The organism is Lysinibacillus sp. FSL M8-0355, from assembly GCF_038008985.1.
GTDB lineage: Bacteria > Bacillota > Bacilli > Bacillales_A > Planococcaceae > Lysinibacillus > Lysinibacillus fusiformis_D.
In genome coordinates, this window is the sequence record NZ_JBBPAI010000001.1 from 346,028 (window position 1) to 461,370 (window position 115,343).

Below are 115,343 nucleotides of genomic sequence, written 5' to 3' on the forward strand. Positions count from 1 at the left end.
GCAGTAAATAGTGCGAAGAAATATATTCAACCTGATGCTTCTGAGGGCGGTATCGTTTCCTCACATAATGATATTTTCAAACAACGTAATCGCAAGCTACTACAGGAAAGTTTAAAATAATCGATTTTAGGAGCACTGATGCATTGTTGGTGTTCCTTTCTTTTTGTCTTAATACTATGAAGTGAAGGAGAGCATTCAAAATGGATATACAAGAAATCATAGAATTTTACACAACTGCTCCATTAACATTTTTGGATGTGATTACGGAGAAGATTTCCTCCGAAACGGTCGTTACGAATTACAAGACGATGACGAATGCAGCTGGTTTAATATTTCCTATCAATGGAGTAGCAGATGTTAAAATTGAAGGCAAAAATTACCGATTAGAAAAAGGGCAGATTATCCATGCGGGTCCAAACTTATCTATCCAACGAACAATTACAAGCGATACTAAATTCGAGTATGCTGTCATTCATTTTCAACTATCAGACGGAGAAAATTCAAAGTTTCCACTCTACAATCGTCATTTTGCCTTACAGGTAGGAGAGCAGCTAAAATTAATGAATTTGTTGCAGCAATTAATACAAAATTATGTCATGGGTAGTCATTTATCATTTCTTCAATCGAAAGCTCTTTTTTTTAATATTTTAGAAGAAATCATTTTAGTCATTAAAATGAGGGATTATCAATATAAAAAAGAAAATATAACGTTAATTACGGAGTATATGCAAGAAAACTATACAAAGAATATGACTGTTATGGATATCGCGAATCATTTTAAAATGGAAAGAAGGAAACTGTCCTATCTATTTGAGAAAAAAATGGGTGTTAGCCCGAATGTTTATCTTACTGTTTTGCGTATTCAAAAATCTAAAGTATTATTGAGAACTTCTCATTTATCTGTTAAAGATATTGCGGAAAAAGTGGGTTACACAGATTACTTTTATTTTAGCCGTGTATTTAAAAAAATAACAGGTTTATCGCCTAGCCAATTTCGTAAACATATAAACTAACAAACACCTAGTGAAAAATAACTTTCATTAGGTGTTTTTCATCTAAAAGGAACATATCTTTTCCTTTTTTGGACAACCTAAGCTAGAAAAAATAACATGAGGTGATGATCATGAAAATAGAAAGGTCGTCCGAGTGGGAAGAAGGCTTTAGCAATCGATTAAATCATCTTGAACAATGGCAGAGCTGGACATTATATAAGATGAACTATGATATTGTGAAAAGGAAATTAATCCCTGATTTTACGGGATTACAAGCAACTAAGTATTTACCGCACTTAAAACCATTAGTACACCAGTTAGAAGCGGCTGAAACAGTTATTGAGCGCATGAATGGAAAAGCGATTTTAGCCGATGAAGTAGGTCTTGGTAAAACGATTGAAGCGGGCTTAATTTTAAAGGAATACCTTATTCGAGGCCTTGTTAAAAGGGCATTAATTTTAGCACCTGCTTCTCTCATTAATCAGTGGATTGAAGAGTTAAATTTAAAATTTCATATACCGGCCATCGCCTATAAGAAAAATTGTCCAATAGAGCGCTACGATGTCCTCATTATGAGTATGGATACGGCTAAAAAAAGTCCCCATAAAGAGCGCATTTATGAGCAGGATTACGACATGATTATTATTGATGAGGCACATAAATTAAAGAATAATAAAACACAAATTTATGAGTTCGTACAAGGGTTAAAGAAAAAGTTTTGCTTATTATTAACAGCCACACCTATTCAGAACGATGTGTTCGAACTGTATTATTTAATTTCCTTATTAAAGCCAGGGCATTTAGGGAATTACGATACATTCCAGTCAGCCTTCTCTGCTAGTAAGCATCATTTAGAACATGATGATTATTTAAAAGAATTGGTCAATCAGGTAATGGTGAGAAATCGGCGAGAAGATACAGGGATTGAATGGACAAATCGCTGTGTTCAAATTGTACCGATTACATTTACGGAGGCAGAGAGGGAAGTTTACGATTTGCTTGGAGCCCTTGAAAATACAGGTTCCTTTTCATTAATTACTTTACAAAAGGAAATGTGTAGTAGCAAGGAAGCCACAGCATTAACACTAACGAATATGCTAGATGATCATGTGCAGCCACAAGAACTTGAAGCGATTTTAGCAAAGCTTATGGCCTTAGAAGTAAATTCAAAGGCGGAGAAAACGCTAGAAATCGTAAAACAAGCAGATGACAAGGTTATTATTTTTACAGAGTATCGGGCTACTCAAGTTTATTTACAATGGTATTTGCATACTAATGGCATAACGAGTGTCCTGTTTAATGGGAAGTTCAATAAAAGCAAACGAGATTATATGAAGCATCTCTTTAAAGAGAGAGCACAGGTACTCATCGCAACTGAGGCAGGAGGCGAAGGAATCAACCTTCAATTTTGTCATCATGTCATCAACTATGATCTACCATGGAATCCAATGAAGCTAGAGCAACGTATTGGTCGTGTCCATCGTTTGGGACAGGAGCATGACGTCCATATTTATAATCTTGCGATTGAAAATACCATTGAAGAAAAAATATTGGAGTTACTTCATACAAAAATTGATGTGTTCGAGAAAGTGGTTGGCGATTTAGATGCGATTTTAACAAACTTTAAAGAATCTGTATGAGGTAAGGAGGGGCAACCATGTATCCGCAACAAGTCCATCACTATTTAAAAGAATTTTTTAACGAGAATGACTGCGCTATTTTAGGTGAAGAGGATCATTATTTAACAGTTCAACTAACGGTGGATATTGATAAAAGGATTATGAATAGGCCATTTTATTGGCAGTATATTGAAGCGACTAATAGTGAGCCAAACCCAGCTCAAGTAACCTTCATAACAAATCAAACGTCAATAGCTGGTAACTTATTTGGAGAGGCCATTCATTACGGCTCACCACGTTTAAATCAGCTATTTGTAGCAACAAAAGAATTAGGAGCCTATGTTCAACTGTTTGAAAAGGTGGATAGTGCAATGGGTCAGGTCATCCTAACACCTTGGTTAGGTGTTAACTTTAAAGTTTCTTATTGCTGTGATCGCACAAAAGAAATGCTTTATTCATTTGGTATCAATTTATTGACAGGTGTGGTAAAGGAAGATTTTCATGAAACGATTTGTACCTCAGAATTCGACATGGAGCCCGCAGATAATGTATTTCATGTGCAATATATTATTAAGCCACTTCGAGCACTGGAACGACTACATGCAGCAGTTGAAGCCATCATTGAACAAGATGATCATTCATGGGCAATTGAAGCACAGAAACGTTGGCAACGAGATCAACGAGTCTTAGATTATTTTTATGAGGATGTGGAGGATAAACCTGAATGCTATGAAATTGAACGCAAAGCATTAGAGGAGCAATACGAATCTAAAATTAAAATTGAAATCATTAATGGGGGGGTATTTTATCTCTTTTAAATGTGGAGCTGTCCAGTATAAAGACAGCTCCTTTTTTGCTTTAATCCTCTTCAACCATTCTTTGAAGCTGCACCAATTTATTGTCCCAAAATAAATGGAAGTACTGAAGCCAATCTTCAATTTCCTGCAAACGCTCACTATGCAAAGTATAGATTTTTTCTCGACCCTTTTTTTCAGCAGAAATGAGCTCAGCCTGCTCTAATATTTTTAAATGCTTTACGACAGCAGTTCGACTAATAGCAAAGTGCTCAGAAATATTGGAAATAGGTCTATCACTTGCGGCAAGTAGCTGTAAAATATTCCTTCTTGTGGGATCAGCAATGGCTTGAAAAACATCATATTTTACGGCTGATTGAGTCATTAGGATTCGGCAATCTCTTTTAATTTATGCTGAATAAGTATTGTCCAGCCGTCATCCATTTTTGTCCGAATAGCTTCAGCAGCAGTATTCGCTTTAGGAATAATATGAGAAGCTTCCTTCCAGCCACCATGCGTTAACGTAAATTCTGTTTGATCGCCAACCTCTTTTAGCTCAAAAGTGACGAACCATCCATCTTGATCCCAGGCAAAACGTAAATAATATGGTGCTTCGACACGTTCTACTTTACAGGGTGAAGGACCAAACGGTGATTGAATAGTGAATTCATGTCCTTCGATTGGTTGAAAATCATTTGGCATAAACCATGAAGCAATTTTTTCAGCGGTTGCGACTGTCTCCCACACTTTTTCAATAGGGGCATTCAAAGTAATCGTTTTGACAATATCCTGTAATTTTTCAGTCATGTATAGTTACTCCTTTATTGTTTGATGAAATGACACTGATGGTACGAGCCTGCTCAAACCAAAAGCGTTTGCAGAGTTGAGTGACATATAACCATAAGGTGTTATGAATATATAACACCTTATGGTTATATGTCAATGGAAAAAGATGATATTATTTTCTATCTTTCAGTAGGTCATCGCTTATGTTAAAATTATTTATAATTTTCTGACATAGAAAGGAGATGTACTATGGTTAACATATCCGTGTTCTTAATTATGTGCATTTTGCTCATTATTTTACCTGGTCCTGATACAGCGATTGCAACTAAGAATACCTTGACTGTAAGTAGAAAGGGAGGATTACAGACAATCTTAGGATCTTGTTGTGGTTTATTAATTCACACATGTGCTGCTGTAATTGGTCTTTCTGCTATTATTGTGAAATCTGCCTATGTATTTGCTGCTTTAAAGTACATTGGTGCAGTTTATTTATGTTATTTAGGTATCAAAACATTATGGACACTACGGACAATTCGCACACAATCACCTGTAGTGCAAGATGCTGCAAATATGGATCACAAATATTCGCAGCAGTCCTGCTTTAAACAAGGGTTTCTTACAAATGTGACAAATCCAAAGGTCGCTGTATTTTTCCTAACGTTTCTACCTCAATTTGTAGACGGTACGAGCGGGACATTTTTTCCATTTTTAATAATGGGTCTTATTTATACAGCATTAACAATGTTATGGTTTGTCTTCTATGTGTATCTATTAGATCGAATTAGCGCCTTTATGAAAAAGCCATCGACGAAGGCAATAATTGAAGGCGTAACGGGTGCTGTATTAATTGGATTCGGTATTAAACTGGCATTAGAAAAAGCCCATTAAATGGGTAGTGACTCCTTAAAAATAGAGTTTTAGTTATGTAGCTAATCGGCTGGCATAAGTTCGGTATTTTACCAGGCTCATGTCTGCCTATTTTTGCTTAATTCGATCGTTATTATAGTAATCGATATATTCCTCTATTTTCTTCTTTAACGCTTCATAGGAAATTAATTCTTCTCCCTATTACATTTCTTGTTTGAGTAAGCCAAAAAAGTTCTTCATGTGATAGTGATACGTTGCTTCTGGAATATCGACTTGTTTAAAGATGTCTTTTAATCGAAACCCTTCTTCTTTGGGTTCTTTATCCAGTAAAGGATTAAACGAATTGAAGGAGAATTTATTACTAAAAGGAATTCTATATATCATTTCATAATAAATATGAATAAATGAGGAAGATGTTTATGGAATTACGGGATTTAAAAGCATTTATGGCTGTGGTTGAACAGGGAAGTTTTACAAAGGCTGCAAATGTGTCCTTTGTATCTCAGCCATCACTAAGCAAAAGTATCAAGAAATTAGAAGAAACATTACAAGTTGAATTGTTGAACAGGTCTACTCGCAAAGTAGAGCTAACAGACGCAGGGAGTATTGTCTTTCAACAGGGACAAAAAATATTGCACGGTGTTCAAGAGTTGCATATTTTATTGGATGATTTATTGAATATTAAAACAGGCGCTATCAAATTAGGGATTCCACCTCTAATTGGCACATTATTTTTTCCTGACATCGCCAGGAAATTTCATCAACTATACCCAGAGGTGCATTTAGAGCTTGTCGAACGAGGCGCTAAAATGGTAGAAATGCTAGTTGAAAATGGCGATGTTGATATGGGCATTGTTGTATTACCAGCAGATGAAAGGAAATTTTCCGTTCAGCCATTTGTAGAGGATCAATTTTTTGTATTTATGAATGAATCCCATCCATTGGCAAAAGAGGATTCTATAGCTTTGAAGGATTTAAAAAACGAAACGTTTATTATCTTTGCAGAGGAGTTCACGCTCCATGACTATATTATTAAATCATGTAAAAGCGTAGGCTTTACACCGATAGTCGGCTATAAAAGTTCACAATGGGATTTGATTTTGGAATTAGTATCCTCCAATCTGGGCGTTACACTATTACCCTTCTCAATTGCCGCGAAGCAAACAAATGCCAATGTGAGAACGATCCCATTACATCAATTTCATATGCCATGGCGTTTAGGGATTATTACGAAGAAAAACACGTATCAATCTTATGCATTAAAGCAGTTACTCAAAACGATTGGTAGAAATACTGAAAATGGATTTATTCCAATGAGGAATAAATAGTATTCGATTTAATTCCTTTACTTGTAAAATAGCAATGATGTAGAATTTTTCTTAATAAGCGAGCAATTATAGGGGGTTTCGAGATGGGGAATGGGAAAGTATGGAGTTCGTTTGAGGAAGCTGTTGCGGATATTAGAGATGGAGACACATTAGCTGTAGGAGGCTTTGGGCTCTGTGGTATACCAGAAAAATCGATTGCAGCGTTAGTACAGCAGGGCACAAAGGATTTAACGGTTGTCAGTAATAACTGCGGTGTAGATGATTGGGGTTTAGGTCTACTCTTAGCGAATAAACAGATTAAAAAAATGGTGGCTTCCTATGTAGGAGAAAATAAAGTTTTTGAACAACAATTTTTAAGTGGCGAGCTAGAAGTGGAATTATCGCCCCAGGGAACACTTGCGGAGCGACTACGTGCAGGTGGCGCAGGAATTCCAGGATTTTATACTGCGACAGGTGTTGGAACGCCAATTGCGGAAGGAAAAGAAGTAAAGGTTTTTGATGGGAAGGAATTTATTCTGGAAGAAGGCATTGTGGCTGATTTTGCTCTTGTCAAAGCATGGAAAGCAGATAAGCAAGGAAATTTAGTCTACAGAAAAACATCACGTAATTTTAATCCATTGGCTGCTATGGCAGGGAAAATTACGATTGCTGAGGTTGAAGAAATTGTGGAAGTGGGCGAGCTAGATCCAGATCACATTCACACACCAGGTGTTTTTGTACAACGTGTATTAGTAGGTGAAAATTATGAGAAGCGTATCGAGCGTTTAACGGTGAAAAAGGGGGAAGCGTAATGGATACAAGACAAAAAATGGTTAACAGAGCAGTAAAGGAAATAGCAAATGGGATGAATGTTAATCTAGGTATAGGCATCCCAACACTTGTTGCCAATGTGATTCCAGCCGATTATGACGTGCTGTTACAATCTGAAAATGGCCTTCTCGGTATTGGACCTTACCCAGTAGAGGAAGCCGTTGACCCTGATTTAATTAATGCGGGGAAGGAAACGGTCACTGCAGTTCCAGGAGCATCCTTCTTTGACAGTGCAGAATCATTTGCAATGATTCGAGGCGGTCATATTGACCTTGCCATTTTAGGTGGCATGGAGGTATCTGAAACAGGAGACCTTGCGAACTGGATGATTCCAGGGAAAATGGTAAAGGGAATGGGTGGCGCTATGGACCTTGTTGTAGGAGCTAAAAGAGTGATCGTCGTAATGGAGCATGTAAATAAAAACGGTGAATCTAAAATTAAAAAGCAATGTGAGCTCCCCTTAACAGGTAAAGGAGTAGTACATCGCTTAATTACAGACTTAGCTGTTTTTGATTTTACTAAAGATGGCATGCAACTGATAGAGTTAGCAGAAGGTGTTACTTTAGAGGAAGTAAAAGAGAAGACTGCTGCTTCGTTTAGCGTTGCTTTAGCATAATAACTTCAGACCTAGGACTGTTTCCAGCATTATTGTCTCATTCTACAATAGTTTAAAAAGGGAGGCATAACGATGGAACAACAATGGACAAATGAATTAGCAGTTGCACAGGTTAGAATAGCAAGACCAACAGATCAATTACAAGAAATAGAGCGTTTTTACTGTGAAGGAGTCGGCTTAAAGAAAATAGGCTCTTTTACGGGACACCGTGGCTATGATGGGATCATGATTGGTCTCCCGAATGTAGGCTATCACCTAGAATTTACAGAGCATGTTGATGGAAGTCCTTGTCCTGCACCAACTAAGGACAACCTTTTAGTACTTTATATTCCAAATAATGAAACCATTCGTCGTATTACCGAACGTCTCGAACTTATGGGATATCCCGAAGTGGAGCCTGAAAATCCTTATTGGGCAGAGCAAGGGATAACTATTGAAGACCCAGATGGCTGGCGTCTTGTATTAATGAATACAGCAGGCATCTAACTAAAGAATCCAAAACACGAGCTATACATATAGTCTCGTGTTTTTTTATGATGATAAATACCTGTTGTGGTATATAATGATTTATAAAGGAGGTTATGCTATGCAACGAATAAAGACATTGGATAATTGGAGCGAGGTGTTAGAGCAATCAAAGCACATGCCATGTCTTGTATTAAAAATTAGCATGACATGTATGAGCAGTATTGCAGCTATAAAGGAATATAAAGCACTCATAACAAAATTGCCGAAGTATCTTGTGATTGTCCAAATGGATAGAGTGGTTTCTAATGCTATTGCAGGTGATCTTCAGGTGAAGCATGAATCACCACAGCTATTAATATTGCAGGATGGGAAGGGAATTTGGCAAGCAACACATGACAAGATAAAACAACCTCTTTTAGTAGAGGCTATAAAGCAGTATGTAAAAACAACAACTTAAAAAAGATACCTCACAATAGGTTGTGGGGTATCTTAATGGTTAATCCTCTAAAGCCTCATCTTCGTGAAAGTTCGTAGCGCTAGATTCTATATCCACCTGTAGATAATTTGCCCAGTCTATTTTATGATAATCCTCTTCACTAAAATAAATATTCAAGACCTCTGTCATTGTTTTATCACCATCAGGCTCAGTGAGTGGAGCATACCAAGTAATAGCAGGTGTCTTCACACTTTTTAGCTTGGATAATTCAGCAAAAATTTTAGTGGAATCCTTCAACATTTGACTTTTTGATCCCTCTGTCACATCTGTGTCCTGAATGGAAATTGTGACAACACCATCTTTAGATTCCTCTACAGAGAATTCATTTTTCACAATCGCACCTACTATATCTTCAACGGTCGTGTTTTGATCGACGGCTACTTCCTTTGGCTCCGCACTTTTTCCACAGGCTGCTAAAAGTAGTGAAGTGAATACAAGTAAATAAATTATTTTTTTCAATATCCTAACCTCCCTTGTTACTCCATATATGCGCAAAATGGGAGGGAATTATACAGGCTATGGAAAGGTTGTACAGACTTTTTAAATTAGGAGGGGAACTAGTCGTATTATATAAAGAAGAAGCGTTCCATATTATGTAAAAGGTTATGGCGTTTTCTATAATGAAATTTGTAAAGTGGAAAGTATATTAAAAAAGCAAAGAACTTTAACTCCACAAATAAAAAAAGATGATGTTAATAATAGAAAAAGACCCTTTGGCAAGGCGAGAGGTTGATTTCCGTTCCGCCAGCGTCCTTTCCAGGGGAAGCCCGATGAGTCGCTTCGCTCGGGTCGTTAATCAAAACTTAAACAGTCATACAGGCTTTAACGGAATCATACGAAAGATTTATTATTTAATGCTGGTCGGGTCAATTTACTTATTGCCCGTTGTGATTCCTAGCATTGAGTACGCAGGGGATGAGGCAGCCAATGCCTGACTTTATCAAAAACATTTTGGCAATCGTGAAGGATAAAACAGGAGAGGATGAGGTTAAATGAGTTACTTATTTCAAACAAACTCTTTTACCTTCAAACAAGTATTCACTAAAGGCACCTTTCATCATGGCACCACAATTTATTACAGTACATAGTACAGCCAATGATGGACCAGCTACTAATAAAATTTCGTACATGATTGGAAATAACAATTATGTATCATATCACGTTGCTCTAGATGATAAAGAGGTTATTCAAGCAATTCCTTTCAACCGTAACACTTGGCATTGTGGAGATGGCGGAGGCAGTAGTGATCCTAACGCTTTAAAGAAAGGCAACCGTCTTTCTATTAGCATCGAAATTTGTTACAGCAAAAGTGGTGGTGTACGTTATGGAGTTGCGGAGGAAAACGCTGTTCAATACATTGCAAAGCTTTTAAAGCAATACGATTAGAGCATTGAACGAGTGAAGAAACACCAGGACTGGAATGGCAAATATTGCCCTCACCGTATACTAGCGGAAGATCGTTGGGGTAGTTTCTTGAAAAGAATTGAAGAATCAATGAAACCAAAAGAATCCGATTAACCAACTGAAAAGGATTATGACACAATGAAATTCACAAATGAGACAACTAAAACTGCAGTCCGGGATTACCTCAAAAAAGCAGTAGATAAAAAGCTTATTGATAAGTCACACCTAGACAAATTTGATACTGGTACGTTGACAGGTGGCGATTTTGAAGGAATAAAAATTACAGCGGAATAGTAAATAAGAGAAAAGAGGGGCACTGAAAAATAAAAACTACATCAAGTGCCCTCATAAAAAAACTATTAATTAATTTCCTATAGCTACGGTATAGCTGATACTCCATATAATTAAAATAAACATTATTGTCATAACACTTGCTTCGACATTTGTATCATTCTGTCCCTTTATTAATTTCTTTATTAATTTTATAAAATAGAAACAAAATAAAAACCCATATACTGGCATAAGAAAAAAGCAGCTGAAAGAAAAGAATGCCTCCATTATCTAAACCTCCCTATCTATGTATTATTATAATAAACTAATATACTTCTGAAAAAACTAGTACTTTTTATTCAAATTTAAAATATTTATCCAAAAATGATAAAATATGTATATAATTAAAATTGTAAAAAATAGGGAGGCATGGAAATGAAGAAAAATAGTATTTTAATGTTTTTAGGTGTCATTTTTGCACTAACTTTGGGATTCAATCATCAAGTTGAAGCTGCAGAAGGTGAATCATCTTTAACGGATGCTGAAAAGGATTATTTATATGGCTTGAATTTTAGTAAGGTAGAAGTTGAGAATATGCCATATGAAGAACTAAAGTTCTTAGTTGATAGTGAAGCTGAAATATTAACAAGTTTTGAAGAGATTTATAGTTTTGATGAAGTAACAAGCGATCCATCAGAAGTTACAACTTTTGGTGATATTCCGAGTGCAGATATGAGTTTTAAAGGTAATGTGTTAAAGCTGAATAATAGTACTGTTTCGGGTTACAATGCATTTTATGCACACGCAAACTTCAGATGGTTAAATAAACCGATTTTTGCTTTGACAGATAAAATAGCTATTGGTTTCCCATCAAGTCTTGGTGTTTATATACCAGCTCAATCAGGAAAACTTCAAGGTTTTAACTCAACATATTCTTTATACAATACTTCAACAGGAGGAACTACGTTAATGTCAAGTAGTACTACACCATCAACGTGGGACCCATCTTTAGGAGTAGCAGGTTCGTTTGATCTTAGTGGAACTTTAAATAAATTCCAAACACATGAAGGCACTATTGCTCAAACATTCTATATTAAGTCTTCATCTTCAGGTAAAGCAACAGTTAAGTTCGAATATGGTCATAAGAAATTTACAGGTACAATAGGTATCTCAGTACTTCCTATTGGAGTAAGTATTACACCTAATCAATCAAATGTCGATATAAGAAGTTATGCTGCTAGCTTTAGTTATTAATTAAAATTAATTGAAATTTATCTTATGAAAAAGACCAGGCGCTCAATTGAGTACCTGGTCTTTTTTAGATGTAAGTGAAAATAAATGATGTACTTATTACGTATCCAATGCTAATACAGTTTATTTTGATGTTACCTCTTATGAAAGTATTAACACAATATATTACTAAAGATAAAAATTGCCCAAACCAAAATATGAATAAAACACTAAACCAAATACCAGTTAACATTATAATCCACCTCCTTTAAAAAACAAAAAAAGAGAGCACGCCCTAACAAATAAACGAATTAACGTCTATTAAATGTTAGGGGTACTCCCTTTTTTGTTTTTAAATTTACATATATTCCAATACCATTTGAGTCTTGTTCATTAATTTACTGCCTTGGAACATAAGAGAAGCATTTGCACCTAAAGACTTACCATTATAGCTGTACATAACTACATCTCCAGATTCAGAAATAACGGCACCTTCACCACCAAGGATTTCAAATACTTGATCTTTTGTCATGCCATTTTCTAATTTGTTAAATTGAACAATAGTGCAATTACCGATACTCATAAGTATCAAAATCGATTGAAGTGGACTATTAGGTATCATAGTTTGCTTACAGATTTAGAAGTAAAAGAGATACGTGATAATTTACGTAAAGCATTTAAGTAAAAACGAACAATATTCATTCAATGGATCCTAGAAAGTTCGGAATTGGAAAGCGAGGTGAAAACGAGGGCATTTGAATACTTAGCAACTTACAAAACATTTGATTCAATAGCAGATATGGATTCAGCTGTAGAGAATCATAAGGCTGCTCATTATTACGATTTAACTGAGTCAGAACGTGTCATCGTTTTCAAACTCGCTAGTCATGCTTTAGAGAATCCAGGAGCTTGTCATTTGAAAGCTGCCACAATTGCTGCAGCAATGGAGATCAGCACAAAGACAGTTTATCGAGCTATATCAAAACTGGAATCTTTAGGGATTGTTAAAAAGAAACGACTGTAAAAAGCAAAGGTGGACAAGGAGCAAGCATCTACATTATTTTGCCTTACAATGCCCCAACGTGGAAATGCTGAAAAACCCTGTGAGAGTAAGGTTGAAGCGCAACTATCTGAAAACCAATCATCTAAATATTTTAATCATTTATCTTTTAAAACAAGCACTTTACAAAATATATATAATAATGCACACGCTGAAAAAGAAGCTCATAAGGAATACATGAACGAGTACCAGGTGATGCTATTCGATTTCATGAATAGTTTGCCATTAGCTGATAACTTGAAAGACGAATTGCACAAAGTAGTATTAGCTACTCAGGTTCAAAATGCACCTGACTTTATAAAAGTTAAGAACGTGCTATTTAAAATTGTCATGGATATTAAAGAAGGTGTTCTGACAGTTACAAGCACATTGAGAGCCGTATTTGCAGGAGCGTATAACAAGGCTGTGGAGCGTTCAAGTGTGAAGCTTAGGAAATCATCATCTATTGAAGAAACAGCTAATAGAGAACGTCCAGTACCTTTCTATAATTGGCTGAATGAGCGTGCTAATCGTTCGGAAATATGCAGTAGACCAAACTTAGAAAACTGACTTGAATGGTGAAAGGGGAAATAGAAAATGACGCATTTTGAATATATGGAGCAACAAGGGCAATTATCGATTTTTGATTTAGAGGACCAATATGAGGAAATGAAATTCAAAAAGGCATCCACAATTGTTAGTAAACCTATTGATAAAAAGACTGTGGTTGTCCCATGTAAGGTGGGGCATATTGTGTGTAGGTAATTACTAATATGTGTTAAGTATTATCGTTAATTATTATTAATTTTTGCAACAGTTTTGCAACAATGCCCATTTTGATAATAAAAAACTCACCCTCCAATTAAGTAGGGTGAGTCGCTTCAAAGCCATGTGGCTGTAAGATCAAACTAAAAAGCCGCGTATGCCGTAGTTATTATAGAAAGTTTTAAACCACCACTCCTCAAAGTGGGTGTTCGCAGAAGTTTTCCTGCTTATCCTCATGCACCGTAGTGTGAGGCCCGTCATTCCAACTCCAATAATAAAACTCCCTTTTACAGCTTAAAGGTTAAAACTTAATATTATACGAACAATGCAGCCTTTATGGATATAATAAAGCATGATCGACGAACATGCAAGTAAGATGATTACTGCAAATTAGTCAATGGGCAAGTGTTCCAAATGGTGTAATCGGCATCTAGAAATACCTTCAAAATGGTGTCACTGCTTCATATTTTTTTCACAAATACGAACGGAAAATACGAACAGTCTTTACTTATTATGATTGATTATGTAAAGATAGGAGCATAAAGAGGATTTTCCTAGAAAATATGTAAAGGAGGAAGCGGAAATGGCAGCTTATCCAAATTGTCCAAAATGTCATTCTGAATATACGTATGAGGATGGCGTAAACTATGTGTGTCCGGAATGTGCACATGAGTGGAGTATGAACGCATCAGAACAGGAGTCGGATGCACTTATTGTAAAGGATGCAAATGGCAATCTGTTAGCTGACGGCGATTCAGTTACCATTATTAAGGATTTAAAGGTGAAGGGTAGTTCTTCCACTTTAAAAATTGGGACAAAGGTAAAAAGTATTCGTCTTGTAGAAGGCGATCATAATATTGACTGTAAAATTGATGGCTTTGGTGCTATGAAATTAAAGTCAGAATTCGTGAAAAAAGCATAAAAACCAAAAGGCACCTAAACTTCAGAAATCAGTTTAAGGTGCTTTTTGTATAATTATTTATTGAAAAACCCTACGTAGTAGAATGGCAAAAGCAGCACCTAATAAGGCGAAAATTGTATGTAAAAGAGCGATGTAGCCGGCTCCAATCACGAGTGCTCCTATTTCTGCGAAGGAATAGGTTGTAATATAGAGCCCATTATTTAGATTATTAATGATAGCCCAAACAAATACAGGCACGGAGCTTATGATAAAGACAATCCAGATGTTTTTATAGAAAAGGTAAGAAAGACAACCGAAAAGTGCATATGAGATAACAAAGCCCTTTTGATTGCCGAGTAAGGATGAATTAATGGCAAACATAAAAGATAACACAATAAATATGATGTGAAAAAAGGATAATGTTCTTTTCATGGGTAAGTATTCATCTTGAGTTGGCTGTGAATGGGCTAGCCGCTGACATTGCTGACAAGTTGTTAGATGTTGTTCTACAAATTCTATCGTCGGTGCTTGGAGCTTTTGTTTTTTATAAAGAGGTATTAAATCTTCTACAATCGAGCATTCCTGTGACAATACTTTCCCTCCAATCCATGTCCTCTCATTATACGATTTTTTTTAGAAAATAAAAAAAGCCTTCCGTGAATTTTTCAATCGGAAAACTTGTACATGCATCTTATTTATTTGGCTTTAGTACTTCATCTGTTAAGGCTTGAATATCGATATGCGTTTTTTCCTTTACTGCATCCTTTAAAATTTCTGTGCGGAAATATTGCACTGTTGCTTCAAGTGGAATCGCCAAAAGTTTTGAAAGGGCTGATTGGTACATATAGACAAATTCTTTGTCAGTATTGCCACGCTTTAATTCAGCGAAAGCTTCATAAAATTGATCGAGCTTATCCGCAAATTCGAGCAAACGCCCCTCTAACGTGTTGTCCTTACCTTCCTTCATCCGTTCAAAAAATATAGCCTGAAATTCTTGTGGAATTTCATTGATAATAAATTTTTCCATCATCTTTTCTTCCACATGTGCTAGCATTTGCTTTAGCTCTGGACTCGCATGTTTGACAGGGGTCTTTATATCTCCAATAAAAACTTCAGCAAAGTCATGGTTGATGGTTTTTTCATATAAGGACTTCCAATCCACTTCTGCTCCATTCATTTCTTCTAATGTTGCGAAGAACATTGCGTATTGTGAGACTTTCCAAGAATGGGCAGCCACATTATGCTCTTCGAACTTGAAGCGACCAGGGCAGCGAATGATACGCTCTAAGTCATTAAGGTTTGTAAAAAATTGATGAATTCCTATAAAAATCACTCCTTTTTGTTCTATAAATGCATGTTACTATAAACAATACCCTCTTTGTGCAGTTTTCAAACAATTTAACAATGATTCAAGCTGTGTTTACAAAGGATTCACAATTGCTGATAAAGTAGACTTAGGTTGGGTGCTATAATGTAGAGGACTGATGAAAAGGGGAGTACACATCATGTTTTCCATTTATACACTTCTTCTTTATATACATATTTTAAGTGCCGTTCTTTCGATTGGGCCTTTGTTCGTTGTGTTAACGATTGTTAAAAAAATGCGCACAGCTTCCAATGATGAAATGCCACCATATATAGAAGCGTTTAAAGGGGCTATTGCTATTGTTAAACATTCAGGACATGTCCTAGTAGCCTCAGGTATTTTGCTAATGTGGTATGCAGGCTATCATTGGAATACTTCATGGATTGTCATGACCTTCCTTGTGATGTTTGCATCCATTGTATTTTTAGCTAGAGCGTTTAAACCGACGTTACGTACATTTAATACGCCTTCTTATAATCAACAACAATTTGTTTCTCTTTTACAGCGTAAAACGTGGATGTATATTTTATTATTGCTTATCATGCTTTGGTTAATGGTAGCAAAGCCGATTTTCTGGTAAAAAGAGCATGGAACAAAAAGATTTTAGCCAATAAAACCCGGACTATTTGACAAAACACAATTAGTATCTTGTCATAGTTCGGGTTTTCTGCGTATATCTATTTGTTAATTGTATCTAGATTGCGTGATGGCCAAAGTTGTAGTCCAGCCTCTTTAGCTTACAAGGCGTTTAAAATAGCTTTTACGAATAAATAGGTAACTAATGAGGAAAAGCACAAAGAAACAGCAAGAGCTAGCCATGGAAACCTGTAAAAATGCCGTAGAGACCATTGTACGCATAGACAATAATGTCGTCAGCAATAGCATAATGGCAATAGTGAACGGCACAAATATAAGGATCGCTAACTCTTTGGCAATAACGGTAGCTAATTCTTTTTTGGAAAGCCCTAGCTTACGGATGCCAATATACTTTTCCTTCTCCTGTAGTAATGTAGTTTGCAAATAGAAATACAGTATACTCATGGCAGCACTTAAGAAAATTAAACTTAACATAGAGCCTATAAAGAACATGACGCTTTTGATAAACATCTCCGTGTCATACAAATCAATTTTGGAAGTAACATAACGTTCTCCAGGTAGAGATGGTATGTTTTTAGTAATTATATTCGCCAATTCTATATGGGCAGCCCAGTTGTCTAGCTCATAAATATAGGTTTTATAAACTGGGTAGTCTATGGCTTGGTAGATGCTGTCAGGTACAATGAAATAACTATGCTGGAAACCAGTAGATAGCAGATTTTGCTCAATCGTTTTAGTAAGTTTGAACGACTTTATATACGGGTCACTGGCATTGTCTGTTATAGTCGCTACACCTCGACTTCCTGCTACAGCAATAAATTCATTTTGATGTAGGACATTTTCCTGTTGTTGTAACAGGTTATAATCCGATAATGCCATATAGCCAATGCGTTGATCCTCATTTGATTTAAATTCAATAAAAAACTTTTGTGCACGAACCGATGATAGATTATTTTCAAGATAATCAAGATCAGCCTTTACCATATTGTCGTCAGCCTTTGGATCAGCAATGTATTGAAAGCTATACGGGTAATTTTCTTCACTATCCTTTTTTACATTGTAATAAGAGCTAAATAAAATGCTAGTGCATAGAAAGACACCGCTTAATAGGATAGTGATTAGAAACAGCATATTTGCATGTGATTTCATTTTTGCATTTAAATTGGATGCCAACAGCATATTCGTTTTACGAAGATAGGCAGGGGACCTTTCAAATATTTTTAAAAATAGCCTCAAGCCCTGTGCGATGACTAAATGAATTGTACAAAGAATACTAGTGAAAAATAACAGATAATAGAGAATACCTAGCGTGTCTACAATGGCATGCTCAGTTTTTAAGAAGTACGCTAATATACCAGTTATCATTATGCTTAAAATGAACAACACATAATGCGGCTTAATCGATTTTTCGATAATCGTATCACTTTTTAAGAGCTGAATAGATGCTTCTTTATTAATGAACCTCGTTATGACTGTCGATATCACCACAAATAAAATCAGAAATAAGCCAATCGTTAAGCCAATTGCTTGTAGAGGCATGTACATACCAAACGTTTCTGCCTTTAAAACAACCTTTGCCCCCATTAAAAAAAGTGGCGTAATGACAAGTCCGAGAACGATCGCAAATAGAATAGCTAAAATGCCAATTAACAAATTTTCTCGGAATACAAGCTTACGAATTTGCTTCATGGAAGCTCCCGTAATCATAAATATTCCTAGCGTTTTGGTCTTCTTACGTAAAAACGCCATAATTGAATAGGTGATATAAATAAAAGAAAATAAATAAACGAGCATACTAGCTAACATCAGTGAGATACCAAGTGTCGAATCGGGGTCTAAGCTTTTCAGACTTGGATGAAAGACGATCACAGAAAATAAAAAGAAAATAATAATGGAAAACATGCTACTTAAGAAATAAGAAACGTATGTCCATTTGTCCCGTAAAATATTTTGAAGGACGATGTGATTAAAGCTCATGATGCCCACCACCTAAAAAAGCAAGCGTATCCATTATTTCTTGGTAAAATTGCTTGCGGTTGTTGCCACGATGTATTTCATTATACAACTTGCCATCTTTCATAAAAATAATTCGATTGGCGAAGCTGGCTACATAAGGATCATGGGTCACCATGAGAATAGCTGTTTTGAGCTCGTGATTAATGGAGGTAAATAAGTTCATCACATCATTGACCGCCTTTGAATCTAGATTTCCTGTAGGTTCATCTGCTAACAATAGGCTAGGTTCATGAATAACAGCTCGAGCTATGGCTACTCGTTGTTTTTGTCCACCTGAAATTTCATAAATACGTTTAGGTAACAGTTCCTCGATACCAAGAAATTGAGCGACATGCTTTAAGCGCTGACGCATTTTGGGTGCAGGAAAGCTATCTAATGTTAATGGCAATAAAATATTTTCTTTCACTGTTAGTGTATGCACAAGATTAAAATCTTGAAAAACAAAGCCTAGTTCAGAGCGTCTAAACTGGGCGAGTTCTTCATCATTTAAGACATAGGGATTTCTATTATTGATGATGATATCACCAGCAGTAGGCCGATCAATAGTAGATACACTATTTAAAAATGTTGTTTTTCCACTACCAGAAGGACCCATGACAGCTACGAATTCCTGTTGACTTAGCTGAAAATCAATTCCGTTTAACGCTTTATATGTGAGCTCACCGATATATTCTTTTTGTAAATTGGTTACTTGAAGTATTGTATTCCCCACTTGAAACAACTCCTTTATGATCATTAGATAACTTTAGTATAAAAAAGGAGCGGGATATAACCTATTTCGCTTGATGACGTGAAGATGACAAAGTTGTCATCTTCGTTCATGTTGATAAAGGATGACGTCATAGTAGAAAAAGCCCTCTTGGCTGACACAGTTCCTATGTTTATTTTTTTTGGCTGTTTGAAAAATTTATGGAAAAAGTCGTAACACGGTCAGAGGATTGAAGAGTGAAGGGGTGATCTAATGTAGTTAATATCTTTTTCACTAAATATAATCCTATACCTGTTGCTTCGCCACTCGTTCGCCCCTTCATACCCGTATAAAATAAATCAAACACTCGTGATATTTCGCTAGTAGGGATTGTTTCACCATAGTTTTTTATGTGTAAAGTGGCGTTGTCATAATGAATTTGAATTGTGCTTGCTATGTCACTATATTTAATGGCGTTATTGAACACTTGATAAAGTACAATTTTTAACCATTTTCGATCTGAATAAATAATATGGTTTTCAGCAAGCATCATTTTTGGAAAAATGTCATTCATGATAAAGTAATCCTTCAAATCATTGATGACCTCCTGCACTAGTTCCTTTAAAACAATGGGTTCAACTTTTAAATCGGCTACTAAATGAGATGTGCGCTCATACGTTAATAGCTGATTAAGTGTAAATGTCAGTTTATCGCATTCTTTATTAACGATTTGCCATTGTAGTAATTCTTCAGTAGTTTTGTTGGATGCGGATTGAACAATTAATTGAATAACAGATAATGGCGTCTTCATTTGATGTGCAAAATGTGATAGAACCAATTGCTTTTCTTGTGCTTGTTCGTCTAATTGTTGTTGCTGAGTTAAAAATAGATACTGTATTTGTCTCAATCTTTCGCTATAAACTTGTTCAATTGGTGCACGTGGTTCAAACAGATGAAGATCCTCCTGTGTGTGGATATCTTTCTGTAGATGCTTATAAAACTTTCGTCTACGATAATAACGACCTAGTAGCCATATACTAAACAGAAAGCTGGCAAGAAAGATAAAGTAGCCATAGTGTGACGCAAGGTCATCTAAAGTATGAATAATCCAAGGTAATAGCAGAAAGCTTATGCCATAGAGAATAAGAATGCTTAGATGTTCTCGAAAGAATAGCTTCATTTACCTTCCTCCACTAATTGATAACCTAGACCACGAATGGTTTTAATCTCAAGTTGTGAGTGGATTGCTTCCATTTTTCTACGTAGTCGACCAATGTTCACGGACAATGTATTTTCCTCTACAAAGGCTTCATCATCCCAAATAGCACTTAGTAGCTTTTGACGAGGCACAACATTGGGATAGGCTTCAAATAATAGCTTACTTAGCTGCATTTCTTTTAATGTTAACAGGCTCTCATTACCTTCTGCCTGAAGACGAACTGTATCTGGATTTAATGTAGTATTAGCTATGGTCATGGTAGTTGTTTCGGTTGAAGCATATTCACCATATGTGCGTCGGAGTAATCCATTAACCTTTGCCATAAAGACGTCTAATGAAAAAGGTTTCGTGATAAAGTCGTCAGCCCCATTTTCAATACCATATACTTGATCAATATCATTTACTCTGGCAGAAACAATGATGATGGGGCAGGTTGAGAGCTGACGAATTTTTCGTGACCAAAAATAGCCATCATAGGTTGGGAGATTGATATCCATAATGACTAGATGGGGTTGAATGGCATTAAATTCTTCGATAATGTGCTGAAATTGTTGGACAGGATAGCATTCATACTGGTACTTGGATAAATGCTCAACGATTAGTGAAGCAATATTTACATCGTCCTCTATTATGTATATTTTGTACATATCTATCGATCCTTCCTTTCTTCATTCTATATGTATAATGTACCCTGATTCCCTTAAATCTATAGAAGAATTGTAATTTGAAATAAGGAATAAGAGCCACTCCAAACTCGGAAAGAGGATGTAATGACTCTTATTTATTATTTTTTGGGAATATGGAAGGTTACATTTGTGCCTTGATTGACTGTACTTTGAATTTGTAATCGCTGACCATAAATTCTTTTAAGGCGTAAATCCGTATTTCGTATACCTATACCAGAGCATGCAGTTTCGTGATTTGCTTGTAATTCCTCTAATAGACTAGGGCTAATTCCCACACCATCATCAATCACGCTAATGGCTATATAAGTTGTGTAATCTTTAATACGGATACAAACAGTACCGCCTTCTGTCTTTTTTAAAATACCGTGTCGAATGGCATTTTCAACTAAAGTCTGTAAAGAAATGGGGGGTATTTCAATTTCTATATTTTCATCAATATCCCATTCAATATGAATTAATTCCCCAAATCGCTGTTGTTTAATGTAAAGGTAAGAGTGAACTAACTCGAGCTCGTGCTCTAGCGGTACAACTCGTTGAAGATTACGAACATCAAAGCTGGCATGTAAATACTCACCAAAATGGTGCATTAAGTCAATCATTCTATCAGTATCAATGGTACTAAGAGAAGCAATCGTATTGAGCGTATTAAATAAAAAATGTGGTTGGATTTGAGCTTGAAGCCAGGCACTTTCCAAATGTAAGTGTTGTTGAATACTGTATTTTAAATCAATTAAGGCGCGACTTCTTACTTTTAACTCTAATGCATTAATAGGTTTTGTTACATAATCATTGGCCCCATAGGCAAAGCCTGTATAAACATCCTCAGGGTGCTTTCTTATTGTTAGTAATAAGATAGGTAATTCGAGCAATGAGTATTGTTTTCGTATTCTTTCGATTACAGCGTAGCCTGAAATATAGGGCAGCATTGCGTCCACAATCACTAAATCCCATGAGGCTTGCTGAATGAGCGTTAAAGCTTTCTCACTGCTTGTAACAGTAGTAACTTTGTATTCAGACTTCGAAAATATACTTTTCATCGTTGTTAAATTTGTAGGATCATCATCAATCATTAAAATACTGAAATGCTTTTCTGATACTGTGGACAGCCTTTGTTCTATAGTTGGTAACTGAGTATTATCTTGAAACATGTAGGATGTATGTTCGCTCTGTTTACTTTCATCTGCAAGCGGTAATGTAAAATAAATGTCTGATCCTTTATTTTGAACAGATTGTATATGCATCGTACCACCATGTAACTCAATTAGTTTTTTTGAAATGAGAAGCCCAATTCCAATGCCTTCATCATGTTCTTGACCTTGTTCATAAGGTGTAAACACAAGACTTTTCACAAAATCGTCCATTCCTTGTCCAGTGTCACGAATGTGGATAATGGCCATATGCTGTTCCTCACGAGCGGTAATTTCTATAGAGCCTTCACTTGTATATTTTAGCGCATTATGCAAAAGGTTAAAAAGGATTTGAATAAGACGATTTTCGTCAGCTAACACATTTGGGAAATTTCGAGGTACCGATGATACCATATGTATTTGCTTTCCGTCTATAATAAAACGAAGCATATCAAAGACCCCATAAACAGCACCTTGAAGGTTTACACTTTGTGTATGAAGATGTAAATTACCCTCTTTTAAGCGGGTATAGTCCAGTATGTCGTTTAATGTGAAGGACATACTTCTCCCTATATCAATCAGATGTTTAAGATTTCGATGATCTTCAGCTACAAGTCTATTCTTCGGATTATCATAAATAGACTGACCTAGGGTAATCATCCTATTCATCGGACTCCACAGTTTCTGTGCATTACTTGTGAGAAATTCATCTTTCAAAGTATCCTCCTTTTGTAGTTTTGCGACTAACTTTTGGATTTGCTGGGAGTTCTCATGAAAACGTCTAAACCAATAACTAGAAAAACCGAGCATAACAAATAAATAATCAAATGGATAAACAGGTATGTCAAATACGTAAATAGATTTGATTAATCCCCATAAAATACCGTTTGTTGTACCAACAGCTGTTAGAGCAATAAAAGCAGAGCTCCTTTTTTGGTTTTCTAAATACTCTCTAAGAGCCAGTACCACGACGTAGAGAAAGGACACTAGATAAAGTACAAAGAAAATCATTTTAGTAGGTACCAGCCACGACATTGGTAAAATTATAATGAATACAGCGTCTAGTACATAAAAGGCAACAATCCATTGAAATGTTTTAGTGCTGTGATATTTAACCAAGAGGACTCTCATAAATTGAACAAAGAAAAAAGAGGCTCCGAGAAAAATAATAGAAGAAAGCTTATAGGACCATACATAATCAAGGTGCAACCAATCTAGCAGAGAGCGATCAAACGTAATTAATTCATCTGCCAAGGGTAGTAGAAAGCCAAATGTAAATAGTAAAACGATAGGTTTCCTATAGATGAACAGAAATACAAGTATGCTAAAAAGAGCAAACAGTATTAGCATAACGACAATTGTTGAAAGAGATAGACCTGTAATTAATTGATGATGAGTCATCGCTGACGCAGTGCCAAATGAAATCCTTTTATTAATAATTGGGCTTTTAGATGTATCAAAATTAGATACATGAAGCATGATGTTAATTTCAGAATGCGTATTTGTAAAATAAACTGTGTAGGGTGCAGCTTGCCCTTTATGATCCTGCCTGTTATCTGCCACTTTACCTGACTGTCCTACAAGTTCGCCATTTATATACAAGGAAGAGGCGGTTGAGATAGCAGGAATACGAATGGCATATCGGCTGTTATCTGCAAGATTAGGTAGCAGAATTTTTAGTTGATAAGTGCCGTAGGGGTGAATTGTTTTCCCGCCTTTTAGTGTAGGAAGAGTTTGGATAGTATGGTCCTCGATATTGGTCTTTTGACTACTTCCTTTATTTTCAGGATTGACGAACTGTCCAGGGGAATAGAGCCATTCGCCATTTAAAGAAAGAACTTCTTCATTCAAAAGGTCCTGATTGTTCAGATCTACAATACCACCTTGGGCACTAGGCTGATGATTAGAGGGTAGGAAGTAGTTTAACCATAGCAATCGTAAAGAAGTAAGGACTATAAAAATGGCAATTATAATAAGTAGATGTCGGATAGTCGTTTTTCTCAACACAGCCATTTTCCCTCCTAATGTATTTCTTAAATAACTTCATCTACCATGCCATGGAATTGGAAAAAAGGAAATATGAAGGGGTGTAAAAGAATACTTTAAACCTATATAAATAGAACTATATGGGGGTCGTAGTACTATCGATTTTTTCCTATTAATCTGAAAAAAAGTAAAATCTCATTAGTTTTTAAGTTTTCTTTAAGAGATATGGCTTATGATGATTGAATAAATATATTAAATTTTGAGTTGAAACATAGATAAGATTTAACGAAAAAATCATCTCAATGGGAGAAATGATCTATTGTGGGTAAATTCAAGTTAAAGTTATCGTTTCTTATTGTTAGTATGACGATTGTCGTTGTACTCGCGACATCTAGTATTAGTATTTGGAGTAGCTATCGAAATTTTAATGAAATTTTGAAGGAAAATAAAACAGACATGCAAGAAATCTATGTAAAGGAAGTCTCTACAATTACGGAAGACTATTTACAAGGTGCTAAGACAAATGATCATTCATTAGAACCGTATATGGAACAAGTAGTTGATACTTTACTTGATGAAAGAATGGTTTCTTTTAGTTTGTTTTTTAAGAAAATTATTACCCCAATCATCATAGTTGTAGCAGCTGTGTTGGGCCTAGCTATATGGTTAGCTATCAAAATTACACAGCCTCTAAAAGATCTTTCAACAAAAATTGAAGTAGGTGAAGAGGGCCAGGAGACTGAGGAGATTGCTGATTGGTATTATGAAGCAAAGCTGTTGAAAAACAATGTACAAAAAATGGTGATTTGCTCGCAAAGTAAAATTTCTGATTTAACAGAGCAATTAAACTTAGATTCATTAACAGGAATCCCTAATCGCAGAAGAATGGATCAAACTTTACATGAATTGATTGTAGATAAGGTCCCGCATGCCATCATCTTAATAGATCTAGATGATTTTAAAAGTATAAATGATACATATGGTCATACAGTAGGGGATGAAGTTTTAAAAGCCTTTGCTATTAATATGCAAAACAGTGTGGGGGATCAAGGTTTTTGCTTTAGATATGGCGGAGAAGAATTTATGGTCATCCTGCCTTCAATGAACATAGATGATGCTGTACAATTAGCAGAAAGTCTACGGATTAAGCAAGCCTTACAAGAAACTGCATGTGGTAGACCCGTAACCATGTCTGCTGGAATTACGGCTTTTACACCAAATATCCAGAGTCCTAACCAATTGATAGAAATTGCAGACCATGCTTTGTATAAAGCTAAACAATCAGGACGTAACTGTTTATGTGTAGTTAGAAATATGAGACAAATGATTGTTAAATAATGTAAAAGCATGCTAGTACTGTACACTAGCATGCTTTTTCCTATCCTCAACATGATGGGTTATATACTTTTTTCAAGCTCCTTTGCTTGTGCCTGTACAACATTTTGAAAAAGGTCTGTTGTCTCCTGAGTGGGTGATACATTTAATTCTGATAATAAAAGGCTATTAAAAGAATGATACATTTTTATGGCTTCTGCACGATTACCAATCTCAGTGTAATGCCGAATTAATAGTTGAACAGTTTTATCGGAATATGGATTTAACTCTAAAGCTAACAATAATGAACGTTCTCTATTTTTAAAATTCTGGTTTTTAGTGTAATAATGAATCAATTCATCGAGTAATTGAGTAAATTGTTTATTCATTAAGTTAGCTTTACTAGCAGTCCATGAATAGTCCAATGTCGCCATAAACTCACCATGATAATTTTGGATGAGCTCCTCCGCCTTCTCGATATCCAATCTTCCTGTTTCTGCTTTAGTATTCAAAATATACTCCAAATCATGGGCATCACATTGAAAATCCTCTAGTTTCAAAATATAGCAGCCATTCGTATATTCAATCACATCAGAGTAACCATACGATGAAAGCGTTGTACGCAAGTATGAAACGGTAGTATGCAATTGGACTCTTGCCTTTTTAATATCCGTATCACTCCAAAGTGTATCTAGGATGGTATCACGGGGTACAGGCATATGAAGCTGTAAAAAAAGAAAGGCAAACAATTCTTTTGTTTTAATCGTTCTCCAATGAATTGCTTTTTCTTCATAAGAAACGACAAATTCTCCAAAGCACCTGATCATAAGCGACGGCTTTTGATGAGTTTGAGTTGCTGATGTTAGATCTTTCTGGAACAGTTCTTGAATTCTATTAATCGTCATTTCTAAGCGAGATTTCGAAATCGGCTTTAATAAGTAATCAAGAGATTGTACATCAAAGGCTTGAACAGCATAGTCTCGATAGGCAGTGACAAAAATGATACAGATGTTTTTGTCCCATGTTTTTATTAATTGTGCAACTTCTAGACCGCTCATGCCTGGCATTTCAACGTCTAAAAAGGCTACTTGAAAGTCTAAGGTAGGCCCTTCTATCAGTAAGTCTTTTGCTGTAGTAAACGTTTCAATGACCTCAATGTCATCAAATGCATTTAAATGTTTTTTTATATTAACAAGAGCTAATGGTTCATCGTCCATCACAATTACCCGGATCATATAAGGACACCACCTTCCGCTAAATATAGCTGCATTATCAGACTGAGATGTCTATTATTGATCCTTTGTATGGATGTGTAGGAACTTGTTGAGGTAGATCTTGTAATAATTCAATAGCTGTAGATGTGTTCAAATTGAGTGCGTTTTGCATTACGCTCATTTGTACGGTTTGTTGAAGCTCCATCAGCTGTGATGACATGAGTGAATTAATTTCCATTTCTACATTCCCCCCCCTTTCTTTATTTATCGGCTAAAAATAGCAAATATCTAATATAAAAAAGTCCGAAACTGTGCTACAAAATTATAGATTTTTTACCCTCAAAATCTGCGAATTACTAAAAAATTAATTGAAATTGTATATTTTTCCGTTTTTATAGTAATAATTCCTAATATCAGGCGGATAACCCTGAGTTATTAATTTGCAAACTTATGGTTGCTGTCATAGTAGAGCTTTCAACTCTAGCGTGCTAGCAGCAGATTTGCAACAAATAATAAAATGATGGAGGTATTACTAAACATGAAGAAAAAAGCATTAGCTTTAGCAGTAGCGATGACCTTTGGTTTGAGTCTGTATGCAAGTCCTTCCTCTGCGAAGGACAAATCACCAGGCAATATACTATGGGCAATTCCTGAGATTTATAATTTAACGGTTGGAGAATTCCAGCAACTAAATGAGATGGAGTCGTTGTGGTTCTATCCAGAGCTGGATTTAGTGAAGGACACGACAACAAAAACAGAGTCGGCAAATGAAGATGAATATGTCATCAAAGGCGGTGACACATTATTTTCAATCGCTCGTACAAATAATGTGACGGTTGATGAACTAAAAGCATGGAATAACCTTGGTTCAGATTTAATTTTAGCTGGTGAGTCATTGGCTATTAAGGCTTCGGCTGCAAAACCAAAGCCCAAAACTTCTGAGGGAATTGCAGCTGCAAAACCTGCTACAACGACTACAACTAAACCAGCAAGTGCTCCGGCAAGTGCTCCAGCAACTGGTTCTGGTAAAACATTGACAATGCGTGCGACTGCATATACGGCCTATTGTGAAGGTTGTTCAGGTATTACCGCAAATGGCACAGATATTAGATCTAATCCCAACTTAAAAGTCATTGCAGTAGACCCTAGAGTTATTCCTCTTGGTACAAAAGTTTGGGTGGAAGGCTATGGTGAAGCGATAGCAGCTGATACAGGGGGAGCTATTAAGGGTAATAAAATTGATGTATTTATTCCTACTGAAGGACAAGCACTCCAATGGGGTGTGAAACACGTAACAGTAAAAATTTTAGATTAACTATGAAAAGGGATTTCTCAAGCTTTGGGAAGTCCTTTTTTGATTCAGCAAAAATATTTCATACTAAAAACGATGTACAGAGATTAAAAATACTCCTTTTTCCTAGGAGAGGAGGAGGTCGTATTTATTTGTTTTGTGCATAAGTACTGGGTAAGTTGGTAATCATCAGAAATAGAGGAGGAATTTTTTATGAAAAAAATAAGTTTAATTGGCATTTCTTTATTAGTTTTTGTTGGTGGTTGTAGTTTCTTTAATAAAGAAGAAAAGTTACCTGTAAATGCGACGTCCCCCTTAACGGCTACTGCAAAAGTGATTGGTGCAAATAACGAAAGCTATGGGAATGCGTTTTTTCAAGAAGAGGATAATGGCGTTAGAATGACGCTGGCCTTAACTGGCTTACCGCCAGGCACACATGGTATTCATATTCATGAAGTAGGGAAATGTGAACCACCTAAATTTGAATCGGCTGGTGGACACTTTAATCCAACTAATAAAGAGCATGGTAAATTAAATCCAAACGGCTATCACTTAGGGGATTTACCAAATTTAGAGATTGGTGAGGATGGTAATGTTGATTTAGATTTCCTAGCTGAGGGATTGACTTTACAAAAAGATCAACCAAATTCGTTATTAGATAGCGATGGCAGTGCTATTGTTATTCATGAATCAGCTGACGATTATAAAACAGATCCAGCAGGTAATTCTGGAGCAAGAATTGCTTGCGGTGTAATTCAATAAAATGATGTGGAAGACTGTATCTAATAATTATTAGATGCAGTTTTTTATTATATGGAATAAAATGGTGTTCTATCTAATGATGAGATCAGTTTTATATTTATAATGCATAATGTGTATTATTTATTGCATTTTGCTAAATTACTATTGTATAATTCTTTTATCAGAAAATTCAATCAAATAAGGAGTGATACAATGGGGAAATTGTTAAATTCAAAATTTGAAACTTATTTAATGGATCAAGAGTTTGATTTCTATGAAGAGGAAGAAAAAAATGAGGAGCAAATGGTGAAGGTACATTATGAAGAATATCCAGAAGGGTTTTTTACAAGTTTATAATGAATATTTGATGGGCTATGTTGAAAGTGATGATAACTTTTAACATAGTCCATTACTTTCTGCACCTCTATTTATAAACGGCTTGTTAGGAGCATAATAATGAAATACATCCCTTTACTATTTTAGTTAGGTCTTAAGGCATATGTACTTTTCTGAAATAGATTCATGTATAATGGGAAACAAAAATGCGTATAGAGGTGTAGTTATGTCAAAAGCTTTAACAGTAGAAGAAACGATTTATCAATGGTTTGATCATTTTCACAAATATCCAGAAGTAAGCTGGAAGGAGTTCGAGACAACTAAGAAAATCGCTTCGATACTGGATGAATTACAGATTAGTTATCGTTTACTAGGTGACATACCTGGGTTAATAGCTGAAATTGGAACAGGTGAAGAAATAGTTGCAGTCCGCGCTGATATCGATGCTTTATGGCAAGAAGTTGATGGAAAATGGCAAGCGAATCATTCTTGTGGACATGATGCCAATATGACAATGGTTCTTGGTGCATTACTACTACTGAAGGATCGCCCATTGCAACATCGTGTGCGTTTCATTTTCCAACCTGCTGAAGAATTAGGAAATGGTGCATGTGCAGCATTCGATCGAGGAGCGGTTGATGGGGTAACACATTTATTTGGAGTCCATTTAAGACCAATTGAAGAATTACCACTTGGTAAAGTTTCGCCAGCAATCCATCATGGTGCAGCTTATTTTTTAGAGGGGACTATTCAAGGCATTGATGCGCATGGTGCTAGACCTCACCAAGGTAAAAATGCGATTGACGTCATTGTGGCTGTGCAACAAATGCTACATAGCATTCATTTATCACCATTTGAACCACATTCTGCTAAATTAACGAAAATTATCGCAGATGGAGGTAGTACAAACATTATTCCGGGCAATGCTAGCTTTTCAATGGATATTCGAGCACAGCACAATCAACAGCTCGAATTGCTACGCAGCAAAATTGAGTTTGGTTTAACATCAATACAGCAACAATTTGAAATTGATATGACTTGGAATTGGGTTGATTTTACGCCAGGTGCTGAAGTTTCACCAATTGCGGCAAACATGGCGAAGGCTGCCATCATTGAAACTTTAGGTGAAGAACATTTAGCGGATGAAATAACGACACCAGGTAGTGATGATTTCCATTTCTATACAGTGAAAAAGCCAGAATTAAAAGCAGCGATGATTGGAATCGGGGCAAACCTAACGCCAGGATTACATCATCCTAAGATGACATTTGATCGTAGTGCTTTAATGGATGCTGCAAAAGTACTTGCTTGTGTATTAGAAAAAAAACCTGAATAAAAAAATAATTTTTAAGCTATATGAAAAAATGTAATTTATTTTTTCATATAGCTTTTTTTGCATGAACATTTTCTTAAATGTATGGATATTCAAGGGTTTGCATTGCTTTTTATTGCTACTTGAAAACGTTTTATTACGCTAAAACAAAGGGATTTGCTAGAGAGGCATAAATTTTTTGCGTTGACTTTTAATTTTTTGAATATTAAGCTAAAAAACGTAAAAAATTATTTGCGTCTTTGAAAAACCGAAATGGGATTTGGTGCAAAAAAAGGGGATGGAAGAATGAAAAAGGATATTAATGCAGGTTGGGCACTACTAACTTTTGCAATTATGATTATTACAATGTTGATTACAGTAGTTGTTTTAGAGCAAAGTCCTCACGTACCTCTTCTTGTTGGCACAACTGTAGCAGCAATTGTTGCCAAAATGCATGGATACAAATGGTCAGAAATTGAAGAAATGATGTATAAGGGGATACGACTGGCATTACCTGCCATTGTCATTATTATTTTAGTAGGTTTGACAATTGGGGCATGGATTGGCGGCGGGGTCGTAGCAACGATGATTTTCTATGGCTTAAAATTAATTTCTCCAGCGTGGTTCTTAGTGACAATCATGCTGTTATGTTCAATCGTGTCATTAGCTATTGGTAGTTCATGGTCAACGATGGCGACAATTGGTGTCGCAGGTATGGGTATTGGTTTAAGTATGGGTATTCCAGCGGCTATGATTGCTGGTGCGGTTATTTCAGGTTCATACTTTGGAGATAAGATGTCACCACTATCAGATACAACGAATCTAGCAGCAGGTTTAACAGGTACAGATTTATTTGAGCATATTAAGCATATGCTTTATACAACAATTCCAGCGTTAATTATTTCGCTTGTTGTTTTTGGAATTCTCGGTAGAAAATTTGCAGATGTTTCCATGAAATCAGAAGAAATTTTAACAACGTTAAAAGTGATGGAAGAAAGCTTTGTCATTTCTCCTTTACTATTACTTGTACCAGTGGGTGTTATTGTTTTAGTAGCTAAAAAGGTGCCAGCAATTCCAGCTTTAATTATTGGTATTGTTTCAGGTTTCTTACTGCAAATTTTTGTACAAGGTGGTTCAGCCGCAAGTGCTGTACAAGCATTGCAAGCTGGATTCGAAATCTCGACAGGTAATCACATGGTGGATGATTTATTTAACCGTGGTGGTTTAGATTCAATGATGAATACGGTTTCAATGACCATTGTAGCGATGACTTTTGGTGGTATTTTAGAGTATTCAGGAATGTTAAAAGCGCTTATGAACGTAATTGTGAAGTTTGCTAAGTCTACTGGAAGCCTTATTGCTTCAACTATTGCAGCATGTGTAACAACAAACGCAACTTGTTCTGAGCAATATATTTCAATTGTTGTCCCTTCACGTATGTTTGCGGGGGTATATCAACAACGTGGTTTGCATTCTAAAAATCTATCTCGTGCATTAGAAGATGGGGGAACATTAACATCTGTTTTCTTCCCTTGGAATACTTGTGGTGTATTTATTCTAGCTACTTTAGGTGTAAGTGCTATGGAGTACGCACCATATGCCATTCTTAATTTTGCTGTACCTATTATCTCCATCATTTATGGATATATTGGATTTGCCATTGTTAAATTAACACCAGAGGAAATAGCAGAAGCTGAGAAGCGTAAAAAAGAATTAGAGCTAGAAAGTTCTGAGAATGTAGCGATTGCAGATTAAAATAAAATTCTCGTAGATACATGTTTATCTACGAGAATTCCTTTTTCTTTTGATGCCATCATTTAGTAGGTCGCAAAATTCAATTCATAAATGGTACGAGGGCGACCTTGTTGATGGGTCATTTCCTCACCGACAACGTTTGCATAACCATTATCAACTAATTTTTTGATAATACGTTCGGTTGTTCGTCGTGTAACTTGAAGATATTCAGCAAGATTTTGTGATGTAAATTGTGCGGATTGTCGATCATGGCTGAAATTGATTAGTTTAGAGATATTTAATGGACTGAGGCTTGTTAGCTTAGCCATTTGTAAAACGTAGGGATCATCTGTTTTTAAAGACACTTTACCTTCTGAATTCGGAAAAGGTCCTAATAGATTTTTATGTTCATCAAGAATGAAAATCTCGAAAGGCTTCGTAAATGTTAAAGCTTGCTGTGCATTTTGTGTTGCTTCCAAAATGGAGTAACCATAACCGAATGCTAGCTTAAATGGTTGTTCGATTTGTTGTATTAGTTCTTCTAGGCTGTCTTTTTCTAGTGCATTTTGTAAATGACCTGCGGTTGTGTAGAGCTCAAAGGTGTGGGCAGCAATTTGCTTGTACGTTGAAAAGGTAGCCTTAGCAATTTGATTTAAAATAGTTGATTCGATTGAAGAATCCCCCTGAATTTCTAATAGACCGACAACGGCTTTAAAGGCTTCGGATTTGGTTAGTAATGACTTGGATTTAGTTTCTTCTAGACATTGCAGAATAGAATTTGTAGTATCTAGCATACGCATTGCGGGTATGTGAAGTGCTTGTAATTCATCGAAAACACTATGAATACTTGTAATGATAAATTCTATACTTTTGGCATTCCACAAGGTGATATGACGCTGTAAAATATGTTCAGTTGGTTCTGTAATCGATATATGCTGAACATGTGGCTTAGGTCCAGTATATTCTATTTCTGTTAAAACATTGTCAACGAATGCTGGATTCATGACATCAATGGAAATTCTATCGATTGCTACACTATGTTTGGCTACTAGTGATAAGAGTGTTGTAGAAATGGCTGTTTCATCTTGTTTAATATAATTCCATGGTATTGGGATTTCCGAAAGTAATGACTGGGCATGTAAATAGGGTAATGTTCCTCCTAATAGCAGTGCGTCACATGGTTTAATTTGCTTCATTAAAGTTGGTGCTTCAGATGGGTGGTTGTAAAGATAAAATTCTAATTGAACATCGGCTATGTTTTGTGCGATACTAATAATACGATTCATAAATGCTTTAGAACAAATAATCGCTATTTTGGTAGACATGGGCATCGTTCCTTTTCTATTTTTTTAAATATTTAACGACGTATTAACGACATATATAACAACAAGGGAGATTGATTATGATGAAAATCCAACAAGTAGAAATCTTTGCAATACATTTACCTCTAATTGATCCATTTATCATTAGTTATGCTACATATGATACAATGCCTTCTATTATTTTGAAAGTGACTACCGATACAGATATTGTGGGGTACGGGGAAGCAGTTCCTGATGAGCATGTAACAGGGGAATCATGGGAAAGCACATATGCTGTGCTAAAACATCAACTTGCTCCTGCGGTTATTGGAGAAAATCCAATGGCTTTTGAAAAGCTGCACGAAAAAATGAATAAAATTGTAAAAGACGTACCAGCTGCAAAAGCAGCACTTGATATTGCTTGCTTTGATATCACTGGGAAAGCATTAGGAGTCCCTGTATACCAACTTTTAGGTGGACGTTATCATGACAAATTCCCAATTACCCATGTATTAAGTATTGGGACGCCTGAAGAGATGGCAGAAGAGGCTGCTAATCGAGTAGAAATGGGCTATCGTTCTTTTAAAATGAAAGTAGGCACAGAGGTAACTCGTGATGTTGCACGCATTAAAGCAGTACGTGAACGTGTAGGTGAAGATATTGCTATCCGAGTGGATGTAAATCAAGGGTGGGGCAATGCGTCTACTACCTTACAGGGTTTACGTGCTATGAAGGATTTAAACATTGATTGGTTAGAGCAACCGGTAGATAGTGAAGATATTGATGGAATGGTTGAGATTAAATCAAAATCCGATGTGTCATTAATGATTGATGAAGGACTTCGTGGTGTACGTGAAATGCGTGAAATTATTGCCAAGCGTGCCGCTGATAAAGTAAATATTAAGTTAATGAAGTGTGGTGGCATCTACCCTGCGATGAAGCTAGCTGTCATGGCAGAGATGGCGGGAATTGAATGTCAAATTGGCTCCATGGTAGAATCATCTGTTGGCTCTGCTGCAGGTTTTCATGTAGCATTCTCTAAGAAAATTATGACAAGTGTAGAGTTAACAGGCCCGCTAAAATTCTCTAAAGATGTAGGGAATCTACATTATGATGTTCCATTTATTTGCTTAAATGAACAGGCTGGGCTAGGTGTAGAAGTGGATGAGGATGTAATCCAGGAACTATGTAAGTTCTCAACTGTTGTAACAGCCTAAGGAGGCGTAATATGGAAAAGATTTATGAAGGTATGCTTGATAAGACGCCGTTTTTTGTCATAAAATTAACGCCTCAGCATTTACAACAAATTGAGGAGTTACAGGTTGAAGTTTATGAAGCATTAGCAGATCAAAGTATCTTGCAGCCTTTAAGTACAGAGGAATTTGAATATATTCTAAATGGCAACGGTATGATGATTGGTGCTTATGTAGAGGACGAATTAATTGCCTTTCGAGCACTGTTAAATCCGCCTATTGATGAGGAACATCTAGGCTATGATTGTGGAATTACGGAAAATGAATTTCAGCGTGTTTTATATCAAGAAATATCGAATGTTTCACCGAAATATCGAGGTTATGGCTTACAAAAAACATTGGCTACAGTCGTAATGAATGCGATTGATTTAGAAAAATATGATTATGTTTGCTCCACTGTAAAGCCATATAATATACCAAGTTTAAAAGATAAATTTTCGCAAGATCTCGTTATTAAAGGCTTGAAAATTAAATATGTTGATAAGCTCCGTTATATTTTCTATAAAGACTTACAACAGGAATTGTCCCCAGTATTTACTGACAAACAAATAATATCAATGGGGGATACAGCCGCACAACAGCAACTGCTAAAACAAGGCTTTCTTGGTACGAGGATGTTTGAAGAAAACAATGATTGGTTTGTTGTATACGAAAAATAAAGTAAAGCCTTACCCTTCGCATAAATTGGTGGAGGGTAAGGCTTTTTTACGAGAGTCTATTATTTCTTCATTGGACAAAAGCCACAGGCCATTAAACCAGGGATATCTTTAGAAAAACAACAAGATTTTCTAACAGGAATATTGATTAAATTCGTAGGGCTCTGACAGCCTGTATATTGCGCCCACCAAGATTTATTTGAGAAGCGTGCCCATGTTTCTGGATTTTCTAAAGCTTCAATATCGTCCATGGCTTGATCGGCCAAGCCTGGATTAGATAACAAAACATGATAGTGCCATAGCAAATAACCAAAGAAGTTTTCCCAAATGGTAAGAGGGGAAATCGATGTTACTTTACGAAGCTGTTGAACAATCACATGGCCATCATAAAGGATTTTCTCAATGACCGCTTGACGTTCATCTTCCTCAACATAACGCCAATCATTTGGATTGGCGAACATGGCAACGGTAAAGCTATTGAATTCCTTTGCAGCATCGAAACGTAATTCGAGTGGCTTGCCATCCCATACCTCATCATAAGCGGCAAGCATATAAAATTGCATAGCAAAGAACATACCATAGCGGCGAGCAAAATGAGAAATAGCGGCCGTTTCTGTTGCGGCATCTGTTATACCCATCATGAGGTTCAAAAAATCAGGATGGTAAAAATCTTTATGTATATCAGCTAATGTAAATAAAGTCCGCTTAGGTTCAGCTGTGTAGATGCTATAGGAATTTAATTGTTGAACTTGATCCATCGTTAAAGCTGGCATGGTAATCCTCTTTTCCTTTGAACTCTGTTAATTTCATTATAAAGTAATCAATTTTGCTTCACAAATGGAATGTCATGCAGTAAAATAAATTAAACATATCTGAAAGGTGGGTTTTAGAATGTCAGTGCCTCATGCAATTCCAAGACCACTCGTTCGACTGAATCAATGGATCATTCTTTTAAGTGTTATCTTTACATGGCTAACAGGGGTTACATGGCTTCTAGTCATTCCACTGACTGCAAATTTATTGGGTATTATATGCCATTATAACCCTATTATTCGTGTCGGTAAGCTATTTCTAAAAAAGGCCCCATCTGCTTATATACCAGAGGATGCACAACAGCAAAAATTTAATTCCAGCATTGCTAGCTTTTGTTTAGGGGTAGGCTTGTTAGGTTATATGTTGAATTGGGCTGTTGTCGGTTATATCTTTACTAGCATGGTGGCAATCGCATCATCTATCGCAATCGCAGGTTTTTGTATTGGTTGTTTTCTACATTTTCAATTGAAGCAATGGCAGTACCGTCGTTCATTAAAAAAATCTTTTTAAAAAAGGGAAAAATTTTATTAGATTATTGTTGACAATTTAATTGATAATGATTATCATTATCGTATAAAGATTATTCCTCCGCTACAATACAGTGTAGAGAGGATGAACTTTAGCTACTTTTCTCCAGAAGTTTGCTAGTTCATGATTACGCTCCTAAAACCCCCCTCATTTTTTGGGAACGTGAAAATCTCAGACGACTCATTCTATTTAATAGGATGGAGTCGTCTTTTTTGTTGGTAAATTTATTACGCCTACTAAAAAAACAGCCCATAAAAGGACTGTTAGGAAGATATATTCTGTTGAACAGCATTTTTTTTCCCAATGATCATAGTATAGTAACTATGTAATAGCATACCTACGATGATGACGCCCAGACCTGCAAGTGCAATAGGGCTAGGGAAGGCTATACCTAATAATAAAACCTCACCGATAATAACAAATAAAATTTCTGTTGATTGGGTTGCTTCCACAGCGGCTAGTTTCCCTTGATGGTCTCTTACACGATCGGTTGCTATGAAAAACAATACTGTTGCAATGACACCTGAACTAATTCCTACGAGTAATGATTGGAACATCTGACTTGCTGAGGGCAGTCCAACTGTAAGACTGGCATAAATAGCTATGATGATCCATGCTGGCATTGAAGCAATGGTCATACCAAGTACTCGTTGAAAAGTATCGATCCGTCCCCCGCAAATCTCCATCATCTTGCGATTACCAAGAGGATAGGCAAATGCTGCGACGATGACAGGTAAAATACCGAGCATTAAACTTCTAAACGAAACCGATTGGGCATGAGGTATTTGTATAAGTAGAATACCTACTAAGATGACACATGAAATTAGAAGAGATATGAAAGGTATTTTTTGACGTATTGTTTTACCCGCAATAACTGAAACAAAGAGGGGAGCTAATAATACACCAGCAACAATTGTAAATTGCCATGTGCCAGAAACCAACCAACCTGGACCAAACGCTGCGGCAAAGGTTAATGGTGCATAGAATAAAACAAATCCAACAAAGCTCCAAAGTAACCAAGCTATAGGCTGTGCTTTCATTTCACCTGAAAGCTGTGAAAAGCCTTTGCGATAAAAGACAATGATAAGTAAAAAGGGTAGCATGAAAAAGAATCTTAGTGATGCACTCCATAGCCAACTGCCACCTTGCATTTCCATTGCGTGATTTAAAATAAAAGTCACGGCAAAGAAAAGAGAAGCTAAAATGCCTAAGGCAATTTCTTTCATATCGTTCACCTCAATTTGAGTTTAGAGCTTAAACCCTTTATGTAAATTGAAAATTCAGTAATTATTGCTAAAAAAATGACGAAGAAAGGAAAAGCCTTTCTTCGTAACGATGAGTATTGTTCTTTAGCGTGAGTCTAGAATCATTGAACTTACTCGAAAATTCATCAGAAATAAGATAGACTAATTAGCTTGTTGTTCAAAGAGCTGAACGATTTCAATAATAACTTGTGTTGCCTTTTCCATTGTTTCAGCAGATACATATTCAAATTTACCATGCATGTTTTCGCCACCAGCGAAAATATTAGGTGTTGGTAAGCCCATATAGGATAATTGTGAACCATCTGTACCACCACGAATTGGTAAGGTATTTGGTGTAATATCTAATTTTTCCATTGCGGCACGTGCGATATCAACAATTTCTTTTACAGGCTCAATTTTTTCGCCCATATTGTAGTATTGATCTTCAATAGTAATACTTAGGGCATGTTCGCCATATTGTGCTTGAATTTTTGCAGCCGTATCGAGCATTAATTGTTTTTTCTCTTCGAATTTTTGACGATCATGGTCACGCACGATATAAGATAGCTCAGTATGCTCAAGAGCCCCTTTAAAGCCCATTAAATGAATGAAACCTTCATAACCTTCTGTCTTTTCAGGAACTGCGTCAGCAGGCATTTCATTTTGGAAGGCAATGGCCATTGTGATAGCATTCACCATTTTATTTTTCGCAGAACCAGGGTGTACACTTGTTCCATTTGTAACAACCTTTACGCCAGCGGCATTGAAGCTTTCGTATTGTAGCTCACCAAGTGGTCCGCCATCCATTGTATAGGCATAGTCTGCTCCAAACGCGGCAATATCAAATTTATGTGGGCCACGTCCAATTTCCTCATCTGGTGTAAAGGCTACACGAATTTTTCCATGTTTAATAGTAGGGTTTTTAATGAGGTATTCCATCGCTGTTATAATTTCAGCAATACCAGCCTTATCATCAGCCCCTAATAACGTAGTGCCATCTGTTGTAATAAGTGTCTGACCCACGTAATTTTTAAGCTCAGGGAAGTCAGTTGGGGACATCACTAAATGTTCATTTAACTGAATATCTCCACCATCATAATTATCTATGCGCTGTGGATTCACATTTGTGCCCGTGTAGTCGGTAGCTGTATCAACATGGGCTAAAAAGCCGATAGTTGGTACTTCTTTATCTGTATTAGCCTCTAATGAAGCAAATAAATAGCCATTTTCATCTAATGTAATTTCTGTTAAGCCAATTTCAGCAAGTTCGTCTTTCAGGACATGTAACAGGTCAAATTGTTTTTGGGTAGAAGGAGTTGTTTCGCTTGTGAAGTCTGATTGTGTATCAATTTTTGCATAGCGTATTAATCGCTCGATTACTTGTTCTTTCATAAGTATGGCCTCCTAATGTGTATATGTTAAAATTCTTTGTGCATTCACAAAGTTGATTCTGGGCGCATTATGCCAAGGCATAATTGATATTATTGTAACACTTTACTTCGGATTTCGGAATATTGAAGGATACTTAATGCAATAAGTAATTGAGCGCTATAATAAGTTAGCATGATTACTTCGTGTGAAAAAGCTAGTGGCGTGACAAATTTATTAATAGCTAAATAAGAATCAGAAGCAATAAATAACAGAGCACCAATTGTCGCCAATGTAGAATCGGTTTTTATGGCCGTCCATCCCATAGTGAGAATCACTGAAATATAGGCAATCACTGCGATACCAAGTATCGTTTCACCTGTTTTAAAGACAGACCCTGCAATCCAGATGGCCATGCTCGCTCCGTAAAGCAGTAAGAGTATTTTTGCCCACGTGGGTACTTGCCGCTCGTTTGCGGTAGAGAAAGCAAAAATATAAAAGACATGACCTATAAGAAAGCTAGTCAGACCAATTAAAAACCACTGCAATGTATAGTCCCCAATCATACAAAATATAAGCCCAGCAATAATTAAAAGTTGGTATTTTTTAATATGTAATGGCTTCTGAATCGCAGCTAAAATAATGATGAGCAACATGGGAATCACTTTAAAAATGAGTTTTAAACTTTCGGCAATATGGGAAAAGAGAAATATATAATAAAGACCAAATAAAATAATGAAACCTATTAGAAATTTTTTTAACAAATTTTTCAGCTCCTTTCCTTTTGAAATTCAATATTTATGGTAGAATTCCTTTCTGTACAACGTATGTATGAAACTTTTTTAGTATGTAACCGTAAATAAGTAGACAGAAAGCTGAAGAGAGGATGAACCAAATGACTAAGCTACTGATAGCTTCTGCAGTCATTGCATTGATCGCGAGTGTGTTAGTGACACCGCTTATTACAAAGAAGCGAGAAGATGGTAAATCAAGAAAGGTGATTGGATACTTTTTTATTGGTGTCTTTGTACTAGGATTTTTAGCTACTGCAATCACTCTATATGTAACAAAAATTGATGTAAACTGGCTTGTTTTTTGGCCTGCTATTATTTTATTAACGTTAGCTGGCGCCCTGCTTGCAAGTGGTATTGAACGGAAAATAAAAGGTATTTTATTTTTAGCAAGTTTAGGCGTAGCTGTGTATGTATTATCGGCTCCTCTATGGAATGCTAATGAAAAATTTGAATCCTCAGAAATGAAGGAAGAAGTTGAAATAAAACCATTCGATGAGACACAAACACCTGCAAGTGTACCACCGAAATTTGCTCGCAATAAAATGAAAAAAGCTTTCGGGCAAGTGCCAAACACTAGTTACTATGAGTTAGGACGCTTACAAATCCAAAAAGTGAAGGGTGATTATGTTTATATCGCACCTGTTGAATTTTCAGGATTCTTTAAATGGATGAATGGGGATACAACACCTGGTTACTTTATTATGAGTGCCACAGATTCTGCAGATAATCCTAAATTCGTTAAAGAGGAAATGAAATATGTTCCTTCTGCATATTTAAATGCTAATTTAGAACGTCATATGCGTTTACAACATCCATTCCTTATTTTTTATGGAGACGTTCAGCTTGAAGTAGATGATGAAGGTAAGCCTTATTACATTCGTTCATATGGTGAATTTATTACTGCGCGTAATGGCTTTGATGTGAAAGGGATTGTTTTAGTTGATGCACTAACAGGGAAATCGGAAACGGTTGAACTGGACAAAATACCTGAATTTATTGATGGTGCAGTTTCACCAGAGACAGTAAGTTTACAAAACAGTTATTTTGGTAATTATGTTCACGGTTTTTGGAACAGTATGTTTGGTAAAAAGGATGTAAAGATCCCTTCCGATGAAGGAACAGAATCGAATGTAAGTCCAATTTTCGATGAGAAGGGTGATATGTATTACTTTACTGATTTTACAAGCCCTAAAGAAGGCGTAGATTCAATGTTAGGCTATTCCTTAACGAATGCTCGTACAGGGGATGCCACATACTATACAGGAAATTTAGATTCAAGTTATATGGATTCACAGGGTAATTTACAAATTATCGAGAAGAAATTTATTGAGAAAAAATGGACTGGTGAAATGCCAGTGTTATATAATTTTTATGGTGAAGCAAGCTGGCTGACTGCGGTGCTAGATTCCAACGGCTTTTTACAAAACTACTTCATCGTGTCTGCTGCCAATCCTGAAATATCTGTTTATGCTACTACTCCTAAAGAGGCACTAAAGCTATATAAAACGGCCTTAAGTCGTGGAGGAAATACAGTAGATGGTAGCTCAAATGCGGAAGAGAAACAAGTGAGCGGGAAGGTAATGCGTGTTTACAAAGAACGTCTAGGTGATTTTACAATGGTATCTTTCTTATTAAATAATGGTGAAAATTATTTAATTAGTGCCGAAACAGAGCCTTTAGCAATATATTTACAAGAAGGTGATGAGGTCATTCTCACATATGGCGATACAGGTGAACAATTCTTGCCAGTTCGATCCCTCATGATTAAGGGATTACAATAAAAGAACAAAAGACGATCTTCGATATATCAAGATCGTCTTTTATTATGTGGATTTGTCCTCTTGAATAAAGGTTAGCATTTTTTTTTTATGGTTCATAAAGAGTGTTTTTGCGTGGTCATTTAATGTAAAGATTTCATGTAAATAGCCTTGTAGTAATCTATTTTCGTACGCAAAAGAATGCGTGGATTCGCGTTCTAAAATATAGGATAAAAAAAGAGTATGTAAAACAGCTACTTCTAAATTTTGTGTATTGGTAATAAATTTTAAGTTGAGAATAGAGGTATGGGAAACGAACTGATTAACATAATCAATAGCCTGTTTATACAGTGTCAAATCAACATTCGGCTCTAATCGTTTTCTTAGCTGTGTACATGCATTATTTAATTCCTCTATTTTTAAAAATAAACCTCTTACACTTCTTTTATGTTGTTGTTCTAAAGTACGAGCAAGATGTTTATTGATATTGGACATTATTCATTTAACTCCTTTCATCCATTAGGGATCATTTATTAATATGAATGGAATAGCTGGAAAAGGGAAGAGGCTTTTCGTTTAATTTATTGGTGAACTTACTATCTATATCGAGACAAAATCACTAGCCTTAATATCGATGAGTAATAAAATTATGAAAAAAATGGGGTTCTAATCATACGATAGTAACCCCATTTATATTTGGTTATTTCCAGTTAAATCCTTTTGTAGCTAAAAACTCTTTAATATGAGGACGTCGTTGTTCGACTAAAAAATCAGCCATTTGTTTAGTCCAATTATCAATTTTTCTGTTTGATGAACGATTATTGTAATACATTTCCATTGTCTCATTATAAGCTGGTAAAAGCTCTTCATACTTTTCAACATTGTATTCATTTTCATGTAGTATGGCAGATACAGGTAAACGTGGTTTTACTTCATTGCGACGAGCTGGGACACCGATTGTCAGACCGAATAATGGGAAAATGTGATCAGGTAAATTAAATAATTCACTTATTTCAGAAGGTTTATTTCGTACTCCTCCAATATAGCAAATTCCATACCCCATTGACTCTGCTGCAATAACAAAATTCTGTGCAAATAATGAAACATCTGCGACACCAACAAGGACATTTTCAGCTGAATCAGCCACAATGTCTACTCCCTCTAATTTTCCTGCCATTTGAAGACGCTTGAAATCGACGCAGAAGACAAATGCACCACCTGAAGTTTCATATTGACGTGGGTTACCAGAGAGTAAACCTAATTTTTCTTTTTTATCTGCATCTGTTACCCATATAACACTATAGGCCTGCACAAAATGGGATGTTGCAGCCATTTGTGCTGTTGCGATCAAATCTTCGATGATTTCCTTTGAAATTGGTTGTCCATCATAAATACGTACCGATGAATGATTGCGTAATAATTCTTTAACCATTTAAAAACTCTCTCCTTTATGCGTGCTTTATATCAAGAGCATAGCACGCTTTGTCGCCAAAATCGAATGAAAAAAAGATAGATAGTTATATTTAAATAGTTTACAAATGTAGAAATTATCTCGTAAAGTAAAATATTTCATTTAATATAGATTAAATATTCTAAATAGTTTAAAATTATTGAAGCGACTGTTTATTTGGTTGTGCTACCAAAAAATACAATTTCTTTATTCAACGAATGTGAGTGTTTATCTGATGCAACATTATTTGGATAAAGATATAGCTTCTGACGAATGTCACACATTTAATGGAACCAAATATGCAAGTTGAACAAAAATATAGTGGGATGGGGGAATAAGGAATGGAAGAAAAGTTAGCGAAAAAGCTTCGCCATGAACAATTGCGGAGCAAGATTGTAACAGCAGAAGAAGCAGCATCTTGGATTAAAGATGGTATGGTATTAGGGATGAGTGGATTCACACGTGCTGGCGATGTAAAAGTCGTACCTCTTGCACTTGTAGAGAAAGCTAAAAAAGAGAAATTTCAAGTAGATGTCTTTACAGGTGCATCACTTGGTCCTGAAGTAGACCAATATTTAGCAGAAGCAGGTGTCATTCGTAAACGAGGCCCTTTCCAAGCAGATGCTGGTATTCGTAATAAAATCAATAGCGGTGATATCACATTTGTAGATGCCCATCTTTCTCATAATGCTGAACTTGTTCGCCAAGGTATTATAGGTCCTATTGATTTTGCGATTATTGAAGCTGCTGCCATTACAGAAGACGGCTTATTAATTCCTACAACTTCAGTTGGTAACTCTCCGATTTTTGTACAAGAAGCAGACCAAATCATCATTGAATTAAATGTAGCACAGCTTGATGCATTAGAGGGAGTGCATGATATTTTCGTACCTGCGCCACAAGGTAAGCGTGATCCAATTCCTTTGCAAAATGTGTCTGATCGTCTTGGTATAATTGGGATTCCGCTAGATTTAGATAAAGTAAAGGGCATCGTTATTTCAGATATATTAGATGCGCCATCAACAATTGTTCCTGCTGATGAGGAGACAGATGTAATGGCGAATCATTTATTAAATTTCCTACGTGAAGAGATTAATGTAGGTCGCTTAACAACGAGCTTGCGACCAATTCAATCAGGAGTAGGCTCAGTAGCAAACGCCGTATTGTTAGGCTTTAAAGATTCTGAGTTCGAGAACTTAGAAGTTTATTCAGAAGTTCTACAGGATGCAGTATTTGAATTAATCGATGCAGGGAAAGTAAATTTCGCTTCCGCTACTTCTATTACCCTTTCAGAGCAAGTAGGAAACCGTGTTTATGGGAACTTTGAAAAGTATGCTGATAAATTAGTATTACGTCCACAAGAAATTTCCAATCAACCAGAAATTATTCGTCGACTCGGACTTATTTCAGTGAATACAGCATTGGAAGTTGATATATACGGCAATGTTAATTCAACACATGTTTCTGGTACAAAGATGATGAATGGCATTGGAGGGTCTGGTGACTTTGCACGTAATGCACGTCTAGGGATTTTTGTGACGAAATCGTATGCTAAAGGTGGCAACATTTCAAGTATTGTCCCTATGGTTTCACATGTGGACCATACTGAGCATGATGTGGATGTCATCGTAACTGAGCAGGGTGTAGCTGATTTACGTGGGCTTGCCCCGAAAGAGCGAGCGGCGCTTATCATTGATAATTGTGCACACCCCGATTATCGTGAGCAACTATGGCAGTATTATAATGATGCCAATGAGGCGACTGGTGGACATCATACGCCACACGATCTAGAAAAAGCACTGTCATGGCATGTTCATTATGCAAAAAGTGGGACAATGAAGGACCCTGCGTTTACGAAACAATAAAATACCATCATTAAAGCCTTGAAGGACAATTGTGCTTCAAGGCTTTTTGTTGTGAGCATATTAGAGTTTTATAATAATCCAATCCATTTCCAATAAGTAGCTGAGAACAGAAGAATTAGAAGGAAGCCGATAATCGTTAATGGAATACCAGATTTCAAGAAATCCTTTGTTGTAAATGCTCCTGTCCCATAGGCAAGCATATTTTGTGGTGCGCTAATTGGTAATAGGAAGCCAAAACTTATGACGAATTGTTGCACGATGACAAAGCCAACCTGATCAACATTCGTTGTTAATGTAGAGGCTAGTACGATGAATACAGGTATCAGTGCAGAGGCTAAGCTTGTTGCACTTGCAAAGCCTAAATGAATTAAAATATTAAATAATGTTACGAGTGCGATGGTTGCTAGTATTGGCATCGTATCTAGCCCAAGTGAACCAAATACTTTATCGGATAACCATGATGCACCTTCCGTCTTAAGTAAAATGGTTCCTAGCATAATACCTACGGCAAAGACGATAATTGTCCCCCACGGGATATGAGGTTCAACTTCCTTCCATGAATAAACACCGATTTTAGGCATTAATAAAATAGCGATGGCAATAATTGTGACTGTAGTTGTGTCAAAGGGATGCAATTTCCCTTCAGTTGCCCAGAAAAATAGCAAAACGATTGATGTTATGATTAAGCGAATTTCAGGAGCCTTCAATGGGCCAAGCTCTGAAAGCTGTTTTTTGATGACCTCTTTACCACCTTCGATATTGCTAGTCTCAGGCTTAATTAAAGCGATCATAATGAAAAATAGAGCTACAGACATAATGATTGAGAAGGGGGCAGCATAGAGCAACCAAGCACCCCAGGAGATATCCACATTAAATTGTTCCTGAATAAAGTTTAAAGCGACCATATTTTGAGCTGCTGCTGTCTTGATACCGATATTCCAAATGGAAACGGCTTGTACCGAAGTAATAACAAGTAAAGCGGCGAGTCGACTATCGCGTGGTAAACCAAATGCTGCGACCATCCCTAGCAATATTGGTACGACTGCGCCTGCACGTGCTGTGGCAGAAGGAACAAAAAAAGCGAGGGCTATAGAAACTAAAATGGCGCCGAATACGATAGCTTTTGTTTTTGTTCCTACAAGTGAAAGGATCCAGAGAGCAAGCCGTTTATGTAAGTTGGTAATTTGCATGGCTGCTGCTAAAAAAAGAGCTGCTGCTACTAATGCGACAGCGGAATTACTAAATCCACTTAAGGATAATTTTAAAGCGCCAGCAGTTCCTAATTCTGTAGCAGGATCGTCCATTGATGGAGCGAGCCCTAGTAGAACAGTTACAAGTGCAATGATCATGGCTGAGCTAACGGGATAGGACACGGCCTCTGTTACCCATAGGATGACTGCGAATGCTAAGATGGCTAAAGCTCGTTGTCCAGCAATCGGTAAGTCACCGTTATTAGGTAAAAAAGTAATGATGATTAGTAAAGCAAAGGCCAAGCCAATCCATAGTGGCTTTAAATTCCGTTTCGTAGCTGTTTGATTGGGTGAAGACATATTTTCTCATCCTTTCTACGATAAATATGACGATTATTATCCATAACATCGGTTAGTAAAATGTTTTATTAAGATAAGAACTTGTCTATTTTATTGTAAAAAAATAAGTATGCAGAATAGCTGCTTTTTACAGCGATATAAGTAGATAAAGAGAAAATATACGGTCATAAAAAATACAAAAATATCCATTGTAATATTATTTCTTTTTCTTAAATGCAGACGTTACTTTAGGCTCTGTACCCTTCACTAATCGTTGGATATTTTCGATGTGCAGGATAATAGCTATGCCAAAAAGAAGGACAGCAATTATAGTTGGGCCAATTCCAGGAATCCATAAATATGTTGCCGTACAAAAAACGAGATAAAACTCTAGAACACCGACAATTAAATAGTTAGTTGCAAAGGATAAAATGACAAATAAAATAAGTGCAAATAAACCAATCTTCCAATCTACAGCAAGTAGAATTCCAATAATAGAGGCAGTTCCTTTCCCACCATTGAAGCCCATATAAAATGGGAAATTATGACCCAAAATAACCCCTGCAGCAATAATGTAGGTCAGGAGCCATATTTCTCCTTCGGTTAAATGCGGAGCATCTGCTAAATAAAAGTGTGCACCGATAATAGCTACAACGCCTTTGCCAATATCGATTAGGGCTACTAAAACGCCATATTTCCAGCCGAGGGAAAGTGTAGCATTAGAGGCACCTGCATTGCCATGGCCAGCTTTTTTTAAATCAACCCCCGATAAAAATTGTGCCACTTTAGAGCCGTGAATACAGCCAATTAAATATCCAACTAAGAGAAAAATGATCACGGCTTTTACCATAAAAATACTCCTTTCAAATTTTTTTCTAAATTAGTGTATGCGTTCATATTACGTATAAGAGCTGACAGAAGTTTCGGAAAAAATAAAATTTACATATTGACAGAAAAAAACTCTATGTTTATACTGTGTTACAACGATGGAAATTGAATCTCATACTCTTATCAAGAGCGGCGGAGGGATAGGCCCTATGATGCCCAGCAACCAGTAAGTGATGAACTTACTAAGGTGCTAATTCCTACAGATTCTTACTTGGATCTGGCAGATAAGGGGAGGAAAACTTGCAACCGCAACCCTCTTCTTAACAGGAGAGGGTTTTGTTTTCTACACATAAATCCTCCTCATCTCCGGTACCATCGTAAAAAAATAATTGGAGGTACACAATGACAAATTTTAAACCAGAAACATTGCTGTTACATGGTGGTCAAGAGCCAGACCCAGTGACGGGCTCTAGAACAGTTCCTGTCTATCGCTCAACTGCTTTCGTATTTAAGGACACTGCTCATGCGCAACGTCTTTTTGCCTTAGAGGAAGCGGGGAACATTTACACACGGATTACAAATCCGACAGTGGATGTTTTTGAAAAGCGTGTGGCCTTATTGGAAGGTGGAACAGCAGCAGTAGCACTTTCATCTGGTGCAGCAGCTATCGCATTTTCCATTTTAAATCTAGCTGGAGCAGGCGATGAAATAGTAGCAGGTAGTTCTTTATATGGTGGTACGTATAATTTATTTGCTAACACATTACCGAAGTATGGCATTAAAACAATTTTTGTAGATGAAACAAACCCAGAGAATTTTAAGGCTGCGATTACCGATAAAACGAAAGCTGTCTTCGCTGAAATTTATGGTAATCCAAGTTTAAAAGTTTTAGATATTGAAGCAGTAGCTAAGATTGCACATGCTAACAGTTTACCATTAATTATCGATAGTACATTTGCTTCTCCTTATGGTTCCACACCAATTGAATACGGTGCAGATATTGTTGTTCACTCCGCAACTAAATGGATAGGTGGTCATGGTACAACTTTAGGTGGGGTTGTTGTAGACGCTGGTAAGTTTGATTGGACTAGTGGACGATTCCCTGGATTTACGGAACCAGATGCTTCTTACCATGGATTACGTTACGGAATTGATACAGCTTCTGCTGCTTTTGCTACGAAGCTACGCGTACAGTTGTTACGTGACTTCGGTCCAACATTAAGTGCTGACGCAGCGTTTAATTTACTACAAGGTTTAGAAACGCTTCATTTGCGTATCCCTAAACACAATGAAAATGCGTTGGCAGTTGCTGAATATTTACGAAACCACCCATCTGTGGAGTATGTAAACTATAATGGCCTAGAAGATTTTGCGACACATGATTTGGCGAAAAAATACTTGAAAAATGGCTTCGGTTCTGTGCTTACATTTGGCATTAAAGGTGGACGTGAGGCTGGTCGAAAGCTAATTGATAGCGTGAAGCTGTTTTCACATGTAGCAAATGTAGGGGATGCCAAATCGCTCATTATTCACCCAGCATCTACTACACATCAGCAATTATCAACAGATGAATTAATTCAAGCTGGCGTAACCGAGTCGCTCATTCGCTTATCCATCGGTTTAGAGGCAGTAGAGGATATTATTGCTGATTTAGAACAAGCCATTACGCTTGCCACAACAACTGAACAAACTGTAGAAGCTTAAGTTTTAGAACGCAAGGGAAGATGTTGTAGAGTTTACGTATTTTCTCATTCGAATTGCCTCATTTGGCATTGCGTCAAACGTTGCTACATCAACCAAGTATAAAATCCATCAATTATCAGAACTTTTTTAAAAATAAAACCAAGTATTTTTATGTGTATTATTGACTTAGTTAATTCCGTGTTATATACTAGGGAATAAGTTAAGAATACGAAAATTCTTGTTATAAGGTAAATGTTTTCATAAGTGCTCCCCCCACTTTTGAATATATAGAAGAAGAGTGGTCGCATAGCCAGTGACTGCTCTTCCAAAAAAACTGATGATAAAGGAGTGTTTAAAATGGGTAATATCTATAGTGCACAAAACATTGCATCCTATCTAATTTATGAGCTGAATGAAGGTCATGTCTTTGTCAACAATCAATCCATTCAACACTTACTTACATCAGTCGATAAAAAATGGAAGCAAGTCTTTGGTCATACAGCATTTCAAGAGTATGTTGTGGCTGAAGAGGAGGGCTATACTGTAAAGGAAGTTTTTGAGGCATATGAACATTACGGTGTGAGCCATATTGCACTTCCTGCAACAGAGCTTTACTTAAAATACGGTACATTTCAATTAGTGGAACGTACGTATGCAATACCAAATTTTACAGAAGAAGAAATTAGTCTTGTTCAACAAGCTTTAACACATTATCGTTATCAATTGCTTTCAAAAGCAAGTTGAAAACCCCCATATATTAAAGCTCATTCTCTGCTGCTACAGGGAATGAGTTTTTTCTTTAGAGGTCATTAAAATAGTAACAAGATGATGGGTGTCCAAGCATACATATATAATAGAAGAAAGACATTCATATATTTAAATGGAAATAGTCAATTTTTGTTCAAATCTTATAGATCTACTAAAAAAACGTATAATAAAGGGAATGAAACCGATTTCTTTTGCACATCTAGAGAAAACAAATGTCCTTCCTAGAAAGATTTTTCTTGTGCTAAGTATGTATTTGCGTTACAATTTTCTTTAAGATAAATTTAGAATTATTTGAATTTGTATGTGTTCCAACACATACTAAAATAGCGAAACTCGTACAAAGAAGAGTAATTGGCTAAAGCTTGCGGTGGGTGTCCAATTATCATGACACAACCCCATGGAGAAATTAGCTTTGATGAAACTGCGGAATGTAAGTTGGAGGGAATAACAGAAATGGCAACTATAAAGGCAGCGATTTTAGGATTTGGAACGGTGGGTCAAGGGATCTATCATATTTTAAATGAAAAGCGAGAAGAGCTAAAAAATAAATTAGGTATTGAATTAGAGGTAGCAAAGATTTTAGTGACAGATGCTAGTCGTGAACGTGTACCAGGTACAGCGCATTTAATGACGACGAGTATGGATGATGTCTTAGCAGAGCCAGGTATGCAGGTTGTGTTTGAAGCGATTGTAAATGAAGAGCCTGCATACAGTTATTTAAAAAGAGCAGTTGAGCATAAATGTCACGTTGTTACAGCCAACAAAGTGATGTTTGCTAAACGAGGCTTAGAGTTGCAGGATCTGGCAAAAGCAAATGGTGTTTTTGTAGGCTATGAGGCAACTACTGCAGGTGGCGTACCTGTTATTAAAACAATGAAAAATATTTTACTTGTTAATGATGTGAGCCGTATTCAAGGAGTCCTGAATGGCACATGTAATTATATTTTAACAAAAATGCGTGCACAAGGCTGGTCATTCGAAACAGCTTTAAAAGAGGCGCAAAGTTTAGGTTATGCCGAGGCGGATCCATATAATGATATTTCTGGTCAGGATGCCTTTAAAAAATTAATGATTTTAAGTGCTTTAGCTTTCGGAGAGCAACCAGATTGGGCTGATGTAGAAGTAATTGGTATCGATAGCATTTCGGCTGAACAAGTCCATGAAGCGTGTGAAAACGGTCTGCGTTACCGCCATGTCGCTGAAGTGGAAAAAAGGGCTGACGGTAAAATTATCGCTAAAGTTGGTCCTCAACTGGTTGATAAAGAACATCCACTTTATCCCGTTGATGATGTGTTCAACGCGGTAGCGTTAGAGACTAACTATATTGGGACATTAACATTAGTTGGCCCTGGGGCAGGAATGTACCCAACTGCGAGTGTCATGGTAGAGGACTATGCTGAAATCATTGGGAAAAGAGCAGGATTTGTTGTGACAATCTAATAAACTTATTTTTTAAAATTACCCGCCACTCAACAATGTTCGATTGTATGAATGGTGGGTTTTTTTAATCTTCATCTTTCACATCTATATCTTCTGGAATAGGGGTAGAACGCCAAATTTCGATTTCCTCTTTAATACGTTCCAATTGTTTAAAATACGTGCTAAATTGGCCGCTATTGATTAGGGTTTGTTCTCCATCGTAAACAGAACGGATACGCCCCTCATAAACTAGACGCATAATTTGATCCTCAGGCATACCAAGATCAACAGCTGTCTCTGCAATTGTTTTGTACATACGATTCGCTCCTTTTACTGTATATATTATAACTGCCATTGTTGAGAAAGCATACTAGGCTAATTGAAAGAAAAAGTAAAAATGATAATTGTTTGATTTTGGATAAATATGTATTATTAGTATTAATGAAGTAATAAAGCGAGGATGAATTGATAAATGTTAAATCCGTTGTTGGTATTACTAGCAGCCATTCTATGGGGAATGACAGGAACAGCTCAAACATTTTTAAATCAAGGGGTATCTCCAATAGCAGTGGCCACTATTCGTTCTGCAATTGGTGGCGGTCTATTATTAGCCATTACCATTTCATTACGGAAAATTAACTTTCGAAAATGGTCATGGAAATGGACGATTTTAGCTGCAGCCAGTATTGCTCTTTTCCAGGGTCTTTTCTTTTCATCTATCCGTCTAACAGGAGTAGCCATTGGAACAGTTGCGACAATTGGTAGTGCACCAGTATTTTCTGGTGTTTTAGAATGGCTTATTTGGAAAACTCGTCCGACAGCGGTATGGGGACTTGCTACACTGATGGCGATTATCGGATGTCTTTTATTATTTATGAATAATGGAGACGAGTCTGTTCATATAGGTGGATTTGCACTAGCACTTTGTGCAGGTGTGTCCTTTGCATTTTATACAAACATTAGTAAAAAATTAATGGCACAGGAAGAGGCATTGCCAGCAGTCGCCATGACATTCTCTATTTGTACGTTATTTTTACTGCCGTTTTCTTTTGAAAATGGATTTGCTTGGTTAGGGAATACACATAACTTATGGACAATGCTATTCATGGGAATTATGTGTACAAGCGTGGCGTATTTATTGTTTTTAAATGGTCTGCAAAAAATTAGTTCATCATCAGCTGTAACACTGTCATTAGCAGAGCCATTAACTGCTGCCATTCTTGGGGTGTTTTTCATTGGAGAACAATTAAGTATCGTGTCCTGGCTTGGTCTAGCAATGCTACTAGGTGGCATTGTTGTTTTAACCATAGGTGGAAGGAAAAAACGAAAACCTTAAGAAATTCTTCATTTTTATAATAGCTGGTTTTTAAGATTTGAAAGGTACACTGATATTTGAGAGCGAGGTGTATATCATGACGAAATTAACAGTTCTTGTTACAGATGACGATCAAGATATTCGTGATGGTATTGAAATTTATTTAAAAAATGAAGGCTATCATGTCATTAAAGCAGCAGACGGCCAAGATGCATTAGAAAAGCTAGAGAACAATGAAGTACATTTAATTATTTTAGATATCATGATGCCAAACATGGATGGCATTACAGCAACCTTTAAAATTAGGGAGGAGCGCAATATTCCAATTATTATGCTGAGTGCAAAGGCAGAGGATGGCGATAAAATACATGGGCTATCCGTTGGAGCTGATGATTATGTGACGAAGCCATTTCATCCATTAGAACTATTGGCACGAGTGAAATCGCAGTTGCGACGTTATGTGCAACTAGGGACGTATAGTGAAGGAGCGACAAAAGTGGAAATTGACGGACTTGTTCTTGATGAAGATGCAAAAGAGGTCATACTAGAAGGAGAACCTGTTCGACTAACTCCAATAGAATATAAAATCACGGAATTATTAATGAAAAATGTAGGGCGTGTTTTTTCGATACGTGAAATTTATGAACGTGTTTGGAATGAGGAGGCGTACAATGCTGAAAATATTGTAGCTGTTCACATTCGGAAGATACGTGAAAAAATTGAAGCAGATCCGAAAAATCCGCGCTATCTAAAGGTGGTATGGGGCGTTGGCTATAAAATGGAAAAATAAACTAGAGAAGTATATGACGATTGCAGGATTTATAGCAGGTGTTGTTGGGCTCATTTATTTTGGTGTTTATGCCTATCAAATCGTCGATTCTCGCTCCTCAGAGGTTTTGCAATTTTTGGAAAGAATTTTTTAGAGGAGTGTAAGAGGTATGATAAAAAAATGGAAATCCTCTCTAGTGTTAATGTGTTTCATTTGGACAATTTTTGGTATTTTTACTTTTTGGCATGTAGGTTATCAGTATATTGGTAAATCCTATTTCCAATCGGAAAATTTCCAGCATGAAATCGATAATTTCACAGCAGAACTAGGACCGTTAGTGTTAAATGTACCGAATGCCGCAGATTTTAAAGATGAAATAGAAATTACGCAATCAGAAATAGAAGATCATCGTAATTACTATGGTACATTGGGACAGCAAATCGATAATATTAAACAGCAATACGGACAGCGAATTCAAGAAGCAGTGGATGCCAATGCTGCAGAATTACAAATAAAGCTAGAGACTGAACGCGATAATAAGATTAAAGATATTACGGCAAACTTTGAAAATGATGAGCATGTGCGAAAGAAGATTCGTGCTGAAAAAGAAGCATTAATTGATAAATATATTAAGTCAGTACAAGCCGAAGCGAAAAGCTTTGGAAAAAACTATGACTACTGGTCCTATGAGTTGACGAATATTGAAACAGGTAAAATATACCGTGCAGGTGATGTTTCAGAAAGCAGTGCCTATAAAATAAAATATTCTGAGCGAAACCCATTATATGCAGGAAATATTAGTAATAATTTAAGGGATATTTTTTACAGTACAGAAGCATATGTGGATGTAGATAATTTTTATGAAACAGCTGAATATATGGGTGTCTTAACCATCTCGAAAAAAGCAGTTCAATCATTAGGCGTTATGCAGGATTATAATCGTTTTCACCGTAATCAATATACCTTTTTCTTTGTGTGGCTGACTAGTATAGTAACGGCAATCTTTGCATGGAGAGGTCGTAAGGTTGTACTACAAACTGTCACGAATATGAAGGAAAAAGAGATTTTAACTAAGGTAAAGTTTGACTTTCAGGTTATTCTAGTATTGATCACAGGATTTATGTATCTTTTTACTTCCCAAATTGTTTTTGAATCTATTGAATACACTTACGATTACAATTATCAATATAATTATGTACGGTCTATACTAGATTCTGCCTTTAAAATAGCTGTGTTATTCGTTATAGGCAGTGCTTTCTTTGTACAATTAATTTGGCTGTATACAAGAGTGGATACTTTGAAAAAGCTAGAAGAAAATATGAAATCAAGTTATTTATGGTCACTTGGCGATTCGATGACTGATTTATTTATCAATCGTTCTATTGCATTGCATTCATTGGTCATGTTAGCTGCAGCCTTCTTTGGGGGAGGTAGCCTTGTCGCTTCTATGTTAAGAGGAGGCGGTTTTCCAGTTCTTGTTCTTGCTATGTGTATGTTCGTAGGAATTCCTGCTCTGGTTGTTTTCCTATCAAGAATGGGTTATTTAAATCGCATTATGAAGGATACGAAGAATATGGCTGAAGGACGTTTAAACCGAGATGTGAAGGTAAAAGGCAAATCACCGCTTGCAGGTCATGCTGAAAATCTTAACCATTTACGAGAAGGTGTTCGTACGTCCATGCATGAGCAGGCGAAAAGTGAACGTTTGAAAACAGAGCTTATTACAAATGTGAGTCATGATTTACGTACGCCATTAACCTCTATTATTACGTATACGGATTTACTGAAAAAGCCCACTATTACAGACGAAGAACGTCAACAATACATTCAAATTCTCGATAAAAAATCTGAGCGTTTAAAAGTATTGATTGAAGACCTTTTTGAAGTGTCAAAAATGGCAAGTGGCAATATTGAACTCCATCGCAGTCGAGTAGATTTGACGCAGCTTATTCAGCAAGCGGTAGGGGAGCATAAAGAGGATTTGACACAGTCAAGCTTAGATTTACGTATGACGATGCCACACGATCCCATCTATGCATATGTGGACGGTCAAAAATGGTGGAGACTCATCGATAATTTAATTGTGAATGTCTTGAAATATGCGTTAGAAGGAACACGTGTATACGTGACGTTGAAACGTACGGCAGATGGTGATGCTGAATTTACAGTGAAAAATGTTGCGAAATATGAAATCAGTGAGGATGCCGAGGAATTATTTGAACGCTTTAAACGTGCAGATGCTTCAAGACATACAGAGGGCTCAGGACTTGGATTAGCGATTGCACAATCTATTGTCGACTTACATGGGGCAAGAATGAGTATTGATGTAGATGGCGATCTATTTAAAGTAATTGTTCGAATTCCAGCAGTATAATGGAAAGATGGCGACAGAAATTTGCCGCCATCTTTTTATAAGCCTAAATTTTTGGCGATAATGACTTTCATCACTTCGTTGGTACCAGCATAGATGGACATAACAGGTATATCTCTATACCTTCTAGCAATTTTATATTCCTCCATATAGCCATAGCCACCATGCAATTGCATACATTGCGTGGCAAGCTCACGTGCATTTTCTGTGATCCAGTATTTTGCCATAGATACTTTTGTCACAACCTCTTTCCCAGCAATATGCTCTTCAATCAAGGATTCTAAAAATGATTTTCCAAGCTCAATTTTAGTAGCCATTTCAGCAATTTTAAATTTTGTATTTTGGAAGTCGCCAATTGTTTTACCAAAGGCTTGACGTGATTTTACATAGTCTAATGTCAAGGTAAGCATATCCTCTGCGGCTGTTTGTGCAGCAATCGCTACTGCTAATCGCTCTTGCTGTAGCTTTTCCATCATATAGTGAAAACCTTTGCCTTCTTCTCCAAGTAGGTTTTGCACAGGCACTCGGCAATCTTCAAAATAGAGTTCTGCCGTATCTTGGGCATGCATCCCAACCTTTTCGAGCTGTCTTCCTTTTGTAAAGCCAGGTGTACCTTCTTCAATGACAAGTAGACTGATGCCGCGATGCTTTTTCTCCACCTGTGGATTTGTTTTCACTGCAACAATGGCTAAGTTTGTATGAATGCCATTAGTGATAAAGGTTTTTTGTCCATTGACAATGTAAAAGTCACCATCGCGGATCGCGGTTGTTTGTATATTTGCCAAGTCTGAACCTGTACCAGGCTCAGTCATCGCAATCGCAGTGATATAGTCGCCTGAAATACATTTAGGCAGCCAGCGAGATTTTTGTTCATGTGTACCATAAGCCTCGATATAAGGTACGGCAATATCATTATGCAGTCCAATCCCAATAAGACTTGAACCTATACGTTCTAGCTCCTCTTGAATAATAACACCGAAGCTGAAATCCAGACCAAGCCCGCCATACTGCTCCTCGACCTGTGGGCAAAGGTAGCCCATCTCACCGAGCTTGCGCCAAAAGGAAAGTGGAATTAGATGGTCTTTTTCCCATTGAATATAATGTGGCTCAGCTTCTTCAGCTAAAAACTTACGGAAGGTTTTACGAAATAACTCATGCTCTATTGTTTCAAATTTATAACGTGTCATTCGAAATAGCACCCCTTTTTGCTCGTAAATGCGTAAATTTTCTCGTTCATCTATTATGTTACTGGAAGATTTGTAGAAATTAAAGTGGCTTTTAGTGTGAAAATGACGAAAATGTCATCTAAATATGGTGGAATGTCATGTAGAACGAGAGAATCGAAGGAAATAAAAAGGTAAACTTATAGTTGTCATCTGTAATCAGTTCCTATTTTCAGATAGAAGATTATTCAAGGGCTTCAAGCAATATGATTGTTAAGTATAATGATATAATCAACTAAATTATAGAAGAAAGTAGAGGACTAGGTTATGCCAAAAGTAATCGGTGGTATACTTTTAATTAGTATTTATAGTGCGTTGACTTTCTATTTAGGGTGGGGAGTAAAGCAGTGGCTTGTAGCGATGGGATGGTTCCGTTATCCAGTCCTATTTTGGCTGATCCTGTATATTGTTGCTTTTAGTATTATTATCGGAAGATTACATGAGTCTTTACGGTTTTTTTCGGTCATCAGTAATTACTGGATGTTTCTCTTTGAATACGGCTTATTACTGTGTTTAGCTTCACAATTGATTGTTTGGTTAACTCCCTTTAAAAATGTACAAATAATTGGTAGTATAGCAGTTGCTGTCCTAGTTTTGTTAAGTATCATCGGCTCTTATTTAGCTTATTCACCAGTAGTTCGTCATTTAGAAATAACGGTAGCCAAAAAGGAAAGTGAACTAGAATCACTGAGAGCTGTTGTGGCATCTGATTTTCATTTAGGGGTATTATCGCATAAAAGGCATTTGCAACGATTTGTAAACTTGGCAAATGAAGCGCAGCCAGATATTGTATTGTTAGCTGGCGATATCGTGGATGATGATCCAAAATGGTTTGTTCAAGAGGGCATGGCGGATGTCATGAAAGGATTAACATCTACATATGGAACGTATGGGATATTGGGTAACCATGAATATTACGGTAAAAAAATTCCTGAGTTTGTAAAGGAAATGGAAAATGCCAATGTGAAAATACTGCTAGATGAAACAATTCGTATAGAAGATGCGTTTGTATTAACAGGGCAAGAGGATAGGACGAATAAAGAAAGAAAAACACTTGAAGAATTAAAGGTATCTGATAACTTGCCATGGCTTGTGATGAACCATACACCCGATGACTTGGTAACACCAACGGCAATGGGGGTTGATTTACATATGTCAGGTCATACACATAAGGGTCAGCTATGGCCAAACCAGTATATAACGGCTCGGGTATTTGAACTGGACTATGGTTATAAGTTGAAGGAGCATATGCATACACTTGTTTCATCAGGCTATGGCTTCTGGGGACCACCGATGCGAATTGGTAGTAGATCAGAGCTTTGGGTAGTGGATATAAACTTTCAATAGTGTGTGGTAATCTTGAAATGAGCTACCTAGGTGAAATGACAGTAGTATATGAAAACGTAGTATCTTATAATAGGTGGGTATTTGATTAAAAAAGGTAAGGTGACATGGTGGAAATTATAGAATTATTAAAAGCGTTAATATTAGGCTTTGTCGAAGGTATGACGGAATTCGCACCAGTATCTTCTACGGGTCATATGATTATCGTGGATGATATGTGGTTAAAGACAGAGGAGTTTTTGGGAAAATATCCTGCTAACACATTTAAAATTGTTGTGCAGCTCGGCTCCATTTTAGCGGTTATCGTAGTGATGTGGAAACGTATGCTAAGCTTAGTTGGCTTATATAATATTGACGGTCAATCAAAATCCATAAACGGCCGTTTTAACTTATTGCATGTTATTGTTGGGATGCTGCCAGCAGTTGTTTTAGGTTTTGCGTTTAAAGATTTTATAGACGACCATTTATTTAAAGTAGAACATGTAGTTTATGCTTTAGTGGCAGGAGCAATTCTAATGATTGCTGCGGATAAATTGGCACCAAGAAAACCAAAAGTAGATTCTTTAGACAAGATATCCTATGGTTTAGCATTTAAAGTTGGGTTAGTTCAATGTCTATCTTTATGGCCAGGTTTTTCTCGTTCAGGTGCGACTATTTCAGGTGGGGTACTCTTTGGTATGAGTCACCGAGTTGCAGCCGATTTTACATTCATTATGGCAGTGCCAATCATGGCAGGGGCTAGTCTAGTATCCGTTCTGAAAAACTGGGATACTTTATCAATGGACTACTTTGGATTTTATGCAGTTGGATTTATTAGTTCATTTATCTTTGCCTTACTATCCATCAAGTTTTTCCTAGCACTTATTTCAAAGGTGAAGTTAATGCCTTTTGCGATTTATCGTTTAGTTTTAGCCGCAGTTCTTTGTGTAATTATTTTTATGTAAATAAAAAAGGTCACTCTTGGTCCTGCACCCCTAAAGTTAGAGTCAAAAATCTAAACTTTAGGGGTGCAGGACTCTTCTTTGATAAGAAGCAGTGGCTTTTTTTATTACTCCAGCCATCATTTTTTTGAAAAAATGAGTAAAATGGTCATAAAGACTTATTGAATAGTACAAATGTATAGAGGATTATAATGATAATAGCTATCATTTACCTCTTTATTATTCATTTGTTTATTTTGAGATTATAATTGATACATAGAATGTCCAAATATTTGTTGTTATTGAATAGCATTTAGGATAATAGACTTAGTTCGGTATATGATTATAATATGAGGTGGAGAAAATGTTTCAAATTGTAAATAGATCTAAGAAAAATACAATTGAAATTAGTGATGAAGCAGCTGTCGGTATTTTTATTGAAGAGCCAGAACGTTTATTTCAGTTAAATCTTGTAGGATTAAGTGTATACGACCTTCAATTGATTAAAAGCTTAAAGCCTTATGTGGAAAGAAACGTTGTTGAGGTGGTTGGTGCATTTTATCATGCTATTGAAAGCGTGCCCTCTTTACAGGCTGTGATACAAAAGCATAGTTCTAGCGAGCGCTTACGGCAAACATTACGCCATCATATTATTGAAATGTTTGAGGGGCGTATAGATGAAGCTTTTTTAGAGAAGCGAAGTCGTGTGGCAAAGATGCATGTGAAGATTAATCTCTATCCTAAATGGTATTTAGCAGCCTTTTACATTCTTGAAAAATCACTACGTAAAATTATTTATGAGCTTCGACTATCTAAAGACGAGGAAGAGAAATTTTGTGATGCTGTTAGTAAAATATGTAATTTCGAGCAGCAAATTGTTTTGGAAGAATACGATAACTATGCCAGTATATTAATAGAGAAACAACGCAATAGCGTTAGGGAGCATGTAAAGGATGTCATAGGCGGCATTTCAACACAGTTGGAGGTTCAATCTCAAAATACGACTGAAACAGTAACACAACTTGTTTATAGTGCACAGCATGTCAATGATTCTTTGACAGATAGTATGCAAGAGGCACAATCTATGCAAAAGGTGTCTAGTGAAGGTTATACTAAAATTGTATCTATCAATGAGCAAACTGGAAAAATTCATCATAAAACAGTTGAGATGGCTAATATGGTGGAGCAGTTAGATGCCTCTTCTTCCAAAATTAATGCAGTTGTAGAAATTGTGAAAAGCATCTCAGGGCAAACCAATTTACTTGCGCTGAACTCTGCAATTGAAGCAGCACGTGCTGGCGAACATGGTAAGGGCTTCGCAGTCGTTGCAAATGAAGTAGGTAAGCTTGCTGATCAAACGAAAAGCTCAGTCGAACAAATAGCTGAACTAATTATGATGTCGAACGGTATTACAACACAGGTGGTCCAAGCCATCCAGGATATACAGCAACTCGTGAATAGTAGTATTGAACGCAATGCCGAGTCGCTAAAAGCATTTGATGCGATTTCTGGTTCTGTGGAAGATTCTATCTCTAACTTTCAAAATGTTGGTAGTCAAATAGCTGAATTAGTAAAGATTATTGAAACTATTGGTGAATCTTCTGGAGCATTAGAGAAAGTGGCCAATCGCTTAAATACAACAATTAGAGAATTTTAATAGTGTTGATGTCAACGGCAGAAAAAGTAAGTTTGAAAGGCGAGGGGTTAATTTCCGTTCTGCCAGCGTCTCAGATGTGACGCTAAATCTCTAGGAGTGACGCTGGCTCCACTCCAATCAACCATGCGCAAAAGAGTCTTTTCCTAATCTTTCATACGAGCCTTAGTGAACAAAATAGCTCTTTATTTGTATGATTAGAGTAAGGATAGGCTTTTATTTTCAATGTGGAGAAGCGATGAGTGACAACACCCCTCCATAAAGAGTAGTGAATACTTCCACTTTAGTTGAAAACCTTTGCTCAAAAGAAATATTTTTATTGATTGGGCTACTTGATTCCCATGGGGTAGTACTCGCTTACAGAATGCAAGTAGCCTACAATGGAACTTTCACAAAAATGTTATTGAAGGTTTTGTTTTCCAACATTATGAAAAACTATGCATCCAATCTATGCATAGTTTTTTTCGTGCTGTGGATTAGGATAGAATGATGTATTACACGGATAAACTAAAAATGAGGCTGATGAATTAGCTAATAACTATCAGTTATGGAAGGATACAGACTAGAAAACCCTAGAAAATGCTTGTTTTAAGTGTTACGCTATAGGCGAATTAGGGAAATGAGTAGAGGGGTGTTTTTGGAGCATGAAAAAGAAATTATTTATAACACGTAAATTTCCTACACATATTGTTGAACCATTACAGGAGTTTTATGAAATCTCGCAGTGGGAAGAAGAAGACCTGGTTATTCCACGAGACAAATTGCTAGCAGCTGTCGCTGACTGTGAGGTGCTATGGGTAACGATAGCCGATCAAGTAGATGAAGAGTTACTTTCACATGCACCCAATTTGAAATTAGTGACCAATTTAGCAGTTGGCTATAATAATATTGATGTGAAAGCTTTACGGAAACAAGGCATTATGGCGACAAATACACCAGGTGTCTTAACCAATACGACTGCGGATTTAGTATTTGGCTTACTGCTTGCAACTGCACGTAGAATTCCAGAAAGTGAAAGATATTTACGTGAAGGCAAATGGAACAGCTGGTATCCAATGCAACTGGTTGGTAAGGATGTATCAGGAGCAACAATAGGAATTATTGGCATGGGGCGAATTGGCCAAGCTGTTGCTAGAAGAGCAAAAGGTTTTGATATGAAAATCTTATATAATAATCGCAGACGTCGGCATGAAGCGGAAGAAATGTATGGCTTCCAGTATGTTTCATTGGAAGACCTTTTAAAGCAATCTGATTTTGTTGTGATTATGACACCTTATAATACTGATACGGAAGGACTCATTGGGGCACAGGAACTAGCTTTGATGAAGGAAGATGCTGTATTAATAAATGCTTCCCGTGGTGGGATCATTGATGAGGCTGCCCTGTATGATGCTTTGAAAAATGGTAAGCTGTGGGCTGCGGGGCTAGATGTTTTTGAACAAGAGCCGATTGCTATGAATCATCCTTTATTAACTCTTCCAAATGTAGTAGCACTTCCACATATCGGTAGCGCTTCGTTAGCAACGAGAACGGCCATGCTCATGCTAAATGTGAAAGCATTAACGGCTTATGGACAAGGCAAGGCAATCTCAAATCGAATTGATTAAAAAAGAGGAGCATATCATTTGCTGACATGCTACACATTGAAAAAAGACTAGAAAAAACTTTTTAGTAAGCTGTGGGATTGATTTCCGTTCCTCCAGTGTCCTTTCAGGGCGTCCGTTAGCCGCTTCACTCACCACGTTTGCTCTAAATTGTTCTTTCAAAAAGTCGAATAATTTCTTAATAACAAAACATGACAAATAGAAAAACCGAACTATTCCGAAACACTTTATAAGTGTTTCATTGGATAGTTCGGTTTTTTTGTTGGTTGAAACATTTTTTGTTCCAGCCTTATGTTTTCTTATTTATTGAATAAATCGAATATGCCACCGATGCCGCCTTCACCTTTAGATTGACCGCCCCCGCCTTGCGAAATAGGTGCTGCTGCAAAGACACGACTTGCTAAACGGCTAAATGGTAATGATTGTACCCACACAGTCCCTGGGCCGCGTAGTGTAGCAAAGAAGATCCCTTCTCCACCAAATAGTGCAGTTTTTACGCCTCCAACCATCTCGATATTGTAATCTACATTTGATGTCATCGCCACCAAACATCCTGTATCTACACGTAGCACTTCTCCCGGCTGTAACGTTTTTTCGTGAATCGCTCCACCTGCATGTACAAATGCCATACCGTCTCCCTCAAGCTTTTGCATAATAAAGCCTTCACCGCCGAAGAAGCCTACACCGATTTTTTTCTGAAACTCAACGCCAACAGAAACACCTTTAGCTGCTGCTAAGAATGCATCCTTTTGACAAATGATTTTACCGTTCAATTGGCTTAAATCCATTGGAATAATCTTACCTGGGTATGGTGAAGCGAAATAAACATGCTTTTTACCTGCACCAACATTTGTGAATGTCGTCATGAATAAACTTTCACCAGTAATTAGTCGTTTTCCAGCACCAAATAATTTCCCCATTAGACCACTTTGTGAGCTACCTCGTGAGCCATCACCAAAAATAGTTTCCATATGGATCGAGTCATCCATCATCATTAAAGCTCCTGCTTCTGCAACAACTGTTTCTTGAGGATCAAGCTCAACTTGCACATATTGCATGTCGTCACCAAATAACTTGTAGTCAATTTCATGATTATTCATAAAGGGATTCCTCCAAAAGTAAATTTAATGATATTGTATACGATTATAAATCACATTAGTTTCAATAGGAAATTAAATATTTTAGAAAAAAAGGGAATTAGCTAGAAAATGTCGAATATAAAAAACTAGAATGTGTATTATTTATTTTCATATAACGAAGGGTATTGTGAATATACATAACCTTAAGTGGCTTCTAAATTTAGAAGTCATCCTCTATATGGAGGTAATGACGTTAGATGAAAATAAAGCCTCTGGTAGTTGTCACCGATTATTAGGTAAATGCTAGTATGACCAGGTATATTGCATCTAGAAAATTCGGAATATTGACATATTTCATTCTGTTACAGACGCTGTACCAATGGAATACAACTGGTACAACAGCCGAGGCATCATAGAGTATTTCAGGGGGTGTATGTAGTGGAGATTAAAAACTATATTGGCGGTAAATGGGTCACACATTCACATTTACAAAGTATAGCAGTGACGAACCCTGCAAATGGTGAGCAGCTTGCTACCATACCACGTTCTACTTCAAATGAGGTAGATGAGGCTGTAGCTGCTGCCAAACAAGCACAAAAGAGCTGGGCACTTGTACCAGCGCCAAAGCGTGCAGACTATTTATATGCCATCGGTCTCAAAATGAAAGAGAAGAAAGAATATTTGGCGACCGTTTTAACAAAAGAGATGGGCAAGGTAATTGAAGAGGCTAGGGGAGAAGTGCAAGAAGGAATTGATATGGCTTATTATATGGCTGGTGAGGGTCGAAGATTGTTTGGCGAAACAACGCCATCGGAGCTTGCCAATAAATTTGCCATGAGTGTAAGGGCACCGATTGGTGTTGTGGCACTCATTACGCCTTGGAATTTCCCTGTTGCCATTGCAACGTGGAAGTCATTTCCTGCCATTGTTGCGGGGAATACATTTATTTGGAAACCATCGAATGAGACACCGATGATGGCCTATGAAATGGGTAAAATTTTTGAAGAAGTGGGCTTACCAGATGGTGTCGCTAATATTGTATTTGGTACAGGGCCTACAGTAGGGACAGCGTTAATTGAACACCCTGATGTCAAGGTTATTTCCTTTACTGGTTCCACGACAACGGGCAGTAAAGTAGCCGAGCTTGGCGGTAAGCACTTGAAAAAGATTTCTTTAGAAATGGGTGGGAAAAATGCTGTCATTGTCATGGATGACGCCGATTTACAGCTAGCTACAGAAGGGATTTTATGGAGTGCATTTGGTACTGCTGGGCAAAGGTGTACAGCATGTAGTCGAGTCATTGTGCATAAAGATGTAAAAGAACAATTAGAAAAGCGTCTCTTAGATGAAATGCAAAAGCTAACAATTGGCGATGGTCTAGAAAAGGACGTTAAAATCGGGCCAGTGATTAATAAAGCCGCATTGGAAAAAATTAATCACTATGTGCAAATAGGCAAACAAGAGGGAGCTACATTATTAGCGGGGGGCAGAATATTAAATGAACCACCTTACGATAAAGGGTTCTATTATGAGCCAACTCTGTTTACAAATGTGAAGCCTGACATGATTATTGCCCAAGAGGAAATCTTTGGCCCAGTCGTTTCTGTCATTGAAGTAGCAAGTTTGGAAGAAGCAATTGAAGTAAATAATGGTGTGAAATTTGGCTTATCTAGCTCCATTTTCTCACAAGATGTAAATACAATTTTCCGCGCACAACGTGATTTGGACACGGGTATTGTTTATGTAAATGCCGGCACAACAGGTGCTGAAATTCATTTGCCATTTGGCGGCACAAAAGGGACTGGTAATGGACACCGTGATTCAGGTGTAGCGGCCCTAGATGTTTACACAGAATGGAAGAGTATTTATGTAGACTACAGCGGTAAATTACAAAGAGCACAAATCGATACAGAGTAACAGATCAACGAAAGGGGATGTTCTTGATGAAAGTTGTTGTATTAGGTGCAGGTTTAATGGGTAAAGAGGTAGCTCGTGATTTAATAAAAAATGATAAAGTGGAGAGTGTGTTTTTAGGGGATATCGATGTAAAAGTAGCACAGGATTTTGTAGATACGCTAGACTCTAATAAAGTGGAGGTTGTGGAGCTTCATGCAGAGCGTGATGATTCATTAATGGACGTTATGTCTAAGGGTGACGTTGTCGTCAATGCGCTATTTTATTCGTTCAATGAGCGAGTAGCGAGAGCAGCGATTGAGGCAGGCGTACATTCCGTAGATTTAGGCGGTCATATTGGTGGTGTGACAGAGAAGATATTAGATCTTCATGAGGAAGCAAAAGCAAAAGGTGTCACAATCATTCCGGACTTAGGTGTTGCGCCAGGTATGATTAATATTCTTGCTGGCTATGGTGCATCGAAATTAGATGATGTCGATTCTATTAAACTATTTGTAGGTGGTATTCCAACTGATCCAAAGCCTCCACTTCATTATACACGTGTGTTTTCTTTAGATGGCGTATTCGATCATTATACAGAGCCTTCCAAAACGATTCAGAAGGGCAAGCTTGAAGAAGTTCCATCCCTGTCTGGCGTTGAACCTATTTATTTTGATGACTTCGGTGTGCTAGAGGCATTTTATACATCTGGTGGCATTTCCACATTGTATAAGACATTCCCCAATGTCCGCACATTAGAATATAAAACGATCCGCTATAAAGGTCACGCAGAGAAATTTAAGCTTTTAGCTGACTTAGGATTCCTTGATTCCACTAATAAGGTAGAAGTTGATAATCAAGAAGTACCTGTTCGTGCCGTTGTACGAGAGGCACTTAAAAAGAAGCTTGAACTGGGCACAAAACCAGATGCTGTACTGTTACGTGTCATTGTAGCTGGTGAAAAAGCACAACAGCAGGTCACGTATGAATATGAAATGGTTGTACGTAAGGATATGACAATTAATGAAACAGCCATGGCTCGTGCTACTGCTAATACCATTTCTGTTGTAGCGCAGATGATAGGAGCGGGTGCTATTACAGAGCATGGTGTATTTCCACCTGAAGCAATAGTTCCTGGTGATACGTATATCGAAGAGATGGCTAAACGTGGCGTGGTGATTAAAGAGACATCACATAAGTCTGCTATGATCGTGAAATGGTAGGTGCTAACCATGAATTTTGAAATGTCCACTGAACAGGAAATGCTACGAAAAACGGTAAGGCAGTTTGTTGATGAAGAAATCATTCCCTACATTGCAAAGTGGGATGCTGATGGAGGCTTTGATGCTAAAATTTGGTCAAGGCTTGCTGAGTTAGGCTTAATGGGTGTTTGTGTTCCTGAACAATACGGTGGTAGTGGTATGGATTATAATGCTCTTGCCATCGTATGTGAGGAACTTGAACGGGGAGATACAGCATTTCGCACAGCTGTATCTGTCCACACGGGCTTAAATAGCATGACCTTAATGCAGTGGGGTACTGAAGAGCAAAAGCAGCGCTACCTTGTTCCGCAGGCTAAAGGTGTTCGTATTGGAGCATTTGGTCTTACAGAACCAGGCGCTGGGTCTGATGTAGCTGCCATGTCAACAACAGCTGTCCGTGATGGCGATCATTATATCCTCAATGGGCAGAAAACGTGGATTTCCTTATGTGATATCGCAGATCATTTTCTCGTTTTTGCCTATACAGACAAATCGAAGAAACATCATGGGATTAGTGCGTTCATTGTAGAACGTTCGATGGCTGGCTTTACGTCAAAAGCGATTAAAGGAAAATATGGTATTCGTGCTGGTAATACAGGTGAGCTCTTTTTTGAAGATTTACGTGTGCCAGTTGAAAACCGACTTGGTGAAGAGGGTGAAGGCTTCAAAATTGCCATGTCCGCGCTTGATAATGGTCGATTTACAGTAGCGGCAGGTGCTGTTGGTTTAATCCAAGCTTGTATAGAAGCTAGCGTAAAATATTGTCATGAACGGGAGACATTTGGTAAGCCTATTGGAGAGCACCAGCTTGTTGGACAAATGATTGCTAATATGGAAGCCGGCTATCAAATGAGTCGTCTTCTTGTCTATCGTGTAGGTGAACTGAAAAATAAAGGTGTTCGAAATACTCGCGAGACATCCTTAGCAAAGTGGCAAGCGTGTGACTTTGCCAATAAGGCTGCTGATGATGCAGTACAAATTCATGGTGCATATGGCTATTCAGATGAATATCCAGTTGCCCGTTATTTACGAAACTCAAAAGCACCCGTTATTTATGAAGGAACCCGTGAAATTCATACCATTATGCAGGCTGATTATGTATTAGGAAGACGCCGAGATAAGCCATTATCAAAAATGTTGCCGAAATGGCCGTTTGAAGAATAAACGAGGGGGAGGGAGTATTCCCCCTTGTTTTTTTTGTGAAGTCATAACCTACATTAAAAAATTCAGAAAAATGTAACTTTCCGATTTTTTATTAGTCTAATGGATAAACAAGTAAATGAAAGAGAGGAAAAATGATGAAAAACAAATGGTTGGTAATTATGTTGATACTTGTTGTAGCTATCGTGCCTGGCGTTTTCACATGGATGGTGAATACGGATGTGACTGCAAAGGCCGCTAGCACCAGCATGGCTACACAAAGCTGGCAAGCATCTTTTTCAGTAGCTTTAAAGAAAAACAAGATTACAGAGGACTATGTCTTTATTACAACGGCAAAAGGCCAAAAAGTGCCTGCAACAATTGAATTATTAGAAGATCAAAAAACAATAGTGGTCAAGAAGTTAGCACCAGGGAATTATCAATTACATGTGAAAAAGGAAGCCTTCGCACAAGGGGGGCTGAATGTCTCTTCACAGACGATTTCATTTACTATTATTGAAACGTTAACAGCCGTCAAATCTGAAAAAGAGCTCCAGCAATATTTTAAAAAGCTGTTAACGACTCAAAGAGTTGGATGGGGAGAGGAAGAGAAAGCTGAAAGTGCAGCAAGTGAAGATAAAGCCACTGCTAATAACGAGTCTACAACCAATAACCAAGTAGACGGTGTAGAAGAGGGTGATATTGTTGTCGTAAAAGACGGCTTTATTTACAGTGTAAAGGATCAGAGTATTACGGTTGTCAATGCTAAAGATCCTAAGCATTTGAAGTTAGCGACAAGCATTAAACTAAAAGAGTCACAATATATTTCTAAGCTTGCATTATATGACAATCTATTAATTGCCATTGGGGATGAATATATTGAAAAGGCTGGTACAGCCATGGTAACAGCCTCATTTTATGATATTTCGAATCCAGGCAATCCAAAACATGTACGTCATGTTGGGCAAGAAGGCTTTTTACAGGATATTCGTATTACGAAGGACACATTATATATAATTGGTAATATGTATCCGAATTATTGGATGCTGCAAGAAGACAAAAAAGCCGAATTAAAGCCTAAAACATTTGATAGTGTAGCAGGATCAGCGTACACAAGCCTACCTTTAGAAAAAATCTCTATATTACCTAATACAATGGATGGTACCTATAGTTTAATTACAGCTGTCGATTTAAAAAATGGAGCTAAGACAACAGCCAATACAAAAGGGTATTTAGGTGGAAGTAGTGGTCTTTATATGTCAGAAAATGCTCTATATTTAACGACACCAATTTATGAAAATAATCAGGCTGCTCCATCCAATAAACGAGTTATGGATATGATTTGGCTACCTAGGTCAGCAGACACTCAGATTTTTAAGTGGAATGTAGATGGAACGACTTTAAATTTTGCTGGAAGTACAGAAGTAAAGGGAACTGTCTTAAATCAGTATTCAATGGACGAATACAAAGGTAATTTCCGAATCTTTACAACCGAGGGCAATACGTGGGATGAGAAAAGTACTTCCTATAATCACCTCTTTATTTTAGATGAACATTTAAAACCACTTGGTTCGGTAAAGGATATGGCGCCTGGAGAAAAAATATATTCTGCTCGTTTTATGGGAGAAAAAGCATATGTAGTGACATTTAAACAAGTAGATCCACTATTTGTCATTGATGTAGCAAATCCAAAAAAGCCAGCAGTATTAGGGGAATTGAAGATTCCAGGCTTCAGTAATTACTTACATCCAATAGATGAAACACATTTAATGGGCATTGGTTATGATACAGAGCAACGCTATGATGCTTATACGAAACGTAATTTTACGGTGACAACCAATATGAAGATGTCACTATTTGATGTGTCAGACTTCAGTAACCCAAAAGAACAATCGACAGTAAAAATCGGTGGGAAAGGCTCTTACTCTGATGTACAATATAATCCGAAAGCGCTATTCCGCAATAAGGAATTCAATTATTTTGGCTTCCCAGTAGTACTGTATGATGCAGGTAAGGGTGATGAGATTGTGTACCAAGGTCATGGTGCTCAAATTTATGAAATTACTGCTGATAAAGGGATTGTTTTGAAAGGAAATATAATCAATCGTAATACTAATGAGCCATATGAGAATTGGGAGCAGGTTGTACAACGAGTAGTCTATATAGATGATGCTCTTTATACAATAGCGCGTAACGAGGTAAAGAGCTATCAGCTAAATGACTTCAAGCCTTTAGATACATTAACAATAAAATAATAAGAAAAGTCCAATGAATTCGTTTAAAAATTCATTGGACTTTTTCATTGAATATATGAAAAGGGTTCATACTATTGACGATATGGTAGTATTTCTGATACCGTTACGAATTCATAACCTTGCTCCTGTAAATAGGCAAGGACAGCATCAAGTCCATCTGCAGTAGATTGATGTATATCGTGCATTAGGACAATGGCATTATTGTGCAAATTATTTTTTACATGTGGCAATAATTGCTGTGCATTGCGATGCTTCCAATCCAATGTATCAATCGACCATAGCACTACAGGTATAGGGATCTCGGCATTAATCGTGTCATTAGTTGCACCATAAGGTGGTCTGAAAACTGTAGCACCATGATTAATTGCCTTTTCTATTTCATTGGCTGTAGTATTGTACTCTTTCATCACTTGCTCTTGTGTAAGCTTTGTTAAGACAGGGTGGTTCCACGAATGATTGCCAATTTCATGGCCCCGCGCCAATACATCTCTTGCAATATCAGGATAATATTGTACTCGACTACCGAGCATAAAGAAGGTTGCTTTTGCGTGATACTTATCGAGAATGTTTAAAATTTGTTCCGTCACTTTTGGATGTGGACCATCATCAAATGTTAATGCAATACGTTTCTTATTCGGATCACCTGTAGGCGGTGGATTTGTTGGTTTTACATTTTCCATAGCAATTTGAAACTCAGAGGCTAACAATGGGTTAATAAGTGAAAGGGGTAGTTTCACTATTGGGGCACCTGCTGCTCCGCTAGCAATCTCATATTCATTGAAATAGAATTGTAATGAATCGTCGACAATAGCAAAGCGATTGAAGTTAGACCATTTTGGCTCTGTAGCTTTCAGTAATTCATCAGTGAAAAGCTCATCCTTTATTTGAAGGTTTTTCTGCAAATCCTTTCGTACATTGGCAGCTAACGTTGATAAGTTGTTCTCGTCATTTTGTAGAAGGGTTTGAATTGTAATTTGCTCGCCTGTTTCGTTATTAATGAAGAATGTTTTCGTTGAGACTTCATGATTAGCTCCACCAAGGTACTCCATTTTTGTTAGAACAAAGGAATAATAATGCTCTCGGTATGGAAATGTTTCAAGACTAATATTTAATTCACCCATAGCTTCTTTATCTTTATTTTTTTTCATAGATGCTAGATAGTTTTCTTTTGAATCCGATATGTATTGTAATACGGCGTCATTAAAAACTTTGTTATCTGTTTGTGGGTAATGTATAGCAAATGGTGTTCGTTTATCATTAGAAACGTCTGTAACAATACGTATGCCTGGAAACGCAGAACTTTCAGTCGATAAATTACTATTGACCGATTCTGTCTTAGATTCTTCTTTTGAAGCACTAATCTTTTGAAACTTAAATTCATCCTTTGATAGGATAATAACTAGTATAACTGTTGTTAAGGTTACAATAAGGCCCAGTAATAAAAAATCAATTATTGGACCGCGTTTTTTTCTGCGTTCCTGCATGGTGTTGGATACGCTCCCCTCTTTTTTATTCTCTATACAATCAGACGTGTTAATCATTAAAAAAGTTATACAAATTACGGATCTTTTAATGTTAATTTATAGTAATTATTTTAAATCGGCTATCCTTCTATAGGGTATCAATCGAATGTTGTTGTACTTCTTTTAAAGTGGTTGTAAAATACCTACTAAAATAGAAAAAACATGCTCAATAATTGTTAATTCATGAAAATTAAATTGAAAGAAAGCTAACTGTTTATGCTGAAATTTTCAGTTGAGTTTTTATTGGCAGTTCGATAATATTGGCAAGGAACCTTTTGAAGGAGGCAGATAGCTGTAATGGTCTTACAAGAAGCGGATAATGAACTTACGATTGACTGTTTGTTGCTTGCAGGGCGTATTATGATTGAAAGTGGAGCAGAAACATATCGTGTGGAGGATACGATGCTGCGGATGGCACATACTCAAAATATGCCAGATGCTCAATGTTATGCCACACCAACTGGAATCATTTTTTCGTTAGGCAAGACACAGCCGACGCGAATTACATCAATTTCCAGTAGGGTTACAGATTTACAAAAAATAGCCTTGGTAAATTCAGTATCTCGGAGACTCACATCTCACATCATAACATTAGAAGAAGCTTATGACGAGTTAAAGTCGATACAAAAAACAAATTATTTTTTACCAACTTATTTACAAGTTTTGTCAGCCGCACTTGCAAGTGGGTGTTTCCTGATTATGTTTAAGGGAGGATGGTCGGATTTTCCGGTAGCTTGTATAGCGGGTGGGATGGGTTTTCTAGTACTTGTGATGATCAACCATTTAACAAGGGTGAAGTTTTTCTCTGAATTTACGGCATCACTTGTTCTCGGCTTTGTGGCCTTCTTAGCAGTAAAGTATGGTTATGGAACTGAACTTGATAAAATTATTATTAGTTCTGTCATGCCACTTGTACCAGGTATTTTGATTACCAATGCTGTTCGTGATTTAATGGCGGGTCATTTTATGTCAGGGATGGCAAAGGGAGCAGAGGCCTTTTTAACAGCCTTTGCAATCGGTGCAGCAATTGCCGTCACGCTAGGATTTTAGGAGGCGGACAATATGCAGATGATGGACATTCTTATACAATTAATTGTTAGTTTTTTTGCGACAGCTGGGATCGCCATTCTTTTTAATGTTCCTAGAAAAACATTACTTCATTGTGGTCTTGTTGGAGTAATTGGCTGGATTATCTATTACGTTTTAACAGAGCAAGGAATGGATGTCGTCAAAGCTTCTTTCTTTGGCTCGTTTGTCATTGCCATAGTTGCCCATTTGTATGCGCGACGTTTTAAAATACCAATGATTATTTTTATCGTTGGTGGAATTATTCCGTTGGTGCCAGGAGGGATGGCATATAATGCCATGCGAAATGTTGTAGAGGACGATTACTTACAAGGCTTACAGTATGGCCTAAAGGCATTTTTAATTACAGGTGCAATTGTGATCGGTCTAGTCTTTGCGGAAGTAATTATTCAACTTATTTTCCGTTCAGTCCGTTCAAGTAAAGTAAAATTACAAAAGGTCTATAAAAAATAGAAGGAGGCTGCGTTTAGCTTAACGCAGCCTCCTTAATTACTTATTATTTTTTACTAAGCAATACTTCAATTTCATCTGGTGTAACTGGCTTACTAATATAATAGCCTTGAATGGCGTCACAACCATATGTGATTAATAGGTCTGCTTGCTCAGCCGTTTCGACACCCTCGGCTACAACTTTCAGTTCCATAGATTTACCAAGTTGTACCATACCATGCATAAGCTTTTGGCTCTTTTCAGATTTTAATAGAGAATTCGTAAACGTTTGATCAATTTTTAGTGTATCAATCGGTAAAATCTGCATATATCTAAATGATCCATAGCCAGTTCCAAAATCATCTAATACGAAAGAGATGCCTTCGTTTTCAAGCTTGCGCATTTGCTGTGCGATAGATGTGGCAGCTTCTGCCTCTAAAGCAAATTTTTCAGTAATTTCAATTTGTAGAAGATTTGCTGGACAACCTGTTTTTGCGAGCACTTCAAGTATGGATTTTGCCATATTTTTATCGCGGAATTCGCGAACAGAAGAGTTAATAGATACTTTTAAATCATGACCCGCCTTTTTCCAAAGTAATGCCTGCTCACAAGCTTTTTCTAGCATAAAGGAACCGATATTATTAATAAGGCCTGTTTCTTCCGCAATCGGAATTAATTCATCAGGCGCAACAACGCCAATTACCTCGTCTTCCCATCTTACAAGTGCTTCAACAGCTGTAATTTTACCAGAATAAACATCAATTTGTGGCTGATAAAGTACCTTTAAATTCTTCTGATCAAGTGCTTGAAGTAACCGTTTTTCAATTAAAGCTTTACGATTTAAAGCTTTATGTGTTGCTGTTGACAGGGAAACAACTTTGTCCCCACCAGCCTCACGCACTGTTGAAATGGTAGCAATTGAGGCTTTCATAAGTTGAGAGAATGTTGTTTGGTCTTCTGGATATCTTGTAATGCCACCACTAATAGAAATTGGTACAGCAATATTGCCGCTATAAATAGGGTGCTGTTGTAAGTAAGATAAGAACCCTTGAATAAACCACTCACTTAAAGGGGTAATGACAACAAAATCATTTTCATTTATACGAGCCATTGTGCTATCTTGGAAATACATTTTTATTCGATTTGTAAATTCAATAATAAGGCTTTGATCGATTTGTTGGTCATGTAATTCTTTTAAAGTATAAAATTTATCAATACTTAGATAAACAAATGAAAAATGTCTTTGCTCTTCAATCATATTGGTAATGACTTTTTCAAGTCGATGTGCATTCATCAGCCCAGTTTCTGTATCGATATAAGCTATTTTTTCTAGCTGATGTTGAATGGTTTTCGATTTAGTAATATCTTTTTCAATTAAGATAAATTGTTGTTCATTTGTTTCGAGATTAAAAGTAGGAATGGCTGTTAGCAATACCCAATAGGATTGGCCTATTTTTGTGATTTTTTCAACTTCGCCTTGCCACGTATGACCATTGTTTAAATTACGCCAAATCGTATTTGTGACTTTTTCGCTCGCTTCATTATCCGGGAATAACTGCCAAAATGTTTTGCCGATTACACGCTTTGGCGTCCATTGACTTGTCTTTAAAAATTCATTATTACATTCTAAGATAAATCCATCGTGATCGAGTGTGACAGTCATGAATGTAGCATCTAAACCTGACTTGATATTAACAAATGTACTGCAATGTGAAACAGCATTCGTCATTAATTCTGGTAGCATAAAGATTAGTAGAATAAAACGTTCTCCTTCTTCTGTATAAGGCTTCGCTAACAGGGCTGTCGTTATTTCTGTGTTTGACGTTGTGTATACTTGAATTTTATCTAAATACGTACTGTCCTCATTTTGTAAAATAGACTGAAATGTTTCTACAGGAAGCTGACATAGTAGATTTTCGAGTATAGATGGAGTAGTATTTCCTTTAATATCATCGGCTGACAATCCAATCAGATGTTCTGTGCTCTTTCCCCAGATAGTCGCTTGTCCATCTTGATTTATGATAATTGCAGGAAAAGGAAGTGAATTTAAATAATGTTCATCAATCGTAAATGATTTATGCATATGACTCATGATTTTTCGATCTCCTTGGGTAATCAATATATACTAATATTATAGTTAATTATCGGGAATTAGTCATTATGAATATAATTGTAAATATTTGATAATGAAGAAAAATAGGACTTTTCTCGTGATGTGTAAGAAAAGATTTGAAGAAAAGTAACAATTTTTAGTACGTATATAGGAAGCAGGATTGGTATGGAACGTTTAAAAGGAATATTATTTATTGTCTCGGGTGCTATGTTATGGGGAGCAACTGGCCCTTTGATGGAGTGGCTACTTAACCATACACCATTGACCGTCTCCTTTATGTTAACAGTCCGTTTATCGGTTGCAGGTATATTACTACTTACATATTTATTGTTAACAGGAAAAAATATTTTTAGTATTTGGCAGCATAAACTCTGGGGTAGACAGCTCATTACTTTTGGTATTGCAGGGATGCTAGGTGTACAATTTGCTTTTGTTGCTGCTATAAATGAAAGCAACGCAGTACTTGCGACCTTACTACAATTTTTAGCGCCCATTTTTGTTGTGGCATATGTCTCTCTTAGTTTAAAGAAATGGCCACCAAAATATCAAGTGTTAGGGATTATTGGTACCCTTATAGGGTTATTTCTATTACTAACGAACGCTTCGTTTGAAAGTTTGCTTATTAGTCCAAAAGCCTTGCTTTGGGGTATAGCAGTAGGCTTAACATTTGCATTTTACACACTGTATCCTGCACGCTTAATGAAGGAGTGGAGTGTGCTATTAGTAGTTGGCTGGGGCATGCTGGTAGGTGGTTTAACATTAGGCTTAGTGAGCCGTGTGTGGCAGTCCAACCAATGGGTTGTTTTAACAGATTTTAAGATACTTATGTTAGTCGTGGCATTAATATTTTTTGGAACAGTAGCCTTTATTCTGTTTTTAAGTAGTATGAAATATATTACAGCAGTGGAGACGAGTATCCTTTCCAGTATCGAACCATTAACAGCAATGGTTATTTCAGTCATTGTATTCGGTACATCTTTAGGTTTTTGGCAATTAATAGGTGTTTTCGTTATGCTTGTTTGTGTAACCTGGCTTTCGGTAGCAGGCGAAAAAGCATAAATATACTATTGGGTTAGGATTTTTTAACTAGCTTTATATTTTATCTCTGACAAGGGGGAAAGAATGTGAAAGAAGTTTTTTCCTATGTAAGGCCATATAAATGGACTGCCATTTTTGCTTTATGTTTAATGCTTTTAGAATTATTTGTGGAGCTTGTACAGCCACTCATTATGGCGAAAATAATTGACGAAGGTGTACGAGCCCAAAATCAAGGGATGATTTTGCAATGGGGAGCTGTTTTACTTGCACTATCAATCGTAGCCTTTATAGCGGGAGTCATTAACTCTTATTTCTCCTCTCATACAGCACAAAGCTTTTCATATGATTTACGAAATGCCATGTTTGATAAAATTCAATCCTTTACACTAGCAACCTATCAAAAATTTTCCACAGCATCGCTCATTACTAGATTAACGAATGATGTCACACAGGTACAAACGGTACTGTTTATGAGCTTACGTATTATGCTTCGAGCACCGCTTGCTGTTATAGGAAGTATTGTAATGGCCTTTGTTGTAAATGCCAAATTGGCGCTGTTTTTAGTGATAGGCGCACCCATCATCTTTATTTTTCTTATTTTTATGGTGGCGAAGGGTGTGTCTTATTTTGGACGTGTACAGAAGAGGGTAGATCGTTTAAATAGGGTATTACAGGAGAATTTACAGGCAATTCGTTTAGTGAAGGCCTATTTACGTGGAGCATATGAGGCTACACGCTTCGATGAAGTTGCTTCACGCTTAAAAATGGATACAGTAAAGGCTTTACGCATTATGGAATATATTATGCCTGTTCTATTATTCATCATGAACATGAGCTTGCTTGCCGTTTTATGGTTTGGTACAAAGCAAATTGCCACAGGGACAACGCCACTTGGCGATATTGTAGCTATTGTCAATTATGCCATGCGTATGACCGGCTCGTTTTCAATGTTTGCGTTTATTATTATTTTTTATGCGCGTGCAAAGGCCTCCGCAGAACGTATGGCAGAAGTACTATCTATGGAAAATGAGGTGGAGGATATTTCCCACTCAGAAGAAGTAGATAGCACAATGCAATATGGAGAGCTAACCTTTGAACATGTTTGTTTTACCTATCCAGAAGGAGATGCTCCCGTCCTGTCAGATGTGAGTTTTCAAGTGAGGTCAGGAGAAAAATTAGCGATTATGGGGGCAACCGGTGCTGGAAAGTCAACATTGTTACAGCTAATTCCTCGTTTTTATGAAGTAACGCAAGGAAGAATTCTTGTGGAAGGGCAGGATGTTCAGGACTGGGAATTGCAAGAGTTACGTGAAATCATTGGTTATGTCCCTCAGCAATCATTATTGTTTACTGGAAGTATTGCAGATAATGTACGTTGGGGAGATACTCAGGCTGAAATGGATGCTGTACTACAGGCTACAATGCAGGCACAAATACATGCATCTGTGGAAGATTTCCCAAATGGTTACGACACTAAGGTTGGACAAAAAGGTGTTAATTTATCAGGGGGCCAAAAACAAAGACTATCTATTGCTAGAGCTCTTTTGAGAAAGGGGCATATTTTAATGCTTGATGATAGTACAAGTGCCTTAGATGTTAAAACTGAACAGTCTTTGTGGGAGGCATTAAGTGAAGAGAAGGCAACAATGCTTGTTGTCACACAAAAAATTCGCACAGCTAAAGGTGCAGACCGTATTTTACTGATCGATGCTGGAAAAGTGGTTGCATATGGTACACATGAAGAGCTTTTACAAACTTCAACGCTCTATAAAAAAATTGCAATCTCCCAACAGGAGGTGGAGGATTAATGGGATTTTTCCAAAAACCTTTTGGCTATGAGCCGATTTTGACTAAAGGTGATCTGAAGCAAGCTGTGAAGAAAAAGAAAGGGCCTCGTGCAGCAGATTGGAAAAGTACATTGCTTCGACTATGGAAAATTGTCGACGAACAACGCACACTCCTCATTGTGGTTCTTTTACTAGTGATGCTCAGTTCAATTTTAGCTTTAGTTGGTCCTTATTTAATCGGTCAAATGATTGATAATTATGTTATGCATGGCAAGCTTTCAGGTTTAAGTAAGTGGATTGGTGTATTAATTGGTATTTATATTCTGTTAGCTGTTTCACTTTTTCTACAAAACTATTGGATGATTGGTATTGCTCAGCAAACTATTTATAGATTACGAACAAGTATATTTGCTCATTTTCAACGATTGCCAGTTGCGTTCTTTGATCGTCGTCAACATGGTGAACTGATGAGTCGTATGACGAATGATATTGAAGCTGTCAGCTCTACCTTAAATAGCTCTTTTATCCAAGTGTTTTCAAGTGTACTTACGCTTGGAGGAACCGTCATTATTATGCTTAGTTTAAGCCCTTTGCTGACAGTGCTGACGATGACAATTATTCCGCTGATGTTTTGGGCGATGCGCTGGATTACACGGCGTACAGCACCCTTATTTAAAGAGCAGCAAGTAGCTATTGGCGCTTTGAATGGGATGATAGAGGAAACAATTTCAGGGCAGCGGATTGTCAAAGCTTTCTCACAAGAAGAGCGTATGAAAGCAGAGTTTCGAGAAAAAAGCTCGCGATTAAGAAGAACCGGTTTTTGGGCACAGACTTACTCGGGCTATATTCCTAAAGTCATGAACTTTTTAAATAATATGAGCTTTACAATTGTTGCAGGTATAGGAGGCGTACTCGCGCTATATGGGCATGTGTCGATAGGGGTTATTGTTATATTCACTGAATATGCACGACAATTTACACGTCCTTTAAATGATTTAGCAAACCAGTTCAATACGGTACTATCAGCCATTGCTGGTGCAGAGCGCGTATTTGCCTTGCTTGATGAACAACCAGAGGCAGAAACCGTTTCAGCACAAAAGCATCAGTTATTGGGGCATGTGGCGTTTAAGCATGTGTATTTTAAATATGAGCTGGAAGAAGAAGCTTATACACTAAAGAATGTTAATTTTAAAGTAGAACCTGGACAAACGGTAGCCCTTGTTGGTGCGACTGGAGCTGGGAAAACAACAATCCTCCAACTGATTGCAAGGTTTTATGAGGTAACAAAGGGTGAGGTATTGTTTGATGGCATAAATGTACAGCAAATAGATCGTCAATCCCTTCGCTCACAGATGGCTTTTGTATTGCAGGACCCCTTTTTATTTGAGGCTTCTGTTCGTGAAAATATCCGATATGGTCGACTGGATGCAAGTGATGCAGAGATTGAGAAAGCTGCCAAGCAAGCGAATGCCCATGACTTTATCATGAAGCTCAAAGATGGCTATGATACGATTCTTGCTGCGGATGGACGCGAGATATCACAAGGTCAGAAGCAGTTACTCTCTATAGCAAGGGCGCTTATTGCTGATCCGAAAATTTTACTTTTGGATGAGGCGACAAGCAGTATCGATACTGTGACGGAAATGGCGATACAAGAGGCGCTTGATACGTTAATGCAGGGTCGCACTAGTTTTGTTATTGCCCATCGATTAAACACTGTGCATAATGCCGATATGATTTTAGTTATGCAAAAAGGTGAGTTAGTTGAAGCTGGACCTCAGCAAAAACTAATTGAATCGGGTGGCCTTTATGCGCAAATGCTTCATTCCTCCTCGCATCATCTTGAGGAATAGAGGAAAAAGGTGATATCAACGGCGGAAACAGCCATTTTGAAAGGCAAGGGATTGATTGCCGTTCCGCCAGCGTCCTTTCCAGGGGGCGTCTGATGAGCCGCTTTACTCCAAGCAATCATGTGCAAAAGTACCTTACCCTTATCTTTCAAACGAGCCGTAGTGAACAAAATAGCCTATTATTTTTGTATGATTAGAGAAAGGATAGCCTCTTATTTTCAATGTGGAGAAGTGATGAGTGACAACAACCCTCTATAAAGAGTAGTGGACACCTTCACTTTATTTAAAAATCTTTGCTAAAAAGAGCGGTAGCGGAGGAAGCGGCTCACAGGGAAGCAAGTAGCCTGCTACGTTAATCCATCTTCACCTTTCACAAAAATTCTATGGATGGTTTACGATGAAAAGAGTAATTTCATGTGAAATTACTCTTTTTTCGTTAAATTGAAATGTTATTAATTTGAATAAATAGTATAATATTATAAAAAAGATATCTAATAGGAGTTTCTGTATAGTTTAAAAGTAACTGTGTAAAAAAGATTAATTATCTCTCATTTTGAGAAATTAGCATAATATTTTATATCTATAATTTCTAGTAAATTTCAGTCATTTTCATGAATTTTTATAGTATAAATCCTTTTATTATTCTGTTTTTTGAAGTAAAATTCTGATTAATAGTGGGTATTTATATATTTTGTTGCCAGTTTATTTTTATTCTTGCTACAATAGGGCAATAGTCTGACACAGGAACGGAGTAAAAGATGAATATTTCAGTGATGACAGTGTCTTTTCCATTAGATGGAGAAACATTGAAAGAAGTAAAACTATTATGTGAAGAAGCAACCATTCATGATTATCGAGTATATGAAACCATTATGAGTGTACCAATGGCTAGCTCTTTTGAGTCAAAGGGCTTTATGGTACTAGCATATGAGGATGAACAGGATCTGTTAGTAGGTGCTGCTAGTGCCATTGATTTGATGGGACTCCATACATATGAATGGTCATTAGTAGTGACACCTGCATATCGACAGAAGGGTATTGGAGCTGCATTAGTTGAGGGTGTACAAGTTGGTTTAGCAGATAGAGGAGCGGAGGGTCAATTAGCTGTAGTAATTGATGGCTCTCCTTATGGACATGCATTTATTGAAAATAAAGGTTATGCTTATAGCTTTTCAGAAGCAACATTAGAAACAAAAGCTGAACCAGTAACATTACAAACGGATATTAGTATTCAACCTTATGCTGGTGAGCAGGGGGAATTGATTGCCATCTATAGTGAAGCTTTTGGTGATTTACCCGAAGAATCAGAGGAACTCATTGCCTTTAATACATCTACAAATGGACGAAAGCTTTGGGTTGCTTATCGAGATGGCCTTGTTGTTGGAACTGTGACGACTGCTCAGGAAAATGAAATCCAATGGGTAACAGCACTTGCTGTTCATCCAAATTGTGAGGGACAAGGTGTTGGAACAGCATTGCTTTCTTTTTCAAAGGATTACGCGAGCAAAGTTGGTGCGAAATTTGTTATGCTTGATGTAGAAATTGACAATAAAAAAGCATTGTCTGTCTATGAAAGGGCAGGTTTTATGAAGGCACAGCAAATCGATTATTATGTAAAACAGTAGGAAAAAGAGGCGAGGAGTGGTATTTAATATCAACTCCTCGCCCGTTTTTTATCATAATTACCTACTATCTTCATATAGTATTAATAAGCTTTAAGAAAGGAGTCGTGATCATGCGCATGCCAGCATTGCCAAAAAAGAAGTCTCCTCCAAAGGAAGCCCCTAGATCATGGTGGAAAGTAGTTAAAGCTTATTTATCGAAAGGGAAGTTTTATCGATTGCCGCCAAGAAACTGATGATGAATGAAAAAGTCGCCTTCTAGCGACTTTTTAATTTTCTAATAAAAATGTATTTTTGGATGGGCCAATTAAATAGAGTTCATGCATTGCTCGTGTGAGAGCTACATACAGTAGTTTCCGATCAATTATTGTATCGTAAAAGGGTGTTTCAAAGGCAGCTACAATGACGGCATCAAACTCAAGCCCTTTAGCAAGATGACTTGGTACAACAAGCAACATTTCCTGATTAATCGATTCATTTTCTGTTAGCAGCTGTGAGGCAATTTTGTTGTCTTTCAATGTATGTTGCATCGAAATGGCTTCAGCAGTAGTTTTGCAAATTAAAGCGATAGACCGATGACCATGTTGACGAATAGCTTCAAAAATCTCTTTAATTTTTAAGGTATCAAATTGATCTGCTTGAATAAAACTTGGCACATTACCGTGACGAACAACTGGCTCAACCAGCGGTAGCTGCTCATTCATTTGCGCTAAAATTTGATTAGCGACTTCCATAATTTCAATGGTTGTTCGATAGCTTTTTTGCAATGTTCGGAAGCTTGCACGAGGAAATAAACTTTGGACAGGTTCCCAGGCAGTTAATGAGCGATAGCTATGAATTCCTTGAGCTAAATCGCCAACCATTGTAAACATGTCTGTATCAAGACCTGTTTTTAAAGCAGCAAGCTGAAACAAACTATAATCTTGTACTTCATCGATAAAGACAACACGCATTTTCCATTCATCTGGGATGCCTTTTAGACGTGCTTGTAAATAGTATAGTGCGGCTAAATCTTCGAGTGCCCATTGTTCTTTACGATGTGCCTGCAAAAATTGCTGTTGTTCAAGATAATGCCATTCAGGAGCTAGCTCTGTTAAAAGTTTGGCGTCGGTAAGAAGGGTGCGATAAAGTGTTTTAATGTTATGTTTAGGAAAGCGACGCATATAGGCAGTTGCAGTTGTTTTCGTTTCTTTTTCTATTGCTGGAATTCGTTCGTCGCGTTCATCGATAAATTTTGTGACAACACGTCGACGCTTTTCATCATCCCGTATACCATTTAAGGCTTTACCCAATGCTTCATCATATTTTTTATGGAGTGTAGCTAAGACAGCCTGTTTTTTTTGGCGGACATGGCTAGCTAACACCTTTTTTATATGTGCAAGGCGTTTTTCAATTGGCATATAAGAAAACTCATATAAAAACAGTTTCTTTAGATGAGCAGCTCGCATAATACAGTATTTTTCAATATAAACATCTTCGAATTGTTGCGCGATTTCTTGCTCCAGCTTCTGGATATAGCGCTCAATGACATCACGATAATAAAGTGAACCTTTCACTTCAGCGATCCACGCAGTAGGCTGATGATTTCCACCAGCAACGAGCAATTCTAATTGCTCATTTGGATTTTGAAGCTTTAATTTTAATTTAGTGGCAGCAAGAACGTAGTCTGTAAAAGTAGTTTGGCATATTTTATCGACACCAAGCTCTGGTAAAACATCACCTATATAATCAATAAATAGCTTATTCGGTGCTAAAATCATGAGCTGTTCAGGATTAAAATGCTCGCCCATTGTGTAGAGGAAATAAGATATTCGGTGGAGAGCGATAGTTGTTTTTCCACTACCTGCTGCACCTTGTACAATAATTGGTTGACGAAGATGTGCTCGAATAATTTCATTTTGTTCCTTTTGGATTGTCGAGACAATTTCAGTTAAACGAACATCTGCTTTCCCAGCCAATGCTTCTTGTAGGAGTTCATCGTTTGTTGTTAGATCAATATCCCGTATATCGAGTAATTCGCCGTTCTCGATCTTATATTGTCTTTTAGCAAAGAGATGTCCTTTATGAACTTCTCCACGGACATCGTACTCCATATCACCAAGACGTCCATCATAATAAACATTGGCTACGGGTGAGCGCCAGTCAACAATAATGGGTTCATGGGTTTCACGATGAAATAGTGAGGTTTTCCCAATATAAAGGAATTCTTCAGGATCACCTGTCTTTTGGAAATGGATTCGGGCAAAATAGGGCTTTTTCCGAACGGCTTCTAGACCTTCTTTTTGATTACGAGCCATTTCAAAGAATCTGGCGTTTGTTAAGATATTTAAATAACTTAAACTCGAATCTAAGTAATCAAGGTCAGCCATGGACTTGCGGATATTTTCTTGAGCGGATTGTAGATCTCGTTGTGATTCGTCTAATATTTGTTGCATATAACTTTGGGTATAGGTTAACCGCTCTACCTCAGCCTGAAAATCCGGATGTTGTACAGTCATTTTTAGCACCTCCTAGGTACTTACAATTTCAAAGTAGATTATCATACTACTATATATAATATTTACCATCAAGTGAAAGCTAAATAGTTAATTATGCTACTATTACATTGGGGTTGGAAAGTTTTTCTTTAAATGATAATAGAGGAGGTTAATGATTTTGGACATTTTTGCACATAGAGGTGTTTCGATAAACTATCCAGAAAACACGATGGCAGCCTTTCAAGCAGCATCAAAGCTTCCTATAGCAGGGATAGAGCTGGATGTTCATTTAACCGCAGATAAAGAGGTAGTGGTCATTCATGATGAAACCATTAATCGTACCTCCAATGGTTCAGGCTATGTAAAAGATTTTACATTACAGCAATTGCGTACATTTGACTTTGGTTCGTGGTTTTCTCCAGAGTTCGGAGATGAAACAATCCCTACGTTAGGGGAAGTGTTAGAGCTTTTTGCAGGTACCAACCATCGTATTAATATTGAACTGAAAACAGATATTATTTCATATGAAGGGATTGAAGCGCTCGTACTCAAAGAAGTGGCTGCACAGCAAATGACTGAAAGAGTAATCATTTCATCTTTTAATCATGAATCATTGCAAACAGTATCAAAAATAGCACCTTATATAGAAAGTGCGGCGCTGTTTGCAGAAGTGTTAGTAGATTTTACTTCTTACATTGCTCTTATTCCAGCTAAAGCGTTACATGTAAGTTTACCAACGTCATTTCGTAAATCAGTCAAACTAGCTCTCGCTGAAGGAGCAACTGTCCGTGTGTATACTGTTAATGATCAACGTGATGCTCGCTATTTACAGCAACTAGGTATACAGGCGATATTTACTGATGACCCAGAGAAAATATTACAGGCCCTTAATTAGAGCAAGGAAGGGGCTAGGAGACAAAAAGCTTCCGTGGAATAAGTAGCATTTTTGTAATACCCACGGAAAGCGACGTCTTCTAGAAGATCCGTTCTACCATTTCGCACGATGTTCTTCAATACATCCGAGCATTTGTTGAATAACAAGTGTTTCACCATTGTCGAGTAAAATGGAGCCATCGTAATAGCCAAATAGTTGATGTACCTCCGATTTAACTAATTTGGCATTAGTTTGAGCAACACGTTCAAAAAAAGGGGAGAAGGTTAATGAAACCTGATTAGAAAATTTCGTTTTTACTTTCCAACGTTGCATATAGTCTCCAGAATCATATTGAAACAAAAGATCCTCATGTATTTTGGTCATTTTACCATCAACAAAAACAGCATTTTCAGTCATGCCAGTACCATCTGTCCATTTACCTCCTAAGTTCAGTCCAATCCGTCTTCCTCGAACTCGCTGAGAGGCCATTCCCCAATTCCATAATGCTTGGCGTGGCCATACACCTCGTCCATAATCTAACACTGCAAAATTCTCTTCGGCCGAAAAATTATAACGGCGAGTACCAATTGTGACAACACCTGAAGTTGGGAGTATATGATGCTTGCCTGTAAATTGAAATGTTTTGCGATTCCAAGGGATGACAACATTTAAGGTTTCATCAGTTGGGGGATGTTGGACGATAAGCTTTGCACGTAAAACATCACCATCAAAGTCTGGTATGGACACCGATAGATGCGTTTCATTTTGTATATATAATAGATCAATCATCATTTCGCTATTTTTAAATGAGACGGATTCTAAAACCTGTGTCGGCATTTTTAATTTACCACCGAAGGGAATGGTAATCGTTTTTTCGAAATAGCGCTGTGTTTCATATTCAAGGAAATAAACAAAGCAGACAGCAGCATAATCTAAATGACTAATCGTAGCAGAAAACAAGATTTCGTCACCATAGATACACCAATAGTTCCATTTCTTTTTGCGCATGAGATGGCCGCTTAAATTGCTGTTAATAAGGGGCTTACGTGCAAATCCGATGGCTGCTGGATTTAAATTACCTTTTTTATCGCATAAAAGAGTAGGCTGTAAAATTTCTTTCTCAGCATGCTGCTTCACAATTAACATCCCTTCCAGTCATAAAATAAAATCTGCATTGTATTACTCTTTATTGTAGCAAAAATGTTCTTGAAAATGGAAAGGAACGTGCTGAATATAATTGATTTCAATAAGAATATGAGTAAGGACCTAACTAATAGAAAGTCATGAATAGACATATGATGGCATGAGGAGGGGATGTATGGCAAAAATGTATAACAGGCAGGCTGCAGTTCAATATGCTAATTTATGGTGGAACAGACGCAACCCAGCTTTTCCAAACTTTGATGTAGATTGCACAAACTATATATCTCAATGCTTACTTGCGGGTGGCGCACCAATGCGTGGCGCACCGAGTAGAGATAAAGGTTGGTGGATTCAACAAGGGAATTGGAGCTTTAGCTGGTCTGTGGCTCATTCATTAAGGTGGTATTTAGAGGGATCTACAACTGGATTGAAGGGTAGGCGTGTTCAATCGGCAGAGGAGCTAGAGCTTGGGGATGTCATTTTTTATGATTTTCAAGGAAATGGGAGAATTGATCACTCCGTTATTGTCACAAGTATTCAAAATGGTATTCCCTATGTCAATGCCCATACTTCGGATAGTATTAATCGACCTTATTTTTACGAGGATTCCACTGCCTATACACCGAGTATGACTTACTTTTTCTATCATATAGATGACAGCTTTGCTTAAGAAGAGATAGTTTTAAAGCATATCATTTTGTGATAATGTGAAAGATAGAAGAGACCAACTCTAATATGTTGTCTTATGGTAGAAGGAGAATAGAAATATGAGCGAACAAATTTTATCGGTTAGAGATGCAATTATTCAACGTCGTTCCATTAAAAAGTTTAATGGTCAGCCTGTAGATCGTGAGGATTTGATGGCTATTATCGATGATGCTGTCTGGGCACCAAATCACGGTAACCGTGAGCCTTGGCGTTTAGTAGTAGCCTGTGGAAAGGAATTAGCAGACCTACACCAGCTATTACGCGACCTGACAATTCCAAAATGGCAGGAGCTTTCAAGTGAAGATTTAGCGAAGCAAATGATGAAATTTACATTACCAGGTGGCTATGCTTTTGTAATCGTACCAGAGGATGCTCGTCAAAAAGAACGTTTAGAAGATTATGCAGCTGCAAGTACGTTTATTCAAAATATACAACTGCTTGCGTGGGATAGAGGCATTGGTTCTTGCTGGAAAACGCCAGGCTTCTTAGATAATCCGAAATTCCGTGAAGCTTTAAAGGTTCAGCCAGGTGAGCGTGTCATTGCCATGCTACAAATGGGTTATTTTGATGAAGTACCGAAAGGCAAGGAACGTAAGCAATCAGCTGAAATAGTGACGATTTTTGGTGAATAACCGAAAAAAATCCCTTCACTTTAAAAGTGAGGGGATTTTTTAATGGGACGATATTTATTTTTGTAAATCAGAAACCTCGTATAAGTAATCACTTAACACACGTAAGCCTTTATCGAAGTTTTCTAAATGGAAGTGTTCGTTCGGTGCGTGGAAGTTTTCACTTGATAAGCCGAAGCCCATTAACACCACAGGTAAATCTAAAATTTCATCAAAGGCAGCTACAATAGGGATAGATCCTCCGCCACGTGTGTATGCAGTTGGTACATTATACACTTTTTCATAGGAACGTCCAGCTGCTTGGATAAATGGATGATCGAAAGGTGTTAAGAATGGACGCCCTTTATCAAATTCAGAAATATTGATTTCCACACCAGTAGGTTTATGTTTTTCAACATGGGCTTTTAATAGTGCTACAATTTCGTCAGGCTCTTGATTTGGAACAAGACGGCATGTGATTTTAGCACCAGCTTCCGCAGGTAGAACCGTTTTGATGCCTTCACCAGAGAAGCCACCAAATACACCGTTAACCTCTAGTGTTGGACGAGCCCAAGTGCGTTCTAAATAAGAAAAACCTTGTTCACCGAATAATTCTTTTACGCCAACTTCCTGTTTAACTGATTCCTCATCAAAGCCAAGTGCTAAATAAGCTTCACGTTCTTCTTCTGATAGTGGCAATACTTTATCGTAGAAGCCTTCAACTTGAATCGTTCCATGCTCATCACGGAAGGATGCTAAAATTTCAGCCAATGCATGGATAGCATTTTGGACGCCGCCACCGTAAAGACCAGAGTGTAGATCTCCTTTAGCTCCACGAACATCAATTTGAATGCCTGTTAAGCCACGTAATCCATAGCATACCGCAGGCTTACCAGGACCATAAAGGCCCGTATCAGAAATTAAAATTAAATCTGCTGCGAGTTTTTCCTTATGTTCTTCAACATAAGCAGGTAGATGCGGACTGCCGATTTCTTCTTCGCCTTCATAAATGAATTTGACATTGACTGGTAAAGTCCCTGTTGTTGCAAAGAGTGCCTCAATCATTTTTAAATGCATAAACACTTGTCCTTTATCATCACTCGCTCCACGGGCAAATAATTTATTGTCACGAATCGTAGGATTGAACGGCTCGCTATCCCATAAATTTAATGGATCAACAGGTTGTACATCATAATGACCATAAAATAAAATAGTTGGTTTCCCTTCAGCATGTAACCAATCCGCATAGACAACAGGGTGCCCAGCTGTTTGTGTAATAGAGATATTTTCAAGATTTAGTTTTTCAAACGCATTAGCTAGCCATTGTGCTGCCTGTTGAATATCTTCTTTATGCTCAGATAGAGAACTGATACTTGGAATTCGTAAAAATTCATTCAGTTCATTTAAATGTGCCTCACGATGTTCTGCAAAATAAGCATCTAATTGCTGTAAATTTGTCATCTAGCATCCCTCTTTCCAATATTTCGATAATAGAAATAGTATAACATAATGTGGTAGGGAAGTGCCGTCATATCAGAGCCACTGCTATTTTTATTTGGGAGGAGTTTACTAGTCATTTTCTAAAACTTTTCAATCAAGTTCGAATGATGATATAGAGTAAAGTAGATTGTTAAGAAAAATGTGACAAAGTCTATAAGAGAGAGCTTTGCCACACTTGGGAAACGGTAATATAAACCATTGGAACTATAAAAAGTTCGTCTTATTTTGTTTTCTTATCATTGGCACGCTCGATAAATAAGTCAGTTAGATCGTTCATTTGACCAATAACAGAAATGGGATCTGTAAACCAAAATTTGAAATTATCTATTTCGTACACTTCATTATTTTTAACAACATCTAAACTTTTCCATACAGGAGCCGTTGTAAAGTCGACTTTAGGCGTGTCGGCCGCTCTTGCAACGATAACACGGTCCCCTACAAAGTCTGAAATTTTTTCTGAAGAAATTTGTACCCATGGGGTTTTTATAGTAGTTTCTGCTTTTACAGCTGGCGCCATTTGTAAGCCTAATCCCGTATAAACAGGATACCCTGTATAACCATCGCCATAAATAGTGATGGTTCCTTTACCATCCAGTATATCCATAACAGTTATTGTTTCTTCAGGCTTAATAATACGAGCAATTTTTTGGCGAGCGGTTTGAACTTGTTGTTGATAGTTTTTTTGCCACTCCTGGGCAAGATTTTCTCGATTTAAAATAATACCAAATTCTTTAATGAGTTTAGGTATATTTTCTTCGTATTCAATATAGATGGTAGGTGCAATTTTAGAAAGCTGCTCATACATTTCTTTATTACCTGTAATAATTAAATCAGGTTCTAATGAAAGTACTTTTTCTATAGAGTCTCCGATCACCTCAATTTCTTTTTTATCTTTTTCAGGAATATAAGGGTTTTTTAGCTGTGCTTCATTCGAACCAACTGGTTTGACATCTAAAGCAAGTAAGTAACCTAAATAAAAATCAGTAACAATACGTTGCGGATTTTTTTTATACGTAATATCACCATTGATGGAGTGATAAACCATTGTTTCCTCTGATTCTTTGGTAGTGTCGTTGTTTGTACAAGCTGTTAATAATAAAGCAGCACATAAAACAAATGAAGCTACTATAGTATGGTTCCAATTGAATTTCATTGGTAAAAAGCCTCCTTCATATTGATAACAATTATCATTATATAAAGGTCCTTGATTGAATACATCGGAGGATTTTAGCTCAAAATTAGGATTATTCAACACTAGAGAAGTGGGTAAATATAATCTTTTATATTGGCCAGGCGTTAACCCAGTATGTTTTTTAAATAGGCGAGTAAAGTAAGAAGAATCTTCGTAACCAATTTGCTTCGAAACTTCTTGGATTGAATGATGTGTTTCAACTAAAAGCCGCTTTGCATGTTTGATACGAGTATGTAATAAATAATCAATTAGACCATAACCAGTTTGATATTTAAATTGTTTAGAAAGATAAGATACACTGTAATTCATTTTTTCTGCAATTGTATGACGCGATAAATTTTCATGAAAATGCTTATTTATATAATCTAATGTTTGAGAGGTTAACTGTTCCTCATGCAATCTATTTGAATCTAGTGTATACATTTCATAGATTAATTCTGCTAAGTATAATTTTGTCTTATATTTACTAGCATCAGTGTGCATTTCCCATTGTGTGTTTATGTTATCCATTAATGTTAACCAATGCTTCGGTGCATCATAAAAAATGAGAGGCTCTAAGGGCTCAGATATTGTGTTATCAAAAGAAACATTACAATAGATCCATAGACATTCTGAAGATGGTTCCTGCGTGACATGTATGTTTATAGGGTCACGAACAATCAAAAAGATGTTTTTATGGTGTAAAAGGGGAGTATGATGCAATTCCCATTCGCCGGACCCTTGAGCAATAAAACCGAAAATACAGTTACAAGTAATGACAGGCATTAACTGTGGATTTTTAGATATATGTATAATGGTTAATTTTGCCGAGTCCCAATCTGCTAAAGTAAGGTTTTTCAATTGATGGTTCACTTCTTTCAATAGGTTATATTACGATAATACAATTAATGATAATGATTCTCAAATAGATGCTTGTATCGTAGAAGTGAAAATTTTCTTAAAAACATACGAAAAAAAGTAAACTGCATTCAAATGATTAGATTGACTCTAATCATTTGAAGTGCAGTTATGCAAGATGTTTCTATTTAATTAGACATATAGCGTTGTATAATTTTCTCATTTTTTTCAGCGAAGCGGTCATTGTGAGAGGATACACCAGCCATATCGACTCCGGTAGGATCTAAATATAGCTTCGCACTATTAACGGCTAGAATGGCATCATTAAACGCACCAGCTATCAGGCGAACCTTACTAGGGTGAGTAATAAAATCACCAGCACCAAATATGCCTGGAATACTTGTGTGCATTTTAGGCGAAACAGATATACCATATTCTTCACATTCAAAGCCCCATTCCATAATAGGACCGTAGAAGGATCGTTCAAAGCCGTGATTAACAATTATTTCATCGACTTCAAATTGTGTGCTCTCACCAGATGTAACATGTTGGACAGTAACCCGTTCTATTTTGGTGTTGTTGCCGTGCAAACTAGTCACAACATAGGGGACTAGTGATGTGGCAACTTGCTTCATTTGCGAAACAGATGATTCAAACGCTTTGAAATCTTCTCGACGATGAACAACAATGACTTCCTTAGCAATTGGTGCAATGGCAATCGCCCATTCCACAGCAGAGTCACCACCACCTGAAATTAAAACACGTTTATTGGCAAACTTAGATTTATCCGTAACTGTATAGTGTAAATTAGTTAATTCGTAACGATCTGCTCCTTCTATATTTAACTTTTGAATTTTGGTAATACCACGACCTGCTGCTAAAATGACCGTTCTGCTAAAATGACGTTCTCCTGTTTTAGCAATTAACTCAAAAATTTTATCTTCCCGCTGTTCCATGCCAACAATTTCTTGCCCATAAACGATGGTTGGATCAAATGTTTTCGCTTGAGTAATAAGTGCATTTATTATTTCTTCACAGCGAACAGGCTCAACACCACCTACATCCCAAATTAGCTTTTCTGGATACGTTCTCATAAAACCACCGAGCTCATGCTTAATCTCAATAATTTTTGTTCTCATTTCGCGCATCCCACTATAAAATGCGGAATACATGCCAGCTGGTCCACCACCAATAATTGTTACGTCATAAATGTCTTGTTCATTTATTGACATTAGGGCACCAACTTTTCAACAATATAGTCGATTAGTAGTTCTGTGCCAATAGGACCTAGTCCAACTGCATAATCCTTTGTATCTAATGGGAACACGCGACCATTCTGTACAGCCTCCATGGATTGCCATAGCGGACTATCTTCTAAACTCTTCATCGATTCATCACTGCTATAATTTTCTAACACTCTCTTTTCAACGAAAATATAGTCTGGTTTAATTTCTGGTAAGATTTCAAGAGATAACGGTGTAAACCAATCTTCTGAATCTGCTAATTGTTCTGGAATTTTTAATCCTAGCTGACGATAGATTAAACCACTACCTGGTCCCTCTGCTTTAGCGCCCATGAAGCGATACTGTTTTGGTTCAACCCTTAATACCATGACTGTTTTATCGCCAATGGCTTGTTGTAGTTTTTCTTTAGCTTCTGTCACTTTGTTATTGTAAGCAGTCAGGGTTGCTTCAGCTTCTTTTTCTTTCTCAAAAACTTTACCTAATGCAGGAAGTGCTTCTTCTATAGAACCATTGGCATCCACGGCAAGGGTAGGGGCTATTTTACTTAGCTCTTCATATTTTTTAGCATCGATCACATTCCCTTGCACGACAATTAAATCAGGAGCCAATGAAAGTATTTGCTCTAAATTTTCTTCATATTGAGGGGTATTAATCATTTCTACATTATTTTCTTTAAAAAGCTTTGGACGATAGTCAGGCTCTATTTCATCTACCACTAAAACTTTTTGGGGCACAATGTCAATAGATAGTAAAAACTCTGCATAATTAGAGTTAAACACCAACATATTTTTAGGATTTGTCGGGATCGTAACATCGCCGAAAAGTCCTTTAACGGTTTTGGTAGTAGCCGCTGTTTCTTCTGATGACTGTGTGTTTTGATTGTCTTCCGTTGGCTCACTATTACATGCAGCCAAAGCGAAAACCATCATTAGCAATGGTAAGAAAGCATAATATTTTTTAAACATTTCTCTAATCTCCTTTTTTGATAATGATTATCATTTTCAAATGTTAGCAAATTAGAGAAAGAGAAACCATAGAGGATTGTGTTTATTCAATTGGACTTTAGTGTTGTTCTTTAAAAAATTGATAGAGATTTTGTAGAATAATAGGTTTTCCAAAAATACCACAGTTGTTTAGTCCAAGTGACGTATCAACGAAAAGAATGCGATTGTTTTTAACAGCATCTAACATGTTCCATTGATCACTATTTAGTAAGTTTTTCATATTTTCCTCAGAGCTGAAATAATCCATTATTCGTTTTTCTAGCAATAAAAAAGTAGGGTTGGCTTGTAATAAATCTTCTAGTGACAAGTCATTAAAGCTATATTCTTTCCCTTGTAAATTTGGAGGCATAGAAAGAGCGAGTTCGTTATAGAGTAGCCGAGCAATCTCGCATGATCTTTCACCGATATATCGATAACCAAAATGCTCAACCCTTAAATATACTAGCGTAGGTTTTCTTCGTAGAACATTTGCTAAGTCCTGTTTATACTTTTTAACGTTAGTAAGAGATTCGTTAATTAATGAAGCTGCTTGCTCCTCACAGTGAAATAGTGTCCCGAAATAGTTGATTAAGCTCGTCATTTCATTTGGTAATCCACTAATAACAGGAGCAATTTCACGTAATTCATTTTTAATTTGATCATCTAGTATATTGCCAATAATTAATGTAGGCTGTTGGCGTTGAATTTGGTCAATATCAATGATGTAATGCCCCATATCCATAGTATGAATTTGATGGGAGTTAAATAATGCCCGTTGATAACTGGGCACTAGGGAAGCAGTAGTCACTACACTATGAGGGATAATGTTTAGTGCCAGGGCAATCTCTGCATATAGGGGAGATAAAAAGCATATCCGCTGCTGAGCAATTGATTTTATATAATTTTTTGGAGAGACGCCAACTATTGCTTTAAATCGTCTACTAAAATAATGGGCATCTTCAAAGCCGACATTTTTAGCAATGTCCTGTGAGCGTGCTGAAGTAGTGAGTAAAGCCTCCTGTGCACGATAAATGCGATAAGTTGCTAGATATTCTGATAAAGATAAGCCATATTGCTCCTTAAATTTTCGAGAAAAGTGCCATGGACTAATACCGATACTATTAGCTAGTTGTTCTCTTGTAATCAATTCATTGTAATGGTTATGTATATATTCAATTGATAGTTGTAATTTATTTTCGACCGTGAGTTTTTCGTTATTTTGCGGCTGATATACATGTTTTAGTAAGGTGTATAAAATATATTGATTCATAATGATGGAAGCGTTTGAAGTATGATCTATAGGCTCCATTAAATCACGGCTAATCGTAGCCAATACTACCTCAGGAATTTTGGTCATTTGGGATTCATTTTCAAGAATAGGTTGCCGTACACTAAGGGTATGAGTAGTAAGGTCATATATGTCAAAATAAATAATCCATCCGGCTAATGCATAATTGCTATTGTCCAGTATCTCGACAACAGAATTTTTCTCAACGGCTAATAAATTGCCTAGGTGTACATGTTGTACCCGACCATTTATACTCCATGAAGCTTGCCCATCTGTAATTAAAATGAGTGCATTATTTGTCATAACATGGACAGTCCTACCTTTTATCCATCCATTCGTAATACGGTGTGTAGCTTGCCATTGCGCAAACCAAGATTGATGTGATTGATACATAGGAACACCTCTTCAATGTAAAGTATAGCTATGTATTAGAATAACAAATATTGTGCGAGTAGGAATATAAGAGTGCGATATCTTATAGTAAATAAAAAAAATCTGATTTCTAGAAAACATTGAAATCAGATCTTACTAAAATTAATGAGCAGTATAACCGCCATCAACAAGAAGCGTTGTACCATTGACAAAGCTTGCGTCGTCGCTTGCTAAGAAGAGAACAGCTTTTGCAATTTCTTCTGGTTTACCAAGGCGACCTTGTGGATGAAGTGACGCTAAATATTCTTTCTTTTGCGCATCGACTTCAGCTAGTAGAGGTGTGTCGATATAGCCAGGACATACTGCATTTACGCGAATGCCTTGTTTAGCGTAAGCTGTACATAGATTTTGCGTTAATAATTTTACGCCACCCTTTGCAGAGGAGTAGGCTGTAGGGTTTGGCAAGGCAACAAAGCTATGAATAGAGCCAGCGTTGACAATAACACCACCAGTTCCCTGTGCAAGAAACTGTTCAATGGCATATTTATCAGAAAGAAATACACCTGATAAATTAATATCAATCGTTCTTTTCCATTTTTCGAAAGAAAGCTCATGTGCTGGTGCATCGTCAGCTACGCCCGCATTGGCATACATAATATCAAGTTTACCGTAGTTAGTAACGGTTTCCTTAATCATGTTTTGAATATCTTCTTCGCTAGTTACATCTGTTTTTACGAAGAGTGTATCAAAACCATTGGTATTTAATTCGTCAGAAACAATTTGTCCACGATCTGAAAAATCGGCGATAACTACTTTAGCGCCTTCTTGTACAAAGAGACGAACTGTGGCTTCACCGATACCACTAGCCCCACCTGTAACGATTGCTACTTTATCTTTTAGTTTCATTTCAATGACCACCTTTATTGTTATTTTGCTGTTGCTCCGCCATCAATGACGAATTCTGCACCTGTTGAGAACGAAGATTCATCAGAAGCTAAAAATAATACGGTTTGCGCGACTTCTTTAACAGAGCCTAAACGTCCTAATGGGAATAAATTTTTTCCTAATTCATCTTTAGTGCTTCCAGTTGTTGCTGATGCATAGTCTGCCATACCTGTATCAATATAGCCAGGATGGATCGAATTGACGCGTACGCCATATGGAGCATATTCCATTGCAGCATCTTTTGTCATAATGCGAACGGCACCTTTACTTGCTCCGTATAATACGTGTCCAGCAGCTCCTGTTAAGCCAGCGATGGAAGAGGCATTAATAACTGAGCCCTTATTATGTTTAGCCATAAGTGGCATAATATATTTCATACCTAGGAAGACACCAGTCACATTGATGGACATTAAGCGATTCCAATCAGAAAGCTCGATTTCTGCAAGTGGTTTAATGATATAGATACCTGCATTATTGAAAAGAATATCTACTTTGTTAAATGTTTTGATTGTTTCATCTGCGACCTTTTTCCAGTCTTCCTCATTGCCAACATCATGATGTACAAATAATGCTTCACCGCCAATTGCTTGGATATCGCGAATAGTGTCGTTACCAGATTGTTCATTTATATCAGTAATAACTACTTTTGCTCCTTCTTTAGCAAATAATAGTGCCGTTTCTTTCCCGATTCCTGTACCTCCACCTGTAATAATGGCTACTTTATTTTCCAGTCTCATTTCAAGCACGCACCTTTCATTATTTCTGGTTATATGGTTACCTTGGGATTCAAAAGTATTCGCATTGTTTAGCGATACTTTCATCTTACTCTTTTCAATTTGAAATACTATCCTATAAGATGCTGTATAATATAGTGAGTGAATATCCTCCATTTATAGGGTATCGTTAGTGTGAAGGAGAAGAATTTCCTATGACGCATCCATTTCAGTCAATTGAAGAAGTTACATTACAAGAGTTTGTGTTATTTATTAAAATTCATCATCAACAAATTGAAGAAAATACCAATATTTACCTCAATTTAGAACCTTCTATAGCCGAAGAAGATCGAAAAAGGGCAGCGATGCTACTGGATTCATTTTTGCGTTTGATGACATATACGAACATTGATGAACTAAATGATGGTGATAAGTCTTTTTTTAATACGTGGCTTCAGGCACAGTTATCTATAATTGATCGGAAGAGCTTTAATTTATTCCAATTAATTTTTGAGAAATCATTGATTACCTTTATGATTCAACAAAAGAGTAGCCGAACGAATGCCATCTTAATGTATGTATTATCGTTATTTACGTTTCTCGTACAGCTTTACGATGACTGTGAGGGAGATGACAAGAGGAGTAACAGATCTACTGAAAATCAAGAGTTGCGGTATTTACAGTTATTAGATAAGCTAGATAAATTGCTGATCAGTTCCTCAGGCTATCAGGATTTAGCCTATATTTTAAAAAAATGTGAAGAGTATTTTAGTTATAAAAGATGCGTATTTTATGCATATGTTCCATGGTCCAACCAATTTTACGGGGTTATTGGGGCGGAACTTCCTAAAGTGCAAAGTATGAAAGGGCAATTGAATGGGGAAAACGCTATACTTAGTTCAAGAAAACCTATTTATTTGAAAAATCCTAAAAATTACGTAAAAGAGGAGCATATTCAATTATTTAATTTATCCTCCATCATCTTTATTCCTATTATGAGGCGAGACCAATTATTTGGATGGCTAACATTTGATCAGCTAGGCCAGGAATTTGATTGTACAAAGGAAGAATTATCACTTCTTGAAGAAGTAGGGAAGCGTCTAGGTTTATTTTTATCACGTAAGGGCGAGAAGGTAGAAAAAAACACAGAGCTTCATTTAACAGAAAGGGAGTCGATGATTCTTGGCTTGCTTGCTGAAGGATATGATAATAAAAAAATTGGTGGTTTATTATTTTTAAGTGAGCATACGGTCAGGGATTATGTTAGCAGTCTCATGACAAAGCTTAAAGCAAAGAACCGTACACAGGTTGTTGCCTCCGCCTTTCGTCTAGGGCTGTTAAGCTAGCAAAAATGCACTTCTGCTGGGAGTGCTTTTTTGTGTCTTTATAAACCGATAAATGCATCTTGAATTTTCTGATAATAAACGCTATTTAAAATAGGGAAGTATTGTTATAAAGTGATTTTTAGTAGGAGAAGTAATATAGTAGTAAAACAATTTTTACGAATATTACAAGTAAAAGTGATTAAGCTTACACGATTGTAATGAAATTGAAAGCCAATGCGATAGAGTGTAATACATTATTTTGCGAGAATGTGTATAGAAGCAAGAACAAGAAGCGGAGGCATACACAATGAATGAAAAATTAGAAGGCGTATACGAGGAATACAATCGTTATATATATCACTTATGTTTGAAACTAACTCGCAATAATGTAGAGGCTGAAGATTTAATGCAAGAAGTATGGGTAAAGGTTGTACGCTATGAAGACAGCGTTGCCGAAGTAGAGCATATTAAAGCTTGGCTGACAACTATTACAATGAATACATTTAGAGATCGCTATCGTAAAAAAGTACGTCGAAGCAAATATATGATGAACCAACCTGAAACATTAGACGTACCGATTTTAGATTTGGTTCCCAATAATGAAATTTCGACGGAAGAAAAAATTGAAAAGGATATTGTAACAAAACTCGTACAGGATAAAATGGAGCAATTAGATGCTATTTATAGAAAGACTTTATGGTATTTCTACATAGACCAATATTCGCTTGCAGAAATCTCTACAATTATGAAGGTTTCCATTGGTACTGTGAAATCTCGTTTATTCCGTGCAAAGGCTCGATTAAAAGAAATGCTCATGTCTGATACAGCAATTGTGGAATCTGTGCTACCAGCATAATAAAAACAGATTGGTCGCACACCACAAGTACTTAGGCGGAAGTATTCGGTCGATTAATCTAAAAAAAAGATGCACTCGCAAATAGTTGCGATGCATCTTTTTAGTTTGTGCTCTTTATTCTGACCGATTAGATTCAACATCTAATAGACATTTTGAAAAAATCGTTCGTAATGTTTGCAGTTCTTCAGCTGTGAGCATACCAAACATATTGTTAATAATTTCACTCACTTGTTGACGCGATTCTTTTAAGATGTTCTCACCCTCTGTAGTAATAACTAGTTGTGAGGCTCGTCGATCTGTGGCATGCTGTGTTTTTTCAATAAAGCCAGCATTAATCAGCTTTGTTGTTAAAACGGTAACACCACCAGTTGTTACTTTTAACCGCTCAGCAATAGCAGAAGGGCGTTTTGGGCCCTCCTGCGATAAGTAGTCTAAAATTAAAATATGGGATTTTGAAAAGCCGAGCACATTATGATTATTCCACTCGTTTGCCCACTTACGCTCAATAGATGAAACGACTTCAAACAACGAGGTAATGGCTTTTTGTTTTTCTTGATCCATAGAGGTCATCTCCAAAACTGTTTTAACTTTCTTGTGCCAATCTTGTCATCGCATTTAATTCGTAAGCACGTACTTTACGTGGGATAAAACGACGGATGTCCATCTCATTGTAACCAACTTGAATACGTTTTTCATCTATTAAAATAGGGCTACGCAACATTCTTGGGTGTGCTTGAATAATAGCGTATAGCTCTTGGATAGAAAGTTGGTCGATGTCGATATTTAAGTTTTTAAAGTCATTTGAGTTTGTTGCAATGATTTCATCTGTACCATCTTCAGTCATGCTTAGAATTTCTTTGAATTCTGCAAGTGTAAGAGGGTGAGATGTGATACGTTTTTCTTTATATTCAATATTGTGATCTTTTAACCATTTAAGTGCTTTTCTGGATGAAGAACAGCTCGCTTGTGAGTAAATTGTAACTGTCATTCTTCATTCCTCGCTTTCTGTATTAGATTATATTTTATAAATAGCTTATCAGTAAGTTATATAGTTTATATATATCTTACTAGTAAGCTATATATAAATCAATAGTTAATTGAAAGAATTTCTCAATCAAATTAATATTTTTTCAATTCTATTTAATTATACGAAGAGAAGAGTAAAAAGTTTCGTTCTTTCTGCTTACAATGATGTAAGTTTCAGCTGATATTACAGATTTTGAAGAGAGGCCAGCGTGGCAACTCAGTGAACCGTTATTACAAGAAGTGACTATTATGTAACTTCTAAAAAAACTGTAGGTAATTGATGACGAATTAATAGGGACTACTAGATGAATATGCTGATCTCGTAGGAGAGCATTAATTGGAAGTAGGAGTAAAATAGTTAGTCCACTGATTATAGTATGTTTAAATGTGGTCAATTATACATAGAAGTTTGAAAAAAATAAAAAAAGCAGTCCCATAACATGTGGGAACTGCTCTTAAAATGAGCTGGTCTTAGCTTTGTTGTCCAGAAGTGAACCAATCTTGAACGTTCCAGACTTTTGTTGCGAGGCCATCATAGAAATCTGGTTCGTGGCTTACCAGTACAATAGTGCCTTTAAATTCTTTCATGGCACGTTTTAATTCATTTTTCGCATCGACATCTAAGTGGTTTGTCGGTTCGTCAAAAAGAAGCCAGTTCGCTTCTTCCATCATTAATTTACATAAACGAACTTTTGCTTGCTCTCCACCAGATAAAGAATTCAATGGACGTGTAATATGGTCGGTTTTTAGACCCGCTCTTGCTAATGCTGCACGTACTTGAGCCTGCTCCATCGAAGGGAAGGCATTCCAAACATCATCAATTGGTGTTATTTTTTCTGCTTTTACTTCTTGTTCAAAGTAAGACGGATACAGGTAATCACCTCGAATGACTTTCCCATCAAGAGGGTTAATTTTACCTAGCATTGTTTTTAATAATGTGGACTTACCCACACCATTCATGCCAACTAGAGCTATCTTTTCTCCTCGTTCAATAGCAAAAGATAGTGGGGGTAGTAATGGCTTGTCTTTATCGTACCCAATGACCAAGTTCTCTGCCTCTACTACATAGCGGCTGGAAGAACGTGCTTCTTTAAATCCGAATTCAGGTTTTACCGCTGTTTCTGGGCGGTCAATTCGCTCTAAACGATCAAGCTGCTTGGCGCGAGATTTTGCACGACCAGTAGTGGAGTAACGTGCTTTATTTTTAGCGATAAAGTCCTCTTGTTTCTTAATGAATTCCTGTTGCTTCTCATAAGCATCAATATGTTGACGTTTATTGATTTCAGCAAGCTCTAGGAATTTTTCGTATGTTGCTGTATAACGAGTTAATTTTGAAAACTCAAGTTGGAAGATGACATCCACCGTTTCATTCATAAATTCTGTATCATGTGAAATTAAGAGGAAGGCGTATGGATAGTTCTTTAAATAGCTTTTCAGCCAAGTAATATGTTCCTCATCGAGATAGTTTGTCGGCTCATCTAGTAAAAGTACTTTTGGTTTTTCTAGTAACAGCTTAGCTAGTAGGACCTTTGTGCGTTGTCCACCAGAAAGTGCAGCTACATCACGTTCTAAGCCAATAGCATCAAGGCCTAGTCCACGTGCAACCTCTTCAATTTTCATATCTAATGAATAGAAATCTCCTGCATCAAGTGCGTCTTGAACCTCTGCCATTTGTTCTAACAGTACTTCTAATTCCTCAGGTGTAGCTTCTGCCATCTTACCTGTAATTTCATTAAGTTCTTCTTCTTTTTTATATAATGGTAAAAAGGCATCACGCAAAACATCACGCATTGTTCTACCAGCAGTCAGTACTGTATGTTGGTCGAGATAACCATAGTGTGTACCAGGAAGCCACTCTACTTTTCCTGTATCGTGAATCGTTTGTCCTGTAATAATGCCCATTAATGTCGATTTACCTACACCATTAGCTCCTACAAGACCAATATGGTCACCTTCTACTAATCGAAATGATACATCTTTAAAGAGTGTACGATCACCGAAAGAATGACCTAAATTTTCAACTGTTAATATTGCCATATATGTTCCTCCAACTGTCCATCTTGTTTACATTTTAAAGTGCTGCGAGCTGCTTGTTTAGTTCTGCTAACTTAGCTTCCATATTCGCAAGGCGTTCCTCTGCTTTTGTTACCTGATCGTTGTGCCCAGTAGACTCCAATTTTTCTATATCACCTTGTAAATTCATATAGTCCATTTTTAACTCTTTAATTTGGTATTCAATATCGCTTTTTGTTGGCATGATGATTACTCCTTTTTGAGAATATTTTATCGTGAATGCGTGTAAAAGCGATGGAGGTTTTTCTAATCCCCCACCGCTTAGTCATTAAAATCAATCGGGTACTGGTTGAATTTACTTATATTCCAACGTCCATAAGAGGAGTTGAAGTGAAAAATTCTTATATATTGTATCATAATCATCTTCGAAGTAGCACTAAGTAGAAGCGATATTGTGTCGATCATAAGCAAAATCTAAGAGTAATGCTTGGAGTGTTTCATTGTTACTAGCAAGATTGAGTTGTCGTTGTTTTCTTATAGCTCGTTCACTGCGAGCCTCGTGTAATAGAAATTCCATGACAGCATTTTGGATTTGAGACTGCTTCATTTTACGACCAAGTCCAAGATGAATAAAACCATTATGCTCTCGAGGAAAAGCATGAAGAAGCTCAGCTTCAGTTTGTGCAAGTGTAATGCATGGCACACCATAAGAGGCAATTTTATAAGGCGTATAATTAGCATTACAAATAATGACATCAGCTTTTGGTAATAGTTTGAGAAGTGCGTTTTTATCACGGAGAATGGCCGTATTGCGACGACTAAGTACCATCATTTGCAAATCATCCGTTGCATGGCGATAGCTATCATCAATCATTACTGTAATTTGTAGTGGAATTTGTAGCTGTGTTAAGTGTCGAAGTGTTCGGTAGGTTAAGTTATGCTCGTCCCCATCCTCAAAAGCAACGACGATATGAGGAGGATTTTCAGGTGTTTTACTATCAGGAATATCATCAAATTGTTGGTAGGCCTCTGGTAGTGCAAAAACAAAGCTTCCACCAATATAATGCGATGGTAAATAATCTTTCACTTCTTGATAGAGTGCTAGTAATACACAGTCACAGGCTTGACCACCTTCACCAAAATCATCAAAATGAATCAGTGTTTTGCAGAAAGGTCGTAAATCCTGTACTTGCCAGCCTTCAGAATTACGGCCATCTCTAACGATTAAATCAGGTTGAAGTCCTTTGATTTGCTTAGGTAATTCGTTAAAGTGGTCAAATAAAATTGGAGAAAGACCTTCATTCATTAAAATTTGGATGCCATCATTTGAAGGAGTCTTGACAAATATAAAAACTTTCTCATTCGTAAGTAACTTAGCCAATGTTGAAACCCGTTCAAAAGGATACAGCCCTTTATCAATACAGCTTTCAATAATGAAAACAATCGTTTTTTTTGGTTCAATTGCTTGTGTTTCTTTTTGCAAATGTATCCCACCCTTTCCTCTGTCTCTTTAAATTATGGCGAAGAAAGTGCAAGTATGTGTAAAATTTAGGATTTGATAATCGATGACTTTGAGGAAATCTTGTAATTAGCTATCTTGAGGGGGATTATAAATAACTTTTTAATGATCAAAAAAATGGTCGATATATATAGTGAAATCAAGAATAGAAAAGATACATACAACATGACATTATGTAGAAGGGGGGAAGAAGGATGAGCATGCGTGCAGCGATTGTTATAGGAGCGACAGGTTTAACGGGCTCCTCTCTAGTTGAGCAATTATGTGAAAATGATGAATATGTTTCAGTAACCATAATTGCACGGAGAAAACCAATCTTTACGCATCCAAAGTTAGAAGTGAAGATTCGTGATTTTGATAGGATAGAGGAAAAAGATATTGAATTTGCCCATGAATTGTATTGTTGTTTAGGTACAACCATAAAAAAAGCAGGCTCTCGTGAGGTGTTCGAAAAAGTTGATTTTGAATATCCATTAGCGATTGCTTCTTTAGCCAAAAAGCGTGGGATCCCTCATTTTCTTGTCATCACTGCAATGGGTGCTAATGAAAATTCTCCGTTTTACTATAATCGAGTGAAGGGAAAACTCGAGCATGATTTAGTAGAGTTAGGGTTACAACGGCTCTCTATTATTCGACCTTCACTATTAGTAGGAGATCGAGATGAATTCCGTCTAGGAGAGAAGGCAGGAGAAAAGCTATTAAAATTTGCACAACCTTTATTAATTGGACCTTTCAAACGTTCTAGAGCAATTGAAGCCTCACAAGTGGCCAAAGCGATGATTATCATTGCTCTATACGGTAAAAAGCAGCCTGTTACTATTTATCCATCCAATGAACTGGCAACATTGCAATACCCTGAAATACCAGAAGAGGATGCTTCAAGAGAGACGCTATTTCATTGGGATAAGCTTGAAAAAGGTGAGAAAGTAAATCGTGATGTTATCATTAATCGAGATAAATTTAAGATGGAGGAAACGGTTATTGATAAGGAGGTACACTTCCAACATCGTGAACAGGACAAAAAATAATGTGGGTTTGGTTTGTAAATGTTCCGTCTAAAGACTGAATTTATCCCGATCGCTACGACAAACCTTTGCGAGCTACTTTTCATTTGTTACAATATTATTGTAGAAGATGAATGTGGAGGCAAAATAAAGATGAAAATTTTACTCGTTGATGGCACAATGTTTGGTCGTAAAACAGGTGCTATTTTAGAACAAGTGGAACAATATATTAAAGAATTAGATGCTAGTTTCGAATTAGAAATGATGCATTTTAATCAATATAAGCATCAAATTGTGGATGGTTCACCATTAAATGATGATATGAAGAAAATGATTCAACAATTTGAAGAGGCAGACGCTTACATCATTGCAACGCCTATTTTTCAAGCGTCCATCCCAGGTGTTTTGAAAAATGCTTTTGACTACTTACATCCTAAAACGATGCGCTATAAGCCCGTATCTATCGTCGCAAACGGTGGCACATACCAACATCATCTTGTAGTCGAAAATCAATTAAAACCTATTTTAGATTACTTCCGTGCCCTTGTTACGCCTAACTATGTATACACACATACATCACATTTTGATGCAGATAATAACATTGTTGATGAAGATGTTCATAGTCGTTTACGTGAATTAGCACGTGTATTTGTTCAATATTGCGAAATGAGCAAGAACTTGCCGAAGGAAACAATTGATCAACATTAAGATAGCCCTTGTACGGTGGTAAGAAATCACTGTGCAGGGGATTTTTCTTTGTAAGTATTCTTTTAGGATGTGCTAAAATAAAACTTTAGTGACTCGGGAGGGAGGGCTGCTCATGCAGGACATAGCTTTACTAGAAAAACAACGCTGTAGTCTTATTTTGACCAATAAGGCGAAGGAAGCGGTAGAGGAATGCTCAGCAAACGAGCATGCCTTTTTTACGTTACAAAGATCTTTTACTGTTTACATTGAAAAACGCAAAGCAAAAAAAGTTGGTGAAACCTTTTTATCCATCTATTTTAATGCGGAGGACAATGAAAAATTAAGCGATTTACTTGCGGAAAAAACAGTCATTATGGATTGTGTGCTGAAGCTAGAAGGTTTGTTGGCGACTAATATTCGTTTTGTGCATATGCGTGGTCCTATCAATACAAATCGCCGCCTAGCAGCCGCATTACAATTTGTCACAAAGCCTAACAATGGAGCAGGCATTCCACTGGAGCTTCATACAAAAATAAGGCAGTTACCGATAGCGGAAGAACGCACAGAATATGTAAAAAAACGTATAGCTAGCTGGGAAGGCTATTTAAAAATTCAAGAACGTGATGCAACGATTGACGATATTCATACAGAATTTAAGCAAAGCTACTTCAACGAAGACTTTACACGCTTAACGATTGTTTGTCCCTACATAAAGAGTAAAGAGTGGAAAAAGTTAGAGGGTTTAAGTGTAAGTATTCAAGGGGTTCGTGGTGAAATTGGGCAAGTTTTAAAGGCGAATGCAGGAAAACAAACGATTGAAATTGATTTAAAGCCTTTTATACAGGAAATGGCTCGTAAGGATCAGCTGAATCTTCGTTCGAAGCAAGCAAGCTTTAGTAATTTTGCGACCTTAAGTCAAATTCGAAGATTACGAAATGGCTTCACAAAGCTAGAGAAGGGTGAGGCAGTTAACCCTAATTTAGAAACTATCCTGTTTGAACGGCGCCCAACAGTCCGAGCGTCCAAGCTACGAGAAGATATTACGTTTCAAAATAATTTAAATGAATATCAAAGACGAGCAGTATTAGGTGCATTATCTGTTGAGGATTTGTATGTCATACAAGGTCCTCCAGGAACGGGAAAAACGACTGTCATCTCAGAGATTTGTCAGCAAAATGTCAAGGCGGGCTTAAAAACACTAGTAGCATCACAATCAAATTTAGCCGTCGACAATGCATTAGGACGTTTGCTAGCCAATCAAGAAATTCGAATTTTACGCTATGGAAGAACGGAAAGTATCGAGGAAGAAGGCAAAAAATTCATAGAGGAAAATGTCGCTCTCCAATGGCGTGAACAAACACTGGCTGCAATCGAAGAGACAATAGCAATATTTCCAGAACGCGAGCTAGAGCTAAAAGCCAATCTTGCAAAAGCAGAAGATGAACTAGAAAAATTGGAGCAATGGCTAGAACAATTAACTCAGGAAATTGCCGCAAAAGAGCAAGCAGCAATTGAAGAACCCATTCTACAGCAGGAGATTCAAGCATTAAAAAAAGAATTGAAGGCTGCTAAAACAGAGCAACAAACATGTGAAGCACAAAAAGAGCATTATGAGAAACAGCTCGCACAAATCGAACCAATTGTACAGCAGCTTGAACAGACACTTGCTGATTATCCCTCGGTCGAGCAACTACAGTGTACGATTCAGGAAACTACAGAAAAAGTGGAACAATTAGAAGCGGCTGCTCAGTATAAAGAACTACAAGAACAAAAGCAGCAGTTAACTCAGCAATTTCAAGAAATACAACAGAAATATGAAATCGAAAGTAAGCGTCTAGTCATTATGAAGGAAGCTCAAAAGTATATCTACACCTTAACTTCGTTTGAGCTTATCGAGCGATTTTTACAGCACTATCAAATTCGCCCTTCCCATGTACTTTCTCAGCAAATGAGTCGCTTGCAGCATTTGGAAGATGCGAAAGATTTAGAGGCATGGTCAACGATCAATGCTCGCCTCCAAAAGGCGATTGCCAAGTTAGAGGCTTTAGTTATTCATGAAGTGAAGGAACGAGCCCTTGCTAAAAGTAGATTACAACCCGTACAATCATTTTCTCTGCAAAACCTCACAGGAGTATTCGCAGAGCTGAACACGGCTTTTCAGGATGGTCAATTACCAGCAACTGATGTTCTAGAGAGTTATCTGCTTGGGCTATATATGCGTCGTGATTTCGTTTGGCAAAAGGGAGTAGCACTAAAGCAACAACAAGAGCATAAAGATCAGGAATTTGAATCTTTCCGTAAAAATCTAGTGACTTTGATTCATCAGGAATGTGCAATCACTAGCTTTGATGTGCAAAGTTTACAGCGTCAACTCCAACCATTTTTACAGCATACAGAGCGTTTACAACAGTTAGCAAACGCCTTCCAGATTACTGAGGAGCCAGAAGAATCTGTAGAATATTTAAAGATTCTTACCTCACAAGCTCGGGAGTCTCTTCAACAAGCAAAGCAACAGCTTGAGGCAGTGGAACAGGCGAAAGTACAACTAGTTCCGAAGCAAGCCTCTTTACAGACTGTCACAACTAGCTTACAGGAAGTGGAGCAGCAGCTAACACAAATGGAAGAGCGTATAAAGGACATTAATATTGCTGGATTAAAGAAAGAAAAGCAACTAGCAGTTTATACACAGCTTTTACAATCTACGCCAGAACGTACTGCTGAAGAGGTGCTGGAAGCTATTCAAACTTCTAAACAGGCCATTGAAGCATTACAGCGGCAGCAAAAGCAGCTACCTCTTCGCCAAAAACTACAAGAACAATGGCGTGAAAAACTACAAAACGCAACAGAGTATGATTTAGATGAAATTCGAAAATTATATGTACGTCATGCGAACGTTATCGGAACAACATGTGTAGCTTCCGCTAGTAAAGAGTTTATGGAGAATTACCCAACTTTTGATGTGGTCATTATTGATGAAGTTTCAAAGGCAACGCCACCAGAATTATTGTTACCAATGCTTAAGGGGAAAAAAGTTATTTTAGTAGGTGACCATCATCAGCTTCCACCATTACTTGGGGATGATACGCTGGAGGAAACATTGAAGGCAATGCTAGAAGAAAATCCAAACTTTGAAGGTGCACAGGAATTAAAAAATCTGTTGCGTGAATCATTATTTGAGCGTTTATTTAATAATTTGCCTCCAACACATAAACAAATGCTAGCATTACAATACCGTATGCATGAGAAAATCATGCAAAGTATCACACCATTTTATGCGAAAGAAGAAAATGGATTACAATGTGGGTTGCCAGATTCAGATGCAGCAAGAGATCATGGCTTAGAGGGTCAATTTGTAAAACGTGATGATCATTTACTATGGATTGATATGCCAACGGAGAAGCCTTATTTAGAGGAGCAGGTAAAAGGTGGGACGAGTCGTTATAACGAAGGGGAATTACAAACGATTCGCCGTATCTTAGTAGATCTCAATGAGGCAGTGAAGGCGGCAAAAGAAGCAGGGCGTATGCCGCACGATGCTCTGAAAAGCGTAGGTGTCATTAGTTTCTACGGTGAGCAGGTAAAGAAAATCAATCGTCTGCTGCAACAGGAATTACAGCTACCACACTTGCAGTTTAGAACAGGTACTGTCGATAAGTTTCAGGGGATGGAAATGGATGTCATTTTAGTGAGTATGGTTCGTAATACACCTAAAGGCGGGGATATTGGTTTTGCCAGAGATTATCGTCGTTTAAATGTTGCGCTATCTCGTGCCCGAGAGTTACTTCTACTTGTAGGAAGTGCCGAGATGTTTGCGAAGCGTGCAAAGCATCAAGATACAAGAGAAATGTATACCAATTTATTAAACACAGTAAAATCCTATGATGGCTTCCGTAATCATGAAGGGTTGGTGATGTAGAGTGTCAAAATTACAACAACGACTAATGCGTGAACTTCAACAAAATCGCAATATAAAGATTGTCAAAACCGCTGAATGGTGTATTCCTATTCGAACGGTCAGTGTGACCTATGAGCCAGTTAGGCGTTCAACAATGGATGTTTTAATGACTATGTTACTGTTAAGTATTCAGGAGGCTGATTTTGGAAGTGCCCAGGAATTGAGTGAGCTATTACTGGTCGACCCGCTATTTATTGATGACTTAGTTTCTTTAATGATTCGCGTAAATCTTGTAAAGAGCGAGGAACAGTTTTATAGGCTAACTGAAAAAGGGCAACAGCAGCTAGAACGGGGGATTTTTGAAGAGGAGTTAGAAGTAGAAACATCTACACTTTACTTTAGCCCCTGCCACCAATCATTTCTCACAATTGATACAAATAATGATGAATATGATGAATTACCAGAGCTATACCGTTATATCGATAAAGAGGCTGAACAACAGGAGCAGTTTGAGGAGTCGCTAGTGATAGCTGGATTACAAGAAGTGAACGCAGAGGGGGAAGAGAACTCCCAAAAAATCATCTCAAAAATTGTTCAAACAGAAGCCCAACAAATTAATGATAGTCCATGTTTAGAGTTTGTTCTTTATGATAGGGAGCAGGATCTACTCTTTGTACGAGTGTGGAATACATTACTTAATCAATGGGATCATCATTTAGAGCAACAGCTTACAGACAAAGAACAGTTAACATGGCGTGAGCAATATTTAACTTAATTCAACTGGTATTCAAAAGCCAGAACAAAAACGAACGTGACACACGTTCGTTTTTGTCATGTTGTTGAAAAAAGATGATGTCAAAGGCAGAAAAAGCAACATTGCAAGGTGAGAGGTTGATTTCCGTTCCGCCAGCGTCCTTTCCAGGGGGCGTCCGCTGAGCCGCTTCACTCACTTCCGTTCGCTCCAGGGTCTCATCTGTGACGCTCTGATCTGACCCCAAAAATTAGAACTTTTAAGAAACCCTTCGAAACTCAACTGGACTTTTTCCGTTGAGTTTTATTTTTATCCGTTCATGATTGTAATAATGGATATAGTCTGCTAATGCTTTTTTGAATTCTTCATAGGTGTGAAACGTTGTCGTATATAGAAATTCAGATTTCAAAATGCCAAAAAAACTTTCGATTACGGCATTATCTAAACAATTTCCTTTCCGTGACATACTTTGCTTGATTTCATGCGTTGCCAATAGCTCTTTAAAACGTGGTATTTGATATAACCATCCTTGATCAGAATGGATGATTAAGCCACTCTTTTTCGATAACTTTGTATACGTAAACGCCATTTTAAAAGACTGTTGAACTAACTCAAAATTGGGTGCTTTCGAAACCTCATATCCAACGATTTCTCGATTGAATAAATCTAATACAGCCGATATATAGAGTTTTTGACCATTTATTTTAAACTCTGTGACATCGGTTACCCATTTCTGATTGGGTGCAGTAGCTTCAAAATCACGTTGGATGACATTCTCTGCGACATAGCCGACTGTCCCTTTATACGAACGGTATTTTTTAGGGCGTACCGTCCCTTTTAAGCCCAATTCTTTCATCAATCGTTGGACTGCTTTGTGGTTGATTAAAATCCCTTCATTTCGGAGTGCAAGACAAATACGACGATAGCCATAACGACCCTTATGGTAATGAAAAAGTATCTGGATTCGTTCTTTGATCGCCTGATATTTATCTGGTTTTACCCATTTTTGAAGATGATAATAATACGTACTTTTCTTAAGTTTCGCGACTTTGAATAGAGCTTGAAGTGGAAATTCCAGCCTTAGCTCATACACAGCTCTCACTTTTTCTTCGGTTTGAATGCTTCCTTTTCTTGAACTAAGGCTTTCAACTTTTTTAAATAGGCGTTTTCCATACGTAAATAGTCAATTTCCGCTTTTAACTCTTCCATTGTTTTTTCGTTTAAGTCAGACGAAGGTGGTTGTTTTTTTGGCATCGATTGGCACTCCTTTTCTATTTGATAGAGTACCTTATCAGCCGTTGACATCCATTGTTTTTTCCATCTCCGAATGGTTTCACGAGAAGGAATATTAAACTTCGCAGCAGTCTGAAGGAGCGAATCGCCCGTCTCTATCATGTGTTGAATTACTTTTATTTTAAAAGAATCTTCGTAATTCGTGAACCCTTGAGGACGAATAATTCCTTCGATGCCATGATAGCGATATAATTCAATCCATAATCGAATGTGATGTCGATCAATCTGCAATCGATTGGCAATCTGATACGGACTTTCCTTTTCTTCAAAGTAAGCTAGAACAGCGGCTAATTTTTGTTCATCAGTAATCACTAACTGCACCTCCTAAATTAGATTTTTAAGTCCAATATTTTGGGTGCAGTTCACTCAATCCCCTAGGAGTGACGCTGGCTCCACTCCAATCAACTATTCTGCAAAGTGTCTTTACTTTTTTTCATAGTAGTATAGCGATCAAATAGCCCATTATCTGTACTCTTAGAGGGGATAAACTCTTTATTTTCAATGTGGAGAAGGGGTGCGTGACAACACCTCTCCTTAAAAAGTAGTGAACACCTTCACTTTATTTGAAAACTTTGCTAAAAAGGTAACACTTTTGTGGGTTGGAGTGGAAGGCTACTTGACTCCCGTGAGATAGCGAGGCAGGCGAGCCCCTGCAACGGAAATCCATTTCTCCCTTTCAATTGACTGTTTTGTTTTTTATATGATAAATCATAAAGATGGGTAAGAAATTTATAAAATCGTTTCGATAAAATGTGGCATTAGCATATATTACTTTATGAAAAGGAGGGGACAGATGTTAACGATTAGTTTATGTATGATTGTTAGAAACGCACAATGTACGATTGAAAGATGCTTAGATTCGGTTCAGCATATAGTGGATGAGATTAATATCATTGATACAGGATCGACTGATCGTACGAAGGATATTGTCCAAAGTTATACCTCTCGAATTTACGATTTTCCCAGGTGTGATCATTTTGCCAAGGCACGAAATTTCTCCTTTCAACAGGCAACAAAGGATTATATTTTATGGCTCGATGCAGATGACGTCATGACACAGGAAGACCAGCACAAGTTGAGTCAACTAAAGCACTCTTTATATCCATCTGTTGATGCTGTAACGATGGATTATTACCTAACGCTTGATCAAGATGGCGTAGTGGAGTGTAGTGAACGAAAGTATCGTCTTGTAAAAAGAGCGAATCATTTTCAATGGGAGGGAGCTGTCCATGAAAATTTAAAGGTATCTGGTCAGCTCTATCATAGTGATATCGCTGTCACGCACTTACCAGTAAAAAAAGATATTCATCGTCCTATTCGTATTTATGAGGGGTTAATAAGGGAGGGGCATTCGCTTTCAGCAAGAGACATATTTTATTATGCGAATGAATTGAAACAGCATCAACGTTATGTGGAGGCGATTAATCAATATCATCTATTTTTGGATAGCGATATAGGTACTACAGATGATCGTATTGAGGCTTGTTTACATGTAGGGGAGTGCTATCGTCGACTACACGATGATCAACAAGCACAGCAAGCTATTTTGCAATCCTTCTTATATGATCGACCAAAGCCAGAAGCATGTTGCCGTATGGGCCAATTTTTTATGGAGCAATCAAAACATAAAGAGGCTATTTACTGGTATTCTCAAGCCTTGCAACAAGCTCCTGTCTATTCAATGACGATCCAAAAACGTTGTTACTCCACATGGCTTCCTCATTTACAATTAAGTCTGTTATATAGGGAGCTACGGTTATTTGAAAATGCCTATCAGCATAATCTAGAGGCACAAAAATGGAAACCAAACCATCCAGAAATAAAGGATAACGAAAAATACTTACGCAATCAATTAGGGATATAAAGCCTTTTATTGGAAAGGTACATCAATAAACAGGACATAAATAGCTTGGCCAATTAATACAGATACACCAACAACAATCGTCATAAAAATCACATTACGTGGTCTAAAATTTTTTGCCTCCATTAAAAACCTCCTTTAAGATAGAATATTCAGTCAATTCAGGATATGTTTAGATGGAATGAGTATGCATAAGAAAAGAGCAAATTCACACTAAATGTGAATTTGCTCTTGTTCATTAATCAAGCTTTAACCCTTTCAATGCTTCAGCAAGGGCGTTGTTTACAGGCTCTTCATCTTTTTGTTGTTTTAAATACTTTTGTACGGAGCGTTTATCAACCTTGCCTCCGCCTTCTTTTTTCCGTCTTGCCTCAAAGGCCGATAATTTTTCACGATAACCACATTTACACACAAAAATTTGACCATCGCCTTCTCCACGAAGCTCTAATTTTTTATGGCATTGAGGACAGCGTGCATTTGTAGTACGTGAGACATTTTTACGATGACCACATTCACGATCTTGGCAAACAAGCATTTTTCCTTTTTTGCCATTCACCTCTAGCATCGGTTTACCACAATCTGGGCAGGATTTAGTAGAGATATTATCATGCTTATACTTTTTGTCACTACCTTTAATGTCCGTAACAATTTCCTTCGTATAATTTTTCATCTCGCTAATAAATACATCCTTTTTTAGCTTGCCCTTTGCAATAAGCTCAAGTTTTTGCTCCCAATCCGCTGTGAGCGCAGGTGATTTTAATTCCTCTGGCACTAAGTCGAGTAGTTGACGACCTTTAGAGGTAATATAAATATCCTTGCCACCACGCTTTTCAATTAAGAAAGAATTAAAAAGCTTATCAATAATGTCAGCACGTGTTGCCACTGTACCAAGACCACCCGTAGATTTTAATGTGTCGGCTAATTTTTTATCACTCGTTGCTATATATTTTGCTGGGTTTTCCATGGCTGATAACAAAGTGGCTTCATTAAAATGAGCAGGTGGCTTTGTTTGACCAGATGTTTGAGCAAGAAGTTTTATTTTTAAAATATCTCCTTTATCAATACGGGGAAGTATTTGTTCCTTTACATCATCTGATGTGTCCTCATCCTCGAAGCGATGTTCATACACTTCCTTCCAGCCAGCTAATAAAATCGTTTTTCCACGAGCAATAAAACTTTCTTCGCCAATTTTTGCACGAAGTGTTAGCTGTTCATATTCAAAAGCTGGCAGTAGCACAGCTAGGAAACGCTTTACAACTAGATCATAAATTTTACGTTCTTTATCCGAGAAAGCAGAATAATTCACATAGCCCTCTGTTGGAATAATCGCGTGGTGATCAGATACCTTGCTATCATCGACAAAGGCTTTTGTTGGCTTGATTGGTTTAGTAAGCAGTTTGTTGGCGATGGAGCGATATTCACCTATACCACAAGCCTTTAAGCGTTCAGGTATTGTGGCTACAATGTCTTGAGAAATAAAGCGAGAATCCGTACGTGGATAAGTTAACACTTTATGTTGCTCATATAGCTTTTGCATAATATTCAATGTTTCTTTCGCTGAGTAGCCAAAGATTTTATTGGCATCACGCTGTAATTCCGTTAAATCATAGAGACCTGGGGCAAATGTTTTTTTAGGTTTTTTTTCAATGTCAGCGACGATGGCATGGCTATTTCCTAGTTTTCTTACCAACGTATCTATTTTTTCTTTATCAAAGCTACGACTATTACCATTTTGGTCTTGCCAAGTGAGCTTCAAGTTGTCTGTTGTTTGTGCTTCAACCCCATAATAAGTTTGTGCTTTAAAGTTTTTAATTTCATCTTCGCGCGTCGCAATTATTGCTACAGTTGGTGTTTGTACACGTCCACAGTTCAGCTGTGCGTTAAAGCGGGTAGTTAAAGCACGAGTAGCATTGAGCCCAATATACCAATCTGCCTCAGAACGAGCTACAGCAGAGGCATAAAGATTATCATAGGCTTTGCCTGGCTTTAGATTAGCAAAGCCATCTTTTATTGCCTTATCTGTTACAGAGGAAATCCATAAGCGTTTTAGTGGCTTTTTGATCTTCACCTTATCGAGTATCCAGCGAGCTACTAATTCACCCTCACGTCCAGCATCTGTTGCAATGATAATTTCGTTTACATCATTGCGTGTAAGCTGACTTTTGACCGCATTAAATTGTTTCCCAGTTTGTTTAATAACTGTTAATTTTAAGCGTTCAGGTAGCATTGGTAAATCTTCAAGATTCCACGTTTTATATTTCACATCATAACTTTCAGGGTCAGCTAGTGTGACAAGATGTCCAAGCGCCCAAGTAACGATATACTTATCTCCTTCAAGGAAACCATTTCCCTTTTTATTACACTTCAGTACACGTGCAATGTCACGTGCTACAGAAGGTTTTTCAGCGATTACTACGCTCTTTGCCATTGTTAACACCCTTTCATAGTTCCATGGTTTTAAATATAGCATAGGTTGAGTGGGTTGGCAGTTGAACTGCAATGGAAAAATGAAAAAATAGGAATGAAGAAAATTTGTCATGAACAGCAGAGATTCTTCATATGGTATGTATGTGTTTAGGAACTTTTTAAATTCTGTTCTATGTAAAGTTTATGCTCGTAATTTTACGAAAAATCTATTTGTTGCTAGACACCAAATTTTGAGAATGCTATATTTATGTTGTCAT

105 protein-coding genes, 1 other RNA gene, 1 pseudogene and 1 riboswitch (1 of these 108 cut by a window edge) are annotated in these 115,343 nt (G+C 37.1%); of the genes and pseudogenes, 61 read left to right on the plus strand and 46 right to left on the minus strand.

What is annotated here, in order from left to right:
• The 4 genes from MKY46_RS01695 to MKY46_RS01710 all read left to right on the plus strand — a co-directional run.
• On the plus strand, positions 1-120 hold the end of the coding sequence (locus MKY46_RS01695) for an NAD(P)/FAD-dependent oxidoreductase (protein WP_036117955.1). 930 nt of this gene lie to the left of the window's left edge; the window shows 120 of its 1,050 coding nt (coding positions 931-1,050); the start codon falls outside the window, past its left edge; its stop codon occupies positions 118-120.
• Positions 121-200: 80 nt separating this feature from the next.
• Positions 201-1,013, plus strand: a complete 813-nt coding sequence (locus MKY46_RS01700; RefSeq protein WP_036117951.1) for an AraC family transcriptional regulator — start codon at positions 201-203, stop codon at positions 1,011-1,013.
• Positions 1,014-1,117: 104 nt separating this feature from the next.
• Positions 1,118-2,632 (plus strand): DEAD/DEAH box helicase, encoded by a 1,515-nt coding sequence (locus MKY46_RS01705; RefSeq protein ID WP_058843977.1) that lies wholly within the window; start codon positions 1,118-1,120, stop codon positions 2,630-2,632.
• Positions 2,633-2,649: 17 nt separating this feature from the next.
• The gene (locus MKY46_RS01710) at positions 2,650-3,429 is read left to right on the plus strand and encodes a YqhG family protein (RefSeq protein WP_036117946.1); all 780 of its coding nucleotides are present in this window, start codon (positions 2,650-2,652) and stop codon (positions 3,427-3,429) included.
• Between the two features lie 40 nt (positions 3,430-3,469).
• Here the strand turns inward: MKY46_RS01710 and MKY46_RS01715 are convergent, their stop codons facing one another.
• Both MKY46_RS01715 and MKY46_RS01720 read right to left on the minus strand, forming a co-directional pair.
• Entirely contained in the window at positions 3,470-3,790 is a 321-nt protein-coding gene (locus MKY46_RS01715) for an ArsR/SmtB family transcription factor (RefSeq protein ID WP_036117943.1), read from the minus strand.
• Positions 3,790-4,212, minus strand: a complete 423-nt coding sequence (locus MKY46_RS01720; protein WP_036117940.1) for an SRPBCC family protein — start codon at positions 4,210-4,212, stop codon at positions 3,790-3,792. The genes MKY46_RS01715 and MKY46_RS01720 overlap by 1 nt, the downstream gene beginning before the upstream one ends.
• Before the next feature lie 228 nt (positions 4,213-4,440).
• Here MKY46_RS01720 and MKY46_RS01725 point away from each other — a divergent pair, with 228 nt between their 5' ends.
• Complete coding sequence (locus MKY46_RS01725) at positions 4,441-5,079, plus strand: LysE family translocator (protein WP_089933101.1); 639 nt, start codon at positions 4,441-4,443, stop codon at positions 5,077-5,079.
• Positions 5,080-5,166: 87 nt separating this feature from the next.
• On the opposite strand, the pseudogene MKY46_RS23770 reads toward MKY46_RS01725, so the two are convergent.
• A pseudogene (locus MKY46_RS23770) lies at positions 5,167-5,298 on the minus strand (IS3 family transposase); the annotation flags it as partial.
• A gap of 179 nt (positions 5,299-5,477) precedes the next feature.
• Between MKY46_RS23770 and MKY46_RS01730 the strand changes: the two are divergent.
• The 5 genes from MKY46_RS01730 (at position 5,478) to ytxJ (ending at position 8,737) form a co-directional block, all read left to right on the plus strand.
• Complete coding sequence (locus MKY46_RS01730) at positions 5,478-6,386, plus strand: LysR family transcriptional regulator (RefSeq protein ID WP_036117935.1); 909 nt, start codon at positions 5,478-5,480, stop codon at positions 6,384-6,386.
• Positions 6,387-6,469: 83 nt separating this feature from the next.
• The gene (locus MKY46_RS01735; protein WP_036117932.1) at positions 6,470-7,177 is read left to right on the plus strand and encodes a CoA transferase subunit A; all 708 of its coding nucleotides are present in this window, start codon (positions 6,470-6,472) and stop codon (positions 7,175-7,177) included.
• A complete protein-coding gene (locus MKY46_RS01740) occupies positions 7,177-7,812 on the plus strand; it encodes a 3-oxoacid CoA-transferase subunit B (RefSeq protein WP_036117929.1) in 636 nt (211 codons plus the stop codon). The genes MKY46_RS01735 and MKY46_RS01740 overlap by 1 nt, the downstream gene beginning before the upstream one ends.
• A gap of 72 nt (positions 7,813-7,884) precedes the next feature.
• On the plus strand, positions 7,885-8,298 hold the full coding sequence (locus MKY46_RS01745) for a VOC family protein (RefSeq protein WP_036117926.1): 414 nt from the start codon (positions 7,885-7,887) through the stop codon (positions 8,296-8,298).
• A gap of 100 nt (positions 8,299-8,398) precedes the next feature.
• Positions 8,399-8,737 (plus strand): bacillithiol system redox-active protein YtxJ, encoded by a 339-nt coding sequence (ytxJ, locus tag MKY46_RS01750; protein WP_036117923.1) that lies wholly within the window; start codon positions 8,399-8,401, stop codon positions 8,735-8,737.
• A gap of 39 nt (positions 8,738-8,776) precedes the next feature.
• Here ytxJ and MKY46_RS01755 read toward each other — a convergent pair whose 3' ends face one another.
• Positions 8,777-9,235, minus strand: a complete 459-nt coding sequence (locus tag MKY46_RS01755; RefSeq protein ID WP_036117919.1) for a hypothetical protein — start codon at positions 9,233-9,235, stop codon at positions 8,777-8,779.
• A gap of 311 nt (positions 9,236-9,546) precedes the next feature.
• Here MKY46_RS01755 and MKY46_RS01760 point away from each other — a divergent pair, with 311 nt between their 5' ends.
• The 4 genes from MKY46_RS01760 (at position 9,547) to MKY46_RS01775 (ending at position 11,704) form a co-directional block, all read left to right on the plus strand.
• Complete coding sequence (locus MKY46_RS01760; protein WP_155273175.1) at positions 9,547-9,711, plus strand: phage holin family protein; 165 nt, start codon at positions 9,547-9,549, stop codon at positions 9,709-9,711.
• Positions 9,712-9,835: 124 nt separating this feature from the next.
• Entirely contained in the window at positions 9,836-10,162 is a 327-nt protein-coding gene (locus MKY46_RS01765; protein WP_051891571.1) for a peptidoglycan recognition protein family protein, read from the plus strand.
• A 156-nt stretch (positions 10,163-10,318) separates the two neighbouring features.
• On the plus strand, positions 10,319-10,474 hold the full coding sequence (locus tag MKY46_RS01770) for a hypothetical protein (protein ID WP_170829845.1): 156 nt from the start codon (positions 10,319-10,321) through the stop codon (positions 10,472-10,474).
• A gap of 411 nt (positions 10,475-10,885) precedes the next feature.
• On the plus strand, positions 10,886-11,704 hold the full coding sequence (locus tag MKY46_RS01775) for a hypothetical protein (protein WP_036117894.1): 819 nt from the start codon (positions 10,886-10,888) through the stop codon (positions 11,702-11,704).
• 334 nt (positions 11,705-12,038) lie between these two features.
• On the opposite strand, the gene MKY46_RS01780 is transcribed toward MKY46_RS01775, so the two are convergent.
• Entirely contained in the window at positions 12,039-12,212 is a 174-nt protein-coding gene (locus MKY46_RS01780) for a hypothetical protein (protein WP_244504844.1), read from the minus strand.
• A gap of 195 nt (positions 12,213-12,407) precedes the next feature.
• Between MKY46_RS01780 and MKY46_RS01785 the strand changes: the two genes are divergently transcribed.
• The 3 genes from MKY46_RS01785 to MKY46_RS01795 are packed head-to-tail and all read left to right on the plus strand — an operon-like array spanning position 12,408 to position 13,484.
• Entirely contained in the window at positions 12,408-12,704 is a 297-nt protein-coding gene (locus MKY46_RS01785) for a helix-turn-helix domain-containing protein (RefSeq protein WP_230593749.1), read from the plus strand.
• 9 nt (positions 12,705-12,713) lie between these two features.
• On the plus strand, positions 12,714-13,289 hold the full coding sequence (locus tag MKY46_RS01790; RefSeq protein ID WP_230593748.1) for a helix-turn-helix domain-containing protein: 576 nt from the start codon (positions 12,714-12,716) through the stop codon (positions 13,287-13,289).
• A gap of 27 nt (positions 13,290-13,316) precedes the next feature.
• Positions 13,317-13,484, plus strand: a complete 168-nt coding sequence (locus MKY46_RS01795) for a hypothetical protein (protein ID WP_155273174.1) — start codon at positions 13,317-13,319, stop codon at positions 13,482-13,484.
• A 144-nt stretch (positions 13,485-13,628) separates the two neighbouring features.
• Here MKY46_RS01795 and ssrS read toward each other — a convergent pair.
• A non-coding RNA gene (gene ssrS, locus MKY46_RS01800) (6S RNA) lies at positions 13,629-13,821 on the minus strand.
• Positions 13,822-14,067: 246 nt separating this feature from the next.
• Here ssrS and MKY46_RS01805 point away from each other — a divergent pair.
• Positions 14,068-14,406: a zinc ribbon domain-containing protein YjdM gene (locus MKY46_RS01805; protein ID WP_036117890.1), complete on the plus strand. Its 339-nt coding sequence runs from the start codon at positions 14,068-14,070 to the stop codon at positions 14,404-14,406.
• A 57-nt stretch (positions 14,407-14,463) separates the two neighbouring features.
• Here MKY46_RS01805 and MKY46_RS01810 read toward each other — a convergent pair whose 3' ends face one another.
• Positions 14,464-14,976 (minus strand): zf-HC2 domain-containing protein, encoded by a 513-nt coding sequence (locus tag MKY46_RS01810; protein WP_036117887.1) that lies wholly within the window; start codon positions 14,974-14,976, stop codon positions 14,464-14,466.
• A gap of 100 nt (positions 14,977-15,076) precedes the next feature.
• Entirely contained in the window at positions 15,077-15,718 is a 642-nt protein-coding gene (locus MKY46_RS01815) for a YfbR-like 5'-deoxynucleotidase (protein ID WP_080717022.1), read from the minus strand.
• A gap of 172 nt (positions 15,719-15,890) precedes the next feature.
• Between MKY46_RS01815 and MKY46_RS01820 the strand changes: the two genes are divergently transcribed.
• The gene (locus MKY46_RS01820; protein WP_036117885.1) at positions 15,891-16,331 is read left to right on the plus strand and encodes a DUF2269 family protein; all 441 of its coding nucleotides are present in this window, start codon (positions 15,891-15,893) and stop codon (positions 16,329-16,331) included.
• A 152-nt stretch (positions 16,332-16,483) separates the two neighbouring features.
• Here MKY46_RS01820 and MKY46_RS01825 read toward each other — a convergent pair whose 3' ends face one another.
• The 5 genes from MKY46_RS01825 to MKY46_RS01845 all read right to left on the minus strand — a co-directional run bounded on the left by MKY46_RS01825 (position 16,484) and on the right by MKY46_RS01845 (position 24,091).
• Positions 16,484-18,325 carry an FtsX-like permease family protein gene (locus tag MKY46_RS01825; protein WP_036117882.1) on the minus strand — a complete coding sequence of 614 codons (1,842 nt, stop codon included), beginning with the start codon at positions 18,323-18,325 and terminating at the stop codon, positions 16,484-16,486.
• Positions 18,315-19,076, minus strand: coding sequence for an ABC transporter ATP-binding protein (locus tag MKY46_RS01830; RefSeq protein WP_036117879.1), 762 nt, complete (start codon positions 19,074-19,076; stop codon positions 18,315-18,317). Before MKY46_RS01830 ends, MKY46_RS01825 begins: the two co-directional genes overlap by 11 nt.
• 169 nt (positions 19,077-19,245) lie before the next feature.
• Complete coding sequence (locus MKY46_RS01835) at positions 19,246-20,232, minus strand: sensor histidine kinase (RefSeq protein ID WP_036117876.1); 987 nt, start codon at positions 20,230-20,232, stop codon at positions 19,246-19,248.
• The gene (locus MKY46_RS01840; protein ID WP_036117873.1) at positions 20,229-20,918 is read right to left on the minus strand and encodes a response regulator transcription factor; all 690 of its coding nucleotides are present in this window, start codon (positions 20,916-20,918) and stop codon (positions 20,229-20,231) included. Before MKY46_RS01840 ends, MKY46_RS01835 begins: the two co-directional genes overlap by 4 nt.
• 137 nt (positions 20,919-21,055) lie before the next feature.
• Positions 21,056-24,091, minus strand: coding sequence for a hybrid sensor histidine kinase/response regulator (locus MKY46_RS01845; protein ID WP_340833649.1), 3,036 nt, complete (start codon positions 24,089-24,091; stop codon positions 21,056-21,058).
• Between the two features lie 300 nt (positions 24,092-24,391).
• Between MKY46_RS01845 and MKY46_RS01850 the strand changes: the two genes are divergently transcribed.
• Positions 24,392-25,408, plus strand: a complete 1,017-nt coding sequence (locus MKY46_RS01850; RefSeq protein WP_036117870.1) for a GGDEF domain-containing protein — start codon at positions 24,392-24,394, stop codon at positions 25,406-25,408.
• A 59-nt stretch (positions 25,409-25,467) separates the two neighbouring features.
• Here the strand turns inward: MKY46_RS01850 and MKY46_RS01855 are convergent, their stop codons facing one another.
• The gene (locus MKY46_RS01855) at positions 25,468-26,619 is read right to left on the minus strand and encodes a response regulator (protein WP_036117867.1); all 1,152 of its coding nucleotides are present in this window, start codon (positions 26,617-26,619) and stop codon (positions 25,468-25,470) included.
• Positions 26,620-26,656: 37 nt separating this feature from the next.
• Positions 26,657-26,836: a YjfB family protein gene (locus MKY46_RS01860; RefSeq protein ID WP_036117864.1), complete on the minus strand. Its 180-nt coding sequence runs from the start codon at positions 26,834-26,836 to the stop codon at positions 26,657-26,659.
• Positions 26,837-27,136: 300 nt separating this feature from the next.
• Between MKY46_RS01860 and MKY46_RS01865 the strand changes: the two genes are divergently transcribed.
• The 5 genes from MKY46_RS01865 to nhaC all read left to right on the plus strand — a co-directional run bounded on the left by MKY46_RS01865 (position 27,137) and on the right by nhaC (position 32,033).
• Positions 27,137-27,913: a 3D domain-containing protein gene (locus MKY46_RS01865; RefSeq protein WP_036117861.1), complete on the plus strand. Its 777-nt coding sequence runs from the start codon at positions 27,137-27,139 to the stop codon at positions 27,911-27,913.
• 189 nt (positions 27,914-28,102) lie between these two features.
• Positions 28,103-28,651, plus strand: a complete 549-nt coding sequence (locus MKY46_RS01870; RefSeq protein ID WP_036117859.1) for a superoxide dismutase family protein — start codon at positions 28,103-28,105, stop codon at positions 28,649-28,651.
• A gap of 192 nt (positions 28,652-28,843) precedes the next feature.
• Positions 28,844-28,987, plus strand: a complete 144-nt coding sequence (locus tag MKY46_RS01875) for a hypothetical protein (RefSeq protein WP_170829843.1) — start codon at positions 28,844-28,846, stop codon at positions 28,985-28,987.
• A gap of 205 nt (positions 28,988-29,192) precedes the next feature.
• Positions 29,193-30,302 carry an amidohydrolase gene (locus MKY46_RS01880; protein WP_036117856.1) on the plus strand — a complete coding sequence of 370 codons (1,110 nt, stop codon included), beginning with the start codon at positions 29,193-29,195 and terminating at the stop codon, positions 30,300-30,302.
• 282 nt (positions 30,303-30,584) lie between these two features.
• The gene (gene nhaC, locus MKY46_RS01885; protein ID WP_058844790.1) at positions 30,585-32,033 is read left to right on the plus strand and encodes a Na+/H+ antiporter NhaC; all 1,449 of its coding nucleotides are present in this window, start codon (positions 30,585-30,587) and stop codon (positions 32,031-32,033) included.
• 62 nt (positions 32,034-32,095) lie between these two features.
• Here nhaC and MKY46_RS01890 read toward each other — a convergent pair whose 3' ends face one another.
• Positions 32,096-33,337 (minus strand): hypothetical protein, encoded by a 1,242-nt coding sequence (locus MKY46_RS01890; protein WP_058844789.1) that lies wholly within the window; start codon positions 33,335-33,337, stop codon positions 32,096-32,098.
• Positions 33,338-33,417: 80 nt separating this feature from the next.
• Here MKY46_RS01890 and MKY46_RS01895 point away from each other — a divergent pair, with 80 nt between their 5' ends.
• Positions 33,418-34,530, plus strand: coding sequence for a mandelate racemase/muconate lactonizing enzyme family protein (locus MKY46_RS01895; protein ID WP_340835618.1), 1,113 nt, complete (start codon positions 33,418-33,420; stop codon positions 34,528-34,530).
• A gap of 11 nt (positions 34,531-34,541) precedes the next feature.
• Positions 34,542-35,225 carry a hypothetical protein gene (locus MKY46_RS01900; protein WP_036117848.1) on the plus strand — a complete coding sequence of 228 codons (684 nt, stop codon included), beginning with the start codon at positions 34,542-34,544 and terminating at the stop codon, positions 35,223-35,225.
• 59 nt (positions 35,226-35,284) lie between these two features.
• On the opposite strand, the gene MKY46_RS01905 is transcribed toward MKY46_RS01900, so the two are convergent.
• A complete protein-coding gene (locus MKY46_RS01905) occupies positions 35,285-35,995 on the minus strand; it encodes a Fe-S oxidoreductase (RefSeq protein WP_036117844.1) in 711 nt (236 codons plus the stop codon).
• Positions 35,996-36,113: 118 nt separating this feature from the next.
• Here MKY46_RS01905 and MKY46_RS01910 point away from each other — a divergent pair, with 118 nt between their 5' ends.
• Positions 36,114-36,545 (plus strand): DUF4395 domain-containing protein, encoded by a 432-nt coding sequence (locus tag MKY46_RS01910; protein WP_058844788.1) that lies wholly within the window; start codon positions 36,114-36,116, stop codon positions 36,543-36,545.
• 281 nt (positions 36,546-36,826) lie between these two features.
• Here the strand turns inward: MKY46_RS01910 and MKY46_RS01915 are convergent, their stop codons facing one another.
• The 3 genes from MKY46_RS01915 to MKY46_RS01925 form a co-directional block, all read right to left on the minus strand.
• Positions 36,827-37,789: a DMT family transporter gene (locus MKY46_RS01915; RefSeq protein ID WP_036117785.1), complete on the minus strand. Its 963-nt coding sequence runs from the start codon at positions 37,787-37,789 to the stop codon at positions 36,827-36,829.
• Between the two features lie 180 nt (positions 37,790-37,969).
• Positions 37,970-39,199, minus strand: coding sequence for a peptidase T (gene pepT / locus MKY46_RS01920; protein WP_089933096.1), 1,230 nt, complete (start codon positions 39,197-39,199; stop codon positions 37,970-37,972).
• A gap of 89 nt (positions 39,200-39,288) precedes the next feature.
• Positions 39,289-39,939: a lysoplasmalogenase gene (locus MKY46_RS01925; RefSeq protein ID WP_036117779.1), complete on the minus strand. Its 651-nt coding sequence runs from the start codon at positions 39,937-39,939 to the stop codon at positions 39,289-39,291.
• Positions 39,940-40,070: 131 nt separating this feature from the next.
• On the opposite strand from MKY46_RS01925, the gene MKY46_RS01930 reads away from it, so the two are divergent.
• Complete coding sequence (locus MKY46_RS01930; RefSeq protein WP_036117776.1) at positions 40,071-41,750, plus strand: hypothetical protein; 1,680 nt, start codon at positions 40,071-40,073, stop codon at positions 41,748-41,750.
• A gap of 42 nt (positions 41,751-41,792) precedes the next feature.
• Here MKY46_RS01930 and MKY46_RS01935 read toward each other — a convergent pair whose 3' ends face one another.
• The gene (locus MKY46_RS01935; protein ID WP_058844786.1) at positions 41,793-42,221 is read right to left on the minus strand and encodes a hypothetical protein; all 429 of its coding nucleotides are present in this window, start codon (positions 42,219-42,221) and stop codon (positions 41,793-41,795) included.
• A gap of 205 nt (positions 42,222-42,426) precedes the next feature.
• A complete protein-coding gene (gene chrR, locus MKY46_RS01940; RefSeq protein WP_058844785.1) occupies positions 42,427-43,158 on the minus strand; it encodes a class II chromate reductase ChrR in 732 nt (243 codons plus the stop codon).
• Positions 43,159-43,517: 359 nt separating this feature from the next.
• Between chrR and MKY46_RS01945 the strand changes: the two genes are divergently transcribed.
• Positions 43,518-45,041, plus strand: a complete 1,524-nt coding sequence (locus MKY46_RS01945; RefSeq protein WP_058844784.1) for a succinate CoA transferase — start codon at positions 43,518-43,520, stop codon at positions 45,039-45,041.
• Between the two features lie 68 nt (positions 45,042-45,109).
• On the opposite strand, the gene MKY46_RS01950 is transcribed toward MKY46_RS01945, so the two are convergent.
• Complete coding sequence (locus MKY46_RS01950) at positions 45,110-46,591, minus strand: DASS family sodium-coupled anion symporter (protein WP_058844783.1); 1,482 nt, start codon at positions 46,589-46,591, stop codon at positions 45,110-45,112.
• A 196-nt stretch (positions 46,592-46,787) separates the two neighbouring features.
• Positions 46,788-47,420: a glycerol-3-phosphate acyltransferase gene (locus MKY46_RS01955; protein WP_036117761.1), complete on the minus strand. Its 633-nt coding sequence runs from the start codon at positions 47,418-47,420 to the stop codon at positions 46,788-46,790.
• A 155-nt stretch (positions 47,421-47,575) separates the two neighbouring features.
• Positions 47,576-47,689: riboswitch (SAM riboswitch) on the plus strand.
• Between the two features lie 111 nt (positions 47,690-47,800).
• Between MKY46_RS01955 and MKY46_RS01960 the strand changes: the two genes are divergently transcribed.
• From MKY46_RS01960 to MKY46_RS01970, 3 genes are all read left to right on the plus strand, one after another.
• Entirely contained in the window at positions 47,801-49,102 is a 1,302-nt protein-coding gene (locus MKY46_RS01960; RefSeq protein ID WP_340810241.1) for an O-acetylhomoserine aminocarboxypropyltransferase/cysteine synthase family protein, read from the plus strand.
• A 336-nt stretch (positions 49,103-49,438) separates the two neighbouring features.
• Entirely contained in the window at positions 49,439-49,825 is a 387-nt protein-coding gene (locus MKY46_RS01965; RefSeq protein ID WP_141905157.1) for a hypothetical protein, read from the plus strand.
• 477 nt (positions 49,826-50,302) lie between these two features.
• Positions 50,303-51,289: a homoserine dehydrogenase gene (locus MKY46_RS01970; RefSeq protein WP_340835621.1), complete on the plus strand. Its 987-nt coding sequence runs from the start codon at positions 50,303-50,305 to the stop codon at positions 51,287-51,289.
• A 64-nt stretch (positions 51,290-51,353) separates the two neighbouring features.
• On the opposite strand, the gene MKY46_RS01975 is transcribed toward MKY46_RS01970, so the two are convergent.
• Positions 51,354-51,584, minus strand: a complete 231-nt coding sequence (locus MKY46_RS01975) for an excisionase (RefSeq protein ID WP_036117751.1) — start codon at positions 51,582-51,584, stop codon at positions 51,354-51,356.
• Positions 51,585-51,740: 156 nt separating this feature from the next.
• Here MKY46_RS01975 and MKY46_RS01980 point away from each other — a divergent pair, with 156 nt between their 5' ends.
• The 4 genes from MKY46_RS01980 to MKY46_RS01995 all read left to right on the plus strand — a co-directional run bounded on the left by MKY46_RS01980 (position 51,741) and on the right by MKY46_RS01995 (position 55,726).
• On the plus strand, positions 51,741-52,604 hold the full coding sequence (locus tag MKY46_RS01980; protein ID WP_036117748.1) for a DMT family transporter: 864 nt from the start codon (positions 51,741-51,743) through the stop codon (positions 52,602-52,604).
• A gap of 76 nt (positions 52,605-52,680) precedes the next feature.
• Entirely contained in the window at positions 52,681-53,373 is a 693-nt protein-coding gene (locus MKY46_RS01985) for a response regulator transcription factor (RefSeq protein WP_036117745.1), read from the plus strand.
• Positions 53,351-53,506 (plus strand): hypothetical protein, encoded by a 156-nt coding sequence (locus MKY46_RS01990; RefSeq protein WP_155273172.1) that lies wholly within the window; start codon positions 53,351-53,353, stop codon positions 53,504-53,506. Before MKY46_RS01985 ends, MKY46_RS01990 begins: the two co-directional genes overlap by 23 nt.
• A gap of 15 nt (positions 53,507-53,521) precedes the next feature.
• Positions 53,522-55,726, plus strand: coding sequence for a sensor histidine kinase (locus MKY46_RS01995; RefSeq protein ID WP_058844779.1), 2,205 nt, complete (start codon positions 53,522-53,524; stop codon positions 55,724-55,726).
• 35 nt (positions 55,727-55,761) lie between these two features.
• Here the strand turns inward: MKY46_RS01995 and MKY46_RS02000 are convergent, their stop codons facing one another.
• Entirely contained in the window at positions 55,762-56,910 is a 1,149-nt protein-coding gene (locus tag MKY46_RS02000) for an acyl-CoA dehydrogenase family protein (protein WP_058844778.1), read from the minus strand.
• Between the two features lie 303 nt (positions 56,911-57,213).
• Here MKY46_RS02000 and MKY46_RS02005 point away from each other — a divergent pair, with 303 nt between their 5' ends.
• From MKY46_RS02005 to MKY46_RS02020, 4 genes are all read left to right on the plus strand, one after another.
• Positions 57,214-58,293, plus strand: coding sequence for a metallophosphoesterase (locus MKY46_RS02005; RefSeq protein ID WP_058844777.1), 1,080 nt, complete (start codon positions 57,214-57,216; stop codon positions 58,291-58,293).
• A 104-nt stretch (positions 58,294-58,397) separates the two neighbouring features.
• Positions 58,398-59,234, plus strand: coding sequence for an undecaprenyl-diphosphate phosphatase (locus MKY46_RS02010; protein ID WP_170829842.1), 837 nt, complete (start codon positions 58,398-58,400; stop codon positions 59,232-59,234).
• 340 nt (positions 59,235-59,574) lie between these two features.
• Entirely contained in the window at positions 59,575-60,867 is a 1,293-nt protein-coding gene (locus MKY46_RS02015; RefSeq protein ID WP_036117732.1) for a globin-coupled sensor protein, read from the plus strand.
• 641 nt (positions 60,868-61,508) lie between these two features.
• The gene (locus tag MKY46_RS02020; protein ID WP_058844775.1) at positions 61,509-62,471 is read left to right on the plus strand and encodes a 2-hydroxyacid dehydrogenase; all 963 of its coding nucleotides are present in this window, start codon (positions 61,509-61,511) and stop codon (positions 62,469-62,471) included.
• Between the two features lie 296 nt (positions 62,472-62,767).
• On the opposite strand, the gene MKY46_RS02025 is transcribed toward MKY46_RS02020, so the two are convergent.
• On the minus strand, positions 62,768-63,568 hold the full coding sequence (locus tag MKY46_RS02025) for a TIGR00266 family protein (RefSeq protein ID WP_089933090.1): 801 nt from the start codon (positions 63,566-63,568) through the stop codon (positions 62,768-62,770).
• 417 nt (positions 63,569-63,985) lie between these two features.
• Between MKY46_RS02025 and MKY46_RS02030 the strand changes: the two genes are divergently transcribed.
• From MKY46_RS02030 to MKY46_RS02045, 4 genes are all read left to right on the plus strand, one after another.
• Positions 63,986-65,464 carry an aldehyde dehydrogenase family protein gene (locus tag MKY46_RS02030; protein WP_340833655.1) on the plus strand — a complete coding sequence of 493 codons (1,479 nt, stop codon included), beginning with the start codon at positions 63,986-63,988 and terminating at the stop codon, positions 65,462-65,464.
• A gap of 26 nt (positions 65,465-65,490) precedes the next feature.
• Positions 65,491-66,663 carry a saccharopine dehydrogenase family protein gene (locus MKY46_RS02035; protein ID WP_036117720.1) on the plus strand — a complete coding sequence of 391 codons (1,173 nt, stop codon included), beginning with the start codon at positions 65,491-65,493 and terminating at the stop codon, positions 66,661-66,663.
• A gap of 9 nt (positions 66,664-66,672) precedes the next feature.
• Positions 66,673-67,866 carry an acyl-CoA dehydrogenase family protein gene (locus MKY46_RS02040; protein WP_036117717.1) on the plus strand — a complete coding sequence of 398 codons (1,194 nt, stop codon included), beginning with the start codon at positions 66,673-66,675 and terminating at the stop codon, positions 67,864-67,866.
• Between the two features lie 134 nt (positions 67,867-68,000).
• Positions 68,001-70,097: a beta-propeller domain-containing protein gene (locus tag MKY46_RS02045; protein ID WP_036117716.1), complete on the plus strand. Its 2,097-nt coding sequence runs from the start codon at positions 68,001-68,003 to the stop codon at positions 70,095-70,097.
• Between the two features lie 71 nt (positions 70,098-70,168).
• Here the strand turns inward: MKY46_RS02045 and MKY46_RS02050 are convergent, their stop codons facing one another.
• The gene (locus tag MKY46_RS02050) at positions 70,169-71,581 is read right to left on the minus strand and encodes a polysaccharide deacetylase family protein (RefSeq protein WP_036117713.1); all 1,413 of its coding nucleotides are present in this window, start codon (positions 71,579-71,581) and stop codon (positions 70,169-70,171) included.
• A gap of 336 nt (positions 71,582-71,917) precedes the next feature.
• Here MKY46_RS02050 and MKY46_RS02055 point away from each other — a divergent pair, with 336 nt between their 5' ends.
• A complete protein-coding gene (locus MKY46_RS02055) occupies positions 71,918-72,670 on the plus strand; it encodes a threonine/serine exporter family protein (RefSeq protein ID WP_036117711.1) in 753 nt (250 codons plus the stop codon).
• A 21-nt stretch (positions 72,671-72,691) separates the two neighbouring features.
• Positions 72,692-73,159 (plus strand): threonine/serine exporter family protein, encoded by a 468-nt coding sequence (locus tag MKY46_RS02060; protein ID WP_170829849.1) that lies wholly within the window; start codon positions 72,692-72,694, stop codon positions 73,157-73,159.
• Positions 73,160-73,202: 43 nt separating this feature from the next.
• Here the strand turns inward: MKY46_RS02060 and MKY46_RS02065 are convergent, their stop codons facing one another.
• Positions 73,203-75,227 carry an EAL domain-containing protein gene (locus MKY46_RS02065; protein ID WP_340833657.1) on the minus strand — a complete coding sequence of 675 codons (2,025 nt, stop codon included), beginning with the start codon at positions 75,225-75,227 and terminating at the stop codon, positions 73,203-73,205.
• 186 nt (positions 75,228-75,413) lie between these two features.
• Here MKY46_RS02065 and MKY46_RS02070 point away from each other — a divergent pair, with 186 nt between their 5' ends.
• From MKY46_RS02070 to MKY46_RS02085, 4 genes are all read left to right on the plus strand, one after another.
• Positions 75,414-76,307, plus strand: coding sequence for a DMT family transporter (locus MKY46_RS02070; RefSeq protein WP_036117705.1), 894 nt, complete (start codon positions 75,414-75,416; stop codon positions 76,305-76,307).
• Between the two features lie 65 nt (positions 76,308-76,372).
• On the plus strand, positions 76,373-78,094 hold the full coding sequence (locus MKY46_RS02075; protein ID WP_036117703.1) for an ABC transporter ATP-binding protein: 1,722 nt from the start codon (positions 76,373-76,375) through the stop codon (positions 78,092-78,094).
• Entirely contained in the window at positions 78,094-79,926 is a 1,833-nt protein-coding gene (locus MKY46_RS02080) for an ABC transporter ATP-binding protein (RefSeq protein WP_036117700.1), read from the plus strand. The genes MKY46_RS02075 and MKY46_RS02080 overlap by 1 nt, the downstream gene beginning before the upstream one ends.
• Positions 79,927-80,681: 755 nt before the next feature.
• On the plus strand, positions 80,682-81,548 hold the full coding sequence (locus tag MKY46_RS02085) for a GNAT family N-acetyltransferase (protein WP_036117562.1): 867 nt from the start codon (positions 80,682-80,684) through the stop codon (positions 81,546-81,548).
• A 266-nt stretch (positions 81,549-81,814) separates the two neighbouring features.
• On the opposite strand, the gene helD is transcribed toward MKY46_RS02085, so the two are convergent.
• Complete coding sequence (helD, locus tag MKY46_RS02090; protein ID WP_036117559.1) at positions 81,815-84,043, minus strand: RNA polymerase recycling motor HelD; 2,229 nt, start codon at positions 84,041-84,043, stop codon at positions 81,815-81,817.
• A gap of 157 nt (positions 84,044-84,200) precedes the next feature.
• On the opposite strand from helD, the gene MKY46_RS02095 reads away from it, so the two are divergent.
• A complete protein-coding gene (locus MKY46_RS02095) occupies positions 84,201-84,917 on the plus strand; it encodes a glycerophosphodiester phosphodiesterase (protein ID WP_036117556.1) in 717 nt (238 codons plus the stop codon).
• A 93-nt stretch (positions 84,918-85,010) separates the two neighbouring features.
• Here the strand turns inward: MKY46_RS02095 and MKY46_RS02100 are convergent, their stop codons facing one another.
• On the minus strand, positions 85,011-86,033 hold the full coding sequence (locus MKY46_RS02100; protein WP_036117552.1) for a DUF2804 domain-containing protein: 1,023 nt from the start codon (positions 86,031-86,033) through the stop codon (positions 85,011-85,013).
• Between the two features lie 181 nt (positions 86,034-86,214).
• Between MKY46_RS02100 and MKY46_RS02105 the strand changes: the two genes are divergently transcribed.
• Together MKY46_RS02105 and MKY46_RS02110 are read left to right on the plus strand one after the other, a co-directional pair.
• A complete protein-coding gene (locus MKY46_RS02105; protein ID WP_036117549.1) occupies positions 86,215-86,709 on the plus strand; it encodes an amidase domain-containing protein in 495 nt (164 codons plus the stop codon).
• Positions 86,710-86,806: 97 nt separating this feature from the next.
• Positions 86,807-87,379, plus strand: coding sequence for a nitroreductase family protein (locus tag MKY46_RS02110; RefSeq protein ID WP_036117546.1), 573 nt, complete (start codon positions 86,807-86,809; stop codon positions 87,377-87,379).
• A gap of 54 nt (positions 87,380-87,433) precedes the next feature.
• Here MKY46_RS02110 and MKY46_RS02115 read toward each other — a convergent pair whose 3' ends face one another.
• The 7 genes from MKY46_RS02115 to MKY46_RS02145 form a co-directional block, all read right to left on the minus strand.
• Positions 87,434-88,816 carry a dipeptidase gene (locus tag MKY46_RS02115; RefSeq protein ID WP_036117543.1) on the minus strand — a complete coding sequence of 461 codons (1,383 nt, stop codon included), beginning with the start codon at positions 88,814-88,816 and terminating at the stop codon, positions 87,434-87,436.
• Between the two features lie 259 nt (positions 88,817-89,075).
• Positions 89,076-90,887 carry an AraC family transcriptional regulator gene (locus MKY46_RS02120; RefSeq protein ID WP_036117541.1) on the minus strand — a complete coding sequence of 604 codons (1,812 nt, stop codon included), beginning with the start codon at positions 90,885-90,887 and terminating at the stop codon, positions 89,076-89,078.
• Between the two features lie 185 nt (positions 90,888-91,072).
• On the minus strand, positions 91,073-92,116 hold the full coding sequence (locus MKY46_RS02125) for an NAD(P)/FAD-dependent oxidoreductase (RefSeq protein ID WP_170829840.1): 1,044 nt from the start codon (positions 92,114-92,116) through the stop codon (positions 91,073-91,075).
• Complete coding sequence (locus MKY46_RS02130; RefSeq protein WP_036117539.1) at positions 92,116-93,093, minus strand: ABC transporter substrate-binding protein; 978 nt, start codon at positions 93,091-93,093, stop codon at positions 92,116-92,118. The genes MKY46_RS02125 and MKY46_RS02130 overlap by 1 nt, the downstream gene beginning before the upstream one ends.
• 97 nt (positions 93,094-93,190) lie before the next feature.
• A complete protein-coding gene (locus MKY46_RS02135) occupies positions 93,191-94,792 on the minus strand; it encodes a helix-turn-helix domain-containing protein (RefSeq protein WP_340833663.1) in 1,602 nt (533 codons plus the stop codon).
• 141 nt (positions 94,793-94,933) lie between these two features.
• Positions 94,934-95,677, minus strand: coding sequence for an SDR family NAD(P)-dependent oxidoreductase (locus MKY46_RS02140; RefSeq protein ID WP_271912254.1), 744 nt, complete (start codon positions 95,675-95,677; stop codon positions 94,934-94,936).
• A 20-nt stretch (positions 95,678-95,697) separates the two neighbouring features.
• Positions 95,698-96,453, minus strand: coding sequence for an SDR family NAD(P)-dependent oxidoreductase (locus MKY46_RS02145; protein WP_340833665.1), 756 nt, complete (start codon positions 96,451-96,453; stop codon positions 95,698-95,700).
• Positions 96,454-96,644: 191 nt separating this feature from the next.
• On the opposite strand from MKY46_RS02145, the gene MKY46_RS02150 reads away from it, so the two are divergent.
• On the plus strand, positions 96,645-97,775 hold the full coding sequence (locus MKY46_RS02150) for a LuxR C-terminal-related transcriptional regulator (protein WP_340833667.1): 1,131 nt from the start codon (positions 96,645-96,647) through the stop codon (positions 97,773-97,775).
• Positions 97,776-98,061: 286 nt separating this feature from the next.
• Entirely contained in the window at positions 98,062-98,610 is a 549-nt protein-coding gene (locus tag MKY46_RS02155; RefSeq protein ID WP_036117528.1) for an RNA polymerase sigma factor, read from the plus strand.
• A gap of 114 nt (positions 98,611-98,724) precedes the next feature.
• Here MKY46_RS02155 and MKY46_RS02160 read toward each other — a convergent pair whose 3' ends face one another.
• From MKY46_RS02160 to MKY46_RS02180, 5 genes are all read right to left on the minus strand, one after another.
• A complete protein-coding gene (locus MKY46_RS02160; protein WP_036117526.1) occupies positions 98,725-99,171 on the minus strand; it encodes a MarR family winged helix-turn-helix transcriptional regulator in 447 nt (148 codons plus the stop codon).
• A gap of 22 nt (positions 99,172-99,193) precedes the next feature.
• Positions 99,194-99,598 (minus strand): transcriptional regulator Spx, encoded by a 405-nt coding sequence (gene spx / locus MKY46_RS02165; protein WP_036117523.1) that lies wholly within the window; start codon positions 99,596-99,598, stop codon positions 99,194-99,196.
• A gap of 509 nt (positions 99,599-100,107) precedes the next feature.
• On the minus strand, positions 100,108-101,673 hold the full coding sequence (locus tag MKY46_RS02170) for an ABC-F family ATP-binding cassette domain-containing protein (protein ID WP_036117522.1): 1,566 nt from the start codon (positions 101,671-101,673) through the stop codon (positions 100,108-100,110).
• A gap of 34 nt (positions 101,674-101,707) precedes the next feature.
• Positions 101,708-101,893, minus strand: coding sequence for an SE1832 family protein (locus MKY46_RS02175; RefSeq protein ID WP_036117520.1), 186 nt, complete (start codon positions 101,891-101,893; stop codon positions 101,708-101,710).
• A gap of 192 nt (positions 101,894-102,085) precedes the next feature.
• Positions 102,086-103,132 carry a PseG/SpsG family protein gene (locus tag MKY46_RS02180; protein WP_340833668.1) on the minus strand — a complete coding sequence of 349 codons (1,047 nt, stop codon included), beginning with the start codon at positions 103,130-103,132 and terminating at the stop codon, positions 102,086-102,088.
• A gap of 230 nt (positions 103,133-103,362) precedes the next feature.
• Between MKY46_RS02180 and MKY46_RS02185 the strand changes: the two genes are divergently transcribed.
• From MKY46_RS02185 to MKY46_RS02200, 4 genes are all read left to right on the plus strand, one after another.
• Entirely contained in the window at positions 103,363-104,196 is an 834-nt protein-coding gene (locus MKY46_RS02185) for an oxidoreductase (RefSeq protein ID WP_058843603.1), read from the plus strand.
• A 129-nt stretch (positions 104,197-104,325) separates the two neighbouring features.
• Positions 104,326-104,880, plus strand: a complete 555-nt coding sequence (locus tag MKY46_RS02190) for an NADPH-dependent FMN reductase (RefSeq protein WP_036117514.1) — start codon at positions 104,326-104,328, stop codon at positions 104,878-104,880.
• Positions 104,881-104,992: 112 nt separating this feature from the next.
• Positions 104,993-108,775 carry a DEAD/DEAH box helicase gene (locus MKY46_RS02195; protein ID WP_340833670.1) on the plus strand — a complete coding sequence of 1,261 codons (3,783 nt, stop codon included), beginning with the start codon at positions 104,993-104,995 and terminating at the stop codon, positions 108,773-108,775.
• Position 108,776: 1 nt separating this feature from the next.
• Positions 108,777-109,529, plus strand: coding sequence for a hypothetical protein (locus MKY46_RS02200; protein WP_340833671.1), 753 nt, complete (start codon positions 108,777-108,779; stop codon positions 109,527-109,529).
• A 235-nt stretch (positions 109,530-109,764) separates the two neighbouring features.
• Here MKY46_RS02200 and MKY46_RS02205 read toward each other — a convergent pair whose 3' ends face one another.
• The gene (locus MKY46_RS02205; protein ID WP_340833632.1) at positions 109,765-110,607 is read right to left on the minus strand and encodes an IS3 family transposase; all 843 of its coding nucleotides are present in this window, start codon (positions 110,605-110,607) and stop codon (positions 109,765-109,767) included.
• Positions 110,604-111,110 (minus strand): helix-turn-helix domain-containing protein, encoded by a 507-nt coding sequence (locus MKY46_RS02210; RefSeq protein ID WP_340833634.1) that lies wholly within the window; start codon positions 111,108-111,110, stop codon positions 110,604-110,606. The genes MKY46_RS02205 and MKY46_RS02210 overlap by 4 nt, the downstream gene beginning before the upstream one ends.
• 481 nt (positions 111,111-111,591) lie before the next feature.
• Here MKY46_RS02210 and MKY46_RS02215 point away from each other — a divergent pair, with 481 nt between their 5' ends.
• Positions 111,592-112,662 (plus strand): glycosyltransferase family 2 protein, encoded by a 1,071-nt coding sequence (locus MKY46_RS02215; RefSeq protein WP_036117506.1) that lies wholly within the window; start codon positions 111,592-111,594, stop codon positions 112,660-112,662.
• A 235-nt stretch (positions 112,663-112,897) separates the two neighbouring features.
• On the opposite strand, the gene MKY46_RS02220 is transcribed toward MKY46_RS02215, so the two are convergent.
• Complete coding sequence (locus MKY46_RS02220) at positions 112,898-115,087, minus strand: DNA topoisomerase III (RefSeq protein ID WP_036117504.1); 2,190 nt, start codon at positions 115,085-115,087, stop codon at positions 112,898-112,900.
• Positions 115,088-115,343: the final 256 nt, after the last annotated feature.

What these genes read in the sequence shown, in the direction of transcription:
- MKY46_RS01700 (WP_036117951.1), top strand. Translation starts at nt 201, where the DNA reads ATGGATATACAAGAAATCATAGAATTTTACACAACTGCTCCATTAACA.
- MKY46_RS01705 (WP_058843977.1), top strand. Translation starts at nt 1,118, where the DNA reads ATGATCATGAAAATAGAAAGGTCGTCCGAGTGGGAAGAAGGCTTTAGC.
- MKY46_RS01710 (WP_036117946.1), top strand. Translation starts at nt 2,650, where the DNA reads ATGTATCCGCAACAAGTCCATCACTATTTAAAAGAATTTTTTAACGAG.
- MKY46_RS01715 (WP_036117943.1), bottom strand. Translation starts at nt 3,790, where the DNA reads ATGACTCAATCAGCCGTAAAATATGATGTTTTTCAAGCCATTGCTGAT.
- MKY46_RS01720 (WP_036117940.1), bottom strand. Translation starts at nt 4,212, where the DNA reads ATGACTGAAAAATTACAGGATATTGTCAAAACGATTACTTTGAATGCC.
- MKY46_RS01725 (WP_089933101.1), top strand. Translation starts at nt 4,441, where the DNA reads ATGGTTAACATATCCGTGTTCTTAATTATGTGCATTTTGCTCATTATT.
- MKY46_RS01730 (WP_036117935.1), top strand. Translation starts at nt 5,478, where the DNA reads ATGGAATTACGGGATTTAAAAGCATTTATGGCTGTGGTTGAACAGGGA.
- MKY46_RS01735 (WP_036117932.1), top strand. Translation starts at nt 6,470, where the DNA reads ATGGGGAATGGGAAAGTATGGAGTTCGTTTGAGGAAGCTGTTGCGGAT.
- MKY46_RS01740 (WP_036117929.1), top strand. Translation starts at nt 7,177, where the DNA reads ATGGATACAAGACAAAAAATGGTTAACAGAGCAGTAAAGGAAATAGCA.
- MKY46_RS01745 (WP_036117926.1), top strand. Translation starts at nt 7,885, where the DNA reads ATGGAACAACAATGGACAAATGAATTAGCAGTTGCACAGGTTAGAATA.
- ytxJ (WP_036117923.1), top strand. Translation starts at nt 8,399, where the DNA reads ATGCAACGAATAAAGACATTGGATAATTGGAGCGAGGTGTTAGAGCAA.
- MKY46_RS01760 (WP_155273175.1), top strand. Translation starts at nt 9,547, where the DNA reads ATGAGTCGCTTCGCTCGGGTCGTTAATCAAAACTTAAACAGTCATACA.
- MKY46_RS01765 (WP_051891571.1), top strand. Translation starts at nt 9,836, where the DNA reads ATGGCACCACAATTTATTACAGTACATAGTACAGCCAATGATGGACCA.
- MKY46_RS01770 (WP_170829845.1), top strand. Translation starts at nt 10,319, where the DNA reads ATGAAATTCACAAATGAGACAACTAAAACTGCAGTCCGGGATTACCTC.
- MKY46_RS01775 (WP_036117894.1), top strand. Translation starts at nt 10,886, where the DNA reads ATGAAGAAAAATAGTATTTTAATGTTTTTAGGTGTCATTTTTGCACTA.
- MKY46_RS01780 (WP_244504844.1), bottom strand. Translation starts at nt 12,212, where the DNA reads ATGACAAAAGATCAAGTATTTGAAATCCTTGGTGGTGAAGGTGCCGTT.
- MKY46_RS01795 (WP_155273174.1), top strand. Translation starts at nt 13,317, where the DNA reads ATGACGCATTTTGAATATATGGAGCAACAAGGGCAATTATCGATTTTT.
- MKY46_RS01805 (WP_036117890.1), top strand. Translation starts at nt 14,068, where the DNA reads ATGGCAGCTTATCCAAATTGTCCAAAATGTCATTCTGAATATACGTAT.
- MKY46_RS01820 (WP_036117885.1), top strand. Translation starts at nt 15,891, where the DNA reads ATGTTTTCCATTTATACACTTCTTCTTTATATACATATTTTAAGTGCC.
- MKY46_RS01825 (WP_036117882.1), bottom strand. Translation starts at nt 18,325, where the DNA reads ATGAGCTTTAATCACATCGTCCTTCAAAATATTTTACGGGACAAATGG.
- MKY46_RS01835 (WP_036117876.1), bottom strand. Translation starts at nt 20,232, where the DNA reads ATGAAGCTATTCTTTCGAGAACATCTAAGCATTCTTATTCTCTATGGC.
- MKY46_RS01840 (WP_036117873.1), bottom strand. Translation starts at nt 20,918, where the DNA reads ATGTACAAAATATACATAATAGAGGACGATGTAAATATTGCTTCACTA.
- MKY46_RS01855 (WP_036117867.1), bottom strand. Translation starts at nt 26,619, where the DNA reads ATGATCCGGGTAATTGTGATGGACGATGAACCATTAGCTCTTGTTAAT.
- MKY46_RS01860 (WP_036117864.1), bottom strand. Translation starts at nt 26,836, where the DNA reads ATGGAAATTAATTCACTCATGTCATCACAGCTGATGGAGCTTCAACAA.
- MKY46_RS01865 (WP_036117861.1), top strand. Translation starts at nt 27,137, where the DNA reads ATGAAGAAAAAAGCATTAGCTTTAGCAGTAGCGATGACCTTTGGTTTG.
- MKY46_RS01870 (WP_036117859.1), top strand. Translation starts at nt 28,103, where the DNA reads ATGAAAAAAATAAGTTTAATTGGCATTTCTTTATTAGTTTTTGTTGGT.
- MKY46_RS01875 (WP_170829843.1), top strand. Translation starts at nt 28,844, where the DNA reads ATGGGGAAATTGTTAAATTCAAAATTTGAAACTTATTTAATGGATCAA.
- MKY46_RS01880 (WP_036117856.1), top strand. Translation starts at nt 29,193, where the DNA reads ATGTCAAAAGCTTTAACAGTAGAAGAAACGATTTATCAATGGTTTGAT.
- nhaC (WP_058844790.1), top strand. Translation starts at nt 30,585, where the DNA reads ATGAAAAAGGATATTAATGCAGGTTGGGCACTACTAACTTTTGCAATT.
- MKY46_RS01890 (WP_058844789.1), bottom strand. Translation starts at nt 33,337, where the DNA reads ATGTCTACCAAAATAGCGATTATTTGTTCTAAAGCATTTATGAATCGT.
- MKY46_RS01895 (WP_340835618.1), top strand. Translation starts at nt 33,418, where the DNA reads ATGAAAATCCAACAAGTAGAAATCTTTGCAATACATTTACCTCTAATT.
- MKY46_RS01900 (WP_036117848.1), top strand. Translation starts at nt 34,542, where the DNA reads ATGGAAAAGATTTATGAAGGTATGCTTGATAAGACGCCGTTTTTTGTC.
- MKY46_RS01905 (WP_036117844.1), bottom strand. Translation starts at nt 35,995, where the DNA reads ATGCCAGCTTTAACGATGGATCAAGTTCAACAATTAAATTCCTATAGC.
- MKY46_RS01910 (WP_058844788.1), top strand. Translation starts at nt 36,114, where the DNA reads ATGTCAGTGCCTCATGCAATTCCAAGACCACTCGTTCGACTGAATCAA.
- MKY46_RS01915 (WP_036117785.1), bottom strand. Translation starts at nt 37,789, where the DNA reads ATGAAAGAAATTGCCTTAGGCATTTTAGCTTCTCTTTTCTTTGCCGTG.
- pepT (WP_089933096.1), bottom strand. Translation starts at nt 39,199, where the DNA reads ATGAAAGAACAAGTAATCGAGCGATTAATACGCTATGCAAAAATTGAT.
- MKY46_RS01930 (WP_036117776.1), top strand. Translation starts at nt 40,071, where the DNA reads ATGACTAAGCTACTGATAGCTTCTGCAGTCATTGCATTGATCGCGAGT.
- MKY46_RS01935 (WP_058844786.1), bottom strand. Translation starts at nt 42,221, where the DNA reads ATGTCCAATATCAATAAACATCTTGCTCGTACTTTAGAACAACAACAT.
- chrR (WP_058844785.1), bottom strand. Translation starts at nt 43,158, where the DNA reads ATGGTTAAAGAATTATTACGCAATCATTCATCGGTACGTATTTATGAT.
- MKY46_RS01945 (WP_058844784.1), top strand. Translation starts at nt 43,518, where the DNA reads ATGGAAGAAAAGTTAGCGAAAAAGCTTCGCCATGAACAATTGCGGAGC.
- MKY46_RS01950 (WP_058844783.1), bottom strand. Translation starts at nt 46,591, where the DNA reads ATGTCTTCACCCAATCAAACAGCTACGAAACGGAATTTAAAGCCACTA.
- MKY46_RS01955 (WP_036117761.1), bottom strand. Translation starts at nt 47,420, where the DNA reads ATGGTAAAAGCCGTGATCATTTTTCTCTTAGTTGGATATTTAATTGGC.
- MKY46_RS01960 (WP_340810241.1), top strand. Translation starts at nt 47,801, where the DNA reads ATGACAAATTTTAAACCAGAAACATTGCTGTTACATGGTGGTCAAGAG.
- MKY46_RS01965 (WP_141905157.1), top strand. Translation starts at nt 49,439, where the DNA reads ATGGGTAATATCTATAGTGCACAAAACATTGCATCCTATCTAATTTAT.
- MKY46_RS01970 (WP_340835621.1), top strand. Translation starts at nt 50,303, where the DNA reads ATGGCAACTATAAAGGCAGCGATTTTAGGATTTGGAACGGTGGGTCAA.
- MKY46_RS01975 (WP_036117751.1), bottom strand. Translation starts at nt 51,584, where the DNA reads ATGTACAAAACAATTGCAGAGACAGCTGTTGATCTTGGTATGCCTGAG.
- MKY46_RS01980 (WP_036117748.1), top strand. Translation starts at nt 51,741, where the DNA reads ATGTTAAATCCGTTGTTGGTATTACTAGCAGCCATTCTATGGGGAATG.
- MKY46_RS01985 (WP_036117745.1), top strand. Translation starts at nt 52,681, where the DNA reads ATGACGAAATTAACAGTTCTTGTTACAGATGACGATCAAGATATTCGT.
- MKY46_RS01995 (WP_058844779.1), top strand. Translation starts at nt 53,522, where the DNA reads ATGATAAAAAAATGGAAATCCTCTCTAGTGTTAATGTGTTTCATTTGG.
- MKY46_RS02000 (WP_058844778.1), bottom strand. Translation starts at nt 56,910, where the DNA reads ATGACACGTTATAAATTTGAAACAATAGAGCATGAGTTATTTCGTAAA.
- MKY46_RS02005 (WP_058844777.1), top strand. Translation starts at nt 57,214, where the DNA reads ATGCCAAAAGTAATCGGTGGTATACTTTTAATTAGTATTTATAGTGCG.
- MKY46_RS02010 (WP_170829842.1), top strand. Translation starts at nt 58,398, where the DNA reads ATGGTGGAAATTATAGAATTATTAAAAGCGTTAATATTAGGCTTTGTC.
- MKY46_RS02015 (WP_036117732.1), top strand. Translation starts at nt 59,575, where the DNA reads ATGTTTCAAATTGTAAATAGATCTAAGAAAAATACAATTGAAATTAGT.
- MKY46_RS02020 (WP_058844775.1), top strand. Translation starts at nt 61,509, where the DNA reads ATGAAAAAGAAATTATTTATAACACGTAAATTTCCTACACATATTGTT.
- MKY46_RS02025 (WP_089933090.1), bottom strand. Translation starts at nt 63,568, where the DNA reads ATGAATAATCATGAAATTGACTACAAGTTATTTGGTGACGACATGCAA.
- MKY46_RS02035 (WP_036117720.1), top strand. Translation starts at nt 65,491, where the DNA reads ATGAAAGTTGTTGTATTAGGTGCAGGTTTAATGGGTAAAGAGGTAGCT.
- MKY46_RS02040 (WP_036117717.1), top strand. Translation starts at nt 66,673, where the DNA reads ATGAATTTTGAAATGTCCACTGAACAGGAAATGCTACGAAAAACGGTA.
- MKY46_RS02045 (WP_036117716.1), top strand. Translation starts at nt 68,001, where the DNA reads ATGAAAAACAAATGGTTGGTAATTATGTTGATACTTGTTGTAGCTATC.
- MKY46_RS02050 (WP_036117713.1), bottom strand. Translation starts at nt 71,581, where the DNA reads ATGCAGGAACGCAGAAAAAAACGCGGTCCAATAATTGATTTTTTATTA.
- MKY46_RS02055 (WP_036117711.1), top strand. Translation starts at nt 71,918, where the DNA reads ATGGTCTTACAAGAAGCGGATAATGAACTTACGATTGACTGTTTGTTG.
- MKY46_RS02060 (WP_170829849.1), top strand. Translation starts at nt 72,692, where the DNA reads ATGGACATTCTTATACAATTAATTGTTAGTTTTTTTGCGACAGCTGGG.
- MKY46_RS02065 (WP_340833657.1), bottom strand. Translation starts at nt 75,227, where the DNA reads ATGAGTCATATGCATAAATCATTTACGATTGATGAACATTATTTAAAT.
- MKY46_RS02070 (WP_036117705.1), top strand. Translation starts at nt 75,414, where the DNA reads ATGGAACGTTTAAAAGGAATATTATTTATTGTCTCGGGTGCTATGTTA.
- MKY46_RS02080 (WP_036117700.1), top strand. Translation starts at nt 78,094, where the DNA reads ATGGGATTTTTCCAAAAACCTTTTGGCTATGAGCCGATTTTGACTAAA.
- MKY46_RS02085 (WP_036117562.1), top strand. Translation starts at nt 80,682, where the DNA reads ATGAATATTTCAGTGATGACAGTGTCTTTTCCATTAGATGGAGAAACA.
- helD (WP_036117559.1), bottom strand. Translation starts at nt 84,043, where the DNA reads ATGACTGTACAACATCCGGATTTTCAGGCTGAGGTAGAGCGGTTAACC.
- MKY46_RS02105 (WP_036117549.1), top strand. Translation starts at nt 86,215, where the DNA reads ATGGCAAAAATGTATAACAGGCAGGCTGCAGTTCAATATGCTAATTTA.
- MKY46_RS02110 (WP_036117546.1), top strand. Translation starts at nt 86,807, where the DNA reads ATGAGCGAACAAATTTTATCGGTTAGAGATGCAATTATTCAACGTCGT.
- MKY46_RS02115 (WP_036117543.1), bottom strand. Translation starts at nt 88,816, where the DNA reads ATGACAAATTTACAGCAATTAGATGCTTATTTTGCAGAACATCGTGAG.
- MKY46_RS02125 (WP_170829840.1), bottom strand. Translation starts at nt 92,116, where the DNA reads ATGTCAATAAATGAACAAGACATTTATGACGTAACAATTATTGGTGGT.
- MKY46_RS02130 (WP_036117539.1), bottom strand. Translation starts at nt 93,093, where the DNA reads ATGTTTAAAAAATATTATGCTTTCTTACCATTGCTAATGATGGTTTTC.
- MKY46_RS02135 (WP_340833663.1), bottom strand. Translation starts at nt 94,792, where the DNA reads ATGTATCAATCACATCAATCTTGGTTTGCGCAATGGCAAGCTACACAC.
- MKY46_RS02140 (WP_271912254.1), bottom strand. Translation starts at nt 95,677, where the DNA reads ATGAAACTAAAAGATAAAGTAGCAATCGTTACAGGTGGGGCTAGTGGT.
- MKY46_RS02145 (WP_340833665.1), bottom strand. Translation starts at nt 96,453, where the DNA reads ATGAGACTGGAAAATAAAGTAGCCATTATTACAGGTGGAGGTACAGGA.
- MKY46_RS02150 (WP_340833667.1), top strand. Translation starts at nt 96,645, where the DNA reads ATGACGCATCCATTTCAGTCAATTGAAGAAGTTACATTACAAGAGTTT.
- MKY46_RS02155 (WP_036117528.1), top strand. Translation starts at nt 98,062, where the DNA reads ATGAATGAAAAATTAGAAGGCGTATACGAGGAATACAATCGTTATATA.
- MKY46_RS02160 (WP_036117526.1), bottom strand. Translation starts at nt 99,171, where the DNA reads ATGGATCAAGAAAAACAAAAAGCCATTACCTCGTTGTTTGAAGTCGTT.
- spx (WP_036117523.1), bottom strand. Translation starts at nt 99,598, where the DNA reads ATGACAGTTACAATTTACTCACAAGCGAGCTGTTCTTCATCCAGAAAA.
- MKY46_RS02170 (WP_036117522.1), bottom strand. Translation starts at nt 101,673, where the DNA reads ATGGCAATATTAACAGTTGAAAATTTAGGTCATTCTTTCGGTGATCGT.
- MKY46_RS02175 (WP_036117520.1), bottom strand. Translation starts at nt 101,893, where the DNA reads ATGCCAACAAAAAGCGATATTGAATACCAAATTAAAGAGTTAAAAATG.
- MKY46_RS02185 (WP_058843603.1), top strand. Translation starts at nt 103,363, where the DNA reads ATGAGCATGCGTGCAGCGATTGTTATAGGAGCGACAGGTTTAACGGGC.
- MKY46_RS02190 (WP_036117514.1), top strand. Translation starts at nt 104,326, where the DNA reads ATGAAAATTTTACTCGTTGATGGCACAATGTTTGGTCGTAAAACAGGT.
- MKY46_RS02195 (WP_340833670.1), top strand. Translation starts at nt 104,993, where the DNA reads ATGCAGGACATAGCTTTACTAGAAAAACAACGCTGTAGTCTTATTTTG.
- MKY46_RS02215 (WP_036117506.1), top strand. Translation starts at nt 111,592, where the DNA reads ATGTTAACGATTAGTTTATGTATGATTGTTAGAAACGCACAATGTACG.
- MKY46_RS02220 (WP_036117504.1), bottom strand. Translation starts at nt 115,087, where the DNA reads ATGGCAAAGAGCGTAGTAATCGCTGAAAAACCTTCTGTAGCACGTGAC.